This is a genomic window from Burkholderia sp. Bp8991, assembly GCF_003853795.1.
GTDB lineage: Bacteria > Pseudomonadota > Gammaproteobacteria > Burkholderiales > Burkholderiaceae > Burkholderia.
In genome coordinates this window covers 112,271-202,979 of sequence record NZ_QTQJ01000011.1, presented here as the reverse complement: position 1 = coordinate 202,979, position 90,709 = coordinate 112,271, and the positions used below count along the sequence as shown (strand labels likewise).

Below are 90,709 nucleotides of genomic sequence, written 5' to 3'. Positions count from 1 at the left end.
TACAGCACGATGCTGCGCAACGAGATCTTCGATTTCGCGCAGATCGGCGCGTTCGTCGAGCGGGCCGACAACACCGCACGGATCCTCGACGTGAAATACCACCTGCTGCTGCCGTCGGTGTCGCACGTGGGCACGATCCTCGATACCAACCACTGGGAATCGATCCTGCGGTCGGTCGAGGCAAACAACTCGTATCGATGGGTGTACGGTGTGCAGTACAAGCCGCTGAACATCGCGGACTACCTGGTCCTGAACGGCCGCATGCCGCGCTCGCTGCGCTATTGCTACGGACGCGTCATGTCGAGTCTCAACTTGCTCGTGAAAGAACATGGCATCGCTCACGCGTGCCACGGCACCGCCGCACAGACGCTCACGATGCTTTCCGACAGTACGATCGAACGAGTCTTCAAGAACGGCCTGCACGAGTTCCTGACCGGCTTCATTCGGCGCAACCAGCGACTGGGGCTCGAAATCGCCCAGGCCTACAACTTCGATTGAGCACTGCAATGCATATCGGGATCACCCATACCCTGCGTTATACCGTCGACGAGCCGTTGCAGCTGGCATTGCGGCGCCTTCGACTGCGACCGTCGTCGAATCCCGGTCAGACGGTCGGGCACTGGGAATTGCTTGCAAACGACATGCAGCCGGCATTGTCGTACATCGACGGATTTGGCAACCATGTCGACCTTGTGTGTCACTCAAACGATCACAAGGAGATCGTCATCGTTTCACGCGGCGAAGTGACGACGCACAACAAGGATGGTGTGATCGGCACTGCAGACGATCGTACGAATCCGTGGCTGTTCCTGCGCGAGTCGCCTCTCACGCGTCCCGGAGACTCGCTGATGGAGCTTGCCTCCGCCCTGAAGAGCACGCAAAACCGTCTTCTGCAACTACACGAGTTGATGGACATCGTGCACGATCGTCTCGCACCCGGGCCGGAGAATTGCGACGACGCCACCGATGCAGAAGCTGCGTGGATCAGTTCCCACGGGACCTGTCGCGATCATGCTCATGTATTCATCGCGGTGGCGCGTCGGCTCGGCATTCCCGCGCGCTTCACTTCCGGCTATCTGATAGGCGACGACGGAATCCAGGCAATCGATCATGCGTGGGCTGAAGTCTACGTCGACCATCTCGGTTGGATCGGCTTCGATCCGGCGAACAATCTCTGTCCCGACGAACACTACGTGAAACTGGCGACTGGCATCGACGCTTGCGGCGCCGCGCCGGTCACCTGCATCCAGTCGAACTCGGGCGCTGAAACGCTGACCGCCGAGATTGCGGTCACACTGTCGGCTCGCTGAGTCGATCGACGGAAATTTCAGTACTCGCCCGATGACGCAAACGCCCCGCAGCCTGCTATCGGGCTGCGACTTGCCGGATTCGATCGATGCTATCGACTGCTATCGCGCTCGCGCGCTAGACAAGGGTCTCGACATTCTCGAACGCCTGGCGTCGGCTACCGGTTGTGACGCGCCTTGCCCCAGTGAGCAGGACCAACGCGCTGCTTCGCTATTCAGCGAGCGAGCGACGAAGCAAATGACGTCAGAACAAGAGCCCCAGCATTGCCGCCTTGACCGCGGCCTCGGTCTTGTTGGCCGAATTCAATTTGCGCATTGCATTGACGAGGTGAAATTTCACGGTCCGTTCGACGCCATGCCATGGCGCCGCCAGCGCTCCATCGGTTCGATGGTGAGTCGCGGGCCGATCCAGCCGTGCGCCAGACGTGCTGTCCGCCCCCTCAGCCTCGCGCACCACGCCTGGATCCGCCGCAGGCGCAAATGTCGGCACGCGCTCGTGCCGATCCGATTGGCCTTGCGCAACGTCGTTGCCAAGTGGACAGGCTCCCGGCACGCCTGGAGAAGCGTGATGCCGCAGCTTGCATTGCTTTGCCCGGAACGACTCAGCATCGGAGTCTGAGTTTTAACCCGCCTCACACACGAAATTCCGGATACCTCCCATACCAAATCAGCCCGGCCGCCGTGCTGGCCGTGGCCGAGCGCTCATCTGTTCGCCGTCCTGCTGGGACGGACGCCATTGGGGTAATTGGAGCGGCCCTGAAACACCGGGAATATGGCCGGCATGTGTGCAGCGAGTGTGCACACCAGCCATCTCGCCGTCGCGCGTCGCGACAGCCGATCGGAGGTCGGCATGGCCGCGTCGGCGAGCGAATGGGACAGGAACTGAAATCAAAAAAGGCCCCGACAATGGCCGTGAAACTTGCCGGGGCTAACGAACCATGCAAATTGCATGGGACGAGGAAGTATCGCGTCCATCGTATAGCCGCCAATGATTGAGCAGCACCACCGAGTTCCGACGAATTCTCATCGGGTTCAGCCAAGATCCTGCTCGAGGAACGCGTACGTCCTCCACCGACAAGCTTAAAAAATGCCAAGGCGTTTTGACCGCTGCCTCGCTCGCCGTTTTCGACGTATCAATCCGCGCGCTTGTGTTGCGGGAGGACCCACAGCATCCGACCGACCGCTTCAGCCTGATTCCGCGAGTGGGTCTTTTCATAGATCGCACGCAACTGGCTGCGAACCGTCGCAAGCGACACGCCGGCACTCGCCGCACATTCGTCGGGCGTCTTGCCGCTGATCAACGCTTCCGCGACCGCGGCTTCGGCGCTCGACAAGCCGAACGATTGCCGCAGCTGTTGTGCGACGACGAGCGGGGCGCCGCTGCGTCGCCTGACCGTGATCAGTATCGTCGCATCGCCGAACGTGGCATGGAGCGCCTGTCCGGACAATGCCGCGATGCCGAGAAAAATCTCGTGCGCCGCGGCCAACGTGCCGGACAGGGCAAGACTCTCGCTCTTGCGGGTCTTCGCGACGCGCGCCAACGCCGCCTTGAGCGCCTCGTTTTGGGGCGCGCTCGTCGCGCTCAGGTGCCCGTTCTCGAGCTTGAGGCAGGTGGTGGCGCGCAGCATCGACTCGGCCGCCTGGTTGACGAACTGGACGCGCGCGTGCCGGTCGAGCGCAAAGACGGCGAGGCCCAGCTCCTCCATCAGTTCGGCGCCGAGCGTGGCGTCGCGATGCAGCACTCGCGCGTCTTGCCACAGGTTGATCGAGCGCTGCAGATGCCCGGCCATACCGGTCAGGGTCGCGCGTTCTTCTGAAGAATAGGGTGTGCGGCCGTGCGCGCGCAGTAACCCGAGCAGAATGTTGTCGCTGCCGGGGCGCGCGAAGCGAATCCCCATCAGGTAGCGAAATCCAGACGGAATCTGATAGTCCTGGAAGAACTCGCTGCGTTCGACGTCGCGCTCGGTCAGGTGATCCTGACAACAAACGAATTCGCCGAGCGGTGCGTTCTCGACGAAGCCGCGGCGCGGATCGAGCGCGCCGTAATACTGATCGTAGAGCGCGATGATCTCGTCGAATTCCGCGCGCGGCGAATAGATCGAGAATTTCGGGGCATTGCGCGCGACGTCCCAACTGAACATGTGAAATACGTCTGCGCCGAGCGATTCGGATACCCGGTGAAAAACTTCCAGAAAACCGTCCGGATGCAGCGCGGCCTCATAGAGGTCCCCGATGAGTTGGTCTCGTTGCATGTGTTCACCCCGTCGCTTCGCGATCTTCGTATTCTGATTTTGTCTGACGATATTGCTTCGAATACCGAATTTTTTTCAGGCTAACACAGGTTATTTGCATTTCATGCCCTGTTATTTCCCGATTTTCATCCACCTGAATGATGATCGAGAAAATCGTCTTTGCGAGAATCCTCGCCATTCAGCGTGCACGCGCAATGTATGTGACACGCATCAACCAGAAGGGGCTCGGGGGAAACGCAATGAAACTCACACCTGTCGTATCCGGTATTGCAGTGCTTGTCCTGTCGGCTTGTGGCGGCGGCAGCGATTCCTCCTCGCCACCCGCACCGCCCGCCGCGCAGACGGTCAGCGGGGTCGCGGCCGCCGGCGCCGCGATGCAGGCCGCCACCGTGAAACTGGTCGATGCGACCGGCAAAGCGGTCGACTGCCCGGCCGATGCGTCGACCGGCGCGTTTCAATGCACGGTGACCGGCCTGACCGCGCCTTTCGCGTTGTCCGCGTACGGCAACGTCGCCGACTCGCAGGCCACGCTGATCGCACTCAGCGCCACGGCCGGCACGCAGACGATCAACATCACGCCGATCACGAACGCGATCGCCGCCACGATCGTCGGCGACAACCCGACCAAGCTGCTGGCCGACACCGGTTTGCTGCAAAGCAAGGTCACGGCCCAGGCCGTCGCCAGCACGGTGCAGGCCTATTCGTCGGCGCTGGCCGACCTGCTGGCCGCCACAGGCAATGCGGGCGTCGACCTGATCTCCGGCCCGTTGACGGCGGGCGCGCCGGGTCTCGACCGGCTGCTCGACCAGGTCAAGATCAACGTCCTGCCCGACGGTGGCGTCCAGATCAGCTCGGTGGCGGGCGCGTCCAGCGATACGCCGGTGCAGCTTCAGCTCGCGCCCGGCGTCGCGCCGCAGGCGAGCGACAAGGCCAGCCTGCCGGCCGCCGCGACCATCAATGGCGCGGTGGTGTCGAACCTGCCGAGCGCCAGCGATCTGGCGGCATTGCAGAGCGCGCTCAACCAGTGCTTCGCCGGTTCGACCGGCGCTGCGCGCACGGGCGGCAGCGTATCGGCATGCGGCCGGATCTTCGTCGACGACGTCGCGTCCGGCGCGCTGAATGCAGGCGTGCCTTCCGCGTACCTCAACAACGGGATGTCGGTCGACCAGGAGTTCGGCGCGCCGGCAGGCGGCACGCCGGGCATCGTGGCCGACGATGCGATGAACAACGCGAGCTTCAGCTTGCCGGAAGTCATCCGCGTCGTTGCCAGCGACACGATGTGGGTCAAGCTCGCGTGGACGCGCAGCGACGGGATTCGCGACGGCATGCAGCAGCATGTACAGCTCGCGGTGCGGGCGGGCAGTCTCGCGAACGGCGATACCGGCTGGCGCGTGGTCGGCAATCAGCGCGCGGTGCTGAGCAAGGTCAATGCGAACGCACAGAAGTGGGACTGGCTGAATCCGGCCAATCCGTCGACGGGGACCAACGCGTTCGTCGATTCGCTCAACCTGCAGGTGGGTGCCGTCGACGCGGCCGGCACCGCGGTGGACTTCGCGATCGTCAACGGCCCCGGCTTGCGCAACGGCGTGTTTCTCCAGCCGTCGAGCGGGACCTGCGACACGCTGAACATCCGCGCGCAGATCGCAAGCGGGCAGACGCCGGCGCAGCTCGCCGCACTGGCGAAGAACCCGCAGTGCCGCAACAACTTCCGTCTGGCCGGCGTCGCGCAGGATCCGGCCAACCAGGGCCTGTTCACGTGGCCCGGGGACGCGCCGCGCAACAATACCGCATGGGCGAAGCCGCAACTGAGCACCGCGGAGCTGGCCGACATCAAGCCGTTCAGCGCCTATACGATCGACATCTACCAGAACGGCAACACGTCGACGCCGGCCCGGCACTACACGGTCCGGCTGCGTACGCCGTCGCCGTCGCCCGACGCGCTGCGCCAGTACGCGTGGCACGATCTGGCGCAGTCCACGCGCGACAAGCTGACGCCGGGCTCCGCCAACACGTTCGCGGGCGGCGCGACCTTCCCGCTGGGCTGGACGTCGAAATCGGGTCTGCCGTTCGTCAAACGCGGCAACGTGCAGATTCGCGCAACCGCGGCCGGGCAGCCGGCGGCGACGTTCGTCAACGGTTCGGCATCGGCGTCGCCGGTCCAGCCGGGCGCCTCGGTCACGCTCAACGTGCCGGGCGACCAGGGCGTCGCGTTCCCGTCGGTGGCCGGCTGGACGGGCAGCGCGGACTTCTCGTTCGTGAACTTGAGCTGGTCCGACCCGGTCGACACGCTCTTCACCGAGGCCTTCGAGTACGACCGGTAACAGGCAGCCGGGTGAATGCGTCAGGCGAGCGCATGGCCGGCGGGGCGATTCGTCGTCCCGTCGGCGGGCAACGATCGACCTGGCCGAGCGCGACGTGTTTTCGTTCGACGGAGAACGCCGCGACCGGATCGTGGGCGGCGTGCCGGCGAGAATCGGTTCGGCCTGACGCGCGGCGGCAGCGCCGACAACCGACAGGCTGCCGATCGTGTCAAATCGAACCGGACGAGATACTGCGTGACGACGGATGCCGCCGATCATGCTCGCCCGTTACGTTCCTGCACCGGGCGGCACCGGGCCGGCCGGCTTTGCAGCGCTCGCGGCTTCCATCACGCGCAGCACCGGCCGGCCGCCGACATCCTTCAGCGGGAAATACGAGCGATGCGTGCCCGGATCGACAGCGACGACGTGCGCGTTCGGCCCGAGCCGGCCTTCGCCGATCTTGGCAACGCTCCGGCCCCGGACGCTGAACATCGAAACGATGCCGGCTTCACCCGCAACATAGAGCACGTCCGACGCCGAATCGAACGCCAGCACATCCGGGCCGTCGCCGAGGTCGAACGTGCGGACGATGCGCCGTGCGCGCATATCGAAGACGAGGAGCGCGTCGTTGTCCTCGCACGCGATGAAGGCGAGGCCGGCGCGCGGCTCGATCAGCAACCCGTGATTGCCTTTCGCACCCGGCAAGTCGAACCGGTCGACGACACGGTCCGTCGCCGGATCGATTTCGACGAGCTGGCGCCGCGTCTGAACGTTCACGAAGATGTGTCGGGAAACCGGGTCGTACTGCGTGTTGCCGGCCTCGCCGTCGAGCGGGATCGTCGCGACGCGCCGGTTGCTGCGGACATCGATGACCGTCTCCGTTTTTCCGTATTCGTCGGATACGTACAGCTTGTGCAGGTCGGCCGCATAGGCCATGCCGTCGGGATAATGCCCGCCCGGCATGCGCGCGACGATTTTCAGCGTCGCGGCGTCGATCGCGACGATCTCGTCGGAGCCGGTCGCAGACGCGTAGATGCGCGACAGCGCCGGCACGGCAAGCACGCCATGTACCGACGATACGTCCGCGATCCGGGCGGTCACGCGCGATGCATGCGTATCGAAAGCGATCACTTCGCCGTCGCCGAGGTGAGCGATGAAGAGCAGGTTGCGGCTCGGGTCCAGGCTTGCGTAGTCGAGTCGTGTCGCGCGGCCCGGCAACGCGATGTCCGCGACATGCTTCAGCGGCAGGGCGCCGGTCGAGGCGCCTTCGCCCGCGGCGAAGACCCGGTGAATCGGCAGGCCCGACGTGCCGAGCCCGCCTAATAGCGCGACGAGCAGCGGCAGGCCGTAGCGCCAGCGTCCAGGATCCTTCATGATTGCCTCCCGCGACGGCCGCCACCGCATTGGCGCGGCGGCATCGCTTTGCATGGTTCCCCGCTCGTTCGCTGTTCGACGGTGGCCGCGATTACCGTGCCCGGCCGTCGTCCGGTTCGACGTGGCGAAACGCTGCGAGCAGCGAAAGGTCGTACGCGATCTTCAGCGCGCCGCATGCGACCAGCGGCGCACCGAGCCAGCCGAGGCCGAACAGGCCGCCGGCCAAGGTCGGCGCGACAGCGGCCGCGAGGCTGCGCGGGACGGATGTAAAGCTGGCCGCTGCCGGTCGCTCCGCCGGCGTGACGACCGCCATCACATAGGCGGTTCGGGTCGGGACATCCATTTGCGACAGCGCGCTTCGCATCAGCAACAGTGTCAACGTCAGCGGCAACGACGGCGCGAGCGCGGCGCCGATCAGGCAGACGCTCGACGGAATATGCGTGAACACCATCGTGTTCAGCAGGCCGATCCTGCGCGACAGCGGCGCGGCCGCGAGCTGCGAGCCGGCCGAGAGCAGGCCCGCCCAGAAGAAGAACTGGCCGGCAGCCGCGATCGAGAGCCCGAAGCGCTGCATCAACCACAGCGACAGCAGTGAGTTGACGACGAGACCGCCCGCGAATGCGTCGACGCTGAACAGCATCGCCAGCCGCACGACGATCGGGCGTGACGGGCCGAGCGGCGGCGCTGCCTGCGCCGCGCGAACTGCCTGGCGCGGCAGCCGCCGATACAGCATGCAGACGACGACACCGGTGGCCGCATAGACCAGAAACATGCCGCGCATCGCGCCCAGCGTCGAGATTCCGGTATGTGACGCAACCGCGATCGGCAGGCCGGCCGCGAGGGATCCGAGCGCTGCCGATACGGCGCCGACGAGGCTGTAGCGGGCGAACAGCGCCGTGCGAGCGTCGCCGTCGGCGGCTTGCGCCAGGCGCGACTGTTCGAGCGGCAGAAACAGGCTGACGTCGCCGGAACTCGGATTGAGCGTGCCGGCGAAGGCGATGACGAACAGCGGCCACCATGTGGAGACGCTCGCGAAGCCGATGCCCGTCGCCGCCATCAATGCCGCCGCGAGCGTCAGCATGCGGCGCTGCGTGAAGCGGCTCGCGAGCATGCCGACCGCGATCGTCGCGATGGCGGAACCCGTCAACGTCGTGGTACCGATCAGGCCGACATCCAGTTGCGACAGCCCGAGCGACAGCAGATACGCGGGCAGGAGCACGGCAATGAATCCATCGCAGAAACCGCGCATGCCGCGGCTGGCGAGGATCAGCCATGCGGCCTTGTCCGCGCCCGCCGGCAGCATCCGGCTGGCGAGCGTCGACGCGCGGCGGCTGCTAGGGACGTGCATCACGCCGGCACCACGCGTAGAGCGCGTCGTACATCACCATGCCGTGCCGCAGTTGCTCGTGATCGTCGGCGAAGTGTCCGGACAGGCCGATCGAGATCGCGTACAGCCCGGCCGATTCCGGCGCGAGATCGAGCCGTCCGGTATCGGCGCCGCGCACGATCGCGGCGAGCTTGAGCAGCGCCGGGGCGTCGAGCCGGTAGCGGTCGAGAAACGCATCGAAGCTGCAGCGTTCACCATGGTGGCCAAGCTCGACGCCCGGCACGTCGTAGGGCACCGCGCCCGTTTCGTCCGCCAGTCGCAGGACGTCCGGACCCGGGACGTAGAGAAATTCCGGCGCATCGTCGATGAACCGCGCAATCAGCCACGGACATGCGATGCGGTCGACCTTCGGCCGTTCGCGCGTAATCCATTTCACGGCACGCCTCCTGTATGGCGGACGAACGTCGTCCGATGCGTCACGGCCGCCTCCCGGCAATGCGGCTCAATGATGGAGCAGCGGGTAGGCCACGAGCCCGACGAGCGCGGCAGCCGTGACGACGACCGGCTCCTGCAACTTCTTGAAACGCCACAACAGCAGCACGGTCGCGACCGCGAGCAGCGCGGTCGGCAGGTCGACGATCGAGCGTTTCGCGATGACGAGGACGGAGCCGGTGATCGCCCCGACGGCTGCGGCGGTGATGCCGTCGACGAACGCCTTGACGCCCGGACGGTGCCCGTACTTCTTCACGTAAGGTGCGGGGATGACCGTGAACAGATAGCAAGGCAGGAACGTGCCGAGTGCGGCGACGAGTGCGCCCGGGAAGCCCGCCACGAGATACCCGATGAAGCCGACCGTGATCACGACCGGGCCGGGCGTGATCATCGCGACCGCCACGGCATCCACGAACTGCTTGTCGTTCAGCCAGTGATGTTCGGTGACGACGCCGCCATAAAGGAACGGCACGATCGCCAGCCCGGAGCCGAACACGAACGCGCCGGCCTTCATGAAGAACGCGCCGATCTGAACGAGCTGCGGCAGGTCGATGCCGCTCAATATGCCGCTGGCTGCCGGCAGGTTGGCGGCGGCAACCGCGTTCAGCCCGCCGCGCTGCAGCCACTTGGGCGGCGCACGCCACAGCCAGCCGACCAGGCCCGCGACCACGAACAGCCACGCGATTTCCGATTCCGTGATGAAGGTCACGGCGGCAAGCGTGACGAAGATCGCCCAGAGCAGCTTGTCGTGGCCGACGGTTTTCGTCGTGAGCTTGTAGGCGCTCATCGCGATGATGCCGACCACCGCGGCGCCGACGCCGTAGAAGACGGCCTGCATCCAGGACAGCCCGCCGAAATGTGAGTACGCGAAGCCGAGCGCAACCACCATCAGGAACGACGGCAGCACGAACGCGAAGCCGACGAGCGTCGCACCGAGCAGGCGGTAGTGCACGAAGCCCAGATAGATCGCGAGCTGGGCCGCCATCGGCCCCGGTGCGAGCTGGGCCAGCGTGAGCCCTTCCTTGTAGTCGGCTTCCGTGATCCAGCCGCGACGCTCGACCAGGTCGCGACGCATGTAGCCTGCGAGCGCGACCGGCCCGCCGAAGCCGAACGTGCCGAGACGCAGCATGTAGGCGACCAGCTGGCCAAGTGAGTAGGTCGGTTCGGTGGTGGCGATGGAGGTGGTCATGATCTGGCCGCGGTTTGGTTTTTGCCGTTCGACGTGAAGTGTGCGTACAGGGCGTCGAGCACGGCGCCCATCTGCTCGAGCAACCGGTCGTCGTTCTCTGCCTGCTGGCGCGTGCCGGCCATCACGGCCTCGAAGCCGATCGCTTCGGGCGCCGCGGGGCCGCCCACGTCGAGCGCATGCACGATGTCGCCGAGCCGCATCAGCGCGGGGTCGTTGTCGAGCCCGAAACTCGCCAGCAGCACCTCGAACGTCACGCGCTCGCCGACATGCGTAAACGTCGCGCCGTCGAAATCGAAGCCCAGCGCGTCGGCCGGGCAATCCGCCGGCGACGCGAGCCAGACGAAGCGGGCGCGTGCGTCGATGAAGCGGCGGATCAGCCAGGCACTGGCGACGCGATCGACCCACATCCGCTGCCGCGTCGCCCAGGTGCGGCCCTGAAATTCGCCGATCGCCAGCGGCCGGATCGCGCGGTCCGCGGCGTGCGGTTCGCCCGGCGACAGCACGGTGTCGACCAGCGCGACGAAATCCTGCAGCGCGACTTCGGCGCGGGTGGCCGAGTCGCCCGGGAAATAGTCGATCGCACGGATGGCGTCGAAATCCTTGCGCATGCGGCGCAGCAAGCGCGTCAGTTCGGAGGCCGACTGTCCGGCGAGGGTCTTGCGGGCGTCCGCAAGGGCCTGGATAAAGGCGGCGTCGTCTTCCCCGCGATCGAAGAGCGCGCGGAATTCCCGCTCCTGCGACGCATCGAGACTCGGCGCGCGCAACAGGTGAGCGCTGCCGCCGCTGTCGGCAATCGCGTCCGCGAGCTCGCGCAGCATCCGTTCATGCGCTTCCGAGTGGGGCAGCAGGTAGACGCCGTCGCGCAGCACCGCGCAGCCTTTTGCCTTGAGCGCGCGCCAGAACCGCATGCGAGCCGTCGCGTTCTGCGTGGGAAGGGTCAGCACGAGGAGCGACCATGTCGTGAGTGAATTCATGTAGCAAATGCTACTCATGCGTTACGGGTTCTACAAGTTAACTTTGGCGGCTGCTGCGGTGACTGGCGGCCGGGCGGCGTGCGAGGCGCGCGTCATTCGTCTGGTTTTTCCGGAAAATACCCCCTCCCCCTATATGGAAACGCGATTTGATATATAGTCCCCCCCGGTATATGAAGGGACCACCATGAGCCACACCATCCAGGAAAAGCAGAAGCTGCTGAACCGTGTCCGCCGGATCAAAGGGCAGGTCGAAGCGATCGAACGCGCGCTCGAGGACGAGCGCGGTTGCAACGAAATCCTCCGCCTCATCACGAGCGGTCGCGGCGCAATGAACGGCCTGCTCGCGGTCGTGCTCGAGGATCACATCCGCAGCCATCTGGTCGACGCCGAAGGTCACGACGACGAAGGCAGCGCGACCGAACAGCTGATCGAAGTCGTGCACAGCTACTTCAAGTAACCGGAGGCGGAATGAACAGCTTCAGCAACGACGCATTCGGCGCAGGGCACGACCACATCTTTCTCGGCGCCGCGCACGAGCAGAACGAACGCCGGACCTGGATGGTCATCGCGCTGTGCGCGGCGATGATGGTGGCGGAGATCGTCGGCGGGTCACTGTTCGGTTCGCTGGCACTGATCGCGGACGGCCTGCACATGTCGACGCACGCGGGCGCGATGCTGATCGCTGCGCTCGCCTATACCTATGCGCGCAAGCATGCGCGCGACCCGCGCTTCGTGTTCGGCACGGGCAAGCTCGGCGATCTCGCGGGTTTCACGAGCGCGATCGTGCTCGCGATGATCGCGCTGCTGATCGGGTACGAGGCGGTCGCACGCCTGCTCGCACCGGTCCCGATTCATTTCGGCGAGGCGATTCCGATCGCGGTTGCCGGCTTGCTCGTCAACATCGCGAGCGTGTGGCTGCTGAGCGGCGACCATCATGGCCACGGTCATGGTCATCATCACGGGCATGGTCATGACGATCACGACGATCACGCGCACGACCACGAAGCGGAAGCGCGCCAGATCTTCGATCGGCAGGGCGTATTCGTCGTGTCGGTGTTCGAGGAAGGCGTCCCGCCGGTGTTCCGCGTCGCGCCTGCGACGCACGAGACGAAGCTCGTCGATGCGAGCGCGGTGTCGGTGACGACGATCCGCCCGGACGGCAGCCGTCAGGCGTTCGCGATGCAAAGTCGCGGCGGCTATCTGGAGTCGACCGAAGCCATTCCCGAGCCGCATGAATTCAACGCGATCGTCCGGCTGAACGGCCGCGAGCACGAACTGGCGTTCGAGGAGCACGACCACGGCACGTCCGCGGCGGCGGCGCGCGATCACAACATGCGCTCCGCGTACATCCACGTGATCGCCGACGCGGCCGTCTCCGTCCTGACGATCGTCGGGCTGCTGCTCGCGCGGGCGTTCGGCTGGGTCTGGATGGATCCGCTGGCCGGCATCATCGGCGCGCTGGTGATCGCGAACTGGTCGTACGGCCTGCTGCGCGATACGGGCGGGATCCTGCTCGACATGAATTCGGATCGCCGCCTGACGGACAACGTGCGCGGTGCGATCGAAGGCACGGGCGACCGGGTCGGCGACCTGCATGTGTGGCGGCTCGGGCCGGGACACATGAGCGCGGTCGTGTCGGTGGTGACGGACGATCCGAAGCGCGATGCGCGCTTCTATCACGGCGTGCTGCAGCGGTTCAGGAACCTGTCGCACGTGACCGTCGAAGTCGTGCCCGCGACGCGAGGGTGATGAGCATGGCGGTCAAGTCCCCTTGCGTCGACGTGTGTTCGTTCGACGGTCGCACCGGCTATTGCGTGGCATGCCTGCGAACGCGCGACGAAGCGCGCGACTGGAAGAAGATGACGGATCACCGGCGCCATCAGATCGTGAACGACCGCGCGCGGCGGCATGCGAAGCTGACGCGGGCTTGAAGTCGAGGTATGCGCGAAGTCGCGCGTACGGCTGCAGCAGATCGAACGCGCGGCGGACGGGACGAAGGATCGGGGCGATGCGCGTGCCGACCGCGTCGCTTGCATCAACCGGTCCCGCCACGCCGGTGCATTCCCGACGAACGCGTTTGCCGGACGATGTACGCCGTCCGCGTGCCGTCACGCGGATCAGGACGCTCGTGATCCGGTATTGCCGAGGCGGCGGTCGGAGACGGTCGTCGATCCGCCCGGCACGCCTCGTCGGGACTGCGCCGCTTCTACATCTCGTATCGCAACGTCGCCATGACGCTGCGCGGCGCCCCCGGCATGTTGAGGTTCGGGTTCGAGCCGTGGGCCGACACGATGTAGCCCTTGTTGAACAGGTTGTAGAGGTTCAACTGGAGCGACATCGGCCCGTGCGCATACCAGGCCATCATGTCGGCCGTCACGTAACCCGGCAGCGTCACCGTGTTCTGCGGATCGGCCATGCGCGCGCCGACGAGGTTCAGGCCGCCGCCAACGCCGAAGCCGCTGCCGAGATTCTTGGTGAGCCACAGGTTGCCGGAGTGGCGCGGGGTCAGGGTGGCGCGCTTGCCCTGCAACGCGGCCGTCGACTGGGTGACGGTGGCATCGAGGTAGGCATAGCCCGCGAGCACGCGCCAGCCGTGGCCGAGTTCTGCAGCCCCGCTGAGTTCCACGCCGTCGGTCCGCTGCTCGCCGATCGGAATCAGCGCCGTGTTGCTTGCATTGGCGACCTTGATGTTGCTGCGGTCGAGCCGGAACACCGAGATCGTCGTGGTGGCCTTGCCGCCGAGCCAGTCGTACTTCGCGCCGATCTCGGTGTTGGTCGTGGTTTCCGGAGCGAGTTCGGCATTGTTGGCCGCCAGCGAGAACGCTTCGCCGGAAGGCTGGAACGAGCGGCTCCACGACACGTAGTACGACTGCGTTCGGGTGGGCTGCCAGACGAGACCCACGCGCGGGCTCCACGCCGTATCGGTGCGCGACAGGCCCGGCTGCTTCGGACGGCGGTCGAGCGTCTCCTGCTCGAAGCGATCGTAGCGGATGCCGAGCAGCGCCTTCCACTGCTCGTTGAAGCTGATCAGGTCCTGCGTGTAGAACCCGAGGGTCTTGAAGATGCCGAGGTTATTGGCCGTCGGCGTGGTCGACGTGTGCAGCGGCAGCGTCGGAAGGGCTGGCGCGAACAGGTCGAAATTCATCGGCTTGCCGTTCGCGCCGGTGACGGGCGCCGAGTAGCTGACGAGATCCTTGTTCTGCTGGCCGAATTCCATCCCGTACAGCAACTCGTGCTTCATGCCGAACAGCGTGGCCTTCTGCGTGAGATCGGTCTGGTTGAACCAGCCGTGTTCCTCGCGATAGACGTTGCCGTGATTCAGCGTGAACGTCCGGGCCGCCTCGTTGACGCTGCCGACCAGCGTGTTGTTCCGGTCGAGCGAGTAGTGATAGTAGCGGGTGGCGTTCCGGATCGACCATTGGTCGTTGAACTCGTGCTTGATCGTCGCGGTACTCGAATAGACCCGCGATCGCGTATAGTCCACGTCGCCGGCGTTCGCCGCGCCGTAATACGCGGATGCCGGCACGTCGACCGGTCGTCCGTGATAGGCCGGAATGCCGAAGTCCGTCACGCGACGATCTTCGAGGTAGTCCGCCTGCAGCAGGACCGTCGTCTTCGGCGCGATGCGAAACTCGAACGACGGCGCGACCGCCGTGCGATTCAGGAACTGTTGCGAGCGATAGCTCTTCGCTTCCTCGTGTGCCCCGGTGATCCGGAAGGCGGCCGCGCCGTTCGCGAGGACGCGCCCGACGTCGGCTTCAACTCGGCGATCGGCCCACGAACCGTAGCTGATCCCGAAGTTGGTCACGTCGATCCCGGGTTTTTTCGTCACGCGATTGATCAGTCCACCTGACGATCCGCGGCCGTAAAGAACGGCAGCCGGGCCCTTGACCACTTCCACCCGGTCGACGTTCGAGAGATCCCGGAAATACAGGGCATCGTCGCGAATGCCGTCGACGAACTGGTCGGCAATCGCGGAGAAGCCGCGAATGGTGACCTGGTCGCGCTGGCCATCGCCGGTCGAGAACCCGACGCCCGCGACGTTCTTCAGCACGTCCTGCAGCGAGTTCGCATGCTGGTCGCGCATCACTTCGGCCGTGACCACGTTCACCGTCTGCGGGATATCGCGCAGCGGCGCGTCGATCCTGGTGGCGCTGACCGCGTTCGTCGGGTTGTAGCCTTCGCCCGGATCGCGGAGCGCGCTGGCGCTCACCGATACGGCCGGCAACACGTCGGTGGCCGTGCCGGTCGGCGCACTTGCGTTTTCCTGTGCGAAGGCCGCGCCGACCATGATCGGCTGGCATGCGATGGCGGCCAGAATGGCCCGTCGCGCCGGGTGCAACACGTGTTTCATTTCCCAACCTGCCATGTGTAATGATTCGTAATCTCGAAACGCGACGCATTATCATTTGAAAGGAAGTAAGGGTCAACAAGTGTTGCGCGATAACCGGGATTCTTGTTTTTGTCTGATGTTTGCTGACGCCGAAGGATGCGTTCGTGCCGGATCCGGACGCGCACGGCGTGCGGCCAGGCAATGACGGCGAGTGAAGCGCCAGCGGGGCGCGTCGCGCGGGGAGGTTCGTCGGGATCGATCCGGCACGGTCATCGAACCGTTCGGTGTTGCGAGTCTGTCGATCCGACTACGAGGTGGTGACCGGCGGCGCGGCGTGCGTGCCGGTCTGGCATGGCGCGCTGTATCCTGAAATCTTCCGGCGGCCGTGGCATCTCGTCACGGTCGGTGTCACGAAGCGGTCGGATACTGCCGGCGTGCGCGGCCTGACGGAAGGGCAGCGGCCGCGGCGCGTGTCGAGGTGGCGGACGGCCGGGCAATCGGCACAGTCACGCGAGTCCTGCCGCGCGGTGTGCCGATTACCGGCGCTGACGTGTTCCCGCGCCGCGGCGCGCCTGTCCTGTCGGGACAGGGAACCCCGTGGGAAGTCGCACCGCCCGCAACCTTGATGCAGGTCGATCATGAGCGCTCCAACCCCGATTGCCGGCAAGCCTGCGATTCCACGGACCGTGTGGGCCCTGGGTCTCGTGAGCCTCTTCATGGACCTGTCGTCCGAACTGATCCATGCGCTGTTGCCGATCTATCTGGTGTCGACGATGGGCATGAGCGTCGCCGCGCTCGGCGTGCTCGAAGGGGCGGCCGAAGCGACGGCGATGATCGTCAAGGTGTTCTCCGGCGCGATCAGCGACTGGCTCGGGCGTCGCAAGGGGCTGCTGCTGATCGGCTATGGCCTCGCGGCGCTGACCAAGCCATTGTTTCCGCTGGCGTCCACGCCGGCCGTGGTCGTGACGGCCCGTCTGCTCGACCGCGTCGGCAAGGGAATTCGCGGCGCGCCGCGCGACGCGCTGGTGGCCGACGTCGCACCGCCCGAAATCCGCGGCGCCTGCTTCGGCCTGCGTCAGTCGATGGATACCGTGGGCGCGTTTCTCGGGCCGATGCTCGCGATCGTGCTGATGCTCTGGTTCGAGGACCGCATCCGGACCGTGCTGTGGTTCGCCGTGGTGCCGGCGTTCGTCGCGATCGCATTGATCGTCTTCGGCGTACGTGAGCCGGAGCAGTCGAAACCGGACCGGCGCTTTCGCTCGCCGTTGCGCTGGAACGCGCTGCGCGAGTTTCCCCGCGGTTACTGGTTCGTCGTCGCGGCCGGCGCGACGTTTACGCTCGCGCGCTTCAGCGAGGCATTCCTGGTGCTGCGTGCGCAGCAGACTGGGCTCGATGCGGCGTGGATTCCGGGCGTGATGGTCGCGATGAGCGTCGCTTATTCGGCGTCCGCCTGGCCGGTCGGCATTTTGTCGGACCGGCTCGATCGCCGCGTACTGCTCGCGGCCGGCATGGTGCTGCTGATCGCGGCCGACCTGCTGCTCGGCATCGGCACGTCGACGCTCTCGATGTTCGCCGGCGTGGCCGTGTGGGGGCTGCACATGGGCTTCACGCAGGGCATCCTCGCCGCGATGGTGTCGGAAACCTCGCCGGCCACGCTGCGCGGGACCGCGTTCGGCGTGTTCAACCTGGTGAGCGGGATCTGCATGCTGCTCGCGAGCAGCATCGCCGGCGCGCTGTGGGCGCGGTTCGGCGCGTCGGCCACGTTTCTCGCCGGTGCGGCGCTGGTCGTGGTGCCGCTGTGCCTGTGCCGGTTCATGCCGCGACCCGGCACGTCGCCGGCGTGATGCGTCACGCCGCGGGCTCGCCGACGCCTCGCGCAAGGCCGAACTGACGGGCGGGCGCGCAGGTGCCCGAAGCCTGAAGCCTGAAGCCTGAAGCCCGAAGCCCGAAGCCCGAAGCCCGAAGCCCGAAGCCCGAAGCCCGAAGCCCGAAGCCCGAAGCCCGAAGCCCCAGACCGGCGAAGGCCCACTCCGCCTAGTTCCGCGCGTCGCATTCCGCCCTTAGCTTTCAGATTTGAAAGATTGTCCGGCGTTTGCGATAGAATGCCTCCCCTGTTCGCCGTGGCCATGCCCACGGACGGGCTCCGGCATTCGAAAACGGCGCGCACCGCGCTCGCGGAATTCCATCCCCGTTTCAATGCCGGCGATCGACCTGCCGTTGGAAACACCCGTTCTGTAATTTGGATTGCTAATGAAGAAGAAGCACAACATCACCAAGTACATCGTCATCGCGATGGTGCTTGGCATTGCCGTGGGCTACGCCTGTCATAGCGCGTTTCCCGACCCGAAAATGGCCAGGGAAGTCGCCGGCTACGTGTCGCTGCTGTCCGACGTGTTCCTGCGCCTGATCAAGATGATCATCGCGCCGCTGGTGTTCGCGACGCTGACCGTCGGCATCGCGCAGATGGGCGACAGCGGGTCGGTCGGCCGCGTCGGCGTGAAGGCGTTCGGCTGGTTCTTCATCGCGTCGTTCACGTCGCTGCTGCTCGGCCTGATCACCGCGACGATCCTGAAGCCGGGCAGCCACCTGAGCCTGCCGCTGCCGGCCGCCGATGCGGCGCTCAACCTGAAGACGGGCGCATTCACGCTGAAGGATTTCGTCGTCCACCTGGTGCCGAAATCGATCGCCGAGGCGATGGCGAACAACGAGATCCTGCAGATCGTCGTGTTCTCGATCTTCTTCGGCACCGCGCTGTCCGCGCTCGGCGACGCCGGCAAGCGCCTGACCGGCGTGATCGACGATCTCGCGCAGGTCATGCTCAAGGTGACGGGCGCGGTGATGTGGTTCGCGCCGGTCGCGGTGTTCGCGGCGCTGGCGTCGACGATCACGACGGAGGGGCTCGGCATCCTGCTCACGTTCGCGAAGTTCATGGCGAGCTTCTACCTGGCGCTGGCGCTGCTGTGGGGCGTGCTGACGCTCGCCGGCGTGGCGTTCCTCGGCAAGCGCGCGTTCACGCTGATCCGCCTGATCCGCGAGCCGTTCCTGCTGTCGTTCGCGACGGCGAGCTCCGAGGCCGCGTATCCGAAGCTGCTCGATGCGCTCGACCGGTTCGGCGTGAATCGCAGGATCTCGAGCTTCGTGCTGCCGATCGGGTACTCGTTCAACCTCGACGGCTCGATGATGTACTGCACGTTCGCGGTGTTGTTCATCTCGCAGGTGTACGGGATCGACCTGCCGCTCGGCACGCAGATCACGATGCTGTTGATGCTGATGGTGACGTCGAAGGGGATGGCGGGCGTGCCGCGCGCATCGCTGGTCGTGATCGCGGCGACGCTCGGCCAGTTCCATCTGCCGGAAGCCGGACTGCTGCTGATCATGGGCGTCGACATGTTCCTCGACATGGGGCGCTCGGCGACCAACGCGGTCGGCAACTCGATCGCGGCTGCGGTGGTCGCGAAGTGGGAAGGCCAGCTCGGCGATTCGCGCGACGACACGGATCCGGACGGCGGCGGCGAGATCACTCAGGCGGAAGTGCAGGAGACGGCGACGTCCGCGTGATTTCCCCGTTTCAAATGAAATGATCTGCACCGGCCTGGATTCGACCTGGATACAGGCCGGTGCAACATCTGCCGGCAATACCCGCCGGCAGTTGTTCCTTTACCTGCCTCCGGCGATTTTCCCGATCCGCCGAAAAACCTTCCCATTCCCGATACGCCGCATTCCGACCCGCGGTGATATTCCCGTCGGCGAACGCCGGATTTCCTCGATATCAAGGTACGCGCGTAAGTGGTCATTCACTCTCGCGCAATCGCGCGCGCCGTCTGCGCCAGCGGTCCGCAATTTTTTTCGATTTATATAACGCTATTCTCGCTGCAGCCGATTATCGAATGCGCGCGCGATGTAATACCGACTGCACCGGATGATTTAAGCGGCAGTATTTACGCACTGCCGATTTCAAATCATCCGGCCGCCCCCTCATGTGAATGATTCCACCATTCAGGAGAGCATCAGCCATGGTCGCCGGAAAACCGATTCAGACCGTGCTGCTCGCCGCCGCGATCGCCACGATTGCGCCGGCCGGATACGCGGCCAACACCACCGACTGGCTGGCGAACACCTACGGCACGCTCGCCGCGCACGTCGGCAACGTCGCGCGTTCGATGTGGGTCGCGCCCGAAGGCGTGATCTACACCGCGTCGATGTGGGACGAGGACGAGGGCGGCGTCGCGATCTACCAGAACGGCAAGAGCGCCGGCTCGATCGGCACGCACTCGGAATTCCAGGGCAGCGCGATCACGGGCAACGCGACGTCGCTGTTCGTCGCGCTGCAGCCCGGCAACGGGTACGGCAGCGGCGCGGTCGGGCGCTACAACCGCGCGACGCGGTTCCGCGACAAGCTGATTCAGGTCACGGCGGCGACCGACCAGCCGCGCATCGACGTCGTCACCGGGCTCGCCACGGCCGGCTCGCTGCTCTATGCGAGCGACTTCTACGGCAATCGCGTGCGGGTGTTTACGACCGACGGCGTGTGGCAGCGCGACATCGGCGTATCGGCGCCGGGCGCGCTCGCCGTCGACGGTGCGGGCAACGTCTGGGTCGCGCAGAAGAGCGCGGGCGCGGTCGTCGAATTCAGCCCGGCCGGTGCGCTGCTGAACACGATCCGGCTGGCCGCCGGGTCGCAGCCGTCTGCGCTCTGTTTCGATGCGGCGACGGGGCAGCTGATGGTCGGCGACGAAGGCCCCGACATGAACATCAAGCGCTATACCGTCGCGGGCCGGCCCGCGCTGGCCGGCACGTTCGGCGTGCGCGGCGGCTATCTCGACACGACGACGGGCACCAAGGGGCAAGTCGGCGCGCAGCGCTTCACCCGCGTGGCCGGCATCGGCAAGGACACGGCCGGCAACCTGTACGTGCTCAACAACCCGTGGGGCGGCAGCTGGGATCTCGGCCGCAACGGCGCGACCGACATTCACGCGTACGGCAGCACCGGCAGCCTGCGGTGGACGCTGCAGTCGCTGAACTTCGAAGGCATCGCCGCGCCGGACCCGGTCACCGACGGCGCACTGTTCTACAGCGGCACGCACGTGTACGGCGGCACCGCGGGCGGCGCCTTCGTCGCGAACACCGTCGATCCGTTCACGTATCCGTCGGACCCGCGCATCAATATGGGCGACACGCAGCGCGACGAGCACTTCGGGCTGCTGACGTCGGTCGGCGCGAACCGGATCCTCGTCGCGGCGGGGCAGAATCCGCCGGTCTATTATTTCTTCCACTTCAACGCGGCCAGCGGCTACGTCGCGATTCCGGACGGATCGATCCCCGGGCCCGCGTTCAACACGACCCGGCGCGTGTCGGCCGGCTTCAGCCTCGACAGCAACGGCGGCGTATGGGCCGGCCTCGACAAGACCGGCGCCATCTATCACTATCCGCTGACCGGTTTCGATGCGAGCGGCAAGCCGTCGTGGGGGCCCGGCGTGCCGACGCCGGTGCCGGCCAGCATCCAGCCGCTCACGCGCATCGTCTATCTCGCCGACAGCGACACGATGGTGCTCGCGCAGGGCGTCGTCGGCAGTACCGACTGGACGTCGATCGGCACGCGCATCGAGGTGTATCACGGCTGGCGCGCGGGCAACACGACGAAGCCGAACCCGGTGATCACGCTGCCGCACAGCGGCGCGAAGTCGATCGATGCGGCCGGCAACCACCTGTTCGTCGGCTACTGGTTCAGCAGCAGCGGGCCGCTGTGGCCGAACATCGACGCATTCAATCTCGACACCGGCAATCTCGACACGACGCTCGTCAACGCGAGCCCGGCGACCGTGGATACCAGCAGCGCGATCGATGCGATGTACAGCGTGCGCGCATACCGTCGTGCGAACGGCGAGTACGTGGTGACGAAGAACAACGTGAAGGGAAACAGCATCACCGTTTACCGGTGGACGCCTTGAGGGCGAGGCCTCACGGCCATGATGACACCGCGATGGCTGTCATCGAAGTGCCTTCGCTGTAACGATGTGTAAGAAGCCGGCCCGCAACGGAGCCGGTCATCCGCTTGACATTGGGCGGCGATGTAATGCCGGCACGTCGGCGATCGTCGACGCAATGCACTCGATCGACTGGCAAGGGCCCTCGCCGCCGTGCGACATGGGCAGACAACGCCAGGATCATGCCGGACACGTCAGACGGTAATCGCCCCATCAGTACAGAGGATTCCTATGAAAAATAGCCAGGTCAAGCGCGCGCTCCGACTCGGAGCCGTCATGTCGGCCGTGTTGCTTGCGTCGCACGCGCATGCGGACGGTTTCGACGCTGCCGATGCCGCCCGCGTGCCGAGCGGTCAGTTCGTCACGCCGCTCGCCGTGCGCGGCGCAGTCCAGCAATTCCTGAATCCCGGACTGCCGGCCTATCCGCATTTCGTCGCGGGAGAAGCCGTGCGCTCGCAACTGAGCCCGGACGGCAAGACGCTGGCGATCATCACCGCCGGCCAGAACTCGCTGTACAAGCCGGACGGTTCGGTCGACACCGCGGCCTCGACGCAATTCATCTTCCTGTACGACGTCGCGGGTACGAACAAGACGCGCCCGGTGCTCAGGCAGGTGCTTCAGCAGACCAACGCGTTCGTCGGCCTGGCGTTTTCGCATGACGGGAGCACGCTCTATGCGACCGGCGGCAGCGACGATGCGGTCTACGTCTACGCGCAGCAGGGCGGCGCGTGGGCGCTGTCGACGACGATCGCGCTCGGCCATGCCGGCAAGGGCGTCGGCATCCGCGTGCAGCCGAACGCGGCCGGGCTCGCGCTGTCGGCCGACGGCAAGACGCTCGTCGTCGCGAACAACTACAACGACTCGATCAGCGTGATCGATACCGCGACCCGCAACGTGCGTTACGAGCACGACCTGCGGCCGTTCTTCTCCGGCAACGAAGGCCGCAGCGGCGATGCCGGCGGCACGTTCCCGTTCGCGGTCGCGATGAAGGGCAACGGCATCGCGTACGTGTCGTCGGATCGCGATCGCGAGATCGTCGCGATCGACGTGTCGTCGCCGTCCCGCGGCCGCCTGCTCAAGCGCATCAAGCTGGACGGCAATGCGCTCGGCATGACGCTCGACGCGTCGCAATCGAGGCTGTTCGTCGCGCAGGACAACGCCGACCAGGTCGCGGTGATCGACACGAACACCAACGCGGTCGTGACCCGGATTGACGCGCGCGCGCCGGCCGGCGTGCTGGCGCACGGCCAGGCGCACACGGGCGCGGCGACGTACGCGGTCACGCTGTCGCGCGATGGCCGCACGCTGTATGCGACCAATGCCGGCGCGAACGAAATCGCCGTGATCCCGCTCGTCGGGGAGCGCGCGTATCGCGTCACCGGCCTGATTCCGACCGCGTTCGAGCCGCACGACGTGACGTTCAGCGCCGACGGCACGTGGATGTACGTGGTGAACGGCAAGAGCACCACCGGCCCGAACCCGGGCCACCTGTTCGGCGCGACGCCGGCGCAGGCCGCCGCGTCGCGCGCGTCGAACGAATACCAGTTCCAGCTCGAGCGCGCGTCGCTCGTGAGCGCGCCGGTGCCGGCGGCCCACGAGTTGCCGACGCTGACGCAGCAGGCCGCGCGCAACAACTTCTATCGCCCGGAAGACAACGACAGGGACAACGAAGTGATGGGCTTCCTGCGCCGCCACATCAAGCACGTGATCTACGTCGTGAAGGAAAACCGCACGTTCGACCAGGTGCTCGGCGACATCGGCAACGGCGCCAACGGCGATCCGAAGCTCGCCCAGTTCGGCCGGAACATCACGCCGAACTTCCATCGCCTGGCGAGCCAGTTCGTGACGCTCGACAACTTCATGAACCCGGGCGACGGCAGCATGGACGGCTGGTCGTGGGCGCTGCAGGGCCGCGTCACCAACACCGAGACGATCACCCAGCAGATCAACTACGCGGCGGTCAATCGCGGCCTGTCGTACGAGAGCGAGGGCACGAACCGCAACGTGCCGGTGAACTGGGAGACGGTGCAGCAGCGCGATGCGGCGGCCGGCCCTGCCGGCACCACGAACTACAGCAACGCGGCCGCCACCCTGCCGGGCGGCGCGGCGAACCTGCTTCCGGGCATCGGCAACCATGCGTCGTCCGATGCGCCGTTCGGCCGCCAGCGCGGCTACATCTTCGACGCGGTGCTGGCCGGCGGCGGCACGGTACGCAACTACGGTTTCCTCGTGAACAACATCGGCAGCATCGGCACGGCCGCGAACCCGATCGTCGATCCGCACGCGGCCGGCGTCGTCCAGGCCGCGGCGCTCGACCCGCGGCTCGCGTCGATGACGGACGTGTATTTCCGCGGGTTCGACCAGAACTATCCGGACCAGTGGCGCCTCAACGAGTGGAAACGCGAGTTCGACCAGTACGTCGTGGGCGGCAACCTGCCGACGCTGTCGCTGGTGCGCCTGTCGCACGATCACATGGGGGCGTTCGGCACGGCGCTCGCCGGCGTGAACACGCCGGAGACGCAGCAGGCGGACAACGACCTGGCGGTCGGCCGGCTGGTCGAAGCCGTCGCGAAGAGCCCGTATGCGAACGACACGCTGATCGTCGTGACCGAGGACGACGTGCAGGACGGCCCCGACCACGTGGATTCGCATCGCGGGCCCGCGTACATCGTCGGGCCGTACGTGAAGCAGGGCGCGGTGATCCGGACGCGCTACAGCCAGGTCAATGCGCTGCGCACCATCGAGGACGTGCTCGGCACGCAGCACATGAACCTGAATACCGCGTACCAGCGGCCGATGACCGACGTGTTCGACGTGCACGGCCCGGCGTCGTGGACCTACACGGCCGTCGCGTCGACGGCGCTGAAGGGCACCGGGCTGCGCCTGGCCGACGGGGCGGGCGAGAACCTGCTGCACTACGCGGCCGGGCCGGACGTCACGCCGAAGCATGACGCGGCGTACTGGGCGAAGGTGACGGCGAAGTTCGACTTCGACGATGCCGACGAGGTGCCGGCGGATCAGTTCAACCGCGTGTTGTGGAAGGGCATGATGGGATCGCAGCCGTATCCGAAGCTCAGGGGCGTGACGCAGAAGGTGGCGAGCCGCGACGACGACTGATCGTCCGGCTGGACGGTCTGCAAGCGGGCCCTCCCGGCGGGAGGGCCCGGTTTTTTTGCGAGGTGTGCGGCGGGGGGCTGCGTCGGCGGCATTCGGTGCGCCTCGTGTGCGGCCGGCCGGGCCGCGCGGCGTCATGCATGCCATATCAGGTTCGCGCTGCTGTCCGTTTCGGACAGGAGCCAGAACCCGAGCCGCTCGTAGAGGCGCCGCGCCGGGTTGCCGTGCAGCACGCTGAGCGATACGGGCACGGGCTCGCGCGCGGCTTCGCTCAGCAGTTCGCGCAGCACGGCTTCGCCGATGCCTCGGCCTTGTCGCGACGGGAGGATCTGGATCTGGTGGACGTGCCATTCGCCGGCGGCGCGCGTCACCTTCAGCAAGCCGATCGAGTCGGCATCGGCGTTCGTGCCTTCGCAGACGATCATCGCATCGTCGAAATGCGTCGCGATGCGCTGGTGGTGCGCTGCGTCGTCGGTGGGTGCGCCGACGCGTTGCAGATGCTCGGTCATCGTGAGCCGGCGGAGCCTCAGCAGGAACGGCAGGTCGGCGGCAGACGCCGGGCGCAGGCGGATCGCAGGGGGCATGGTCGGAGCGCGTTCGAGAGCGGGTTCGATGGCATGCAGCGCATGATTCACGAGCGCGGCATGCCGGTCAAAGGCCGGGCAACTGGATTTGCCGCGCGGCCGGACGATGCTCGAGGACGTTCGTGACCTCGTATTCGGTCTTGGCTCCGTCGGCGGTCTGCCACTGCTGTACGCGCACGCTGCAGACGAGTACGTCGCCCTTGCTGAAGCTGATCTGGTTGTTGTCCACGCGATTCAGGAAATTCGCATCGGTGATCGCGGCGTGGATCGTGGCGGCACCGTCGTAGAGACGCCATTTGTTGTCGTCCTTGAACGCGAGCGACACGATCGAAAACGCCATCTTGCGATGCTCGTCGAGGATCAGTACGTCGGCTTGCTCGGGTACGCGGAACCAGTCGACCTCGTCCCGGGTGACGGTCTCGAACACGTCCGTGTCGGTGCCGGCCGAGAAAATCGTCACGCCGTCGCGCGAAAGCGGCATGAGCGCACGGGTGGTCGCCTCCCGGACACTCACGTCCCGCAGCAGCGTGAGGACGGACAGTTCGATCTCGAGCGTTTCGCCATCGACGTGCAGCACGGCGGTGCGTTCGTTCATCCGAACGCGCTGGATCGGGCGGCCGCGCAACCACTTGAGTACCGCGAACAGGCCCTTTCCGACTTTCGGACCGGCAATGCCGAGCGCGGTCAGAATCGTGACGGCATTGGCGAGTGCCGCGCCTTCGCTGCCGCTCAGCATGTCGTGCATTCTGCCGAGGAGCGAGGTCGCGAGCGTGAAGTCGATGCCGAAGCTGCCGGTCTTGAAGCTGCCCCGGACGTTCACCTGTGGCCGAACCTGGTCTCCGCAGAGCGCCTTGGCCGAGGCCTCGAGCAAGTCGCCGACGGCGAGAAGGGCGGGGGCGAGTTCCCGCACGTCCATTTCGGACGATTCGAGTGCCGGCCCGTCATAGGTAATGCGAAAGTGGCTCATGTCGCCAAGTGTACCGGCCGCGGCGAAGCCGGCCGTGTTTCCGTTGCGGTTGATCATGCCGGATGGGTTGACTCGAAAGGCCATCGACGCGCGAAGCGCAATGCTTTCGTATACCTTTCGAATCATCCTGCGGTCAACCGGATACGTACGATTCTGGCCGTCCGGCCGATGCGTCAAGCGCGCTCACGCGATCCGGTACACACGCATCGCGTTGTCATGCCAGATCGCGCGGCGCGCCGCATCGTCGAGGTCCGCCATCGCGCGGGCGAACGTGCGCAGCAGCGCCGGATACGACACCCGCAACCCCGCCACCGGAAAATTGCTTGCGAACAGGCAGCGCTGCCAGCCGAATATCGCGATCGTGTCGCGGATGATCCGCGCGTTGTCCGCGTCGTTCCACGCCGCATCGCGCAAGCCGAGTTCGGATATCTTGACGGTCACGCGCGGCGAGGCGGCGAGCGCCTCCATGCCGCTGCGCCAGCGCGCGAGCCCCGCGCGCGAGCGGTCCCACGGCAGCCCGGCATGTTCGAGCACGACGTCGACGCCGGGCGCATCGGCCAGCAGCGCGGCCGCGTCGCCGAGATGCCAGAACGGCACGCGCAGGTCCCAGCTCAGGCCATGCGCGGCCAGGCGTTCCAGCGCAGCCGGCCAGCGTGGGTCGCGCAGCGTGCCGGGCCCGTCGACGGCCGCGTCCGGCGACGCAGCGGTGCGCGGCTTGAACCGCACGCCGCGCACACGCGGCCACGCGGCCTGTTCGGCGAGCCGCTCGTGCGCGTCGTCGGCCAGCAGGTCGACCCACGCGACGACGGCCGACGGCAACCCGTGCGCGGCCGCGACCTCGTGCAGCCAGCGCGTCTCCGCGAGCGCCTCGTCGCGCGCCCGTTCGGCCTCGACGTGCACGCTCGCGACGAGCGGCGCGCGTTGCGCGGCGTGCCGGTAGTCGTCCACGCCGAAATCGCGGCACAGCGCCGCGTAGTCGCCGAACATGAAGTGCTCCGGATCGTACCGGTCCTGCAGCCACGGGTAGTGCGCACCCGCGCCGAGCCGCCAAAGGTGGTGATGCGCGTCGACGAGCGCCGCCGGCATCGCGTCGGGCGGCGGTGCGTCGTCGCGCCGCTCAGCGCGTGCCGGCGAGCACATACGACGCATCCGGTTCGCGCAGCGTCGGCAATGCACCGACGAACCGCCACGCATCGAGATCGAGTTCGCGCACGTAGTCGTCCTGGAACGACACGTACGCGACGCGCCGCGACGGATGGAACGACAGCGCGGTCGGGTTCGCGGGCAGCGCGACGCGTTCGATTTCCTCCATCTGCCGCGCATCGAACACCGAGATCGACCGCTCGCCGGAATTGGTCAGCAGCAGCAGGTCGCGGCCGTCCGGCGCGGTGGTGCGGTAGATGCGGTTGGGATCGCTGCGGGTCTTCACGCGGCGGCCGCAGGTCATCGTGTCGGTGTCGATCTCGACGAGCGTGTCGTCGCCGCGATTCGCGACGAACAGCGTGCGCTCGTCGCTCGACAGCGCATTGCCTTCGGGACGCGGGCCGGGCATTACCGCACGCGGCGCGACGGTCGCGTCGCGCGGATGGAATTGCGTGACCGTGTTCGACAGCAGGTGCACGCCGTAGGCGCGGCTCGCATCGCGCGTGAGCGTCACGAGGTGCGTCTTCACGCCGCCGGACGGTACGGCCATGTTCGGCACGGCCTGCCGGGTCGGCGCGTCGAACACGAGCAGCATGTCGTGCGCCTCGCTCATCGCGTACAGCCGGCCGTCGCGATCGGCCGCCATCCCGTGCGGCCGGTAGTACGGCCACAGGTCGAGCATGCGCGTGTGCGTGCGCTCGACGAGGTCGATCTCGGCGATCCGGTGATCGCCTTCATGGCCGCGCGACCACGCGGTCTCGATCCCGAAGATGCCGACGTACGCGAAGCGGTCGTTCACGTCGACGGTGAACTCGTGCGGGAAGTTCGGCAGCACGATGTGCTTGAGCGCGGCTTTCGTCTCGAGGTCGTAGAAGCTGAAGGTGTGGGCGCATTTCTGCACCAGCAACAGGATGTCGTTCATGGTGTGTCTCCGTTGATTCGTTCGCGTGTCCGGTCAGTCTTCGCAGCGCCTGGGCAGCGTCAGCGCGAGCAGGCCGGCCACCGCGAGCGTGACGGCGAGGCTGTACACGCCGGCGGCCGCGCTCACGTGCTGGGTCAGCACGCCGACCGCATACGGGCCGCAGAAGCCGCCGAGGTTGCCGAGCGCGTTGATCAGGCCGCGCGCGCTGCCGGCCGTCTCGACGCTGCACAGCTTCGGCGGAATCGCCCAGAACACGCCGGCCGCCGCCTGCAGGAAGAAGCCGCAGCCGATCAGGAACGCGAACGACACGATCATCGACGCATGCGTGAGCACCGACAGCGCGAGGCACGCGGCAAAGCCGACGAGCGGCAGCAGCACGAACAGGCGCCGCTTGCCGGTCCGGTCCGACAAATACGACGTGGCGAACATCCCGATCACCATCGCGACATACGGCAGCATCGCGAGCAGGCCGACCTTGCCCATCCCGCCGTGCGTGAGGTTTTTCAGCAGCGTCGGTAACCACATCGTATAGCCGTAGATGCCGACCTGATAGCAGAAGTTGATCGCGATCAGCAGCCAGATCGTCGGGTTGCGCAGTATCGCGCCGAACGACGCGGCGGCCGGCGTGCCGGCGGCCTGCTTGCGCGCCTGTTCGTCGCGCAGCGCGTCGAGGATGTACGCCTTCTCGCGCGGCGACACCCAGCGCGCGGTTTCCGGGCTGTCGTCGGCGAACATCAGCCACGCGAACAGGCAAAGCAGCGACAGCGCGCCGGCGCTGTAGAACAGGTGACGCCAGTCGTATGCAGCGAGGATGAAGCCGGACAGCGGCGCGGTGATCATGCCGGCGAGCGGCACGAACATGATGACCATCGCGTTCGCGCGGCCGCGTTCGCGATCGGGAAACCAGTGGCTGACCATCGTCAGCACGACCGGCAGCATCCCGCCTTCCGCCACGCCGAGCAGGAAGCGCAGCGTCAAAAGTTGCCACGTATGGGTGACGAGCCCGGTCAGCACCGACAGCACGGCCCAGCTCACGAGCGACCACGCGATGAACTTCTTGCCGCTGCCGAGCGCGGCGCGCCGGCCGCCCGGAATCTGCAGGAACAGGTAGCCGAAGAAGAAGATGCCGCCGGCGAGGCCGGCCATCGTCGCGTTCATGCCGAGTTCGGCGTTCATCCCGCCTGGCATCGCGAACGCGATGTTCACGCGGTCCATGTACGAAACGATGCACGCGAGCAGCAGCGGAGGAATCACGCGCAGCCAGCGGCGGCGCGGGATGGCATCGCCGGCTTCATAGGCCGGGGTGGCGGGGTTCAGCAGAGTCATGGTGTCTCCGATCCATGTGATGAGCGGCGGCAGCCTTCTGTCGGGCCGCCGTCACGCCGATGCGCAACGCAACGCGCGTTGCGGGTACGAAACGATGGCTAGCGTCCCCAGCGCAGCACGAGCGGATCGAGCCGCCGTGCCGCGTCGAGCAGGCCTGCACGCACCTGCGGATGCAGTTCGGGCCAGGGGGCGCGCGGCCGGTCGCACGCGATCACGCCGCCTTCCTTCAGCAGCGCCTTCGCGGTCAGGAAGCCCGACTGGCGGTTCTCGTAGTTGATCAGCGGCAGCCAGCGCGCGTATTGCTCGCACGCTTCGTCGCGGCGTCCGGCGAAATACGCGTCGGTGATGCGGCGGATGCCGTCCGGATAACCGCCGCCCGTCATCGCGCCGGTCGCGCCGGCATCGAGGTCGGCGAGCAGCGTGATGCCTTCCTCGCCGTCCCACGGCCCTTCGATCGCATCGCCGCCGAGCGCGATCAGCTCGCGCAGCTTCGACGCGGCGCCGGGCGTCTCGATCTTGAAGTACGACACGGCGTCGATCTCGCGCGCGAGCGTCGCGAGCAGCGACGCCGGCAGCGCGACGCCGCTCGCGGGCGCGTCCTGGATCATCAGCGGAATGTCGAGGCCGTCGGCGACTTCGCGGAAGAACGCGCGGATCGATGCGTCGGGCACGCGGAACGTCGCGCCGTGGTACGGCGGCATCACCATCACCATCGCGGCACCGAGTGCCTGCGCGCGGCGGTTGCGTTCCGCGCAGATCCGCGCGCTGAAGTGCGATGTCGTGACGATCACCGGCACGCGGCCGGCGACGTGCTCGAGCGTCGTGCGCGTGATGAGGTCGCGTTCGTCGTCGCCGAGCGCGAACTGCTCCGAGTAGTTCGCGTGAATGCAGATGCCTTGCGAGCCGGCATCGATCATGAAGTCGAGGCAACGGCGCTGGCCGTCGAGGTCGAGCGCGCCGTGCGCGTCGAAGATCGTCGGCGCGACCGGAAAGACGCCCTGGTAGCGTGCGTGCATGGCCGGCCTCACTCGACGATGTCGAACTGGTCGAGGAATTCGGTCTTCAGCGTGAGACCGAGGCCCGGGACGTCGTCGCGCAGCTGCAGGAAGCCGTTCTCGGCCACCGGTTCGCCGTCGAAGATGTAATAGAACAGCTCGTTGCCGACTTCCACGTCGAACATCGGGAAGTACTCGCTCATCGGCGATGCGAGCGTGCTCATCGTCAGGTGATAGTTGTGCATCTGGCCCGCATGCGGAATCACCGGCACGCTGTACGCCTCGCACAGCGCGTTGATCTTGTGCGCCATCGTGATCCCGCCGACGCGGTTCGTGTCGTACTGCACGACCGACACGGCCTTGCGGTCCAGCAGCTGCTTGAAGCCGTACAGCGAGAACTCGTGCTCGCCGCCCGAGATTGGAATGCTCGTCAGCCGGTTCAGCTCCGCGTAGCCGTCGATGTCGTCGGCGATCACCGGCTCCTCGAGCCAGCGCGGCTGGTACTTCTCGAGCTTCGGCAGGATGCGCTTCGCATACTCGAGGTTCCAGCCCATGTAGCACTCGAGCATCAGGTCGTTGTCGTAGCCGATCACCTCGCGGATCGCCGCGACCGACTTCAGGTTCTCCACCACGCCCTGCTGGCCGTGCGCGGGCCCGTAGCCGAAGCGCATCTTGAACGCGCGGAAGCCTTCCTTCAGGTATTGCTGCGCTTCCTCCTGCATCGCCTTCAGGTCGGTGCGGTAGAGCTTCGAGTAGTAGCAGGGGATCTTCTCCTTGGTGCGGCCGCCGAGCAGCTTGAACACCGGCTTGCCGACGCTCTTGCCGAGGATGTCCCAGATCGCGATGTCGACCGCCGAGATCGCCGCCATGCCGATGCCCTTGCGGCCCCATGCGTGGGTCGCGCGGTACATCCGCTGGTTCAGGTACTCGTAGTCCCACGGGTCCTGGCCGATCACGAGCGGCGCGAGGTACTGGTCGATGATCGCCTTCGCGACGTGCGGCGCGAGCGCGACGTTGCCGAGGCCGACGATGCCGTCGTCGGTCTCGACTTCCACGACCGTCCACGCATGGAAGCGGAACGTGCTCATGGTTTCCTGCGGCGCGTACAGCAGGTCCATCGCGTTCGAGCAGAAGTTGCCCTGCGGCGGAACGGTCTTGCCTTTCCACTGGAATACGCGGGCGCGCACGGAGCGGATCTTCATGTTGGTGTCTCCTGGAATCGATGTTGTCGTGTGTGTGTCGTGTGTGGCTGGCGTGTGAGCGTCACGCCGAAACGGTGGAGGTGCGGCGCGCGGCGCCCATGCGGCAGGCGATCTGCAGCGCCTGCCAGGTCGCGCCGACGTCGGCCGTGCCGCGGCCCGCGATGTCGTACGCGGTGCCGTGCGCGGGCGTCGTGATCGGCACGGGCAGCCCGCCCTGCACGGTCACGCCGCGCGAGAAGCCGAGCAGCTTGATCGCGATCTGCCCCTGGTCGTGGTACATCGTGACGATCGCCTGGTAGTCGCCGGCCTGCGCCTTCAGGAAGATCGTGTCGGCGGGGAACGGGCCGTGGAACGGCGCTTCGGTCGGCCAGTCGCGCGACTGCAGCTTGCGCACGGCCGGCTCGATGATGTCGACTTCCTCGCGGCCGCAGCTGCCGCCGTCGCCGCCGTGCGGGTTGAACGCGGCGATCGCGATCTTCGGCGCTGCGACGCCGTTCGCGAGCAGCGACCGGTAGATCAGTTCGGATGCCTGTTCGATTCGCGCGACGCTCAGCTGGGCCGCCGCATCCTTCAGCGGAATATGCGACGAGATGCGCGCGGTCCACAGCTCGCCGAGCGTGTTGAATTCGCAGAAGTAGCCGGTCACGCCGAGCGCGGCGGCGAAGTGGTGCAGCTCGTCGTCGTGCCGGAGCCCGCCGAGCTTCATCGCGTACTTGTTCAGCGGCGCGAAGCAGATCGCGTCGATGTCGCCGGCGAGCGCGGCGTCGAGGCACCGGTCGAGCACGGTCAGCGTCGAGCGGCCGCCGGCCGCGCCGGGCTGGCCGACGGTGACCTGCGCGCGATCGATCGAGTCGAGCGCGACGAACGCGGCGCGCGCGGTGGACGGCCGGCCGCGCACGGCGGCGAGCGACGCGACGGGTTCGACGTCGACCGTCACGCCGGCGACGCGCTGGCCGGCTTCCCACAGCCAGCGGTCGCCGATCAGCACGAGGTTCGCGCGGGACGTCGCGTCGGGCCGCGCGAGCAGTTTCGCGATCAGTTCGGCGCCGATGCCGGCGGGGTCGCCGAGGGTCAGCGCGACGACGGGCAGTGAAGCGGTGGGCAGTGCAGCGGCGGGCACGGCGGCGGCGGTCGTCATGCGGCGTCTCCGTGGCGGGCGGCGGGCGGTTGCATGTTCATGCGGTGTCTCCGGTGGCGGCGCGTGGCCGTTGGTGTATGGGGTTCATGCTAGGTAGACGGAATGAGTCGGTAAATTGAAAACTCTTGATGAATCGATAACCTGGAGTAATCGAAATGGGCTCGATCGATCGACGAGACTCGACTCCCCAATTGCTGAACCGGCTGCGGATGCGGCAGATCGCGCTGCTGCTCGCGGTGGATGAATGCTCGACGCTGCGCGCGGCGGCCGGGCAGCTCGGCCTCACACAGCCGGCCGCGACGAAGATGCTGGCCGAACTGGAAAGCGCGCTCGGCCAGCGCCTCTTCGATCGCGTCGGGCGCGGGCTCGTGCTGAATCCGGCCGGCGAGCGCGTGCTCGGCTATTTCCGCGGGATTCGCGGCAGCATGGAGGCGCTCAATCGCGAGCTCGGCGAGCTGCAGCTCGGCAGCGCGGGGCGGCTCGCGATCGGCAGCATCATGGCGGCGTCGCCGGGGCGGCTCACCGAGGCGCTGGTGCAGCTGAAGGCGCGCTATCCGCTGCTGGCGATCGACATCGCGGTCGATACCAGCGACCGGCTGATGCCGCAGTTGCGCGAGGGCGTGCTCGAGGTGGTGATCGGCCGCAACGTCGGCACCGATTGCGACTTCCGCGTGGTGGACGACGAGGCGCTCGCGATCATCGCGGGCCGCGACCATCCGCTCGCGGGCGCGGGGCCGGTCGAATTCGACGCGCTGCTCGATTACACGTGGATCCTGCAGCCGGCCGGCAGCCCGGCGCGCGAGGTGGTCGAGCGCGAGTTCCGCGCGCGTCACCAGCCGATGCCGCGCGGGCTCGTCGAAACGGGGTCGATCCTGACGACGATGAACCTCGTCGACCGTTCGCGGATGCTCGGCGTGATTCCGTTGACCGTCGCGCAGCGCAACGCGGCGCACGGGCTGGTTGCGATCATCGATTACGAACTCGACCAGAAGCTGCCGTCGTATGGCAGCCTCGTGCGGCGGGATCGGCCGCTGAGCATTCCGGCGCAGCAGTTTCTGGCGCTGTTCCATCGGGAAGGCGGGCAGGGCGCGGGCGATTGATGGAAGGCGGGCGGCTACGTTGCGGTGTCACGCACCGGCGAGCTTCGCTCGCGGTGCGTGATGACGGCGATCAGGGCAGGTCGGGACAATCCACGCCGAGCAGGACCAAGCCCGATACCGCGCGGCGAACCGCCGCCACCCCGCGTCAGCGTGCCGACGGCGCGGCCGGCGCTTCGGCGAGCGACGGCGTCGATGCCGACAGCGCGCGATCCGGCCGGATCCGCAGCGCGGCGACGATGCCGATCAGCAGCATCGCGACCGACCCGACGAACGGCACCGTCCAGCTGCCGGTGTGGTCGACGAGATAGCCGAACAGGATCGGCGACAGGATCCCCGCGATCGCGGAACCCGCATTCATCATCCCGCTCGCGATGCCCGCGTGCGTCGGCGCGATATCGCTCGGCACGGCCCAGATCGGCCCGATCGTCAGTTCGAGGCACAGGAACGACCCGGACAGGCACAGCGCGATGCCGGCCGTCGAATGCACGAACGCGAGCGGCAGCATGCAGGCGAGCGCGCCGGTGAAACTCGCGACGATCACGCTCTGGCGCGACAGCGCGAGGTTGCCGGTCTTGCGGTAGATGCGGTCGCACAGCCAGCCGCCGAGCGTGTCGCCGACGACGCCCGCGAAGAACACGCCGGACGCGAACAGCGCGGTGGACTTCAGGTCGAGGCCCTTGCCGTTCAGGAAGAACGTCGGCAGCCATGTGAAGAACAGCCAGGCGGTCCAGCCGTAGCAGAAGTACACGAAGATCGTCGGCGCCATCCGGCGGAACAGCGGGCCCCACGGCGTCGGGCCCGGCGCCGGTGCCGGCCGGGCGGCGGCAGCGGTGCGCGTACGGTTGTCGCCGCCGTCGCCGAGCGGGTACTCGCGAAAGCCGGCGATCCACCACACGAGCCACACCAGCGTGACGGCGCCGATCACGAAGAACGCCGCGCGCCACGACAGCCACGTCATCAGCGCGGCGACGATCGGCGGCGTGACCGCGTTGCCGAGCCGCGAGAACGAATGCGTGAAGCCCTGCACGACGCCGCGCCGTTCGCGCGTGAACCAGTGCGTGATCGCGCGGGCCTGCGCGGGCAGCGTCGCGCCTTCGCCGATCCCGAGCAGCAGGCGCGCGGCGAACAGCAGCGCGAGGCTGTGCACGAGCCCGGTCATGAAGGTCGACGCGACCCAGATCAGCCCGCAGCCGATCAGCGTGATGCGGGCGCCGAAGCGGTCGGCGATCCAGCCGCCGAAGATCTGGCAGATCGCGTACGAATATGCGAACGCGGAGAACGCGATGCCGAGTTCGGTGTTCGACAGCCCGAGTTCGGCCTTGATCGCGCCGGCCGCGGTCGCGAGGTTCACGCGGTCGACGTAGAGGATGAACGAAAGCGCGCACAGCAGCCACAGCGTATGGCGTCGTTGACGGTGATCGGTCGGCATGTGTCTCACTCCATTCTCGTGCGCGTCGTTGCAATGACGCCGCGTTCACTGGCCGGGCCAGCATCGCGCGCCGGAGGAGGCATCGTCTACTGAATCTTTTCGATCAATTGATAACCTGCGGTGTTCGGTTTCGCCGCGTTCGGGTGCCGGCTCGGGGCGCCATGCGGGTTTTCCACGAACGGTTGCGGCATGATGCGGGATGGCCGCGCACGGACACGACGCACGGCATGGGTCGAACGTGTTTCGACGCCGGTGCCGTCATGATGCAGTGACGCCGCGCAATCGCACAGTCGGGAATGGACGGACATGGAACAACGACTTTCACGCCGCCGGGACAACCGCGTCTGGCAACTCCAGCCGGTGAAATGGTGGATCCAGGGGCACGGCCGCGACGGCTATTCGTTCCGGCTGCTGCTGATGCCGCTGGTTGGCGTGTTCGTGCTCGAGTTCGTGTGCGTGATGCTCGACGCGCCGTTCAGCGCGCTCATCGTGATTGGTGTGATGACGCTGTTCCTCGGAATCGCCGGGTATTACGGCGCGAAGCGCGAATGGCTGGTTCCGTCCGCGCCGGCGCGCGCGCTCGTGAAGGCGCGTACCAAGCAGGCGGCCGAGCGATCTATCGGCTCGCCATTGCCGGCTTGGCGTTCATCGCGGGCGTTTGTAAAGAAGCCACGGCGCGCGGACCGAACGACGCGTGCCCGCCCGGCAGGCACGCGTCGTCACACTCAAATGTGGCCCAGCAGCACGAGTATCACGACGATGACGACGATCAGCCCGAGGGAGCCCGATGGCCAGTAGCCCCAGCTTCGGCTGTGCGGCCACGCTGGAAATGCCCCGATCAGCAGCAGAATCAGAACGATGATAAGGATTGTACCGAGCATCGCGCCCCTCCTGAATTTGTTCGACATGACGGTGCCTGCTTGCGCAATTCCCGTGCCGCGGTTCAGGGCCATCGGCGCAAGCCGGCGAAAGCGCACTGTTTGAATACCGGAATTCATGGGATGAATAGCGTCCGATTCAGAAAATAAATTTCAAAAATGCAGACCCCGTCGCTATGCTGATCTTTCGGTTTCATTCAGGCGGAACAGGCAATGGCTGAACTCTTTCTGGTACGGCACGGGCAGGCGTCGTTCGGCACGGACGACTACGACCGGCTATCCGCTGCCGGCGAGCAGCAGGGCGTCTGGCTCGGCGAATACTTCGCGCGGCAGGGCCTGACGTTCGATCGCGTGATCTGCGGCACGATGAACCGGCATGCGCAGACGGTCGCCGCGATCCTGCGCGGAATGGGCCGCGACGGCGTGGCGGTCGACCGCCATCCCGGCCTGAACGAATACGACTTCCACGGGCTGTTCGCGGCGGCGGCGAACGACTATCCGGAGATCGCGCGGCTCGCAGCCGGCTCGATGAAGGAGCACTTTCGCGCGCTGCGGCAGGTGCTGCACCTGTGGGCCGACGACAGGCTCGGCGACACCGCCCCCGAAACCTGGGCGCATTTCCAGCAGCGCGTCGCCGACGCGCGCGCCGCGATCCGCGGCGGCGGCAGCCGGCGCGTGCTCGCGGTGAGCTCCGGCGGCCCGATCGCGGTGACCGTGCAGCAGGTGCTCGCCGCACCGCCGTCGAGCGCGATCGCGCTGAACCTGCAGATCCGCAACAGCAGTCTTTCGCAGTTTTTCTTCAACGCCGAAGCGTTCCACCTCGCGTCGTTCAACGGCATCCCGCATCTCGAGGATCCCGAACGGCATGCGTGGCGCACCTACGGCTGACCCCACGAACGATCGCGACGATGACGAATCCTTCCCAGCCCCTCGACGTAGCCCGCCTCACGCGCTATCTGGAAGCGCACGTGCCGGGTTTCGAAGGCCCGCTCGACATGGAGAAGTTTGCCGGCGGCCAGTCGAACCCGACCTTCCTGCTGCATGCGAAGAGCGGCCGTTACGTGCTGCGCCGCCAGCCGCCCGGCGAGCTGCTGAAATCCGCGCATGCGGTCGACCGCGAATTCCGCGTGCTGAGTGCGCTGTCGGGCACCGCGGTGCCGGTCGCGCATCCGTATCACCTCTGCGAAGACCGCGACGTGATCGGCAGCCTGTTCTACGTGATGAGCTTCGAGGACGGCCGGATCTTCTGGGATCCGGCGCTGCCGGAGCTGCCGAAGGCCGAGCGCGCGACCTGCTACGACGCGCTGCTGCGCACGATGGCCGCGCTGCACGACGTGGACGTCGACGCGGTGGGCCTTGCCGACTACGGCCGCCCCGGCAACTACTTCGAGCGCCAGATCGGCGTCTGGACGAAGCAGTATCGCGCGGCGGAAACCGAGCGCCTCGACGCGATGGAGACGCTGATCGACTGGCTGCCGAAGGCGTGCCCGGCGGACACCGGCCGGCCCGCGCTGGTGCACGGCGATTTCCGGATCGACAACCTGATGTTCGCGCGCGACGGCTATCGCGTGCAGGCCGTGCTCGACTGGGAACTGTCGACGCTCGGCAACCCGCTCGCCGATCTCGCGTATTTCTGCATGTGCCTGCGCCTGCCGTCGGGCGGCCAGGTGCGCGGGCTCGCGGGCCAGGATCGCGCAGAACTCGGCATTCCTGACGAAGCGGCGATCGTCGCGCGCTATTGCGAGCTGCGCGGCATCGAGCCGATCCGCGACTGGCATTTCTATCTCGCGTTCAGTTTCTTCCGGCTCGCGGCGATCGCGCAGGGCGTGAAGGCGCGCGCGCTGCAGGGCAACGCGTCGAGCGAGCAGGCGCTGCGCGTCGGCGCGATGGCCGGCCGGCTGGCCGAGATGGCCGTCGACGTGATCGACGCGCAGCGCTGACCGCGACGGAAGCGCCGCGCGGCGGCACGACAACACATCAATGGAGGAGCACAGCAACATGGCAACGAATCTGTTCGGCCTGACGGGCAAGATCGCGCTGGTGACGGGCGCGAGCCGCGGCATCGGCGAGGAAATCGCGAAGCTGCTCGCGCAGCAGGGCGCGCACGTGATCGTGTCGAGCCGCAAGCTCGACGACTGCCAGGCGGTGGCGGACGAAATCGTCGCGGCGGGCGGCCGCGCGGAAGCGCTGGCGTGCCACGTCGGGCGGCTGGAGGACATCGCCGCGACGTTCGAGGCGATCCGCGGCAAGCACGGCCGGCTCGACATCCTCGTGAACAACGCGGCCGCGAATCCGTATTTCGGGCACATCCTCGACACCGATCTCGCCGCGTACGAAAAGACGGTCGACGTGAACATCCGCGGCTACTTCTTCATGTCGGTCGAGGCCGGCAAGCTGATGAAGGCGCAGGGCGGCGGCGCGATCGTCAACACCGCGTCGGTGAATGCGCTGCAGCCGGGCGACCGGCAAGGCATCTACTCGATCACGAAGGCCGCGGTCGTCAACATGACGAAGGCGTTCGCGAAGGAGTGCGGGCCGTTCGGCATCCGCGTGAACGCGCTGCTGCCGGGCCTCACCAAGACGAAGTTCGCGGGCGCGCTGTTCGCCGACAAGGACATCTACGAAACCTGGATGACGAAGATCCCGCTGCGCCGCCACGCGGAGCCGCGCGAGATGGCCGGCACCGTGCTGTATCTCGTGTCCGATGCGGCGAGCTACACGAACGGCGAATGCATCGTCGTCGACGGCGGCCTGACGATCTGAGCGCGCGATGAAAATCGACAGCTATGCCGGGCAGGCCGTGATGATCACCGGCGCCGCGAGCGGCTTCGGTGCGCTGCTCGCGAGCGAACTGGCCGCGATGGGCGCGCGGCTCGCGCTCGGCGACCTGAACGAAGCGGCGCTCGAGCGCGTGGCCGCGGGGCTGCGCGCAGCCGGCGCCGACGTGATCGCGCAGCGCTGCGACGTGCGCGTCGAAGCCGACGTCGCGTTGCTGGTCCAGGCGGCGGTCGCGGGCTTCGAACGGCTCGACGTCGGCATCAACAATGCCGGCATCGCCCCGCCGATGAAGGCGCTGATCGATACCGACGAAGCCGATCTCGACCTGAGCTTCGCGGTGAACGCGAAGGGCGTGTTCTTCGCGATGAAGCACCAGATTCGCCAGATGCTCGCGCAGCGCGAAGGCGTGATCCTGAACGTCGCGTCGATGGCCGGGCTCGGCGGCGCGCCGAAGCTGGCCGCCTATGCGGCGTCGAAGCACGCGGTGGTCGGGCTCACGAAGACGGCCGCGCTCGAATACGCGCGCCACGGCATTCGCGTGAACGCGGTGTGCCCGTTCTACAGCGCGACGCCGATGGTCACCGACAGCGACCTCGGCGAGCGCCAGGACTTTCTCGCGCAGGGCTCGCCGATGAAGCGGCTCGGCCGGCCCGAGGAAATCGTCGCGACGATGCTCACGCTGTGCGCGAAGGAAAACACCTATCTGACCGGGCAGGCCGTCGCCGTCGACGGCGGTGTCTCGGCCTTCTGAACCGAACGAACGGAAACCGGAATCTCGAGGAGTCGATCATGGACTTTGGCTACACCCCGAAAGTGGAAGAATTGCGCGAACGCGTGCGCGCGTTCATGGACGCGCACATCGTGCCGCGCATTCGTCAGTGGAACGAAGAAGTGCATGCGGGGCAGTATCCCGTGTCGTTCATGGAGGCGCTGAAGGAGCGCGCGAAGGCCGAAGGCCTGTGGAACCTGTTCCTGCCGCACCTGAAGGCCGACGAGCCGGGCACGGCCCTGACGAACCTCGAATACGCGCCGCTCGCCGAGATCATGGGGCGCGTGAGCTGGGCGTCGGAGGTGTTCAACTGCAACGCGCCGGACACCGGCAACATGGAATTGCTGCACATGTTCGCGACGCCCGAGCAGCGCGAACAGTGGCTGCTGCCGCTCTTGCGCGGCGAGATCCGTTCGGCGTTCGCGATGACGGAGCCCGACGTCGCATCGTCGGACGCGACCAACATCACGACACGCATCGAGCGCGTGGGCGACGAGTACGTGATCAACGGCCGCAAGTGGTTCATCACGAACGCCGCGCACCCGAACTGCAAGATCTTCATCGTGATGGGCAAGACCGATCCCGAAGCGGAATCGCACCAGCAGCAGAGCATGATCCTCGTGCCGCGCGACACGCCGGGCGTGACGATCGTGCGCAACATCACGGTGGTCAATCACTACGCACCCGAAGGGCACTGCGAGATCACGTTCGACAACGTGCGCGTGCCGGCGCGCAACCTGCTCGGCGAGGAAGGCAGCGGCTTCGCGCTCGCGCAGGCGCGCCTCGGGCCGGGCCGCATCCACCACTGCATGCGTTCGATCGGCGCGGCCGAGCTCGCGCTGGAACTGATGATCGACCGCGCGCAGTCGCGCGAGGCGTTCGGCAAGCCGCTGAACCGGCACGGCACGATCGGCGAATGGATCGCGCGTTCGCGCATCGAGATCGACCAGGCGCGCCTCCTGGTGCTGAAGGCCGCGTGGATGATCGACAAGGTCGGCGCGAAGGCGGCGCGCAAGGAAATCTCGATGATCAAGGCGCTCGTGCCGACCGTCTATACGAACGTGTGCGACCGCGCGATGCAGGTGTTCGGCGCGGCGGGCCTGAGCCCCGACACGCCGCTCGCCGACCTGTGGACCTGGGGCCGCGCGCTGCGCTTCGCCGACGGTCCGGACGAGGTGCACCTGCAGGCGATCGCGCGCATGGAGATCAAGGACGCCGTGCGCGGCTCGACCGAACTGTACCTGACGCGGCCGCCGCGCGGCTGAGCGGCGCACCGCGCGAGCCGGCGACGTGGGCGAACGGGAGACGCACGCCGTATTAAGATGCCGGCAAGGAGATCCGGCGATGCGCCTTTCGAAGATTGATCTGAACCTGTTCGTCGTATTCGAGGCGATCTACAACAAGCGCAACCTGACGCGCGCGGCCGAGGTGCTGAACCTCACGCAGCCGGCCGTCAGCAACGCGCTGGCGCGGCTGCGCAAGACGCTGAACGATCCGCTGTTCGTCAGCACGCCGGCCGGGATGATGCCGACGCCGATGGCCGAGAACATCGTCGGCCGCGTGCGCGAAGCGCTGCAGCTGCTCGATTCGAGCGCGCACGAAGGCGACGTGTTCGCCCCCGCTTCGTCCGCGCGCGTGTTCCGGTTGAGCATGAGCGACCTGACCGAAGCGCTGCTGTTGCCCGCGCTCGGCGAACTGCTGCAGACGCATGCGCCCGGCATGCACGTGCGCAGCTACACGATGGACCGCCGCGAAGTGGCGACCGCGCTCGCGAACGGCTCCGTCGACATCGCGATCGACGCGCCGCTGATCGGCGACCCGCACCTGCACCAGGCGCTGCTCGTGCGCGACCGCTACGCGTGCATGATCCGCGACGACCACCCGTTCAAGGGCGACACGCTGACCCTGGACGACTACCTGTCGATGGGGCACATCCACGTGTCGAGCCGCCGCAAGGGCAGCGGGCACGTCGATGCCGAACTGACGCGGCTCGGGCTGCGCCGCAACATCCAGATGCGCGTGCAGCACTACATGGTCGCGCCGCTGATCGCGATGCGCGGCGACCTCGCGCTGACGGCGCCGCTGAGGCTGCTGCAGCGCTACCCCGCGCGGATTCTCGAACTGCCGTTCGAGATGCCGGGGCTCGAATATTTCTGCTACTGGCATCGCAGCGCCGATCAGGATCAGGGCAGCCAGTGGCTGCGAGAGCAGCTGATGACGCTGATGGGCGGGATCGGCGAGTCGCCGTGATGCGACGAAGCGTGGGCGCCGCGCGCCGGCCCACGCCGGCTTCGCTCAAAACGAATCGTCGTCGAAGCGCGACGATACCGGCCGGCGTTTCATGTCCTTCAACCAGTCCCTGACGTAGTCCGGATCCTCGAACTCGCGCAGCGCGATGGTCAGGTCCTGGTTGCCGCGCTGCATGGCGGCGATGTCGCGCGCGAGCGTGCGGATCACGGTATCAGGCGCGATCTTGACGGACGACGCGATGCCGTAAGTGCGCCGGAAATCGTTCTCGACGTGCCGGATCTCCTGATCGAGCTCGCGCAGCTGTTCCTCGAGTATGCCGTTGTAGCGCGTGAGCCGTGCTTCGCTCAGGCCGTCGATCGCGCGTCGGTCGATCTGTTCGATCTCCAGCTGCAGTTCCAGCAGTTGCAGCAGATTGCCCTTCGCATACGCGTGGTTGACCCGCTGCATCAGCACGGTCTTGCGCTGCTGTTCCTGCGGATCGGTTTCGCGATCGGGATGCAGCGCGCTGGCCAGCTTGCGAAAGATCTCTCGGATCGACTTGCTCGATTCGGCCTGCTCGGCCTCGCGCTTCGCCTGCGCGGCCGACTGCTTCGGCGCCTTCTTGCGCTTCGCGCGCTGGGCCTCGCGGGCCGCGTGAGCGGCCATGTCGCGCTCGAACTGGGCGTCGAGTTCGGCCTGCATCCGCTCGGCGAGCTCGTCGGGTGACAGCGTGTCGAGATCGTCGGCCGGCTCCGTGGCGGGCATCGGCTGCGGCTCCCGCTTCATCGGCTCGGGATCGGCCACGGCGCTGCCGGCGTCGTCGGATGCGCGATGGCGGTTGTAAATGACCCTCAGCGCCGCGTCGTCGCTGACGTTCAGCAAGTCGCGCGCCATGTCGGCGATCAGGTCGGACAGCATGCGCTGCTCGGCCTTGCTCAGGCCCTTCTGCAGGAACGCATCGTCGAGCAGATGGATCAGCCTGATCCGCAGCGCGGTCGCTTCCTGTTCGAGCGGCAGCAGCCCGTCGACGAATTTCTTCTGGAAGGCCGGCGTGACGGCTTCCCATGCGCCCAGACGCTCGCGCCGCTTTTCGATGTGCTTGACGAGCGTATTGAAGGTTTGCTGGGCTTTGGACAGGCTGGCTGTCTCGTGACCGGGCGCGATGGCGACCGCGGCACCGCGACGTGCGGTCATGATGAAGGTCCTCCGGCCGCGGCGGGAGGCGCGGCAGGCCGGTATTTTAGCCGGCATCGCCGGGTCCGGTGGCGAGACGCTCGGCTCGGGCAGCCGTGCTCGCCGCGCATCGCGCTCAGAACAATTGCCCCTGCCCGGAAATCACGCGTTCGAAATCGTCGCGCAGGAACGGCAGGATCGCATCGGCGACCGGCTGCAGCTGGCGGCTCACGTAGAACGCGTAGTCGATCGGCGAGCGCATCGTTTCGAGCGGTTCGGGGCCGGCCGTCGTCATCACGTAGCTGATCCAGCCGCCGCGCTGATACTGCAGCGGCCTGCCGCGCGCCTGGTTGAATTCGTCGGCGATCCGCGCGGCACGCACGTGCGGCGGCACGTTGCGCTGATATTCGCTCAACGGCCGGCGCACGCGCTTGCGATAGATCAGTTGCGCATCGTATTCGCCGGCGAGCGTGCGCCGCACGTAGTCGCGAATGAAATCCTGGTACGGCTCGCGCTTGAACACCCGCCGGTAGAGTTCGCGCTGGAATGCCTGCGCGAGCGGCGTCCAGTCGGTGCGCACCGTTTCGAGCCCTTTGAACACGAGGTCCTCGCCGCCGTCCGCCGCGCGCGCGAGGCCCGCATAGCGCTTCTTGCTGCCTTCTTCCGCGCCGCGCACGGTCGGCATCAGGAAGCGCCGGTAATGCCGCTCGTACTGCAGTTCGAGCGCGCTTTCGAGCCCGAAGCGATCGCGCAGGTGCGCCTGCCACCAGCGGTTCACTTGCTCGACGAGCGCGCGGCCCTTCGCGCCGGCCGCGTCGTCGTCGTGTTCGCGCCCGAGCCACACGAAGGTCGAATCGGTATCGCCGTAGATGACTTCGTAACCCTGCGCCTCGATCAGCTCGCGCGTGCGGTGCATGATCTCGTGGCCGCGCATCGTGATCGACGACGCGAGGCGCGGATCGAAGAACCGGCAGCCCGTCGAGCCGAGCACGCCGTAGAACGAATTCATGATGATCTTCAGCGCCTGCGACAACGGCGCGTTGCGCTGGCGTTTCGCTTCGTCGCGGCCTTCCGACACGCGCCGCACGATGTCGGGCAGGCAATGCGCGGTGCGCGAGAAGCGCGCGCCGAGAAAGCCGGGCACCGACGTGTCGTCGCCCGGATGCGCGAGCCCTTCGATCAGCCCGGCCGGATCGATCAGGAACGTGCGGATGATCGACGGATAAAGGCTCTTGTAGTCGAACACGAGCACCGAGTCGTACAGGCCGGGCCGCGAATCCATCACGAAGCCGCCGGGGCTGTTCTGGCCGGTCACGTCGCCGAGGTTCGGCGCGACGTAGCCGAGCCGGTGCATGCGCGGCAGGTACAGGTGCGTGAACGCGGCGACCGAGCCGCCGGTGCGATCGGCCGCGAGGCCCGTGACGGTCGCGCGTTCGAGCGCGAAGGACAGCAGGTCGGCCTTGTCGAAGATACGCGTGACGAGTTCGCAGTCCTTCAGGTTGTAGTGCGCGAGCGCGGGCTTGTTGTGGTCGAATCGGCGCTGGATCTCGTCCATCCGCTGATACGGATTGTCGATCGACTTGCCTTCGCCGAGCAGCGACTGCGATACGTATTCGAGGCTGAACGACGGGAACGTCCACGTCGCCGATTTCAGCATGTCGATGCCGTCGAGGATCAGGCGGCCGGCCGCGCCCGCGAAGAAATGGTCGGGCTGCTGCCCGTGCGCGCGCCACTCGAGCACGCTGCCGCCGCGCCCGAGCTTCAGCGGCACGCCGTATTGCTCCGCGTGCGCATGCAGGATGCGCAGGTCGAACTGCACGAGGTTCCAGCCGATCACCGCATCGGGATCGTGTTCGTCGAACCAGTCGTTGAGCCGCGCGAGCATGTCGGGCCGGCTGTCGCAGTAGTCGAGCTTGAAGTCCGCGGCGCGCGCGTCGCCGTTCGGCGGGCCGAGCATGTAGACCTGCCGCTGCCCGCAGCCTTCGAGCGCGATCGAATACAGCTCGCCGTGGACGCTCGTCTCGATGTCGAGCGATACGCAGCGCAGCGCGGGACGATAGCCGGTCGCGGGCTTCAGTTCGCCGTCGGTCAGCGTGCCGTCGCGGCCGGCCGTGCCGCGAAACTGCACGGGCGCCGTGATGAAGCGCTCCATCGTATAGCGGTCGGGCGGCTGCACGTCGGCTTCGTAGACGTCGACGCCGGCTGCGGCGAGGCGTTTCTGGAGTCCGGACAAATGGCGGTAGCGGCGGCAGTAGAGGCCGGCCACCGCGCGCTGGCGGAAGTCGCGCAGCGCGAGCGGGCGCAGTTCGGCATCGCGCTCGCCGGCCAGCGTGCGTTCGGCGAGCGCCCGCTGCTCGGCCGGCACGAACGCGACGGCTTCCTGCGGGCGCAGCCGCACGCGGCGCGGACCGTGTTCGGTTGCCAGCCAGAACTCGATCTCGATGCCGGACGCGGTGTCCCGCCAGTGGCGGGTGAGGATGAAACCCTGCTCGAACGCAGTCAAAACACTTGCTCGTCGTGGATGCCCAGGCGGCGGATTTTAGCGCTTCTCGCGCGGTTCCCGCCGAAGCGGCGCCGCTGGCATCGGGTGGCAGGACGCGGCGCCGGATCCGCCACGTGGTGCGCGTTGCATCGACCGCGTGAAGCAATCGGCGTCGCGCGCAGGCCGGATGACGTTCGGGCGGCACGCATTCGTCTGTCGAGTGCGCGAGCGCGTCGGCCGGCAGCTGCGGCAGCGTTGCCGCAGCGCAGGCCCTAGGCCGGCATCGGCGCGAATTCCCGTTTCAGGTCTTCCGGTCGCTGCGGTCGCTGGTACAGATAGCCCTGCGCATACTGAATCCCGACCGCATGCAGCGCGCGATGCTGCTCTTCCGTCTCCACGCCCTCCGCAATGATCTTCAGGCCGTAGTGGTGCGCGACGGCGGCGATCCCTTCGATCAGTTTCGCGTTGCCCGTCGTCAGCCGGGAGATGAACTGTCGATCGATCTTCACGTAGTCGAATGGAAAGCGCGACAGCATGTCGAGGTTGCTGTGGTGCGTGCCGAAGTCGTCGATCGCGAACTTCGCGCCTTTCGCGCGCAGCGTGGCGAACATCTCGGTGGTGCGCGGATTCTTCTCGAGCAGGATGCGCTCGGTGACTTCGAGCACCAGCGTGCAGCCCGGCGGAAGCCGGCGGATCGCGTCTTCGACGACGGACACGAAGCGCGCGCGTTCGAGATCCTTCGGCGCGACATTGATCGCGACATGCAGCGGCATCGACGGCGCGAGCGCGGACAGTTCCGAGATGGCCGTGCGCAGCACGAATTCGGTCACCTTCGGCAGGATCGTGCTCGATTCCACCTGCGGGACGAACACCGCCGGACTGATGGGCCCCCATTTCGGATGCTGCCAGCGCAGCAGGGCCTCGACGCCGACGGTCCTGCGCGTTTCGACATCGACGATAGTCTGATAGACGACATGAAACTCGTTGCGCTTCAGCGCATTGCGGACAGCCTTCAGCAACAGCCGGCGCGGCGCCATCGCGAGCAGGTACGCGGCCGCGACGAGGCCGTTGACCAGCAGCGCGATCGTCACGCAGATCAGTCCGTAGCGCCGCTGCACCTGCGAAACGTAGGGTTCCGACGAGGTGACGGAGACCGTGAACGGCCAGGCGCCCGACGCGATCGTGCTGCCGGTGGGCGGCGCCGCGCCGAACGGCGGCACGAACGCGCCATGCTGATCGATGCTTCCGGCGCCTTCGATCGACAGCGTGGCCGTTTCCGCCCCGAAGCGGGTGCCGTGCGCGAGCATGTCCGCCAGATAGTCGCCTTCGACCACATAGAGGACGCCGGATTCGGGCGCGGTCGCACGAAACGCCGCCAGCACCGGAACGCGATGCTGAAACGGCGTTTGCCGAAGCAGCGTGATGGCCGTCATCCCCGGCTCGGGCGCGTGAATGTATGCGGCGAGCGGGACGTCGATCGCGCCCAGTGCCGACGAGCATGTGACGCGACCGTCGTTCGCCAGCCCGACGGCCCGAAGATAGCGCAGGTGAGTGCCTACTTCGGCGAGCGTCCTGAAGATCGTCATGCAGGGTCGCCCGACCAGCGCGTCCAGCTCGGCCGGGTGACGCGAGCGAATTCCGTCGAGAATGCGGTCGACCGATATCACGATGTCGTTCGCGACGACGCGTTCGTGCTGCGCGATCGCGTCGCGCGCCAGGCGCCCGGCAACGACGAGCGCGACCACGAACACGAGGATGCAGACGATCAGGGCAAGCGGGAAAACGACGTGCGGCCACGCGCCGCTGCGCTGGAATGCGGGCTTCGGGGGCAGTGCGGGCGCGGCAGGTCCTCGGGTCGTACTTGTTGTTGTGCGCATGAGAATGCAGATCGAACCGGTCGATGGATAGACGCGATGCGTTCGCCGTGCCTCGCCGGGGCACCGCGGCTCGCGCCGATATCGGGACGCAAAGCGATTCTACGCTCGCGAAACGCACGAAGCGGCATCGCGGCGGGGCGCTGGATTCGAGGCGCTTCTCCGTAACATACCCCGACCACGCATGTATATCGGTATCGCACACGAAAAAAAACCGGCCGCATCGGTGAGCGGCCGGGACAGAAGACACCGTCTCTTGGCACGAGGATGGTGCGCGGCAAGTATAAGGCGTGCAGCCCTCGATTACGAAATATTGATATTCAAAAATCGCGTTATTTCTTGATTGATGCTTGTGGAGAAATATTTGCATCGCGCGTCACTTCCGGCGATCCAGGCATCGGCGCGCCTTGAACGAGGCCCAACCCGCTTGCTGCGGGTTGTTCCAGCGCGTGCATCGGCGACAGCAGCGCTTCAGAGATCGTCGCGCATCTTGTGGAGCAGGTCGCGGGGAGATTGATGCGTGTCCACGGCGGTGAGGACGTCGGTCAGGAACCACGGCAGGTTCAGCTGCGTGTCGGGATCGCCGACGCACACGCGAATCGGCGGCGCTTTTGATGCAGCGCGGGAGCCGGGCGCCGTGCCGGCGGACGTGGAGGACGGTACGCAGTTTTTCGCTTGCTGCGGGACCGGCGACGCGGCACTGCCGGCGAGTGCCGGCAAGCTGGTGGCGGCGAGCAGGATCAGGAGGGCGAGCGGGGTGGCGCGTTTCATGTGACTCTCCGGCGATGCACGTTCGACACCATCGGCGAATTCGAGTTCGGCCTCGTCGGGGGCGATTGGCTTTCAGCGTTCCGGCCCCGTGGGCGACGACATGTGCATACCGAAGCGACCGCGCGGCTGCCGCGCCGGTTCGCGCCTCGCCCGCACCGGATCGATCGTTCAAACGTCAAGAATCGTTTGGATCTCCGGCAGACGCTTGCGGTGCGGAATGCGCTCATTTATCGTGCCGCCACGACGGCGCCGATACAGGGCGTCGAGCCAGTTCGCAAAGGAGCATTCGTCATTACCGCATTCAATCGTCGCACGCATGTTCGTGCCTTTCTCGTCGCATCGGTCGCGTATCTCAACCTGGCTCATCCCGCGTCGGCGGCCTACACGGAATCGTGGATGAGCGATCACGACGTCAACGCGTACGCGCAGCAGGTCCAGCATCCGCCCGTGGCGGCGAGCAGCGCGGCGGTCGTGAAGCCGGGTCGACAAACCGTTCGTTCGCAGTCGAAGGCGCCGGTCGCGGCGCATGCCGGCGCGAAACCTGCGCCGAAAGCACACGCGGCCTCCGCGAAGACCGGCAAGGTTCAACATGCGGCCGGCGCCGAGCCGAAGGCGCACGTCGCCGCGAAGCCGAAGGCTGCGCCGGCACACATGAGCACAGCCGCCCGGCATTGACGCGGCGCGCACACCGGCGATAACCGTAGCATTCGACGATCGGGGAGAACTTCATGTCGCTGATGGATCGCCTGTTGTCACGCGGTGTGCAGACTCCCGCGTCGAGAAGGCGCGTGATCGTGCGGGTCTGGCTCGACGAGCAGGGGCGCGTCCGCGATCTCAAGGTCAGGCGCAGTTGCGGCGACGCCGCGCTCGACGCGAAAGCGCTGCACGCAATTGCGGTGATGCGCTTCCCCGGCGGTCACCTCGGCTCCGGCGGGAAATCGGCGAAGCGCTGGCACGATCTCGATTACCCGGTGGACTGACGGCGCGTCACGGACACCCGTAACGGCGCTTCAATCCCGCGTACCGCGTAGTCGTAGAAGTGACTGCCCGCGGCGATCTTCGCGCCGTCGCACGCCGCCTGGAATTCCATCTCGCGCTCGTTGTACAAGCATCATCTTCACGATGAGCCGCGAGCCATTGCGATACACGTCCCATCGCATGTTCGCGGCCATCGCCGACATCCGGTCGCCGGGCAGGATCGGTCGAGCCTGGAAGTGTTGCAGGCCGCCTTGACGGCGGAATGTCGGAATTCGGTCGGGCAATCGTCGGCATCGCGCCGGATCGCGATCGGCCGGCGCGAGCCGGCCCGTATGCGGTGCTCGGCTCAGTGCACGCCTGCCGATGCGATCGAGCGCATCGTGTCGGTGATGCGCACGCAACGCGACAGGCCGAACGTCTCGGCTTCGCGGCGTTCCGGTTCGCTGCTCGCGACGGCCACCGCGCGCTCGGGCGGCACGCCCAGCGCTTGCAGCGCGACGTCGAACGGATGCTGATTTGCTACGGAGTCCTGCTGATTGGCGTCGGTCACGACGACCGAGAAGCGGTCGAGGTTCGCGCGGCCGAACTGGCCTTCGAACATGTCGCTGAGCCGGGCGGCCGGCAGCGTCGTGACGAGACCGAGTCGATATCCTTGCTCCGACGCGCTGTCGAGCCACTGGATGATCGCATCGCGCTGGTTGCGCGATTCGTGCGAATCCGGTGTCGCTTCGATCTGCGCGAATGCGGCGTCGAGACGGGTGACGATGGCTTCGATGACCACGGTGATTCCTCTCCTGAGACGTGACGGTCCGTTCGCGGACGGGAATGCCCGACACCTTAGCGTCGATCCGGAAATTGCAACCAATTAATATTTATAGCCGACTCATAGGGTTTGACTGATGAATCGGGCGGCGAGCCAGTACCGGCGCGGGATGCACGCGATCCATGCGTTCGGAACGAATGGCATCGTATCGATGGCGTTCGATGTGACGCACCCGACTCATGCGCGATATGAATGCACCGGATGTGTGCACATGAAAAAACGGCGTATCGGGCGAGGTGCGCCCGATACGCCGTCTTGCGATGCCGCGTGGCCGTCGACGCTCAGTGCAGCTTGATCGACGGCTGGTTGCGGCTTTGCAGCCAGTGGCTCAGCGACTGGAACAGCGCGCGCTTCAGTCCGTGCACGCTGAACAGGTGCTTGCGGTACAGGAACTTGTACAGCCCGATCGCGGCGAGCCCGTCGACGATCAGCGAGCGCGAACGCATGCCGAGGTCGGCCTGATAGACGGCACCGGCCTGGCCGAGCGACACGACGGTGCCTGCGTCGCGGAACGTGAAGCCCGCCACCGGCTTGCCGGCGAGGCGCCGCGCGAGCGCTTCGCCCAGGTACACGGCCTGCTGGTGCGCGACCTGCGCGCGCGGCGGCAGGAAGCCGCCCGCGTCGGCCGACGGGCACGCGGCGCAGTCGCCGAACGCGTACACGTGCGGATCGTCGGGCGTCTGCAGCGTCTCGGTCACGATCACCTGGTTCGACCGGTTGAGCGCGATGTCGCCGAGTTCCCGCAGCATCGCGGGGCCCGCGACGCCGGCCGCCCAGATCGTGATGTCGCTCGCGAGCCGCTCGCCGGCCGCGGTCGTGACCGCGTCCGCGCCGACTTCCGCGACGCGCGTGTCCGTCAGCACGTCGACGTTCAGCGTGCGCAGTTGCGCGTGCATCTTGGCCGACAGCCTTGCGTCGAGCGCCGGCAGGATGCGCGGGCCGCCTTCGATCAGCCGGATGTGCACGTCGCGTGCGGACACCAGCGCCTTGAAGCGATACGTCGTCAGCTGCTGGATCGCATGGCGCAGCGCGGCGGCCAGTTCGACGCCCGTCGCGCCCGCGCCGATCACGTTGATGCAGATCGGCGCGGCGCGCCGCGCCGGCTGCTGCTCGGCCAGGTGGTTCGCCTTCGTGCACGCGGCGAGGAACTTGCGGCGGAAGTCCTCGGCCTGGTCGAGGTTTTCGAGCGGCAACGCGTGGCGCGCGGCGCCCGGCACGTTGAAGAAATTCGTCACGCTGCCGACGGCCAGCACCAGGTCGTCGTAGCCGAGCTCGCGCTGCGGCAGGATCTCCGTGCCGTCCGCGTCCTGCACCGCGGCGATCGTCGCCGTGCGTGCCGCGCGGTCGACCCGCTGCAGCGCGCCCTGCACGAAGCGGAAGCCGTGGCGCTTCGCCTGCGCCGCGTATTCGATCGTGTGCGAGGCCGGATCGCGATGGCCGGACGCGGCTTCGTGCAGCAGCGGCTTCCAGAAGTGCGTCGGATAGCGGTCGACGAGCACGACGTCGGCTTGCCCGCGGCGGCCGACCGTGTCGCCGAGGCGCGTGGCGAGCTGCAGGCCGCCGGCGCCGCCGCCGACGATCACGATGCGCGGCACGCGCGGTGCGCGATCCGTTGCAGGGGTAGGCGTGATGGTGTCCATGTTGTGGCTCCCGCTGATGACGATTCGGATGACATTGCTCAAGAACCGACGATATAGTTTTGAACCTACGCGAACAATTTAATGTTTATAAGCGACTCATATGTATTCACTTATAGGAAAGACCGCGACGTTCCGGCAGCTGAAGGCGCTGGACATGATCGCGCGCCTCGGCAGCGTGTCGCGCGCGGCCGAGGAGTTGAACCTGACGCAGCCGGCCGTGTCGCTGCAGGTGCGCCTGCTCGAGGAGGCGGTGGGCGCCGCGCTGCTGCAGCGGGTGGGGCGCGGCGTGCAGCTGACCGCCGCCGGTGAAATCGTGTCGCGCTATGCGCGCGAGATCCTGCATCTGTGGAGCGAGGCCGGCGACGAAGTGGCCGCGCTGACGGGCGATCTCGGCGGCACGCTGCGGATCGGCGCGATCACGACGGCCGAGTACCTGATCCCGCCGCTGCTCGTGAAATTCACCGCGACGCGGCCGCACGTGAAGACCTATTTCAAGGTCGGCAATCGCGACGACATCATCCGCATGCTCGCGACGCATGAAATCGATCTCGCGGTGATGGGCAGCGCGCCGAAGGAGCTGCGCACGCACGCGGTCGAGTTCGCGAAGCATCCGATGGTGTTCGTCGCGGCGCCCGGCCATCCGCTGATGCAGCGCAAGCGCGTCGCGCTGAAGGATCTCGAATCCGCGCACCTGCTCGTGCGCGAACGCGGCGCGGGCACGCGTTCCACGGTCGAGAGCCTGTTCAAGACGGCCGGCTACCGCTTCCACGTGGGCTCCGAGCTGTCGAGCAACGAGGCGATCAAGCAGATGGCCGAAGCGGGGCTCGGCGTCGCGTTCCTGTCGTTGCACGCGTGTGCACTCGAGTTGCGCACCGGGCTGCTCGGGCAGTTGCCGTTTCCGGGCAACCCGATCGAGCGCGAATGGTATGTGGTCACGCTCGCCGACCGGCGGATCTCGCAGGTGACGGGGCTGTTTCGCGATTTCCTGATCAAGCAGGGCGCGCCGGTGATCGACGGCGCGACCGTCGCGCCGCACGAGCGGCGGCGCAAGTAGGCCGACGCGGGCGGCGCGTATGCCCTGTGTCGCGGCGGTTAAACGATCCCGAAGTCGTCGTTGCTGTCGGGAATCGACGCGAGCAGCCGCTCGAGCCGGTACCAGCCGATCATGCGCAGGCAGCGTTCGGCGAGTGTCGCGCGGATACTGCCGGAACGAGGACGGGAAACAGCGCGGGAAGCGCGGCGGGAAGCAACGCGGGTGGCCCCGGACGGCGGCGGCGCGGCGAACGTCGCGCGAAACGGGCGGCAATCGGGCATGACGGGCTCCGTAGGTGTCGGATGAGGCGATCGTAGGCGTGTCGGCGCTTGCTGGCGCGCAGGCACGGATCGGCTGGAGCAGAAACGGATGATCTTTTTCCGCGCGCTGCGGGAACGGGCGTTCAGGCCCGGCAAGCACCGCGGAAAAGCGTCACAATGCGCGTTCGACACCCGATCTGGTGGAGGGGAACCATGAGCGATCCGATTCTTGCCGCGCCGACCGACAACGGCGTGCCGGTCAGCCTGCGCTCCAGCCGCGGGCTTGGCTGGCGCGGCTTCGGCGCGTCGCTGCTGGAGATTCGCGCGGGCACGTACCGGATTCCGGCCGCCGAGCATCACCGCATCGGCGTGCATATCGGTTCACCCGTGCGCGCGGATTGCGTGTGCGACGGCGAACGCGTGTCGCGCATCCAGGCGCACGGCGACGTCGACGTGATTCCCGCCGGCCTGCCGGGCCGGTGGACCGACAGCGCCGACTGCCGGATCCTGCACATCGCGCTCAGCGACACGTTCGTGCGGCGCACGTTCGAGCAACTCGAGCTGAAGCCATCGCAGGCGCAGATCCGCCGGCGGCTGCAGGTGCGCGATCCGCGCCTGCAGCACATCGCGTGGGCGATGGCCGCCGAACTCGAGGCGGAAGACGCGTCGGACCCGCTCTATGCGGAGAGCCTGTGCACGGCGCTCGTCGCGCGGCTGGTCGACAGCCAGCCGGTGTTCCGCGAGCGCCGGCGTACGCTTGCGCCGAAGGCGGCGGCCCGCGTGATCGACTATGTCGAGGCGAATCTCGAGCGGCGCATGACGCTCGCCGAACTCGCGGCGCTCGTGTCGATCAGCGTGCCGCATTTCAAGGTGCTGTTTCGCGAGACGCTCGGGATGCCGGTGCATCAGTACGTGGTGCGGCGCCGGGTCGAGCGTGCGAAGGCGTTGCTGCTCGAAGGCCGGCTCAGCATCAGCCAGATCGCGCTCGAAGCCGGGTTTGCGCATCAGAGCCACATGGCGAACTGGATGAATCGCGTGCTGGGCGCGACGCCGACGGAGATCGCGCGGTCAGGGGCGCGGGGTGGGCTGAGGCTCGCTTATGACGGCGAGGACCGTTGATCGGCTGCCGCACGGGACTGGTGCTCCGCGCGGGCCGACGATGGGCGAGTCCACTATCCGTCGTGCGTAGGCAATGTATTGTTCCCGATGCTGCAGTTTGGTCAGCGAAATCTGGTTAGGCTCCCCGGCAATCGTCCAACAACCTGCTGGACAATTGCCGGGTGCGGCCACGCAGCGGAAAAACTCGGCAACCGCCTGATCGGTCATCCATTCCTGCTCGCGTCATCCGTCCGTGCGCGTCACGTTGGCGATGCGCACCGACAATCACATCACCTTCATCCCCCAGGAGCGGATCGTGTTCGTGATTTTCGGAGCATCAGGCAACGTCGGCTTGTCGACCGTGACGACCCTGCGCCACGCAGGCCATCCCGTGCGCGCGGTGCTGCGCGACGCACGCCATCGCGAACGCTTCGCGCAACTCGGCTGCGAAGTGGCGATCGCCGACCTGACGGACGCACGTGCGATCGCCATGGCGATCGACGGCGCGCAAGCCGTGCAGATGCTGTGTCCGGTGCCCGTCGCCGACAGCGATCCGGCCGCGACGATGGAGCGGACGATCGACATCGTGACCGGCGCACTCGCCGCGAATCCGCCGCCGGCGCTGCTCGCGTTGTCGGACTACGGTGCGGAGCGTGAGGGCAACACGGGCATCACGCGGCTCTTTCATCGTCTGGAAGAAGCGGTGAAGACGGTTCCGACGCGGCTCACGCTGCTGCGCTCGGCCGAGCACCTGCAGAACTGGACGCGCGTGTTGCCCGTCGCGCTCGCAACCGGTGTGCTGCCGAGCTTTCACCATCCGGTCGACAAGGTGTTTCCGACGGTCTGGGCGCCCGATGTGGGTGTCGCGGCGGCGCGGTTGCTGCTCGATGCCGTCGAATCCGGCAACGGGCCGCGTATCGTCAGCATCGAGGGGCCGCAGCGTGTGAGCGTGCGGGACATCGCGGATACGCTCGGCGCGGCGGCTGACCACGAGATCGTCGCGCGCGAACTGCCGCGCGATGCATGGACCGCGACGCTGTTGCGCGCAGGGCTCAGCGAACGGCATGCGCAATTGATCGTCGATCTGTACGACGTGCATAACGCAGGACAGATCGATGTCGAGGCCGGCGTGTCGGAGCGGGTGTATGGCACGACGACACTGGCGGACGCGCTCGCGACCCTGGTGCGCGCGCACGCGCGGTGAGCGGGGTGGCGGCAGAAAGGATGCGCGTTACGCCTGCCGCCGCGCCCTGCCGGACACCGCATACGCGACCGACCCGATCACGATCCCCCAGAACGCCGATCCGAGCCCGAGCCACGTCATCCCCGAAGCGGTCGCGAGGAACGTGATCACCGATGCTTCGCGATGCGCCTCATCCTCGAAGATCCCGTGCACGTTCGCGCCGATCGCACCGATCAGCGCGAGCCCCGCGAGGATCGCGACGAACGCCTTCGGCAGCGCGAAGAACAGCGTGACGATGGTGCCGGCAAAGAGCCCGCCGATCAGGTAGATCACGCCGTTCGCGATGCCCGCGATATAACGCCGGTCCGGATCCTCGTGCGCGTCCTTGCCGGTGCATAGCGCCGCGGTGATCGCCGCGACCACGATCGTGATCCCGCCGAAGCACGCGACCGCGAGCGACATCACGCTGGTCGCCGTGATGATCGGCCGCGCGCTCGTGTGGTAGCCCGACACGCGCAGGATCGTCATCCCCGGCAGGAACTGGCCGGTGAGACTGACGACGACGAGCGGCAGCGCGAGGCTGAGCGTCGTGCCGAGCGTCCATTCGGGGGCGATGAAGACCGGCCGCGCGATGCTCGGCGACACGTTGCCGAGATGCGCCATCCCGAGCAGCGTCGCGAGCGCGGCGCCCGTCAGCAGCACGAGCACGATGCTGTAGCGCGGCAGCAGGCGCTTGAAGATCACGTACGCGGCGATCATCCCGAACCCGAGCACCGGCTGCGCGGTCGCGGCGGAGAACGCGCGCATGCCGAACGGCAGCAGGATGCCGGCCATCATCCCGCACGCGATGCCGCGCGGAATATGGCGCACGAGCCGGTCGAAATAGCCGGTGATGCCGATCACGAGGATGATCAGCGCGGCCGTGATGTACGCGCCGACGGCCTGGTTCAGCGTCAGTTGCGGAAAGAGGCCGACGAGCAGCGCGGTGCCGGGCGCCGACCATGCGGTCACGACCGGCACCTTCAGTTTCCAGCTCGCGAACAGCCCCGACAGGCCCGCGCCGATCGAGATCGCCCAGACCCACGAAGCCACCATCTCGTTGGACGCATGCGCAGCCTGCGACGCCTGGAAGAAGATCGCGAGCGGGCCCGCGTAGGAAATCAGCACCGCGAGAAAGCCCGCGGTGACCGCGGAGACGGACCAGTCGTTGCCGATCGAGCGGATCGCGCCCGGCGAGGTGTTCGGTTGCATCGTCGTAGGGGAGTGCGGCGCGCGGCCGGGAGGCTGAGCCAGGGCGAATGATTGTTGGAACCCCGGACGAGCCGTCATTCTGGACATTGCCGGTGGAATTGGCAATTCGCCGATGAAGCTCGGCGTTGTCGGCTTTTTGTAATGAGTGCGCGCCGGGGCGGCCCGGCGCGCGTCGTCGCGTCGTCGGATCGGGCGGCTTCACGGCGAAGCGCGGCCCCGCTCGCGCGTTACGTACTGATCTGAAGATACCCGTCGACCGCGGCGACCCTCGCACCGCCGCCCGTCGACAGCGACGCCGTGCCCTGGTCGAACGGGTGCACGGGCGTGTCGGTGGGCGTCCACGCATGGCGCGCCAGCAGTTCGCGATACCCGCCGCGGATCACGAAGCCGCCGCATTTCTCCGCATAGGCGTCGCGCCGCATCCGGTACGCGCGCGGCAGGTCGTACCACGGCAGCCTCGGCAGGTCGTGATGCACGAGGTGGTAGTTGTTGTTCAGGTACAGCAGCCGCATCGCGAAACCGGCCTCGTTGATCGCGATGCGCGCCTTCGGATGCCGTGCGGCGCGGTGCTCGAACAGCGAACGGATCATCGCGAGCGACAGCGCGGGCCACGTGACCGCCAGCAGGTAGTACCACCACGGCACGCCGATCGACCACTGCAGCCAGGCGAGCAGCGCGGCCACGCAGGCGGCGTGCGTCGCCCACATCGGCAGATAGCGGAAGTCGCCGCGCCGGAACGCGGCGAACGCGTCGGCGAACATCGCGGCGATGCTCGTCGGCGGCCCGAACACGAGACGCCCGACGAAGGTGGTGCGCGCAACTGTCAGTGCGCGACGCCAGCGCGGCAGACGCGCCCACTGCTCGCGCGACACGTAGTTCGTTTCCGGGTCGACGCCCGGCACGGTCAGGTCCTCGTCGCGGTGATGGTCGAGGTGCGTGTCGCGATAGAGCGTGTACGGGTACCAGATCGTCAGCGGCGGATAGCCGAGCAGCCGGTTCACGAATGCGGAGCGCGTCGGATGGCCGTGCAGCAGCTCGTGCTGCAGCGACATGTGCCACGCGCCGAGCAGGATCAGCGGCGGCGTCGCGGCCGCGAGCGACAGGCGCTCGGCACGCACGAGCAGCAGCACGGCGAGCCAGCCGCCGTAGATCGCGACGACCAGCAGCCAGGTCGGCCACTCGGTACGGGCAGTGAAGCGGGCGTGGAGCGCGGCGATCGCGCGCGCGTGGTCGACGTCGAAGTATTCGGCCATGGTGCTGGGGCGGATGAAGCGGGTGAAGCCGGTGAAGCGGGCGATATACGGATAACCGGTAGCGGACGATCGCGCCGGTGCGGGCTGCGATGCGGTTGGCCGATAGGCGGCGCGGCTCGCGCTCAGCCGCTGAAGCGGCATGCGACGGCGTCGCGACACTGGAACGCTAACCGGGCCGCGTAGTCAGGCCAACCAAGCAATTCGGATTTGCTTATCGCTGCGCGGCCGATAAGCATTGCCGGCCCCGGCCCCGGCCCCGGCCCCGGCCCCGGCCCCGGCCCCGGCCGCGGCCCCGGCCGCGTGCCGCGTGCCGCGTGCCGCGTGCCGCGTGCCGCGTGCCGCGTGCCGGACCCCGGCGACGCCCGGGCGGACGGGCTTTCTCCAGGGCGCCGCCAATGCGTAGAATGCCCGCATGAGCCAATGGATCGCCGGACTGCCGATGTACAACGTGACGCCGCGCCACGCCGCGCTGTGGCGCGCGCTGCTGCATGACGCGCTCGATGCGTTCGCGCGCGCCGGCGGGCCGGCCGGCGTCGCGTTGCTCGACGAGCCGTTCGGGGATCTGCACGCGCTGTGGCGCCGCAACGACCTGCTGTTGTCGCAGACGTGCGGTTATCCGTACCGGATGCTCGGATTGCGCGATACCGCGCACCTGATCGCGGCACCGGCCTTCGATGCCCCTGGCTGCGACGGCGCGCGCTACAGCAGCGTGCTGGTCGCGTCGGCGCGCGTGCATGCGGGCGGCGCGACGACGCTGGCTGCGTGTCGCGGATTGCGAGCCGCCTTCAACGGTGCGGATTCGCATAGCGGGATGAACGCATTCCGGCACGCGGTCGCGCCGCATGCGCATGACGGACGTTTCTTCGGTTCGGTCGTGCCGTTCGGCTCGCACCTGAACGTGCTGCGCGCGCTGGCCGCAGGCGTTGCCGATTGCGCGGCGATCGATTGCGTGACCTTCGCGTACGTGCGTGACGCGCTGCCCGAATTGTTGAAAGAGATCCGGATCATCGGCATGACGGCGTCGGCGCCGGGGTTGCCGTTGATCGCGTCGAAAGCGCTGGAAGGGCGGCTCGTGGAGGCGTTGCAGGATGCGCTCGATCACGCGGTCGCGCTCGATCCGGCGCGGGCGAACGCACTGCGGCTGAAGGGATTCGAGCGCCTGCCGCCGGGCGCGTACGACACGATTGCCGAGTTCGCGCGGGACGCGGCCGCGCACGGGTATCCCGAGCTGGCGTGATCGCGTCGTCCGCGCGGCGGTGCGCTAGAACGGCAACGTGCCGGGCGGCGCGTTGCGCACCACCGCGAGCGTCGTGCCGATATGGTCTTCGAGCGCGAGCGCGGCGCGCGCATCGGCGCGGCGCATCGCGGCCTCGAACAGGCACGTGTGTTCCGCATGCACGTCGCGCTTCGAATCGCCGAGCCCGATGCACACGCGCCGGTAGCGCTCGCTTTGCTGCGACAGCATGCGCAGGATCAGATAAGTCCACGGCGTCGCGGCCGCCGAGATCAGCGCTTCGTGAAAGCGCCGGTTGCACGCTTCCCATGCGGCGCGGTGCTCGATCGACACCGGCTGCTCCCAGGCCGACAACTGCTCGAAGCTCTGCCGAACACGCTGCGCCCAGGCATCGTCGCCATGCCGCACGGAGTCGCGCAGCGCATCGACCTCGATATGAATGCGCAGGCGCGTGATCGCTTCCAGATCGTCGACCGACATCGGCGTCACGCGAAACCCGCGCTGCCCTTCGGCGACGACCAGCGCATCGCTGACGAGCCGCGTGAGCGCCTCGCGCAGCGTGCCCGCGCCGACGCCGTACACGTCCTTCAGATGCTCGACGCGCAGCTTCGCGCCGGGCGGGTAATGCCCTTCGATGATGTGTTGCCGGAGCTGGTGATACGCGTGCTCGCTGAGCGTGCGGGCGTGCGGTTCGGCGGCATCGTCGGCGGCCGGTTCGAGCGCCGGCGGCGGATCGTCGAACGGATCGGCGGGCAGGATGCTGTTCATGTCACGCGTCCTCCTGGTCCTGTCTGCGGTTGAGCCGATAGCTGAGCTGCGCGCGGGTCAGGCCGAGCAGGCGTGCGGCGGCCGACAGGTTGCCGTTCGCGCGGTCGACGGCTTCATGCAGCAGCGCCCGCTCGAGGCCGTCGAGCCCGCCGCCGCCTTGCAACTGGTCGAGGATCGACCCGCAGTCGATCGACATCGCGGCCGCCGGCCGGATCTGCCCGGCCCGGTCGACCGTCGCGCCGCCGGGTGAGCCGACGCCGGGGAACAGGTCCTTCGCGTCGACCGGACGGTTCGGCCGCGACAGGATCACCGCGCGCTCGATCAGGTTCTCGAGCTCGCGCACGTTGCCGGGCCAGCGATAGCCGCGCAGCGCGTCGTACGCGTAATCGGTCAGCGTGGGCGTCGGCTTGCCGTGCAGCGCCGCGAAGCGGTCGAGCATCGCGTCGGCGAGCGGTGCGATGTCGTCCTGCCGGTCGCGCAGTGGCGGAATCAGCACCGGATAAACGTTGATCCGGTAGTAGAGATCCGCGCGAAAAGTGCCGTCGCGCACGGCCTGTTCGAGATCGCGGTTGGTCGCCGCGACGACGCGCACGTCCACCTTCCGGCCGTCGGTCGCGCCGAGCCGCTCGACCTCGCCCTCCTGGAGCACGCGCAGCAGCTTCGCCTGCACGTCGAGCGGCAGCTCGCCGATCTCGTCGAGAAACAACGTGCCGCCGTCCGCGCGCTCGAAGCGCCCGGCGCGCGCGGTTTGCGAGCCCGTAAATGCGCCTTTCTCCGCACCGAACAGTTCCGACTCGATCAGCGCATGCGGAATCGCCGCGCAGTTGATCGCGACGAACGGCTTCGCCGCGCGCGGGCTGAGGCCGTGCAGCGCACGCGCGAAGCGTTCCTTGCCGACGCCCGTCTCGCCGGTGAGCAGCACGGCGACCTTGGTCGGCGCGGCCGTCTCCAGCAGCGCGTAGGCCGCGCGAAATGCGTCGGAGCGCCCGACGAGCCGCGTGCGGCCGTCGTCGGGCGTCATCTCGAGGCGCAGCGATTCGACTTCGGTCTGCAGGTCGCGGATCGTGTTGATCAGCGAGTCGGCCTTGAACCACGACGTGATTTCCTCCGCGTCGGGCCATTCGTCGGCCGGCTTGCCGACGATCGTGCAGTGCGGGTCGTTCATGCCGACACAGCCCGTTTCCTTGAACAGGATCGTGCGGCCGATGAACGCGCTGGTATAGCCGGTCGCATAACCGATCAACATCCAGCACACCGGTTCGGGCTGCGGCCCGAACGTGCGGCGGTGCACGTCGGCTTCCCATGAATGTTCCCAGCGGTATTCGCAGTAGAACGCGCCGGTCGCGGGATCGGCTTCGAAACGCAACGGCGTGACCTGCACCGCGCCTTCGAGCATGTGCAGTTGCGGGCCGACGTGGAACATGTCGAACAGCGATGCGCCGCTGCGGATCTCGCGCGCGAGCGCGGCGTCGCGTTCGCCGGCCGCGAAGCCGACCCGCGTGAAGAAACGCCGCGTCTGCGCGGGGCCGACGCTTTCCATCAGTTCCTGGCGCAGCGTCGCCAGCGCGCCGGCATGCAGCAGCACCATCCGCTGTCCGGCCAGCCAGATGCGACCGTCGCTCGCCGAAAAATGGATCAGCTTGCGCAGGTCGGTGTCCGGCGGCAAAGGGGGCAGGCTGGGCCGCGTCATGTCTCCTCCGTCGAGATTTCTCGTGATTTTCAAAGTTCTCGCCAGCAGCGCCGCGGTGAGCGGATCGATTTGATCATTTCATCAAATGCGCTCGACCGAGTTGCTCAAATGATGAAAAAGGCCGCCGGATATAAGTTCCGGCAGGGTCGCCGGCGTGCGTTTGCCGTTCTGGTTAACCGCCATTGTGGATCGCGAATTCGAACTTTGCGTCAGGGCTTTCCCTGAATTATCGAGATTTTTTGAAGGTCGATCCGAACGTGGCACGGATGCTGCATTGAAGTCCGGCATGGAGGCGACACCGATCATGAATCAGCATCCGACCGATCTTTCCCCGCTCGATCCCGGCCGCAAGTGCGTCCGCGTGACGGGCACGAACGTGCGCGGCTTCGTCGAATTCGAGCTGTCGATCGGCGGTGCGCCGGAGCTGTGCGTCGAGCTGACGTTGCCTCCTGCCGCCTTCGATGCGTTCTGCCGCGAACAGCAGGTCACGCGGCTCGACGTCGAAGCGAACCCATGACATTGAGGAGCAAGAAGTGACCATCGAGCTGAAGACAGTCGACATCAAGCCGCTCCGGCACACCTTCGCGCACGTCGCGCAGCACATCGGCGGCGACAAGACGGCGACGCGTTACCAGGAAGGCATGATGGGCGCGCAGCCCCAGGCGAACTTCCATTACCGGCCGACCTGGGATCCGGACCACGAGATCTTCGATCCGTCGCGTTCGGCGATCCGGATGGCGAGCTGGTACGCGCTGAAGGATCCGCGCCAGTTCTACTACGCGTCGTGGGCGACCACGCGGGCGCGCCAGCAGGACGCTATGGAGTCGAACTTCGAGTTCGTCGAGTCGCGCCGGATGATCGGCCTGATGCGCGACGACGTGGCCGCGCACGCGCTCGACGTGCTGGTGCCGCTGCGCCACGTCGCGTGGGGCGCGAACATGAACAACGCGCAGATCTGCGCGCTCGGCTACGGCACCGCGTTCACGGCGCCCGCGATGTTCCATGCGATGGACAACCTCGGCGTCGCGCAGTACCTGACGCGCCTCGCGCTCGCGATGGCCGAGCCCGACGTGCTCGACGCGGCCAAGGCGGCCTGGACGAACGACGCCGCCTGGCAGCCGCTGCGCCGCTACGTCGAGGACACGCTGGTCGTGGCCGACCCGGTCGAGCTGTTCGTCGCGCAGAACCTCGCGCTCGACGGCCTGCTGTATCCGCTCGTCTACGACCGTTTCGTCGACGAACGGATCGCGCTCGCGGGCGGCTCGGCGGTCGCGATGCTGACTGCGTTCATGCCCGAATGGCACGCCGAATCGAACCGCTGGATCGACGCGGTCGTAAAGACGATGGCCGCCGAATCCGACGACAACCGTGCGCTGCTCGCCCGCTGGACCCGCGACTGGTCGGCCCGGGCCGACGCGGCGCTCGCGCCGGTCGCCGCACGCGCGCTGCAGGACGCCGGCCAGGCCGCGCTCGACGAAGTGCGCGAGCAGTTCCACGCGCGCGTCGCGAAGCTCGGCATCGCGCTCTGACGACGGGCATTCACTTCACATCCCAAGGATAACCAGCATGTCCAACGTATTCATCGCCTTTCAGGCCAATGAGGACTCCAGACCGATCGTCGACGCGATCGTCGCCGACAACCCGCGCGCGGTGGTGGTCGAGTCGCCCGGCATGGTCAAGATCGACGCGCCGGACCGGCTGACGATCCGCCGCGACACGATCGAGGAGCTGACCGGCACGCGCTTCGACCTGCAGCAGCTGCAGGTGAACCTGATCACGCTGTCCGGCCACATCGACGAGGACGACGACCAGTTCACGCTGAGCTGGTCGCACTGAACGCCGCGCTACGCGCACCGACAACACGGAGACACGCATGGACACGCCAACGCTCAAGAAAAAGCTCGGCCTGAAGGACCGCTACGCGGCAATGACGCGCGGCCTCGGCTGGGAGACGACCTACCAGCCGATGGAGAAGGTCTTCCCGTACGACCGCTATGAAGGCATCAAGATCCACGACTGGGACAAGTGGGTCGACCCGTTCCGCCTGACGATGGATGCGTACTGGAAATACCAGGGCGAGAAGGAGAAGAAGCTGTACGCGGTGATCGACGCGTTCACGCAGAACAACGCGTTCCTCGGCGTGACCGACGCCCGCTACATCAATGCGCTGAAGCTGTTCATCCAGGGTGTGACGCCGCTCGAATATCTCGCGCACCGCGGCTTCGCGCACGTCGGCCGGCACTTCACCGGCGAGGGCGCGCGCATCGCGTGCCAGATGCAGTCGATCGACGAGCTGCGGCACTACCAGACCGAAACGCACGCGATGTCGACGTACAACAAGTTCTTCAACGGTTTCCATCACTCGAACCACTGGTTCGATCGCGTCTGGTATCTGTCGGTGCCGAAGTCGTTCTTCGAGGATGCGTATTCGTCGGGCCCGTTCGAGTTCCTGACCGCGGTCAGCTTCTCGTTCGAATACGTGCTGACGAACCTGCTGTTCGTGCCGTTCATGTCGGGCGCCGCGTACAACGGCGACATGTCGACCGTCACGTTCGGCTTCTCCGCGCAGTCGGACGAATCGCGTCACATGACGCTCGGCATCGAGTGCATCAAGTTCCTGCTCGAACAGGACCCGGACAACGTGCCGATCGTGCAGCGCTGGATCGACAAGTGGTTCTGGCGCGGCTACCGGCTGCTCACGCTGGTCGCGATGATGATGGACTACATGCAGCCGAAGCGCGTGATGAGCTGGCGCGAATCGTGGGAGATGTACGCGGAGCAGAACGGCGGCGCGCTGTTCAAGGATCTCGCGCGCTACGGGATTCGCGAGCCGAAGGGCTGGCAGGACGCGTGCGAAGGCAAGGACCACATCAGCCACCAGGCGTGGTCGACGTTCTACGGCTTCAACGCGGCCTCCGCGTTCCACACCTGGGTGCCGACCGAAGACGAGATGACGTGGCTGTCCGCGAAGTATCCCGATTCGTTCGACCGCTATTACCGCCCGCGTTTCGACTACTGGGGCGAGCAGGCGAAAGCCGGCAACCGCTTCTACATGAAGACGCTGCCGATGCTGTGCCAGACCTGCCAGATCCCGATGCTGTTCACCGAGCCCGGCAACCCGAAGAAGATCGGCGCGCGCGAGTCGAACTATCTCGGCAACAAGTTCCATTTCTGCAGCGATCACTGCAAGGAAATCTTCGACCACGAGCCGCAGAAATACGTGCAGGCGTGGCTGCCGGTGCACCAGATCTATCAGGGCAACTGCTTCCCGCCCGATGCCGACCCGAGCGCGGAAGGCTTCGATCCGCTCGCCGCGGTGCTCGACTACTACGAAGTGCAGATGGGCCGCGACAACCTCGATTTCGACGGCTCGGAAGACCAGAAGAACTTCGCGGCCTGGCGTGGCCAGGCCACCCGCAACTGACCCGCAATCGATACGCAACCTTGAACAGGACCCGCGCGCGCCACGGCGCGAACGCGGGCCGACAGGAGACAAACATGGCCGTCATCGCGCTCAAACCCTACGACTTCCCGATCAAGGATGCCGTCGGGAAGTTTCCGGCGCCGCTGCTCTACGTGTGCTGGGAAGACCACCTGATGTTCCCGGCGCCGTTCTGCCTGCCGCTGCCGCCCGACCTGCCGTTCGGCGCGTTGGCCGACAAGGTGCTGCCGCCCATCTATGGCTATCACCCCGACTTCGCGAAGATCGACTGGGATCGCGTCGCGTGGTTTCGCTCCGGCGAGCCGTGGACGCCCGACGCAGCGAAGAGCCTGGCCGACAACGGCCTCGGGCACAAGGACTTGATCAGCTTCCGCACGCCGGGCCTCGACGGCCTCGGCGGCGCGAGCTTCTGACCGCCACGCGGACGAGCGAACCACCATGAGCCATCAACTTACCATCGAGCCACTGGGCGTGACGATCGAGGTCGAGGAAGGACAGACGATGCTCGACGCCGCGCTGCGCCAGGGCATCTACATTCCGCACGCGTGCTGTCACGGCCTGTGCGGCACCTGCAAGGTCGCCGTGCTCGACGGCGAAACCGATCTCGGCGACGCGAACCCGTTCGCGCTGATGGATTTCGAGCGCGAGGAAGGCAAGGCGCTCGCGTGCTGCGCGACGTTGCAGGCCGACACCGTGATCGAGGCCGACGTCGACGAGGAGCCCGACGCGGAGATCATCCCGGTCAAGGACTTCGCGGCCGACGTCACGCGCATCGAGCAGCTCACGCCGACCATCAAGTCGATCCGCCTGAAGCTGTCGCAGCCGATCCATTTCCAGGCGGGCCAGTACGTGCAGCTCGAGATTCCCGGCCTCGGGCAGAGCCGTGCGTTCTCGATCGCGAACGCGCCGGCCGACGTCGCGGCCACCGGCGAGATCGAGCTGAACGTGCGGCAGGTGCCGGGCGGGCTCGGCACCGGCTATCTGCACGAGCAGCTCGCGACGGGTGACCGCGTGCGGCTGTCGGGTCCGTACGGCCGCTTCTTCGTGCGCCGCTCCGCCGCGCGGCCGATGATCTTCATGGCGGGCGGATCGGGGCTGTCGAGCCCGCGCTCGATGATCGCCGATCTGCTCGCGAGCGGCGTGACCGCGCCGATCACGCTGGTCTACGGCCAGCGCAACGCGAAGGAGCTGTACTACCACGACGAATTCCGCGCGCTCGCCGAACGCCATCCGAACTTCACGTATGTGCCGGCGCTGTCCGAAGGCGCGCCGGATGCCGGCGGCGACGTCGCGCAAGGGTTCGTGCACGACGTCGCGAAGGCGCATTTCGACGGCGACTTCTCGGGGCACCAGGCGTACCTGTGCGGACCGCCCGCGATGATCGACGCGTGCATCACGACGCTGATGCAGGGGCGCCTGTTCGAGCGCGACATCTATCACGAGAAGTTCATCTCGGCGGCGGACGCGCAACAGACGCGCAGCCCGCTGTTCCGGCGGGTGTGACATGGACGCGGGCCGCGTATGCGGGACGGTCCGGATCGCGCAGACCGACGAGCGCTATGCGTGCGTGTCCGGCGAGTCGCTGCTGGCCGGCATGGCGAAGCTCGGCCGGCGCGGCATTCCGGTCGGCTGCCTGAACGGTGGGTGTGGCGTTTGCAAGGTGCGTGTGCTGCGCGGCGCGGTGCGCAAGCTCGGGCCGATCAGCCGAGCGCACGTGAGCGCGGAGGAGGAAAGCGACGGCTATGCGCTGGCGTGCCGCGTCGTGCCGGACGGCGACGTCGAACTCGAAGTGGCCGGCCGGTTGAAAAAGCCGTTCTTCTGCGGCGCGTCCCGTGCAGGCGCGCCGGCGATCGACAAGTAATCAGGAAACCAGGAGGAGACACATCATGGGTGTGATGCGTATTGGTCATGTCAGTCTGAAGGTGATGGACATGGAAGCGGCGCTGCGCCATTACGTGCGCGTGCTCGGCATGCAGGAGACGATGCGCGACGCGGCAGGCAACGTCTACCTGAAATGCTGGGACGAATGGGACAAGTATTCGCTGATCCTGTCGCCGTCCGATCAGGCGGGGCTCAAGCATGCCGCGTACAAGGTCGAGCACGACGCGGATCTGGACGCGCTGCAGCAGCGTATCGAAGCATACGGAATCGCGACCGAGATGCTGCCCGAAGGCGCGCTGCCGGCGGTCGGGCGTCAATTGCGGTTCCTGCTGCCGAGCGGGCACGAGCTGCGCCTGTTCGCGAAGAAGGAGCTGGTGGGCACCGCGGTCGGCTCGCTGAACCCCGATCCGTGGCCCGACGACGTGCCGGGCTCGGCCGTGCACTGGCTCGACCACTGCCTGCTGATGTGCGAGCTGAATCCGGAGGCCGGCGTGAACCGCGTCGAGGAGAACACGCGCTTCATGGCCGAGTGTCTCGACTTCCACCTGGCGGAACAGGTGATGGTCGGCCCGGGCAACACGATCCAGGCCGCGACGTGGATGTTCCGCAGCACGACGCCGCACGACATCGCGTTCGTCGGCGGCCCGCGCAACGGGCTGCATCACATCGCGTTCTTCCTCGACGACTGGGCCGACGTGCTGAAGTCGGCCGACGTGATGGCGAAGAACAAGGTGAAGATCGACGTCGCGCCGACGCGGCACGGGATCACGCGCGGCACCACGATCTACTTCTTCGATCCGAGCGGCAACCGCAACGAGACGTTCGCGGGGCTCGGCTATCTCGCGCAACCCGATCGCCCGGTCACCACGTGGACCGAGGAGGAACTCGGGCGCGGGATCTTCTTCCACTCCGGCGAGCTGAACGAAGCGTTCACGACCGTCTATACCTGACCCGCGAAGGAGCGCAGCGCAATGAACCGAAACGATACGACCCGCAGCGTCGAGCTGCGCACGATCGACTGGCCTGCCGCCGCGCGTGCCGCGCAGGCGGCGGCCGAGGCCGCCGGGCGGCTCGGCGTGCGCGTGAACGTCGCGGTCGTCGATGCGGCCGGGCTGCTCGCGGCGTTCGTGCGCATGCCCGGCGCGCCGCTGCATTCGATCGACATCGCGATCGACAAGGCGTACACGGCCGCGAGCTTCGGTTTGCCGACCGGCGCGTGGCACGCCTCTCTGGCGTCGCACTCGGACGCCGTGCGGCAGGGCCTCGTGCTGCGACCACGCTTCGTCGCGTTCGGCGGCGGGCTGCCGATCGTCGACGACGGTGCGTTGATCGGCGGCATCGGCGTGTCGGGCGGCAGCGAGGCACAGGACGCGCAATGCGCGCAGGCGGGGCTCGATGCGGCCGGCCTTGGCGGGTCGTGACGCGCGGCATGCGACACGGCAAGACACGGCACGACATCGCACGCGAACACGCTTCACGAACCCACGGATCACGGATTCACGACTATCGGTAACTCCATCATGTACGACACCGAACCCAACGCCGCGAAACGCGGCCCCGCCGGCGGGCAGCCGGAACCGCGGCGCGTCCGCAACTTCATCGACGGCGACTATCGCGCGGGCGAGCGCTGGTTCGACAAGCGCTCGCCGCTCGACAACGCGGTAATCGCGCGCGTGGCCGAAGCGAGCCGCGCCGACGTCGACGCGGCGGTGCAGGCCGCCCGCGCGGCGCTGGCCGGCCCGTGGGGCGGGCTGACGGTCGCGCAGCGCGTCGAGCTGCTGTATGCGGTGGCCGACGGCATCACGCGCCGCTTCGACGATTTCCTCGAAGCGGAAGTAGCCGACACCGGCAAGCCGGTGAGCCTCGCGAGCCATATCGACATTCCGCGCGGCGCCGCGAACTTCAAGGTATTCGCCGACGTCGTGAAGAACGTGCCCGGCGAAACCTTCGAGATGGCGACGCCGGACGGCGCGGGCGCGCTCAACTACGCGATCCGCCGGCCGGTCGGCGTGGTCGGCGTGATCTGCCCGTGGAACCTGCCGCTGCTGCTGATGACGTGGAAGGTCGGGCCCGCGCTCGCGTGCGGCAACACGGTGGTCGTGAAGCCGTCGGAGGAGACGCCGCAGACGGCCGCGCTGCTCGGCGAAGTGATGAACGAGGCGGGCGTGCCGCGCGGCGTCTACAACGTCGTGCACGGCTTCGGGCCGGCTTCGGCCGGCGAATTCCTGACGACCCATCCGGGCGTGAACGCGATCACGTTCACCGGCGAGACGCGCACCGGCGCGGCCATCATGAAGGCGGCGGCCGACGGTGCGCGGCCCGTCAGTCTCGAGATGGGCGGCAAGAACGCGGCGATCGTGTTCGCCGACTGCGACTTCGACGCGGCCGTCGAAGGCACGTTGCGCTCGTGCTTCGCGAACGCGGGGCAGGTCTGCCTCGGCACCGAGCGCGTGTACGTCGAGCGTCCGCTGTTCGAGCGCTTCGTCGCGGCGCTGAAGGCCGGCGCCGAGCAGTTGCAACCCGGCCGCCCGGAAGCGGCGTCGACCGGCCTCGGCCCGCTGATCAGCCAGGAGCATCGCGACAAGGTGCTGTCGTACTACCGCAAGGCGGCCGAACTCGGCGCGACGGTCGTGACGGGCGGCGGCGTGCCCGACATGCCCGACGACCTGCGCGGCGGCGCGTGGGTGCAGCCGACGATCTGGACCGGCCTCGGCGACGATTCGCCGATCGCGCGCGACGAGATCTTCGGGCCGTGCACGCTCGTGATGCCGTTTGACTCGGAAGCCGAAGTGATCGGCCGCGCGAACGCGAATGCGTACGGGCTGTCGACCGCGATCTGGACGACCAGCCTGTCGCGCGCGCATCGCGTCGCGGCGTCGATCGACGTCGGCATCGCGTGGGTCAATTCGTGGTTCCTGCGCGACCTGCGCACCGCGTTCGGCGGCGCGAAGCAATCGGGCATCGGCCGCGAGGGCGGCGTGCATTCGCTCGAGTTCTACACGGAACTGCGCAACGTCTGCGTGAAGCTCTGACCCAACCGTTACTGACCGGAACACTCTTATGGACTCCACGTTGATTACCACGCTGGGCGACCGGCTGTACGACGCGATGACGTCGCGCGAACCGATCGCGCCGCTGACATCGCAGCACGAGGACCTGTCGGTCGACGACGCGTACCGCATTCAGCAGCGCTTCGTGCAGCGCCGCCTCGACGCGGGCGAGACCGTGATCGGCAAGAAGATCGGCGTCACGTCGAAGGCGGTGATGGACATGCTCGGCGTGTACCAGCCGGACTTCGGCTACCTGCTGTCGGGCATGGTGTATGGCGACGGCGAGTGCATCGCGCTCGACACGCTGATCCAGCCGAAGGCCGAAGGCGAGATCGCGTTCGTGCTGAAGCGCGACCTGCTCGGCCCCGGCGTGACGAACGCGATGGTGCTGGCGGCGACCGAATGCGTGATGCCGTGCTTCGAGATCGTCGATTCGCGCATTCGCGACTGGAAGATCCGCATCGGCGACACGGTCGCCGACAACGCGTCGTGCGGCGTGTTCGTGCTTGGCGACAAGGCCGTGAGCACGCGCAGCGTCGACCTGTCGACCTGCGGGATGGTGCTCGAGAAGAACGGCGACGTGATCGGCACCGGTGCCGGCGCGGCCGCGCTCGGCTCGCCGGTGAACGCGGTCGCGTGGCTCGCCAACACGCTCGGCCGCCTCGGCATTCCGCTGAAGGCCGGCGAAGTGATCCTGTCCGGCGCGCTCGCCGCGATGGCGCCGGCCGCGCGCGGCGACAACTTCCGCGTGTCGATCGGCGGGATCGGCGCGTGTTCGGTGCGGTTCGCGTGAGCGCCGCCCGTTCTCCTTTCCACGCTAACGAGGCATTCCCCATGACCCGAAAGATCCGTTGCGCGCTGATCGGTCCCGGCAACATCGGCACCGACCTGCTCGCCAAGCTGATGCGCAGCCCCGTGCTCGAACCCGTGTGGATGGTCGGCATCGATCCCGATTCCGACGGCCTGAAACGCGCGCGCGAACTCGGCCTCAAGACCACCGCGGACGGCGTCGACGGCCTGCTGCCGCACGTGCAGGCGGACGGCGTGCAGATCGCGTTCGATGCGACGAGCGCGTACGTCCACGCGGAAAACAGCCGCAAGCTCAATGCGCTCGGCGTGCTGATGATCGACCTGACGCCGGCCGCGATCGGTCCGTACTGCGTGCCGCCGGTCAACCTGAAGGACCACATCGGCTCCGGCGAGATGAACGTCAACATGGTCACCTGCGGCGGCCAGGCGACGATCCCGATGGTGCGCGCGATCTCGCGCGTGCAGCCGGTCGCGTACGGCGAGATCGTCGCGACCGTGTCGTCGCGCTCGGTCGGCCCCGGCACGCGCAAGAACATCGACGAATTCACGCGCACGACGGCCGCGGCGGTCGCGCGGGTCGGCGGCGCGAAGGCGGGCAAGGCGATCATCGTGATCAACCCGGCCGACCCGCCGCTGATCATGCGCGACACCGTGCACTGCCTGACGGAGAGCGCGCCCGACGAAGCGCGCATCGTCGAATCGGTGCACGCGATGATCGCCGACGTGCAGCGCTACGTGCCCGGCTACCGGCTCGTCAACGGGCCGGTGTTCGACGGCAATCGCGTGTCGGTCTATCTCGAGGTCGAAGGCCTCGGCGACTACCTGCCGAAATACGCGGGCAACCTCGACATCATGACGGCCGCCGCCGCGCGCACCGCCGAGATGTTCGCGGAGGAACTGCTGGCCGGCCGCCTCACGCTGGCATCGGCCGCGCAGGCGGCCTGATGCCTGTGGACCCGACTTCCACGACCGGACGAAAAGGAACGGAAATGAATCTCAAAGGCAAGCGAATCACCGTCCACGACATGACGCTGCGTGACGGCATGCACCCGAAGCGTCACCAGATGACGCTCGACCAGATGCGCTCGATCGCGAGCGGGCTCGACGCGGCCGGCGTGCCGCTGATCGAAGTCACGCACGGCGACGGCCTCGGCGGCTCGTCGGTGAACTACGGCTTTCCCGCGCATACCGACGCGGAATACCTCGGCGCGGTCATCCCGCTGCTGAAGCGCGCGAAGGTGTCGGCGCTGCTGCTGCCGGGCATCGGCACCGTCGACCATCTGAAGGAGGCGCACGCGCTCGGCGTGCATACGATCCGCGTCGCGACGCACTGCACCGAGGCGGACGTCTCCGAGCAGCACATCGCGATGGCGCGCAAGCTCGACATGGATACCGTCGGCTTCCTGATGATGAGCCACATGAACAGCCCGGAAGGGCTGGTGAAGCAGGCGAAGCTGATGGAGTCGTACGGCGCGAACTGCATCTACATCACCGACTCGGCGGGCTACATGCTGCCCGACGACGTGAAGGCGCGCCTCGGCGCGGTGCGCGACGCGCTGCAGCCCGACACGGAGCTGGGCTTTCACGGTCACCACAACCTCGCGATGGGCGTCGCGAACTCGATCGCCGCGATCGAGGCCGGCGCGAACCGGATCGACGGCGCGGCGGCGGGGCTCGGCGCCGGCGCCGGCAACACGCCGCTCGAAGTTTTCGTCGCCGTGTGCGAGCGGATGGGCATCGAAACCGGCGTCGACGTGTGGAAGATCCAGGACGTCGCCGAGGATCTCGTCGTGCCGATGATGGATTTCCCGATCCGGATCGACCGCGACGCGCTGACGCTCGGCTATGCGGGCGTCTATGGGTCGTTCCTGCTGTTCGCGAAGCGGGCGGGCGACAAATACGGGATTCCGGCGCGCGACATCCTCGTCGAGCTTGGCCGGCGCGGGATGGTCGGCGGCCAGGAGGACATGATCGAGGACACCGCGCTGACGCTCGCGAAGGCGCGCGCGGCGCAAGCGAAGCGGGAGGCCGCATGAACCTGTCGACCGACACGATCGAGGCGCTCGCCGCGCATCTCGACGACTGCACGCGTGAAGCATGCGACACGCCGAAGATCACCGACCGTCATCCGGAGATGGACTGGGACGATGCCTATGCGGTGCAGGATGCGATCCGCCGCCGGCAGCTCGCGCGCGGCGCGCGGATCGTCGGCTACAAGGCCGGCCTGACGTCGCACGCGAAGATGCGGCAGATGGGCGTCGACACGCCCGTGTTCGGTTTCCTCACCGACGTCTACGACCTGCCCGACGGCGGCGAGTGCGACACGTCCGCGCTGATCCATCCGAAGGTCGAGCCGGAAATCGCGTTCGTGACGAAGGCCGAACTGAAGGGGCCCGGTTGCCACGTCGGCGCGGTGCTCGCCGCGACCGATTTCGTCGTCGCCGGGATCGAGGTGATCGATAGCCGCTACCGCGATTTCAAGTTCGACCTGAAGAGCGTGGTGGCCGACAACACGTCGGCCGCGCGCTTCGTCGCGGGCGGCCGCCCGCTGCCGGTGGACGGCGTCGACCTGCGCACGCTCGGCATCGTGCTCGAGAAGAACGGGCTGCCGGTCGCATTCGGCGCCGGCGCGGCCGTGCTCGGGCATCCGGCCGCGGCGATCGCGATGCTCGCGAACCATCTCGGCGCGCGCGGCGAATCGATCCCGGCGGGCAGCCTGATCCTGTCGGGCGGCATCACGGAGGCGGTGGCCGTCGCGGCCGGCGACAACGTGACGCTGCGCGTACAGGACATCGGCTCGGTCGGCCTGCGCTTCATCTGAACGTTCCGAATGCAACGGGAGGCCATCGTGCCGGTAGCTCATCTGTACATCCTGGAAGGCCGCGACGACGACAAGAAGGAACGCCTGATCGCCGAAGTCAGCGAAGCCATCCATCGCTCGCTCGACGCACCGCTCGAATCGGTGCGCGTGATCATCACCGAGATGCCGAAGGCGCATTTCGGGATCGGCGGGCAGAGCGCGAAGAAACGCGGGCGCTGACGCGCCGCGCGCCACCGAAACCGACTGGAGAAGCATCATGTCAAGCAATCCCGAACTGGGCCGCCGGATCGTCGCGGCCGGTCTCGACACCAACTATCACGACCTCGGCGACGGGCCGCCGGTGCTGCTGATCCACGGCTCGGGGCCGGGCGTCACGGCCTATGCGAACTGGCGGCTCACGATGCCCGCGCTTGCCGCGCGGTTTCGCGTGATCGCGCCGGACATGGCCGGCTTCGGTGAAACCGAGCGGCCGCGCGATTACGTGTATTCGATGGACCACTGGGTCGACCACGCACTCGGCCTGCTCGATGCGCTCGACGTCGAGCACGCGCACGTGATCGGCAACTCGTTCGGCGGCGCGCTCGCGCTCGCGCTGGCGATCCGCGCGCCCGAACGGGTCGGCCGGCTCGTGCTGATGGGCGCGGCCGGCACGCGCTTCACGCTCACCGAAGGGCTCGACGCCGTGTGGGGCTATACGCCGTCGATCGGGAACATGCGCGGCCTGCTGGACATCTTCGCGTTCGATCGCACGCTCGTGAACGACGAACTCGCGAAGCTGCGCTACGCCGCGAGTGTGCGGCCCGGCTACCAGGAGGCCTTCGCGAACATGTTTCCCGCGCCGCGTCAGCGCTGGGTCGATGCACTCGCGAGCGACGAGGCGAAACTGCGCGCGCTGCCGCACGAGACGCTGATCGTGCACGGCCGCGAGGACCGCGTGATTCCGCTCGACAGCTCGACGCGGCTGCTGGAACTGCTGCCGAATGCGCAGCTGCACGTGTTCGGCCGTTGCGGACACTGGACGCAGATCGAGCACGCGGCGCGCTTCAACCGGCTCGTGATCGAGCACTTCAACGAATAGCCGGCGGGGGCGGCGCGCGGGACGACCATAAAAAATCAATTCAGTAGAACGAATATTGGAGACATCGATGAAACGAAAGGCTGCATTCGGACTGGTTTCGCTCGCCGCGTGCGCGGGCATGGCGCTGAGCACCGGCGCGTTTGCAACGGAGGGCGGCGGCGACACGATCGGCGAGGGCGCGGAAGCGTTCTTCGCCGGCGCGCTGCCGCCGGCCGGGCTGTACGCGCTGCTGTACTACACGCACTACCATGCATCGCGCTTCAACGATTCGCACGGCAACGGTTCGGTGCCCGGTTTCAAGCTCGATGCCGACGTGCTGATTCCGCGCGTCGTGTGGATGTCGAACCTGTCGGTGCTCGGCGGGCGCTACGGTGCGTATGCGGTGCTGCCGATGGAGCATCTGGCGCTGGATGCGGGCGGCGCGTCGTTCGACCGCACCAATCTCGGCGACCTGATCGTCAGCCCCGCGCTGATCGCGTGGGGATCGGGCGCGTTGCGCACCGTCGCGGCGATCGAATTCGTGTTTCCGACCGGCCAGTACGACATGCGTGCGGCGCTGAACACCGGCAAGAACTACTACACCGCGCGGCCGGTGTTCGGCGTGACGTGGCTGCCGAACGACAAGGTCGAGGTGTCCGCGAAGATCACGTACAGCTTCAACTCGCCGAACAACGACACCCATTACCACTCGGGCAACCTGTTCCACATCGATTACTCGGCGAGCTACGCGGTCACGCCGAAGGCGCGCGTCGGGCTGTCGGGCTACTTCGTCAAGCAGACCACCGACGACATGCAGAACGGCCAGCCGGTCGCGGGCGACGGCTTTCGCGGACAGACGTTCGCGATCGGCCCCGGTGTCCGTTACCAGTTCGGCAAGGTCAGCCTGGAAGCGCGCGTCGTGAAGGAATTCTTCGTGCGCAACCGGCCGGCCGGCGAGGCCGTTTGGGCGAAGGCCGTCATTCCGTTCTGACGGTGCCGCGCGGCGCGGACGGCCGCGGGCGGTTGCGCGCGTGACGCCGCCGCGATGGGGCGTCACGCGGCACTGCGTCGCGCGTTATCGCGCGAGTGCGGCGAGGCGCGGGAACAGCGGCAGCGCGTTCGCGCGATTGAGCGCAGCGTGCCGGTCGGCGCCCAGCGCGGCATACGCGTCCTGCGCCGCGGTGAACGACGTGCCGACGGCCGGCGGCGCATACGGGAAGTCGCTGCCGTACAGCACGCGATCCGGTTGCGCGAACGCGGTGAGGCTCGGCAGCGCGGACGGCGACGACAGCGCGGTGTCGAAGTAGAACGTGCGCAGCAGGTCGAGCAGCCCGTCGCGATCCGGCACGTCGTTGCGCACGCCCGGCGCGAGTTCGGCAAAGCGGTACGCGGTGTACGGCAGGAAGCCGCCGGCGTGCGACAGGATGATGCGCACGTTCGGGTAGCGCGCGATCACGCCGTTGAGCACGAGCTGCAGCGCGGTGCGCGTCGTATCGAACGGGTAGTCGAGCAGCGGGCCGGGCATGCCGGGCAGCACGTCGATCGCGGGCTTGGCCGGATGAATGAACACCACCGCGTGGCGGCGATCCAGCGCGGCCCACACGGCGTCGAATGCCGCATCGCCGAGATAGGTGCCGCCGTAGTTGCTGAGCAGCACGACGCCGTCGGCCTTCAGCGTGTCGAACGCGTGATCGATCTCGGCGAGCGTGCCGTCGACGTCGGGCAGCGGCAGTGTCGCGAAGTTGCCGAAGCGGGTCGGCCGTTGCGCGACGAGGCCGGCCACGTATTCGTTGACCTGGCGCGCCATGTCGCGCTTGGCCTGGCCGTTCCAGCCCTGCACGCCGGGCGCCGTCAGCGACAGCACGCCGGTCTGGATCTCCAGCGAGTCCATGAACGCAAGCGCGGCTTCCGGGCTCCAGGTCGGGCTGCCCCAGCCGGACGGATCGCCGCCGTGCGACGGGAGGGCTGCGGCCCAGAACGGCGGGACGACATGCTGGTGAACATCGATGCGGTTGCGGTCGGACACGACGGGGCTCCTTGCAGGTGGGCTGTGACGCAGCGGATGACCATCAGGATGCGCGCGCTTGATTTTTCATTCCAATAGATTAAATTTCGAGATTAATCGTTTAGGGTGATCAATCGACCGTATGGACCTTCGCCATTTGCGCTACTTTCTCGCGGTCGCAGAAGAAGGGCATTTCGGCCGCGCGGCGGAGCGGCTGCATATCGTGCAGCCCGCATTGAGCGCGCAGATCCGCGCGCTCGAGGAGGAACTCGGCGCGACGCTGTTCGAGCGCAGCACCCGCAAGGTGCTGCTGACCGACGCGGGCCGCTTGCTCGTCGCCGAAGCGCGGCACACGCTCGAGCAGGCCGCGCGCGCGAAGACGGTCGTGCAGCGCGCGGCGCGCGGCGAGACGGGCATGGTGCGGATCGGCTTCGTCGGCAATGCGGTCGCGACGGGGCGGCTGTCCGACGACCTGAGCGCGTTTCACGCGGCGTGGCCGGAAGTGGCGCTCGACCTGCACGAAATGGCGCCGGCCGCGCAGCAGGACGCGATCCTGGCGGGCCGGCTCGACATCGGCTACTGCCCGGCCTTCGGCACGGCGTTCGATCCGAAGCTGGCCGTGCGCACGATCGGCAGCTGGGCGTGGGACGTGATGATGAGCGACCGGCATGCGCTCGCGAAGCGGCGCTCGGTGAGCGTCGCGGCGCTCGCGGACGAACCGTTCATTTTCTATGCCGCCGACGGCGACGACGAAGGGCAGTTGGCGATCCTGCGGCGGGTGCTCGGCAAGACGCCGCACATCGCGCACAAGGTGAGCAGCACGCTGTCGGTGCTGGCGCTGACGGGCGCCGGTCTCGGCGTGGCGCTGGTGCCGGCGCCGCTCAGCCGGATCGCGGCGCCGAACGTCGTGTACCGGAAACTCGCCGGCAGCGTGCCGGGGTCCGAACTCGTCGCGCTCAGCCGCAGCGGCGGGGAATGGGGTGCGGTACGGCAGTATCTGGCGATGCTGGGCGGGCGCGCCGCATAAGGATTGCGGCGCGCGCCGGCATCACCGCGTCACTCTTCGTCCATCAACCGGACCTTGACCCGCTTGCCCTTGATCTTCCCCGCATTGAGCTTGCGCAGCGCGTCGCGCGCGACGCCACGCTCGACCGCGACATAGGTCGAGAACTCGGTCACGTTGATCTTGCCGATCTGCTTGCCGTCGAACCCCGCATCGCCGGTCAGCGCGCCGAGCACGTCGCCCGGGCGGATCTTGTCCTTGCGTCCGCCGAGGATCTGCAGCGTTTCCATCGGCGGCAGCAGCGTGTCGTTGCCGGCCGGCTTCAGTTCCGCGAGCGGATGCCATTCGACGTCGCGCTTCTGCGTCTGCTCGATCGCGCCGACGCGGCCCATCTCGTCCATGCTGGCGAGGCTCAGCGCCCAGCCTTCCTGGTCCGCGCGGCCGGTGCGGCCGATGCGGTGCACGTGCACTTCGGGGTCGGGCGTCACGTCGACGTTGATCACGGCCTCGAGCTGCGCGATGTCGAGCCCGCGCGCGGCCACGTCGGTCGCGACCAGCACCGAGCAGCTGCGGTTCGCGAACTGGATCAGCACCTGGTCGCGTTCGCGCTGTTCGAGCTCGCCGTGCAGCGCGAGCGCGTGGAAGCCCTGCGCGTGCAGCACGTCGAGCAGGTCGCGGCATTGCTGCTTGGTGTTGCAGAACGCGATCGTGCTCACCGGCCGGTAGTGGTTCAGCAACTGGCCGACCGCGTGCAGCCGCTCGGTTTCCGTCACTTCGTAGAAGCGCTGGCGGATCTTGCTGTCGTCGTGGCGCTCCTCGAGCTTCACTTCCTTCGGATTGCGCAGGAACTGCTGGCTCAGCTTCGCGATGCCGTCCGGGTAGGTCGCCGAGAACAGCAGCGTCTGGCGCGTCGTCGGGCACATGCGCGCGACTTTCGCGATGTCGTCGAAGAAGCCCATGTCGAGCATCCGGTCAGCTTCGTCGAGCACGAGCGTGTTCAGCGCGTCGAGCTTCAGGTTGCCGCGGTCGAGGTGATCCATGATGCGGCCCGGCGTGCCGACGACGATGTGCGCACCGTGCTCGAGGCTCTGCGCCTGCGGGCGCATCGGCGTGCCGCCGCACAGCGTCAGCACCTTCACGTTTTCCTCGGCGCGCGCGAGGCGGCGCACTTCCTGCGCGACCTGGTCGGCGAGTTCGCGGGTCGGGCACAGGATCATCGCCTGCACGTCGAAGCGGCGCGCGTCGAGGCGCGCCAGCAGCGCGAGCGAGAACGCGGCGGTCTTGCCGCTGCCCGTCTTCGCCTGCGCGATCAGGTCCTGGCCGGCCAGCGCGACCGGCAGGCTCGCGGCCTGGATCGGCGTCATGTCGACATAGCCGAGCTGCGCGAGGTTCGCGAGCGTGGCGGGCGTCAGCGGCAGCGCGCTGAAGGGCGTGGCGGTCGGCTGGGTCATTCGAGGTCTCCGAGGTAAGGCTTGCCTTCCATCTGTTCGTAGGCGACGTTGCCTTCATCGTCCTCGAAGCGTTCGAGATAGTTGCGCGCGCCGCACAGCGGGCAGCGGAACAGCAGCCCCTGGCCTTCGTCCTTGATGACGACGTCGGACGTTTCCCACTGCGTGCCGCAGCTCTGGTTTCGGCAAGTAAACACGGTCTTTCTCCAGCTGAATTCGGTTGGTGGCGCGCCCGGGCGGGCGCGGCAACGAAGTGCGGCGCTCGCGCGGCTCGGGCGCGGGCCGCACCGGCGGTCGCGTGGACCGCGTCGATGCGGATGGTGGATCGGTGGCGACGGTGTCGCGCGTGCCCGCAATTCTAGCGGATGCGGGACGGTGGCTGGGGCGACCGGCCCCGCGCGGCCCGCAGCGGGGTCATCGGCAGCGGGGCGGCTGGCGGCGGAGGGCCGGTGGCGGACGGCCGGTGGCGGAGGGCCGGTGGCGGACGGCCGGTGGCGGACGACCGGTGGCGGACGACCGGTGGCGGACGGCCCCCGCAGCGGGCGATCGGCCGTGGTGCGGCGGGCGGTATGGCAGCCGGTGAAGCCTACGCAGGACGCAGCACGCTGCGCCGTCCGCATTCGCGATGAAAAACGGCCGCCCCGAAGGGCGGCCGTGCGATGCGGCGAAACGGGACCGGACGCGTTACAGCGCCATGTCGGCCGCCGCCTTCGCGGGACGCGCCGGAGCAGTGCCCGTCGCCTGCGACGGCGCCGTCAGGTCGATCTTCGGCGGCGGCGACAGCTGCAGCACGCCGCTCGTATAGGTCCATTCCTCGACGACCTTCGCCGGGCTGTCGTTCAGCTTCGTGCCGTAGCTCGGCACGATCTGGCGGAGCTTCTGCTGCCATTCGGGCGTCGCGACCTTGTCCTTGAACACCTTCTGCATCAGGCTCAGCATGATCGGCGCGGCCGTCGACGCGCCCGGCGATGCGCCGAGCAGGCCCGCGATGCTGCCGTCCTGCGAGCTGACGATCTCGGTGCCGAGCTTCAGCACGCCGCCCTTCTTCGGGTCGCGCTTGATGATCTGCACGCGCTGGCCGGCCTGCCACAGGCGCCAGTCTTCCTTCTTCGCGTCCGGGAAGTATTCCTTCAGCGCGTTGAAGCGGTCGTCGTCGGACAGCATCAGCTGGCCGGCGAGATACTCGACGAGCGGGAATTCGTCGACGCCCACGCGCATCATCGGCGCGACGTTGTGCAGGTTGGTGCTCTTCGCGAGGTCGAAGTACGAGCCGTTCTTCAGGAACTTGGTCGAGAACGTCGCGAACGGTCCGAACAGGATGATCTTCTTGCCGTCGATGATGCGCGTGTCGAGGTGCGGCACCGACATCGGCGGCGAGCCGACCGACGCCTTGCCGTACGCCTTCGCGAGGTGGCGCTTCACGACCTCGGGGTTGTCGGTCACGAGGAACGAGCCGCCCACGGGAAACGCGCCGTAGTCCTTCGCCTCGGGGATGCCCGACGCCTGCAGCAGGTGCAGCGCACCGCCGCCCGCGCCGATGAACACGAACTTCGCGTCGACGGCCTGCGGCGGTTCATCCGAATGCAGCTTGACCCACGACACGTGCCACGTGCCGTCCGCGTTGCGCGAGATCTCGCGCACTTCGCTCGACAGCGACAGCGTGAAGTTCGGCTGCGTCTTCAGGTAGCTGACGAACTGGCGCGTGATCTCGCCGAAGTTCACGTCGGTGCCGATCGGCGTCCACGTTGCCGCGACCTTCTGGTTGCGGTCGCGGCCTTCCATCATCAGCGGCACCCACTGCTTGATCTGGTCGTAGTCTTCCGAATACTGCATGCCGCGGAACAGCGGGCTCGCCTGCAGCGCGTCGTAGCGCTTCTTCAGGAAGCGGACGTTGTCGTCGCCCCACACGAAGCTCATGTGCGGCGTCGAGTTGATGAACGAGTGCGGGTTCTTCAGCACGCCCTGCCGGACCTGCCAGGCCCAGAACTGGCGCGAGATCTGGAACGACTCGTTGATCTCGATCGCCTTCGAGATGTCGATCTTGCCGTCCGCCTTCTCCGGCGTGTAGTTCAGCTCGGCGAGCGCCGAGTGGCCGGTGCCCGCGTTGTTCCAGCCGTTCGAGCTTTCCAGTGCGACGCCGTCGAGGCGCTCGACCATCGTCATCGACCAGTCGGGCTGCAGCTCGTGCAGCCACACGCCGAGCGTCGAGCTCATGATGCCGCCGCCCACCAGCAGGACGTCGACCTTCTTCGTATCGGCGGCATGCGCGGACGACGTCGCGACGCACAGCGCGAGCGCCGACAGTATTACCCGTAACGTTTTGATCACAGCAGATCCCTTTTTCAACTTGGATGCATCGGTTTGCCATGCCGCCCGGCCGATGCGGATTCGCAACCGGATCGCGCATCCGGAGATCCGGATCGCGAATCCGGAATTCCGGACCGACCGCGTTCACCGTTGCATTTGCGCACGCGAGGCCGTTGCGAAGGACACCTTCGGATCGGCTTCATGTACGCGTGCAATCGGCTGCTTCGCGGTCGTGCGACGGGCGCGCAGGCCCTTGCTGCGGGCCTCGCCGGAAGGCGTTTCAGACCGCGTCGAAAGCGGCCGCGCGCAATGCGTTCCGCGGGGCGGGATGGCAAGGGGCGCGTAATATAACCGAACTCGATTGCCGTGTCGCTCGCGCGGAATATCCCTGATTTCGTGGGGTTTTTTTGTGTGTCCGGGTTTCCGGAATGACGGTGCGCGGAACGGGAAAAACGGCGGGATCAGCGGGGCGAAACGCGCGCATCGCGCTTGCACTTCATCGGGGCGCGACGTTGCATCGCGACCCGGTCACATCGCATTACTTCACTTCGCTGCGCCGTTCCGGCAGAACTGCTCGTATCCCTGCGCCGAGTTCGCGAAGCCATGCGCCTTCGCAAGTTCCCACGGGCGCTCGCATTGTCGGGTCGTGTCGCACCAGGCATAACCGGCCGAGCCGATGCAGCCGTGCGCGTCGCGATCGCCGCCGACCATCGGCGGGGCGGCTTCGGTAGCCTGGGCGGTCTGCGTGCCCTGCGGGTCCTGCCCGGCGACATTGGGTGGAAGCGGGGCAGGCGGTTGCGTCGCGCACGCGCCCAATGCAAACGCGAGAGCGATCGCGGCGGCAAGCGGTGCGGAAGGAATGCAATGTTTCATGCGGTAGCGCTCCATGGGATGAAGGTCGACAGCGGATGCCCGTGCACGGGCGCTTGATCGATCACGCATCCGGCACCGGCACGCGCGACGAGAACTTGACCTCGCGCAGCGCGAGGCTCGACTGGATCGACGACACGCCGGCCTGCTTTCTCAGCACGCGTTCGACGAATTCCGCATACGTGTCGAGATCGGCGGCGACGACCTGCAGGATGTAGTCGGCCGCGCCGGTGATCTTGTGGCACGACGTCACTTCGTCGTGACGCCGCATCACGTCCTCGAAGTGATCCGAATCCTGGTCCGAATGCATGTTGAACGTGACCTGCACGAACGCGAACACGTTCATGCCGAGCGCGCGGCGGTCGAGGTTCGCCTGGTAGCCGGTGATCACGCCTTCGTCTTCTAGCCGCTTGCGCCGCCGCCAGCACGGCGTGACGCTCAGCGCCAACCGTTCGCCGAGCGTCGCGTTGGACAGCGCGCCGTCTTCCTGCAGCAGGCGGAGCATCGCGCGATCGACACCGTCCAGCTCCACCGAAGCGCGATTTTTGCTCATTTCCGGGTCTCCGTAGACGGTTTTCTCAAAATTGTACGAAACGAAGAGTTGAAAAGCAAAGTTATTGCCGACTGGCCTCAATAGACTGTTGCCACCCCTCACAGCCTTCACTGCAACGGTCAACCATGCTCACGGTCTACAGCAGCGATCACCATCTGCATCGCGGCGTCGAACTGAAGGACGGCGCGATCACCGATTCGTTCGAGAACCCCCTTCGCGCCGAAACGGTGCTCGCGCAGGTCCGCGCGGCCGGCCTCGGCGACGTGATCGCGCCGCGCGCGTTCGACCGCTCGAGCTATGCCGGCGCGCACAGCGCGCGCTATGTCGACTTTCTCGCCGGCGCATGGGACGAATGGGCCGCGACCGGCCGCACCTGCCAGGCGCTGCCGCTCGTGTGGCCGGTGCGCGCGATGCCGTCGGCGGCGACGCTGCCCGACTTCATCGACGGCAAGCTCGGCTTCTTCGCGATGGATGCCGGTGCGCCGATCAACGCCGGCACGTGGGACGCGGTGAGCGCGAGCGCGAACTCGGCGCTCACCGGCGCCGACCTGCTGGCGAACGGCAGCGCGCGCGCGGCGTTCGCGCTGTGCCGTCCGCCCGGCCACCATGCGGGCCGCGAGTACATGGGCGGCTACTGCTATCTGAACAACGCGGCGATCGCCGCGCAGCACGGCATCGCGAGCGGTGCGGCGCGCGTCGCGGTGCTGGACGTCGACTTCCATCATGGCAACGGCACGCAAGACATCTTCTACGAGCGTTCGGACGTGTTGTTCGCGTCGCTGCACGGCGAGCCGGCGGTGTCGTATCCGTACTTCTCGGGCCATGCCGACGAGCGCGGCGCGGGCGCGGGCGAAGGCTTCAACCTGAACCTGCCGCTGCCGAAGGGCACGCAGTGGGACACCTACTCGGCGGCGCTCGGCCAGGCCACTGCCGCGATCGCGAAGCACGCGCCCGACCTGCTCGTCGTGTCGCTCGGCGTCGACACGTTCGAGCACGATCCGATCAGCCATTTCAAGCTGCGCTCGCCCGACTACCTGCGGATCGGCGCCGCGCTCGCGCGCCTGAACCTGCCGACGCTGTTCGTGATGGAAGGCGGCTACATGGTCGAGGAAATCGGTATCAACGCGGTGAACGTGCTGCTCGGCTTCGAAGGGCGCGCGTGAGCGCATCGCTTTGCCCGCAATCGACGATGGTACGGATCACGAACCAATAGCGAAAAGGAAGGAGACGAACATGAATCGGAATCGGCATCGGAACAAGGCGGCATGCGCGGTCGCGCTGGCGTGTGCACTATTCGCGCTGTCCGCGCACGCGGACGAGATCGTGCGCATCGGGCACGTCGCGCCGCTGACCGGCGCGATCGCGCATCTCGGCAAGGACAGCGAGAACGGCGCGCGGCTCGCGGTCGAGGAAATCAACGCGAAGGGGCTCGCGATCGGCGGCAGGAAGGTCACGCTGCAGCTCGACGCGCAGGACGACGCGGGCGACCCGCGCACCGCGACGCAGGTCGCGCAGCGGCTCGTCGACGACAAGGTGGTCGGCGTCGTCGGCCATCACAACTCGGGTACGTCGATTCCCGCATCGCGCGTCTATCGCGACGGCGGCGTCGTGCAGATCTCGCAGGCCGCGACCAACCCGACCTACACGCAGCAGGGCTTCAAGACGACCTATCGCGTCGTCGCGACCGATGCGCAGCAAGGGCCCGCGCTCGCGATGTACGCGGCGAAGCACCTGGGCATCAGGACGGTCGCCGTGGTCGACGATTCGACCGCGTACGGGCAGGGCCTCGCGACCGAGTTCGAAAAGGCGGCGAAAGCGGCCGGGATGAAGATCGTCTCGCGCGATGCGACCAACGACAAGGCGATCGACTTCCGCGCGATCCTAACGAAGATCAAGGGCGAGAACCCCGACGCGATCATGTACGGCGGGATGGACGCGACGGGCGGTCCGCTCGCGAAGCAGGCGCGCCAGCTCGGCATGCGCGCGAAGATCCTCGCCGGCGACGGCGTGTGCTCGACCGACCTGCCGAAGCTCGCGGGTCCGGCATCGGACAACGTCGTGTGCTCGGAAGCCGGCATCGCGCTCGAGAAGATGCCGGGCGGCGCGGCGTTCGTGAAACGTTACGAGGCGCGCTATCGCCAGCCGATGCAGGTGTATGCACCGTTCTCGTACGACGCGGTGTACATCATCGTCGACGCGATGAAGCGCGCGAACTCGACGGACCCGGCGAAGGTGCTCGCCGCGATGCCGGCGACCGACTATCGCGGCGTGATCGGCGAAACGAGCTTCACGCCGCAGGGAGACCTGAAGCACGGTGCGATCTCGGTATTCACTTACAAGAGCGGCAGGAAGGCGCTGCTCGATATCGTCAGGATGTGATGCGAGCGGGGCGCACGGCGCAGCGCGCCATGCGCGGTCGTGCGCCCCGACGTCTTACGACGCCTGTACGCGGCGCGGGTCGGCCCGGCGCTGCTGTTCGGCGTCATGCACGATGTGCAGTTCGCGCGTGCGGATCGGCAACGCGCAGTCCGCATCGGCGAGCGTCTTGCGCACCTGGCGCGCGAGGCGCCAGCGCATCGCCCAGAACTTGTCGGTGTGCGTCCACACGCGCATGTTCGCGATCGCCGTGCTGTCGTCGAAGCGCATCACCATCACGTCCGGTGCCGGTTCCGTCAGCACGTCGGGATCGGCTTCGGCCAGCGCGCGCAGCGCGTCGAGCGCGCGATCGATGTCGTCGTGCACCGACACTTCCACCTCGAGATCGAGACGGCGCGTCGGATTGCGCGTGTAATTGCGGATCGCGCTGCCCCACAGCGCGCTGTTCGGCACGTATTCGCAGATGCCGTCCGGCTTCGTCAGCCGCGTCATGAAGAGGCCGACTTCGTCCACCGTCCCCGCGACGCTCGACCCGCCGTCGATGTAGTCGCCCACCTTGAACGGCCGCAGCAGCAACAGCATGATGCCGGCCGCGATGTTCTGCATCGTGCCCTGCAGTGCGAGCCCGATCGCGAGGCCGGCCGCGCCGAGCACCGCGACAATGCTCGCGGTTTCGATGCCCAGCTGCGACAGCGCGCCGACGATCGCGACGATGCGGATGCCCCACACGGCGACGTCGCAGAGGATCGGCCGCAGCGTGTCGTCGACGCGCTCCTTGTTCGCGAGCAGCCGGCTCAGCCAGTTGCCGATGCGTTTCGACAGCCACCAGCCCGCGACGAGCAGCGCGAGGGCGGCGCAGAGCCTGAGCGACAGCGTGGACAACGCGTTCCACAGGAACGTCCAGCGTTCCGGATGAAGATGATCGAGAAACATGACGGGATTCCGGGTTGAGGACAGAAGGCGCGACGGGCGGCGCACCCGCCGTGGCCCGGCGGGCATGCGCGCGTGCGCGGGCAACCCTCGACTGTACAGCCATGCGGGGTGTCACGCGACCGAAGGGGCGCATCCCGCGCATTTTTACGGCGACTTTTGTCTTTCGTTCATGTACTAAGACAACATCTGAACAAATCGGATTGGTCCTATTCGGCGATGTTGGTCGCGCCAGTACACTCGCCTCCAGGCTACCGGATCGCGACGCTCTTTCCTCCGCGATACCCGGTTCATTTCAAATTTTCATGGATAGCGAGTGACGACGCGATGCGGTTCGACCTGTGTTTACGTCTCGCACGCGAACAAGGTCGATCCGCGCAACGCGGCGCCATCCGCTTTCCCGTTCGCCGCGCGCTGCTGCGCGGTGTCATCGCGGCGGCGTGGCTTGCCGGCACACAGGGCGCGATGGCGCTGGCATCCTCCGGTGCCGTGCCGTCCGCGCCCGTGGCGGCGCAAGCGGACGACCTTGTCGACGTGCCTTTCTTCAATTCCGCCCGCACCGTCTGGGGCGGCTTGCTTGCGTCGACGGTGGTTCCGCGCATCGTGGCGGATGCGCGGGCGGTGCGTGTGCGTGCGGAGGCCTATCCCGGCATGTTCGTCGTGCGTGCCGGCGCCTGTGCGCCGTACGTTGTCCTTTGCGATGCGGCACGGGGTGCGATCGAGCGGGGTTACGCAGGGCGTTTCGATTATGGTTTTGCATCGCATCTTCCCGCGATCGGCACGCCTTCGGCATTCGCATCGCGTCGGGTCGAGCTGGCGTCCGCGCAACCGTTCGTGCTCGCGGAGCGGGAGAGCGGCGCGCGGGCCGGTGCGATCACCGGCAGCCTGCATGCGTCGCTGGCGCGCGCCGAATTGCCCGACGGTGTCGTGGCGCAGCTGACGCGCATGTTGGCCGGTCGTATCGACCCGAAGCTGCACGGCGCGACCGGCGACACCTTCCGTGTCGCATTCGAATCCGATGACGATGCGGCACTGCCGGACGGCGTGCGCGCGACGGCGCTCGACATCCGCTTTCGCGGCCGGCGCGTCGCGGCCGTGTGGTTCGCCCCCGGAGCGGGGGTACCGGGCGCCTACTACGATCTCGACGGCATGCCGTTCGACGGCACCCGGTTCGCGATGCCGGTCCGGTCGACTCGCACCAGTTCGCGCTTCGGCGCGCGCGTGCATCCGGTGACCGGCGCGCGCCACGTGCATTCGGGCGTCGATCTCGCCGCGCCGACAGGGCGCGCCGTCCATGCCTCCGAGCGCGGCGTCGTGACGTTCATCGGCACCGAGCCGCGCGGTTACGGCAAGTATGTGGTGATCCGTCATGACGGTGGCTATGCGTCGTACTACGCGCACTTGTCGGCGTTCGAGCCCACGCTGCGAACCGGTGCGCGGGTCGCCCGAGGTCAACGGGTGGGCGCGGTCGGCAGTACCGGGACCGCGACCGGCCCGCATCTGCACTTCGAGGTCCGCCGACACGGCCGTCTTGTCGATCCGATCGGCCTCGTGCAGGCGGCGAAGGCAGCGAAACTGAAGGGTGAGCAGCGTGTCGCGTTCAACCGCGTGGCCTACGCCGCGCGCACGCAGCTGGCCGCGGCCAGCTTGACGTCGCCGCTCGCGATGTCGCAGCGTGGCGGCCGGCACGACGGCTGATGTCGCAACGTCGCCCGTGCTCGGCCGGCGTACCGGGTGCGGGCGCGACGACGTCATGTTTCAGGCTATCCATCCGGTGCTCGTCATGCCCGTATGCGATGTTCCCGGCGGGCATCGGAAGCAATAAAGGCAAGCGCCTGGCGAATCGGCGCCCGGTGCTTGCCTTCCGTTTGACGGTCAGCCCGTCAACCCAGCGGCCAGTTCAGGATCGCGATGCCGTCGTTGTAGTCGCCGTCCGTACCGTCTTCAGAGCCGACCAGTCCGAAATAGGTCTTCTTGAAGATGTCGACCTGGCGCGAACCGATCTTCGACGGTTTGCCGTTCGCCGTCACGACCACGCGCACCTTCCCCTTGCCCGAGTTCACGATCTGCGTGTTCAGGTTCGCGTCCTGCGTGCCGGCGCCCTGGAACGTTGCGGCCGGTTTCGGGTTGTCGTCGACGAAGACTTCGATCGTCTGCTGCGCGGACGAATTGACGAGCGCCGTCACGCCGAATGCAATGTTCGGCGGCAGGTTGAAGATGCCGTCGCGTTCGCCGCCGCCGGTCGTCGTGGTGTCCGGTTGCGTGGGTTGCGGCTGCGGCGTCGCCTTCGAGAAGTAATTGACCACCGCACCGACGCCGAACTTCGCCGCCGCGCCGGGCAGCACGCCGGGCGCGCCGGCCCACGTCACCGTGCAGGCGATCACCTGCCCGGCCGCATCGGCCTTCACCTTGTTCTGCCAGCTGCCGACATCGAAGCTGTACGGGATGGTCGCGATGTCGACGAACACATCGTATTGCGGCAGCTTCTCCACGAGCTGCGCGGTCATGAACTGACGCATCCGGTCGAGCACGGCCTGGTCGCCGTTCGATTGCACGGCGGTTGCATCGTTGCCGGCAAGTTGCAGCAGGGCGTAGAGATCGTCATGGGTAAACGGTTGTGACATGTCTTCCTCGTCTTGATGGAATGTCTCGCATCGCGCGGCCGGTGAGCGGATCTCGCCGTCGTCTCGCGCGGAGCGCGGCGTGGGACTGCAAATGACTGCTCGAATGAATCGCTTCACAACGGGTGGCCGGGGCGGTTGGCCCCGTCGCCATTGCGGCTTCGACGGCGGCGCGCACGCGTTGCCGCGCCGCGCATCGCCGGGTTCAGCCCAGCGGCCAGTTCAGGAACACGATGCCGTCGTTGTAGTCGTCGTCGGTGCCGTCTTCCGAGCCGACGATTCCGAAGTACGACTTCTTGAAGAGATCGATTTGCCGCGAGCCGATGCGCGACGGCTTGCCGTTCGCCGTCACGATCACGCGTACGCGCCCCTTGCCGGAGTCGAGCACTTTCGTGCCGAGGTTCTGGTCCTGCACGCCCGCGCCCTTGAACGTGGCGGCCGGTTTCGGGTTGTCGTCGATGTAGATGTCGATCGTCTGGTCGTTCGCCGCGTTGGTGAGTGCGGTCACGCCGAACTTGATGTTCGGCGGCAGGTTGAACGTGCCGTCGCGTTCGCCGCCGCCGCCGATGTTGCCGGCACCGCCGCCGGTTTCGGTGCCCTGATTCCCGCCGCCTTGCGACGACGATTGCGCGGCCGTGTCACCGATCGCGGAAATGCTCGCGTACGAATCGATATGCATCGCGCTGCCGCGCACGCTTTTCCACTGCCCTTTCACGAACGTGACGCCGCTCCCGACGTCGATCGTCGCGACGAGCGTGAACGGCATGCGCCCAGTGCTTTCGGGCACCTTCGACGAATAGGTGAAGCAGCCGTCCGCGACGACGCCTTTGTCGGTCGCGATCGCGAAATAGATGCCGGGGAAATTGTTGCCGGTCGCGTACGGCGTCGGCACGTTGAGGATGACCTGCAGTTTCCCGTCGCGAATCTCTGCCTTGGCGATGTCGATATGCAGGCCGGGGATGTCGACGTACGTCTCGGACGTGACGACGGGTGCGCTGTTGATCGAAGCCGAAAGAAGCGGCATGGAAGTCTCCTGTGATAACGCTGTTCTGGATTGGGGTGCTGCGTGAGGGCCCGCTTGATGGGCGCGAACCGCTGGCCGGCCAGACGACGGTGGGCCGGCACGGCGCGGCCGCCGATCGTGCGTCAGGTCAGCCGATCGGCCACTGCAGCACGACGATGCCGTCGTTGTAGTCGCTGTCGTGACCGTCTTCCGACACGACGATCCCGAAGTTGACCGTGAACGGCGAACCGTCCGATTTCTTGCCGCTGATCGGCGCGAGGCGCGCATCGGTGGCCGACGTCTTGCCGTTTACCGTCACTTCGAAGCGCAGCTTGCCGTTGCCCGAATTCAGCGTGGCTTCGCGCGGGCCGTCGCGCGTGGTCAGCTTGTGATAAGCGGCCGGTTCCTTGCTGTCGCCGATGAAGAGCTTGATGTGCTGCTGCTCGGCAGCATTCGCGAAGAAAATCGCGCGGAAGTCGGTGTTCGGCGGAATCGAAAACTCGCCGGCGCGATTCGAGGACGTTTGAGAGTCGGCCATGCTTTCCTCCTGGAAGTCGATGAATTAGGCACTTCACCGTGTCTCGCAAACGCTTGCAGTTTCAAACACGGTTCAGTCAGCATGGCGAAAAATAAATGAAAAAATATTCGACCGGGAATGGGAATTGTTCAGAAAATCGGAAACCGAAACAGTCCGATTTAATGATGAAAATTCAATGGAGTGCCGTTCGATATATCTCGGAAATTATATCGATGCGTGTCACGCTTTTTTGAATAATGGCGGGGTGTGCAGGCGGGAATGAAGGGAATGGCGGGAGGGATCCGGCTTCGGCGCAGACGTTCGGCGTTCGCATATGGCAGCGTGTTGTTTCAACATCGTCTTTCCCTGTCGTGGCCGCGCCCACCGGCCACCATCGA

Annotated in this window: 84 protein-coding genes and 3 pseudogenes; 46 read left to right on the top strand and 41 right to left on the bottom strand. The window is 67.2% G+C overall.

The window, feature by feature from the left end; translation table 11 throughout:
- Together DIE02_RS15640 and DIE02_RS15635 are read left to right on the top strand one after the other, a co-directional pair.
- The coding region (locus tag DIE02_RS15640; RefSeq protein WP_148093143.1) for an alpha-E domain-containing protein at positions 1-498 on the top strand (498 nt) is incomplete at its 5' end.
- A gap of 8 nt (positions 499-506) precedes the next feature.
- Positions 507-1,310, top strand: a complete 804-nt coding sequence (locus DIE02_RS15635; RefSeq protein ID WP_124520997.1) for a transglutaminase family protein — start codon at positions 507-509, stop codon at positions 1,308-1,310.
- 241 nt (positions 1,311-1,551) lie between these two features.
- Here DIE02_RS15635 and DIE02_RS36450 read toward each other — a convergent pair whose 3' ends face one another.
- Positions 1,552-1,764 (bottom strand): LuxR C-terminal-related transcriptional regulator, encoded by a 213-nt coding sequence (locus DIE02_RS36450; RefSeq protein ID WP_409364366.1) that lies wholly within the window; start codon positions 1,762-1,764, stop codon positions 1,552-1,554.
- A 33-nt stretch (positions 1,765-1,797) separates the two neighbouring features.
- Here DIE02_RS36450 and DIE02_RS15620 point away from each other — a divergent pair.
- A pseudogene (locus DIE02_RS15620) lies at positions 1,798-1,926 on the top strand (IS256 family transposase); the annotation flags it as partial.
- A gap of 514 nt (positions 1,927-2,440) precedes the next feature.
- Here DIE02_RS15620 and DIE02_RS15615 read toward each other — a convergent pair.
- Positions 2,441-3,559, bottom strand: coding sequence for a helix-turn-helix transcriptional regulator (locus tag DIE02_RS15615; protein ID WP_124529398.1), 1,119 nt, complete (start codon positions 3,557-3,559; stop codon positions 2,441-2,443).
- A 239-nt stretch (positions 3,560-3,798) separates the two neighbouring features.
- Here DIE02_RS15615 and DIE02_RS15610 point away from each other — a divergent pair, with 239 nt between their 5' ends.
- Complete coding sequence (locus tag DIE02_RS15610; protein ID WP_124529396.1) at positions 3,799-5,880, top strand: hypothetical protein; 2,082 nt, start codon at positions 3,799-3,801, stop codon at positions 5,878-5,880.
- A 267-nt stretch (positions 5,881-6,147) separates the two neighbouring features.
- On the opposite strand, the gene DIE02_RS15600 is transcribed toward DIE02_RS15610, so the two are convergent.
- The 5 genes from DIE02_RS15600 to DIE02_RS15580 form a co-directional block, all read right to left on the bottom strand.
- Positions 6,148-7,233, bottom strand: coding sequence for a YncE family protein (locus DIE02_RS15600; protein ID WP_124529394.1), 1,086 nt, complete (start codon positions 7,231-7,233; stop codon positions 6,148-6,150).
- 91 nt (positions 7,234-7,324) lie between these two features.
- A complete protein-coding gene (locus tag DIE02_RS15595; RefSeq protein ID WP_124529392.1) occupies positions 7,325-8,581 on the bottom strand; it encodes an MFS transporter in 1,257 nt (418 codons plus the stop codon).
- Positions 8,568-8,996 (bottom strand): chromate resistance protein ChrB domain-containing protein, encoded by a 429-nt coding sequence (locus DIE02_RS15590; RefSeq protein ID WP_044847518.1) that lies wholly within the window; start codon positions 8,994-8,996, stop codon positions 8,568-8,570. The genes DIE02_RS15595 and DIE02_RS15590 overlap by 14 nt, the downstream gene beginning before the upstream one ends.
- A 66-nt stretch (positions 8,997-9,062) precedes the next feature.
- Positions 9,063-10,241 (bottom strand): chromate transporter, encoded by a 1,179-nt coding sequence (locus DIE02_RS15585; RefSeq protein ID WP_044847517.1) that lies wholly within the window; start codon positions 10,239-10,241, stop codon positions 9,063-9,065.
- A complete protein-coding gene (locus DIE02_RS15580; protein WP_185702630.1) occupies positions 10,238-11,215 on the bottom strand; it encodes a chromate resistance protein ChrB domain-containing protein in 978 nt (325 codons plus the stop codon). The genes DIE02_RS15585 and DIE02_RS15580 overlap by 4 nt, the downstream gene beginning before the upstream one ends.
- Before the next feature lie 184 nt (positions 11,216-11,399).
- Here DIE02_RS15580 and DIE02_RS15575 point away from each other — a divergent pair, with 184 nt between their 5' ends.
- The 3 genes from DIE02_RS15575 to DIE02_RS15565 are packed head-to-tail and all read left to right on the top strand — an operon-like array spanning position 11,400 to position 13,146.
- Positions 11,400-11,672 carry a metal/formaldehyde-sensitive transcriptional repressor gene (locus DIE02_RS15575; RefSeq protein ID WP_044847515.1) on the top strand — a complete coding sequence of 91 codons (273 nt, stop codon included), beginning with the start codon at positions 11,400-11,402 and terminating at the stop codon, positions 11,670-11,672.
- Positions 11,673-11,683: 11 nt separating this feature from the next.
- Positions 11,684-12,964: a CDF family Co(II)/Ni(II) efflux transporter DmeF gene (gene dmeF / locus DIE02_RS15570; protein ID WP_124529388.1), complete on the top strand. Its 1,281-nt coding sequence runs from the start codon at positions 11,684-11,686 to the stop codon at positions 12,962-12,964.
- A gap of 5 nt (positions 12,965-12,969) precedes the next feature.
- Positions 12,970-13,146 carry a DUF1289 domain-containing protein gene (locus tag DIE02_RS15565; protein ID WP_185500436.1) on the top strand — a complete coding sequence of 59 codons (177 nt, stop codon included), beginning with the start codon at positions 12,970-12,972 and terminating at the stop codon, positions 13,144-13,146.
- Positions 13,147-13,421: 275 nt separating this feature from the next.
- Here the strand turns inward: DIE02_RS15565 and DIE02_RS15560 are convergent, their stop codons facing one another.
- On the bottom strand, positions 13,422-15,569 hold the full coding sequence (locus DIE02_RS15560; protein WP_185702629.1) for a TonB-dependent siderophore receptor: 2,148 nt from the start codon (positions 15,567-15,569) through the stop codon (positions 13,422-13,424).
- Positions 15,570-16,186: 617 nt separating this feature from the next.
- Here DIE02_RS15560 and DIE02_RS15555 point away from each other — a divergent pair.
- From DIE02_RS15555 to DIE02_RS15540, 4 genes are all read left to right on the top strand, one after another.
- Entirely contained in the window at positions 16,187-17,392 is a 1,206-nt protein-coding gene (locus DIE02_RS15555) for an MFS transporter (protein WP_044847510.1), read from the top strand.
- A gap of 406 nt (positions 17,393-17,798) precedes the next feature.
- Positions 17,799-19,106, top strand: coding sequence for a dicarboxylate/amino acid:cation symporter (locus DIE02_RS15550; protein WP_124520987.1), 1,308 nt, complete (start codon positions 17,799-17,801; stop codon positions 19,104-19,106).
- A gap of 455 nt (positions 19,107-19,561) precedes the next feature.
- Positions 19,562-21,496 carry an SMP-30/gluconolactonase/LRE family protein gene (locus tag DIE02_RS15545; RefSeq protein WP_124529386.1) on the top strand — a complete coding sequence of 645 codons (1,935 nt, stop codon included), beginning with the start codon at positions 19,562-19,564 and terminating at the stop codon, positions 21,494-21,496.
- A gap of 267 nt (positions 21,497-21,763) precedes the next feature.
- Positions 21,764-24,649 carry a beta-propeller fold lactonase family protein gene (locus DIE02_RS15540; protein ID WP_124529384.1) on the top strand — a complete coding sequence of 962 codons (2,886 nt, stop codon included), beginning with the start codon at positions 21,764-21,766 and terminating at the stop codon, positions 24,647-24,649.
- Between the two features lie 131 nt (positions 24,650-24,780).
- On the opposite strand, the gene DIE02_RS15535 is transcribed toward DIE02_RS15540, so the two are convergent.
- From DIE02_RS15535 to DIE02_RS15500, 8 genes are all read right to left on the bottom strand, one after another.
- Positions 24,781-25,230: an N-acetyltransferase gene (locus DIE02_RS15535; protein ID WP_124529383.1), complete on the bottom strand. Its 450-nt coding sequence runs from the start codon at positions 25,228-25,230 to the stop codon at positions 24,781-24,783.
- A 67-nt stretch (positions 25,231-25,297) separates the two neighbouring features.
- Entirely contained in the window at positions 25,298-26,254 is a 957-nt protein-coding gene (locus DIE02_RS15530) for a hypothetical protein (RefSeq protein WP_124529381.1), read from the bottom strand.
- A 126-nt stretch (positions 26,255-26,380) separates the two neighbouring features.
- Positions 26,381-27,337, bottom strand: a complete 957-nt coding sequence (locus DIE02_RS15525; RefSeq protein ID WP_124529379.1) for an amidohydrolase — start codon at positions 27,335-27,337, stop codon at positions 26,381-26,383.
- Positions 27,315-28,262: a YncE family protein gene (locus DIE02_RS15520; RefSeq protein WP_124529377.1), complete on the bottom strand. Its 948-nt coding sequence runs from the start codon at positions 28,260-28,262 to the stop codon at positions 27,315-27,317. The genes DIE02_RS15525 and DIE02_RS15520 overlap by 23 nt, the downstream gene beginning before the upstream one ends.
- Positions 28,263-28,295: 33 nt before the next feature.
- Positions 28,296-29,588 carry an MFS transporter gene (locus DIE02_RS15515; RefSeq protein WP_124487125.1) on the bottom strand — a complete coding sequence of 431 codons (1,293 nt, stop codon included), beginning with the start codon at positions 29,586-29,588 and terminating at the stop codon, positions 28,296-28,298.
- A 98-nt stretch (positions 29,589-29,686) separates the two neighbouring features.
- Complete coding sequence (locus tag DIE02_RS15510; protein ID WP_124487124.1) at positions 29,687-30,604, bottom strand: dihydrodipicolinate synthase family protein; 918 nt, start codon at positions 30,602-30,604, stop codon at positions 29,687-29,689.
- An 8-nt stretch (positions 30,605-30,612) separates the two neighbouring features.
- Positions 30,613-31,785, bottom strand: coding sequence for an L-rhamnonate dehydratase (locus tag DIE02_RS15505; RefSeq protein WP_124487123.1), 1,173 nt, complete (start codon positions 31,783-31,785; stop codon positions 30,613-30,615).
- A gap of 61 nt (positions 31,786-31,846) precedes the next feature.
- Positions 31,847-32,923: a 4-hydroxythreonine-4-phosphate dehydrogenase PdxA gene (locus DIE02_RS15500; protein WP_124529375.1), complete on the bottom strand. Its 1,077-nt coding sequence runs from the start codon at positions 32,921-32,923 to the stop codon at positions 31,847-31,849.
- Positions 32,924-33,078: 155 nt separating this feature from the next.
- On the opposite strand from DIE02_RS15500, the gene DIE02_RS15495 reads away from it, so the two are divergent.
- Positions 33,079-34,023, top strand: a complete 945-nt coding sequence (locus DIE02_RS15495; protein WP_124487121.1) for a LysR family transcriptional regulator — start codon at positions 33,079-33,081, stop codon at positions 34,021-34,023.
- Between the two features lie 145 nt (positions 34,024-34,168).
- Here the strand turns inward: DIE02_RS15495 and DIE02_RS15490 are convergent, their stop codons facing one another.
- Entirely contained in the window at positions 34,169-35,452 is a 1,284-nt protein-coding gene (locus DIE02_RS15490; RefSeq protein ID WP_124520976.1) for an MFS transporter, read from the bottom strand.
- A 306-nt stretch (positions 35,453-35,758) separates the two neighbouring features.
- On the opposite strand from DIE02_RS15490, the pseudogene DIE02_RS15485 reads away from it, so the two are divergent.
- Positions 35,759-36,067: pseudogene (locus DIE02_RS15485) on the top strand (hypothetical protein); the annotation flags it as partial.
- 110 nt (positions 36,068-36,177) lie between these two features.
- Here DIE02_RS15485 and DIE02_RS15480 read toward each other — a convergent pair.
- Positions 36,178-36,333, bottom strand: coding sequence for a DUF3309 family protein (locus DIE02_RS15480; RefSeq protein ID WP_124487150.1), 156 nt, complete (start codon positions 36,331-36,333; stop codon positions 36,178-36,180).
- A gap of 210 nt (positions 36,334-36,543) precedes the next feature.
- Between DIE02_RS15480 and DIE02_RS15475 the strand changes: the two genes are divergently transcribed.
- The 6 genes from DIE02_RS15475 to DIE02_RS15450 all read left to right on the top strand — a co-directional run bounded on the left by DIE02_RS15475 (position 36,544) and on the right by DIE02_RS15450 (position 42,127).
- Positions 36,544-37,218: a histidine phosphatase family protein gene (locus tag DIE02_RS15475; RefSeq protein WP_124529373.1), complete on the top strand. Its 675-nt coding sequence runs from the start codon at positions 36,544-36,546 to the stop codon at positions 37,216-37,218.
- A gap of 20 nt (positions 37,219-37,238) precedes the next feature.
- Positions 37,239-38,270 carry a phosphotransferase gene (locus DIE02_RS15470; RefSeq protein ID WP_124529371.1) on the top strand — a complete coding sequence of 344 codons (1,032 nt, stop codon included), beginning with the start codon at positions 37,239-37,241 and terminating at the stop codon, positions 38,268-38,270.
- A gap of 58 nt (positions 38,271-38,328) precedes the next feature.
- Positions 38,329-39,093, top strand: coding sequence for an SDR family oxidoreductase (locus tag DIE02_RS15465; protein ID WP_124529369.1), 765 nt, complete (start codon positions 38,329-38,331; stop codon positions 39,091-39,093).
- A gap of 7 nt (positions 39,094-39,100) precedes the next feature.
- Entirely contained in the window at positions 39,101-39,859 is a 759-nt protein-coding gene (locus tag DIE02_RS15460) for an SDR family NAD(P)-dependent oxidoreductase (protein WP_124529368.1), read from the top strand.
- A gap of 38 nt (positions 39,860-39,897) precedes the next feature.
- Complete coding sequence (locus DIE02_RS15455) at positions 39,898-41,142, top strand: acyl-CoA dehydrogenase family protein (RefSeq protein ID WP_124529366.1); 1,245 nt, start codon at positions 39,898-39,900, stop codon at positions 41,140-41,142.
- Positions 41,143-41,221: 79 nt separating this feature from the next.
- Positions 41,222-42,127, top strand: a complete 906-nt coding sequence (locus tag DIE02_RS15450; protein ID WP_124529364.1) for a LysR family transcriptional regulator — start codon at positions 41,222-41,224, stop codon at positions 42,125-42,127.
- Positions 42,128-42,172: 45 nt separating this feature from the next.
- On the opposite strand, the gene DIE02_RS15445 is transcribed toward DIE02_RS15450, so the two are convergent.
- From DIE02_RS15445 to DIE02_RS15430, 4 genes are all read right to left on the bottom strand, one after another.
- Positions 42,173-43,300, bottom strand: coding sequence for a J domain-containing protein (locus DIE02_RS15445; RefSeq protein ID WP_124529362.1), 1,128 nt, complete (start codon positions 43,298-43,300; stop codon positions 42,173-42,175).
- 115 nt (positions 43,301-43,415) lie between these two features.
- Positions 43,416-45,782, bottom strand: coding sequence for a DNA polymerase II (locus tag DIE02_RS15440; protein WP_124529360.1), 2,367 nt, complete (start codon positions 45,780-45,782; stop codon positions 43,416-43,418).
- Between the two features lie 251 nt (positions 45,783-46,033).
- Complete coding sequence (locus DIE02_RS15435) at positions 46,034-47,638, bottom strand: EAL domain-containing protein (RefSeq protein WP_124520958.1); 1,605 nt, start codon at positions 47,636-47,638, stop codon at positions 46,034-46,036.
- A 468-nt stretch (positions 47,639-48,106) separates the two neighbouring features.
- A complete protein-coding gene (locus DIE02_RS15430; RefSeq protein WP_124529358.1) occupies positions 48,107-48,406 on the bottom strand; it encodes a hypothetical protein in 300 nt (99 codons plus the stop codon).
- A gap of 102 nt (positions 48,407-48,508) precedes the next feature.
- Here DIE02_RS15430 and DIE02_RS36010 point away from each other — a divergent pair, with 102 nt between their 5' ends.
- Both DIE02_RS36010 and DIE02_RS15420 read left to right on the top strand, forming a co-directional pair.
- Entirely contained in the window at positions 48,509-49,081 is a 573-nt protein-coding gene (locus DIE02_RS36010) for a transcriptional regulator (RefSeq protein ID WP_260441504.1), read from the top strand.
- A 53-nt stretch (positions 49,082-49,134) separates the two neighbouring features.
- On the top strand, positions 49,135-49,386 hold the full coding sequence (locus tag DIE02_RS15420; protein ID WP_124529356.1) for an energy transducer TonB: 252 nt from the start codon (positions 49,135-49,137) through the stop codon (positions 49,384-49,386).
- Here DIE02_RS15420 and DIE02_RS15415 read toward each other — a convergent pair.
- From DIE02_RS15415 to DIE02_RS15405, 3 genes and pseudogenes are all read right to left on the bottom strand, one after another.
- Positions 49,371-49,581: pseudogene (locus tag DIE02_RS15415) on the bottom strand (hypothetical protein); the annotation flags it as partial. The gene DIE02_RS15420 and the pseudogene DIE02_RS15415 overlap by 16 nt on opposite strands.
- A 149-nt stretch (positions 49,582-49,730) precedes the next feature.
- The gene (locus DIE02_RS15410) at positions 49,731-50,165 is read right to left on the bottom strand and encodes a hypothetical protein (RefSeq protein ID WP_044845476.1); all 435 of its coding nucleotides are present in this window, start codon (positions 50,163-50,165) and stop codon (positions 49,731-49,733) included.
- Positions 50,166-50,488: 323 nt separating this feature from the next.
- A complete protein-coding gene (locus tag DIE02_RS15405; protein ID WP_124529354.1) occupies positions 50,489-51,847 on the bottom strand; it encodes an NAD(P)/FAD-dependent oxidoreductase in 1,359 nt (452 codons plus the stop codon).
- 100 nt (positions 51,848-51,947) lie between these two features.
- On the opposite strand from DIE02_RS15405, the gene DIE02_RS15400 reads away from it, so the two are divergent.
- Positions 51,948-52,901: a LysR family transcriptional regulator gene (locus DIE02_RS15400; protein ID WP_124487108.1), complete on the top strand. Its 954-nt coding sequence runs from the start codon at positions 51,948-51,950 to the stop codon at positions 52,899-52,901.
- A gap of 38 nt (positions 52,902-52,939) precedes the next feature.
- On the opposite strand, the gene DIE02_RS15395 is transcribed toward DIE02_RS15400, so the two are convergent.
- Positions 52,940-53,161: a hypothetical protein gene (locus DIE02_RS15395; protein ID WP_260427290.1), complete on the bottom strand. Its 222-nt coding sequence runs from the start codon at positions 53,159-53,161 to the stop codon at positions 52,940-52,942.
- A gap of 192 nt (positions 53,162-53,353) precedes the next feature.
- Here DIE02_RS15395 and DIE02_RS15390 point away from each other — a divergent pair, with 192 nt between their 5' ends.
- Both DIE02_RS15390 and DIE02_RS15385 read left to right on the top strand, forming a co-directional pair.
- Positions 53,354-54,259, top strand: a complete 906-nt coding sequence (locus tag DIE02_RS15390) for an AraC family transcriptional regulator (RefSeq protein WP_124529352.1) — start codon at positions 53,354-53,356, stop codon at positions 54,257-54,259.
- Positions 54,260-54,554: 295 nt separating this feature from the next.
- Complete coding sequence (locus tag DIE02_RS15385; RefSeq protein ID WP_124529350.1) at positions 54,555-55,442, top strand: NAD(P)H-binding protein; 888 nt, start codon at positions 54,555-54,557, stop codon at positions 55,440-55,442.
- A 27-nt stretch (positions 55,443-55,469) separates the two neighbouring features.
- Here DIE02_RS15385 and DIE02_RS15380 read toward each other — a convergent pair whose 3' ends face one another.
- Together DIE02_RS15380 and DIE02_RS15375 are read right to left on the bottom strand one after the other, a co-directional pair.
- Positions 55,470-56,672, bottom strand: coding sequence for a benzoate/H(+) symporter BenE family transporter (locus DIE02_RS15380; protein WP_124529348.1), 1,203 nt, complete (start codon positions 56,670-56,672; stop codon positions 55,470-55,472).
- A gap of 227 nt (positions 56,673-56,899) precedes the next feature.
- Complete coding sequence (locus tag DIE02_RS15375; protein ID WP_124529410.1) at positions 56,900-57,925, bottom strand: fatty acid desaturase; 1,026 nt, start codon at positions 57,923-57,925, stop codon at positions 56,900-56,902.
- Between the two features lie 412 nt (positions 57,926-58,337).
- Here DIE02_RS15375 and DIE02_RS15370 point away from each other — a divergent pair, with 412 nt between their 5' ends.
- Positions 58,338-59,162, top strand: coding sequence for a phosphate/phosphite/phosphonate ABC transporter substrate-binding protein (locus DIE02_RS15370; protein ID WP_124529346.1), 825 nt, complete (start codon positions 58,338-58,340; stop codon positions 59,160-59,162).
- Positions 59,163-59,186: 24 nt separating this feature from the next.
- Here the strand turns inward: DIE02_RS15370 and DIE02_RS15365 are convergent, their stop codons facing one another.
- The 3 genes from DIE02_RS15365 to DIE02_RS35525 all read right to left on the bottom strand — a co-directional run bounded on the left by DIE02_RS15365 (position 59,187) and on the right by DIE02_RS35525 (position 61,923).
- A complete protein-coding gene (locus DIE02_RS15365; protein WP_124529344.1) occupies positions 59,187-59,927 on the bottom strand; it encodes a GntR family transcriptional regulator in 741 nt (246 codons plus the stop codon).
- Between the two features lies 1 nt (position 59,928).
- The gene (locus DIE02_RS15360; protein WP_124487102.1) at positions 59,929-61,617 is read right to left on the bottom strand and encodes a sigma-54-dependent Fis family transcriptional regulator; all 1,689 of its coding nucleotides are present in this window, start codon (positions 61,615-61,617) and stop codon (positions 59,929-59,931) included.
- A gap of 81 nt (positions 61,618-61,698) precedes the next feature.
- Positions 61,699-61,923, bottom strand: a complete 225-nt coding sequence (locus tag DIE02_RS35525; RefSeq protein ID WP_185702632.1) for a hypothetical protein — start codon at positions 61,921-61,923, stop codon at positions 61,699-61,701.
- Here DIE02_RS35525 and DIE02_RS15355 point away from each other — a divergent pair.
- The 17 genes from DIE02_RS15355 to DIE02_RS15275 all read left to right on the top strand — a co-directional run bounded on the left by DIE02_RS15355 (position 61,922) and on the right by DIE02_RS15275 (position 75,669).
- Complete coding sequence (locus DIE02_RS15355) at positions 61,922-62,134, top strand: phenol hydroxylase subunit (RefSeq protein ID WP_311766337.1); 213 nt, start codon at positions 61,922-61,924, stop codon at positions 62,132-62,134. The two genes, DIE02_RS35525 and DIE02_RS15355, sit on opposite strands and share 2 nt — an antisense overlap.
- A 16-nt stretch (positions 62,135-62,150) precedes the next feature.
- Positions 62,151-63,146 (top strand): phenol hydroxylase, encoded by a 996-nt coding sequence (locus DIE02_RS15350; protein WP_044845466.1) that lies wholly within the window; start codon positions 62,151-62,153, stop codon positions 63,144-63,146.
- 37 nt (positions 63,147-63,183) lie between these two features.
- On the top strand, positions 63,184-63,453 hold the full coding sequence (locus DIE02_RS15345; protein ID WP_044845465.1) for an MmoB/DmpM family protein: 270 nt from the start codon (positions 63,184-63,186) through the stop codon (positions 63,451-63,453).
- A gap of 37 nt (positions 63,454-63,490) precedes the next feature.
- Complete coding sequence (locus DIE02_RS15340; protein ID WP_124529342.1) at positions 63,491-65,041, top strand: aromatic/alkene/methane monooxygenase hydroxylase/oxygenase subunit alpha; 1,551 nt, start codon at positions 63,491-63,493, stop codon at positions 65,039-65,041.
- A gap of 74 nt (positions 65,042-65,115) precedes the next feature.
- Complete coding sequence (locus DIE02_RS15335) at positions 65,116-65,472, top strand: phenol hydroxylase subunit P4 (protein WP_124529340.1); 357 nt, start codon at positions 65,116-65,118, stop codon at positions 65,470-65,472.
- A 25-nt stretch (positions 65,473-65,497) separates the two neighbouring features.
- On the top strand, positions 65,498-66,562 hold the full coding sequence (locus DIE02_RS15330; RefSeq protein ID WP_124520935.1) for an NADH:ubiquinone reductase (Na(+)-transporting) subunit F: 1,065 nt from the start codon (positions 65,498-65,500) through the stop codon (positions 66,560-66,562).
- A 1-nt stretch (position 66,563) separates the two neighbouring features.
- On the top strand, positions 66,564-66,920 hold the full coding sequence (locus DIE02_RS15325) for a 2Fe-2S iron-sulfur cluster-binding protein (protein WP_124529338.1): 357 nt from the start codon (positions 66,564-66,566) through the stop codon (positions 66,918-66,920).
- Positions 66,921-66,945: 25 nt separating this feature from the next.
- Positions 66,946-67,890, top strand: coding sequence for a catechol 2,3-dioxygenase (locus tag DIE02_RS15320; RefSeq protein WP_124520933.1), 945 nt, complete (start codon positions 66,946-66,948; stop codon positions 67,888-67,890).
- 21 nt (positions 67,891-67,911) lie between these two features.
- Entirely contained in the window at positions 67,912-68,361 is a 450-nt protein-coding gene (locus tag DIE02_RS15315; RefSeq protein ID WP_124529336.1) for a heme-binding protein, read from the top strand.
- A gap of 99 nt (positions 68,362-68,460) precedes the next feature.
- On the top strand, positions 68,461-69,972 hold the full coding sequence (locus DIE02_RS15310; protein ID WP_124529334.1) for a 2-hydroxymuconic semialdehyde dehydrogenase: 1,512 nt from the start codon (positions 68,461-68,463) through the stop codon (positions 69,970-69,972).
- 28 nt (positions 69,973-70,000) lie between these two features.
- A complete protein-coding gene (gene dmpE, locus DIE02_RS15305) occupies positions 70,001-70,783 on the top strand; it encodes a 2-oxopent-4-enoate hydratase (protein ID WP_044845457.1) in 783 nt (260 codons plus the stop codon).
- A gap of 41 nt (positions 70,784-70,824) precedes the next feature.
- Positions 70,825-71,745: an acetaldehyde dehydrogenase (acetylating) gene (locus DIE02_RS15300; RefSeq protein WP_124529332.1), complete on the top strand. Its 921-nt coding sequence runs from the start codon at positions 70,825-70,827 to the stop codon at positions 71,743-71,745.
- 44 nt (positions 71,746-71,789) lie between these two features.
- Positions 71,790-72,836 carry a 4-hydroxy-2-oxovalerate aldolase gene (gene dmpG, locus DIE02_RS15295; protein WP_044845455.1) on the top strand — a complete coding sequence of 349 codons (1,047 nt, stop codon included), beginning with the start codon at positions 71,790-71,792 and terminating at the stop codon, positions 72,834-72,836.
- Entirely contained in the window at positions 72,833-73,621 is a 789-nt protein-coding gene (dmpH, locus tag DIE02_RS15290) for a 2-oxo-3-hexenedioate decarboxylase (RefSeq protein ID WP_124487090.1), read from the top strand. Before dmpG ends, dmpH begins: the two co-directional genes overlap by 4 nt.
- 9 nt (positions 73,622-73,630) lie before the next feature.
- Positions 73,631-73,840 (top strand): 4-oxalocrotonate tautomerase family protein, encoded by a 210-nt coding sequence (locus tag DIE02_RS15285; protein WP_124529330.1) that lies wholly within the window; start codon positions 73,631-73,633, stop codon positions 73,838-73,840.
- Between the two features lie 37 nt (positions 73,841-73,877).
- Positions 73,878-74,699 carry an alpha/beta fold hydrolase gene (locus DIE02_RS15280; RefSeq protein WP_124529328.1) on the top strand — a complete coding sequence of 274 codons (822 nt, stop codon included), beginning with the start codon at positions 73,878-73,880 and terminating at the stop codon, positions 74,697-74,699.
- A 67-nt stretch (positions 74,700-74,766) separates the two neighbouring features.
- Positions 74,767-75,669 (top strand): transporter, encoded by a 903-nt coding sequence (locus DIE02_RS15275; RefSeq protein WP_124487088.1) that lies wholly within the window; start codon positions 74,767-74,769, stop codon positions 75,667-75,669.
- Positions 75,670-75,753: 84 nt separating this feature from the next.
- Here the strand turns inward: DIE02_RS15275 and hndA are convergent, their stop codons facing one another.
- Positions 75,754-76,704: a 2-hydroxy-1-naphthoic acid nonoxidative decarboxylase gene (hndA, locus tag DIE02_RS15270; protein WP_124520918.1), complete on the bottom strand. Its 951-nt coding sequence runs from the start codon at positions 76,702-76,704 to the stop codon at positions 75,754-75,756.
- A 121-nt stretch (positions 76,705-76,825) separates the two neighbouring features.
- On the opposite strand from hndA, the gene DIE02_RS15265 reads away from it, so the two are divergent.
- Positions 76,826-77,710 carry a LysR substrate-binding domain-containing protein gene (locus tag DIE02_RS15265; protein WP_124529326.1) on the top strand — a complete coding sequence of 295 codons (885 nt, stop codon included), beginning with the start codon at positions 76,826-76,828 and terminating at the stop codon, positions 77,708-77,710.
- 29 nt (positions 77,711-77,739) lie between these two features.
- Here DIE02_RS15265 and dbpA read toward each other — a convergent pair whose 3' ends face one another.
- From dbpA to DIE02_RS15240, 5 genes are all read right to left on the bottom strand, one after another.
- A complete protein-coding gene (dbpA, locus tag DIE02_RS15260; RefSeq protein WP_124529324.1) occupies positions 77,740-79,137 on the bottom strand; it encodes an ATP-dependent RNA helicase DbpA in 1,398 nt (465 codons plus the stop codon).
- Positions 79,134-79,331 carry a hypothetical protein gene (locus DIE02_RS15255; RefSeq protein WP_044845448.1) on the bottom strand — a complete coding sequence of 66 codons (198 nt, stop codon included), beginning with the start codon at positions 79,329-79,331 and terminating at the stop codon, positions 79,134-79,136. The genes dbpA and DIE02_RS15255 overlap by 4 nt, the downstream gene beginning before the upstream one ends.
- Positions 79,332-79,818: 487 nt before the next feature.
- Positions 79,819-81,462: a malate dehydrogenase (quinone) gene (gene mqo, locus DIE02_RS15250; protein ID WP_124529322.1), complete on the bottom strand. Its 1,644-nt coding sequence runs from the start codon at positions 81,460-81,462 to the stop codon at positions 79,819-79,821.
- 522 nt (positions 81,463-81,984) lie between these two features.
- Positions 81,985-82,314 carry a hypothetical protein gene (locus tag DIE02_RS15245; protein ID WP_124521005.1) on the bottom strand — a complete coding sequence of 110 codons (330 nt, stop codon included), beginning with the start codon at positions 82,312-82,314 and terminating at the stop codon, positions 81,985-81,987.
- Between the two features lie 61 nt (positions 82,315-82,375).
- Positions 82,376-82,864, bottom strand: a complete 489-nt coding sequence (locus tag DIE02_RS15240; protein ID WP_124487083.1) for an Lrp/AsnC family transcriptional regulator — start codon at positions 82,862-82,864, stop codon at positions 82,376-82,378.
- A 125-nt stretch (positions 82,865-82,989) separates the two neighbouring features.
- On the opposite strand from DIE02_RS15240, the gene DIE02_RS15235 reads away from it, so the two are divergent.
- Positions 82,990-84,027, top strand: coding sequence for a histone deacetylase family protein (locus tag DIE02_RS15235; protein WP_124487082.1), 1,038 nt, complete (start codon positions 82,990-82,992; stop codon positions 84,025-84,027).
- Positions 84,028-84,097: 70 nt separating this feature from the next.
- Positions 84,098-85,243 (top strand): branched-chain amino acid ABC transporter substrate-binding protein, encoded by a 1,146-nt coding sequence (locus tag DIE02_RS15230; protein WP_124529320.1) that lies wholly within the window; start codon positions 84,098-84,100, stop codon positions 85,241-85,243.
- A gap of 54 nt (positions 85,244-85,297) precedes the next feature.
- On the opposite strand, the gene DIE02_RS15225 is transcribed toward DIE02_RS15230, so the two are convergent.
- The gene (locus tag DIE02_RS15225) at positions 85,298-86,173 is read right to left on the bottom strand and encodes a mechanosensitive ion channel family protein (RefSeq protein WP_124487080.1); all 876 of its coding nucleotides are present in this window, start codon (positions 86,171-86,173) and stop codon (positions 85,298-85,300) included.
- Between the two features lie 324 nt (positions 86,174-86,497).
- Here DIE02_RS15225 and DIE02_RS15220 point away from each other — a divergent pair, with 324 nt between their 5' ends.
- Positions 86,498-87,868 (top strand): M23 family metallopeptidase, encoded by a 1,371-nt coding sequence (locus tag DIE02_RS15220; protein WP_124529318.1) that lies wholly within the window; start codon positions 86,498-86,500, stop codon positions 87,866-87,868.
- A gap of 185 nt (positions 87,869-88,053) precedes the next feature.
- Here the strand turns inward: DIE02_RS15220 and DIE02_RS15215 are convergent, their stop codons facing one another.
- The 3 genes from DIE02_RS15215 to DIE02_RS15205 all read right to left on the bottom strand — a co-directional run bounded on the left by DIE02_RS15215 (position 88,054) and on the right by DIE02_RS15205 (position 90,332).
- A complete protein-coding gene (locus DIE02_RS15215) occupies positions 88,054-88,794 on the bottom strand; it encodes a fucose-binding lectin II (RefSeq protein WP_124487079.1) in 741 nt (246 codons plus the stop codon).
- Positions 88,795-88,996: 202 nt separating this feature from the next.
- Positions 88,997-89,815, bottom strand: a complete 819-nt coding sequence (locus DIE02_RS15210) for a fucose-binding lectin II (protein WP_044845440.1) — start codon at positions 89,813-89,815, stop codon at positions 88,997-88,999.
- Positions 89,816-89,942: 127 nt separating this feature from the next.
- Positions 89,943-90,332 (bottom strand): fucose-binding lectin II, encoded by a 390-nt coding sequence (locus DIE02_RS15205; RefSeq protein ID WP_124529316.1) that lies wholly within the window; start codon positions 90,330-90,332, stop codon positions 89,943-89,945.
- Positions 90,333-90,709: the final 377 nt, after the last annotated feature.

Excerpts from the sequence above, each read along its gene's own strand:
- DIE02_RS15635 (WP_124520997.1), top strand. The coding sequence starts at position 507 with ATGCATATCGGGATCACCCATACCCTGCGTTATACCGTCGACGAGCCG.
- DIE02_RS15615 (WP_124529398.1), bottom strand. The coding sequence starts at position 3,559 with ATGCAACGAGACCAACTCATCGGGGACCTCTATGAGGCCGCGCTGCAT.
- DIE02_RS15610 (WP_124529396.1), top strand. The coding sequence starts at position 3,799 with ATGAAACTCACACCTGTCGTATCCGGTATTGCAGTGCTTGTCCTGTCG.
- DIE02_RS15600 (WP_124529394.1), bottom strand. The coding sequence starts at position 7,233 with ATGAAGGATCCTGGACGCTGGCGCTACGGCCTGCCGCTGCTCGTCGCG.
- DIE02_RS15595 (WP_124529392.1), bottom strand. The coding sequence starts at position 8,581 with ATGCACGTCCCTAGCAGCCGCCGCGCGTCGACGCTCGCCAGCCGGATG.
- DIE02_RS15585 (WP_044847517.1), bottom strand. The coding sequence starts at position 10,241 with ATGACCACCTCCATCGCCACCACCGAACCGACCTACTCACTTGGCCAG.
- DIE02_RS15580 (WP_185702630.1), bottom strand. The coding sequence starts at position 11,215 with ATGAATTCACTCACGACATGGTCGCTCCTCGTGCTGACCCTTCCCACG.
- DIE02_RS15575 (WP_044847515.1), top strand. The coding sequence starts at position 11,400 with ATGAGCCACACCATCCAGGAAAAGCAGAAGCTGCTGAACCGTGTCCGC.
- dmeF (WP_124529388.1), top strand. The coding sequence starts at position 11,684 with ATGAACAGCTTCAGCAACGACGCATTCGGCGCAGGGCACGACCACATC.
- DIE02_RS15565 (WP_185500436.1), top strand. The coding sequence starts at position 12,970 with ATGGCGGTCAAGTCCCCTTGCGTCGACGTGTGTTCGTTCGACGGTCGC.
- DIE02_RS15560 (WP_185702629.1), bottom strand. The coding sequence starts at position 15,569 with ATGAAACACGTGTTGCACCCGGCGCGACGGGCCATTCTGGCCGCCATC.
- DIE02_RS15555 (WP_044847510.1), top strand. The coding sequence starts at position 16,187 with ATGAGCGCTCCAACCCCGATTGCCGGCAAGCCTGCGATTCCACGGACC.
- DIE02_RS15550 (WP_124520987.1), top strand. The coding sequence starts at position 17,799 with ATGAAGAAGAAGCACAACATCACCAAGTACATCGTCATCGCGATGGTG.
- DIE02_RS15545 (WP_124529386.1), top strand. The coding sequence starts at position 19,562 with ATGGTCGCCGGAAAACCGATTCAGACCGTGCTGCTCGCCGCCGCGATC.
- DIE02_RS15540 (WP_124529384.1), top strand. The coding sequence starts at position 21,764 with ATGAAAAATAGCCAGGTCAAGCGCGCGCTCCGACTCGGAGCCGTCATG.
- DIE02_RS15535 (WP_124529383.1), bottom strand. The coding sequence starts at position 25,230 with ATGCCCCCTGCGATCCGCCTGCGCCCGGCGTCTGCCGCCGACCTGCCG.
- DIE02_RS15530 (WP_124529381.1), bottom strand. The coding sequence starts at position 26,254 with ATGATCAACCGCAACGGAAACACGGCCGGCTTCGCCGCGGCCGGTACA.
- DIE02_RS15525 (WP_124529379.1), bottom strand. The coding sequence starts at position 27,337 with ATGTGCTCGCCGGCACGCGCTGAGCGGCGCGACGACGCACCGCCGCCC.
- DIE02_RS15520 (WP_124529377.1), bottom strand. The coding sequence starts at position 28,262 with ATGAACGACATCCTGTTGCTGGTGCAGAAATGCGCCCACACCTTCAGC.
- DIE02_RS15515 (WP_124487125.1), bottom strand. The coding sequence starts at position 29,588 with ATGACTCTGCTGAACCCCGCCACCCCGGCCTATGAAGCCGGCGATGCC.
- DIE02_RS15510 (WP_124487124.1), bottom strand. The coding sequence starts at position 30,604 with ATGCACGCACGCTACCAGGGCGTCTTTCCGGTCGCGCCGACGATCTTC.
- DIE02_RS15505 (WP_124487123.1), bottom strand. The coding sequence starts at position 31,785 with ATGAAGATCCGCTCCGTGCGCGCCCGCGTATTCCAGTGGAAAGGCAAG.
- DIE02_RS15500 (WP_124529375.1), bottom strand. The coding sequence starts at position 32,923 with ATGACGACCGCCGCCGCCGTGCCCGCCGCTGCACTGCCCACCGCTTCA.
- DIE02_RS15495 (WP_124487121.1), top strand. The coding sequence starts at position 33,079 with ATGGGCTCGATCGATCGACGAGACTCGACTCCCCAATTGCTGAACCGG.
- DIE02_RS15490 (WP_124520976.1), bottom strand. The coding sequence starts at position 35,452 with ATGCCGACCGATCACCGTCAACGACGCCATACGCTGTGGCTGCTGTGC.
- DIE02_RS15480 (WP_124487150.1), bottom strand. The coding sequence starts at position 36,333 with ATGCTCGGTACAATCCTTATCATCGTTCTGATTCTGCTGCTGATCGGG.
- DIE02_RS15475 (WP_124529373.1), top strand. The coding sequence starts at position 36,544 with ATGGCTGAACTCTTTCTGGTACGGCACGGGCAGGCGTCGTTCGGCACG.
- DIE02_RS15470 (WP_124529371.1), top strand. The coding sequence starts at position 37,239 with ATGACGAATCCTTCCCAGCCCCTCGACGTAGCCCGCCTCACGCGCTAT.
- DIE02_RS15465 (WP_124529369.1), top strand. The coding sequence starts at position 38,329 with ATGGCAACGAATCTGTTCGGCCTGACGGGCAAGATCGCGCTGGTGACG.
- DIE02_RS15460 (WP_124529368.1), top strand. The coding sequence starts at position 39,101 with ATGAAAATCGACAGCTATGCCGGGCAGGCCGTGATGATCACCGGCGCC.
- DIE02_RS15455 (WP_124529366.1), top strand. The coding sequence starts at position 39,898 with ATGGACTTTGGCTACACCCCGAAAGTGGAAGAATTGCGCGAACGCGTG.
- DIE02_RS15450 (WP_124529364.1), top strand. The coding sequence starts at position 41,222 with ATGCGCCTTTCGAAGATTGATCTGAACCTGTTCGTCGTATTCGAGGCG.
- DIE02_RS15445 (WP_124529362.1), bottom strand. The coding sequence starts at position 43,300 with ATGACCGCACGTCGCGGTGCCGCGGTCGCCATCGCGCCCGGTCACGAG.
- DIE02_RS15435 (WP_124520958.1), bottom strand. The coding sequence starts at position 47,638 with ATGCGCACAACAACAAGTACGACCCGAGGACCTGCCGCGCCCGCACTG.
- DIE02_RS15430 (WP_124529358.1), bottom strand. The coding sequence starts at position 48,406 with ATGAAACGCGCCACCCCGCTCGCCCTCCTGATCCTGCTCGCCGCCACC.
- DIE02_RS15420 (WP_124529356.1), top strand. The coding sequence starts at position 49,135 with ATGTCGCTGATGGATCGCCTGTTGTCACGCGGTGTGCAGACTCCCGCG.
- DIE02_RS15405 (WP_124529354.1), bottom strand. The coding sequence starts at position 51,847 with ATGGACACCATCACGCCTACCCCTGCAACGGATCGCGCACCGCGCGTG.
- DIE02_RS15400 (WP_124487108.1), top strand. The coding sequence starts at position 51,948 with ATGTATTCACTTATAGGAAAGACCGCGACGTTCCGGCAGCTGAAGGCG.
- DIE02_RS15395 (WP_260427290.1), bottom strand. The coding sequence starts at position 53,161 with ATGCCCGATTGCCGCCCGTTTCGCGCGACGTTCGCCGCGCCGCCGCCG.
- DIE02_RS15390 (WP_124529352.1), top strand. The coding sequence starts at position 53,354 with ATGAGCGATCCGATTCTTGCCGCGCCGACCGACAACGGCGTGCCGGTC.
- DIE02_RS15380 (WP_124529348.1), bottom strand. The coding sequence starts at position 56,672 with ATGCAACCGAACACCTCGCCGGGCGCGATCCGCTCGATCGGCAACGAC.
- DIE02_RS15375 (WP_124529410.1), bottom strand. The coding sequence starts at position 57,925 with ATGGCCGAATACTTCGACGTCGACCACGCGCGCGCGATCGCCGCGCTC.
- DIE02_RS15370 (WP_124529346.1), top strand. The coding sequence starts at position 58,338 with ATGAGCCAATGGATCGCCGGACTGCCGATGTACAACGTGACGCCGCGC.
- DIE02_RS15365 (WP_124529344.1), bottom strand. The coding sequence starts at position 59,927 with ATGAACAGCATCCTGCCCGCCGATCCGTTCGACGATCCGCCGCCGGCG.
- DIE02_RS15360 (WP_124487102.1), bottom strand. The coding sequence starts at position 61,617 with ATGACGCGGCCCAGCCTGCCCCCTTTGCCGCCGGACACCGACCTGCGC.
- DIE02_RS15355 (WP_311766337.1), top strand. The coding sequence starts at position 61,922 with ATGAATCAGCATCCGACCGATCTTTCCCCGCTCGATCCCGGCCGCAAG.
- DIE02_RS35525 (WP_185702632.1), bottom strand. The coding sequence starts at position 61,923 with ATGATCGGTGTCGCCTCCATGCCGGACTTCAATGCAGCATCCGTGCCA.
- DIE02_RS15345 (WP_044845465.1), top strand. The coding sequence starts at position 63,184 with ATGTCCAACGTATTCATCGCCTTTCAGGCCAATGAGGACTCCAGACCG.
- DIE02_RS15340 (WP_124529342.1), top strand. The coding sequence starts at position 63,491 with ATGGACACGCCAACGCTCAAGAAAAAGCTCGGCCTGAAGGACCGCTAC.
- DIE02_RS15335 (WP_124529340.1), top strand. The coding sequence starts at position 65,116 with ATGGCCGTCATCGCGCTCAAACCCTACGACTTCCCGATCAAGGATGCC.
- DIE02_RS15330 (WP_124520935.1), top strand. The coding sequence starts at position 65,498 with ATGAGCCATCAACTTACCATCGAGCCACTGGGCGTGACGATCGAGGTC.
- DIE02_RS15325 (WP_124529338.1), top strand. The coding sequence starts at position 66,564 with ATGGACGCGGGCCGCGTATGCGGGACGGTCCGGATCGCGCAGACCGAC.
- DIE02_RS15320 (WP_124520933.1), top strand. The coding sequence starts at position 66,946 with ATGGGTGTGATGCGTATTGGTCATGTCAGTCTGAAGGTGATGGACATG.
- DIE02_RS15315 (WP_124529336.1), top strand. The coding sequence starts at position 67,912 with ATGAACCGAAACGATACGACCCGCAGCGTCGAGCTGCGCACGATCGAC.
- DIE02_RS15310 (WP_124529334.1), top strand. The coding sequence starts at position 68,461 with ATGTACGACACCGAACCCAACGCCGCGAAACGCGGCCCCGCCGGCGGG.
- dmpE (WP_044845457.1), top strand. The coding sequence starts at position 70,001 with ATGGACTCCACGTTGATTACCACGCTGGGCGACCGGCTGTACGACGCG.
- DIE02_RS15300 (WP_124529332.1), top strand. The coding sequence starts at position 70,825 with ATGACCCGAAAGATCCGTTGCGCGCTGATCGGTCCCGGCAACATCGGC.
- dmpG (WP_044845455.1), top strand. The coding sequence starts at position 71,790 with ATGAATCTCAAAGGCAAGCGAATCACCGTCCACGACATGACGCTGCGT.
- dmpH (WP_124487090.1), top strand. The coding sequence starts at position 72,833 with ATGAACCTGTCGACCGACACGATCGAGGCGCTCGCCGCGCATCTCGAC.
- DIE02_RS15285 (WP_124529330.1), top strand. The coding sequence starts at position 73,631 with ATGCAACGGGAGGCCATCGTGCCGGTAGCTCATCTGTACATCCTGGAA.
- DIE02_RS15280 (WP_124529328.1), top strand. The coding sequence starts at position 73,878 with ATGTCAAGCAATCCCGAACTGGGCCGCCGGATCGTCGCGGCCGGTCTC.
- DIE02_RS15275 (WP_124487088.1), top strand. The coding sequence starts at position 74,767 with ATGAAACGAAAGGCTGCATTCGGACTGGTTTCGCTCGCCGCGTGCGCG.
- DIE02_RS15265 (WP_124529326.1), top strand. The coding sequence starts at position 76,826 with ATGGACCTTCGCCATTTGCGCTACTTTCTCGCGGTCGCAGAAGAAGGG.
- dbpA (WP_124529324.1), bottom strand. The coding sequence starts at position 79,137 with ATGACCCAGCCGACCGCCACGCCCTTCAGCGCGCTGCCGCTGACGCCC.
- DIE02_RS15245 (WP_124521005.1), bottom strand. The coding sequence starts at position 82,314 with ATGAAACATTGCATTCCTTCCGCACCGCTTGCCGCCGCGATCGCTCTC.
- DIE02_RS15240 (WP_124487083.1), bottom strand. The coding sequence starts at position 82,864 with ATGAGCAAAAATCGCGCTTCGGTGGAGCTGGACGGTGTCGATCGCGCG.
- DIE02_RS15235 (WP_124487082.1), top strand. The coding sequence starts at position 82,990 with ATGCTCACGGTCTACAGCAGCGATCACCATCTGCATCGCGGCGTCGAA.
- DIE02_RS15230 (WP_124529320.1), top strand. The coding sequence starts at position 84,098 with ATGAATCGGAATCGGCATCGGAACAAGGCGGCATGCGCGGTCGCGCTG.
- DIE02_RS15225 (WP_124487080.1), bottom strand. The coding sequence starts at position 86,173 with ATGTTTCTCGATCATCTTCATCCGGAACGCTGGACGTTCCTGTGGAAC.
- DIE02_RS15220 (WP_124529318.1), top strand. The coding sequence starts at position 86,498 with ATGCGGTTCGACCTGTGTTTACGTCTCGCACGCGAACAAGGTCGATCC.
- DIE02_RS15215 (WP_124487079.1), bottom strand. The coding sequence starts at position 88,794 with ATGTCACAACCGTTTACCCATGACGATCTCTACGCCCTGCTGCAACTT.
- DIE02_RS15210 (WP_044845440.1), bottom strand. The coding sequence starts at position 89,815 with ATGCCGCTTCTTTCGGCTTCGATCAACAGCGCACCCGTCGTCACGTCC.
- DIE02_RS15205 (WP_124529316.1), bottom strand. The coding sequence starts at position 90,332 with ATGGCCGACTCTCAAACGTCCTCGAATCGCGCCGGCGAGTTTTCGATT.